At 60.5% G+C, this 113,449-nt stretch carries 103 protein-coding genes, 2 tRNA genes and 1 pseudogene (2 of these 106 cut by a window edge); 50 read left to right on the top strand and 56 right to left on the bottom strand.

From position 1 onward, the window contains the following. Both GRI38_RS07790 and GRI38_RS07785 read right to left on the bottom strand, forming a co-directional pair. Nucleotides 1–137 carry the 5' portion of an SWIB/MDM2 domain-containing protein gene (locus tag GRI38_RS07790; protein WP_160682277.1) on the bottom strand. It extends 115 nt beyond the left edge of the window, so the window shows 137 of its 252 coding nt (coding positions 1–137); its start codon is at nucleotides 135–137; its stop codon lies beyond the left edge, outside the window. Between the two features lie 53 nt (nucleotides 138–190). Then, a complete protein-coding gene (locus GRI38_RS07785; protein ID WP_160682276.1) occupies nucleotides 191–796 on the bottom strand; it encodes a YbhB/YbcL family Raf kinase inhibitor-like protein in 606 nt (201 codons plus the stop codon). Nucleotides 797–1,035: 239 nt separating this feature from the next. Between GRI38_RS07785 and GRI38_RS07780 the strand changes: the two genes are divergently transcribed. Beyond that, nucleotides 1,036–2,451 (top strand): S41 family peptidase, encoded by a 1,416-nt coding sequence (locus GRI38_RS07780; RefSeq protein ID WP_160682275.1) that lies wholly within the window; start codon nucleotides 1,036–1,038, stop codon nucleotides 2,449–2,451. Nucleotides 2,452–2,473: 22 nt separating this feature from the next. Here the strand turns inward: GRI38_RS07780 and GRI38_RS07775 are convergent, their stop codons facing one another. From GRI38_RS07775 to GRI38_RS07760, 4 genes are all read right to left on the bottom strand, one after another. Further along, on the bottom strand, nucleotides 2,474–2,845 hold the full coding sequence (locus GRI38_RS07775; protein ID WP_202389856.1) for a response regulator: 372 nt from the start codon (nucleotides 2,843–2,845) through the stop codon (nucleotides 2,474–2,476). After that, nucleotides 2,842–3,924 (bottom strand): PAS domain-containing protein, encoded by a 1,083-nt coding sequence (locus tag GRI38_RS07770; RefSeq protein ID WP_160682274.1) that lies wholly within the window; start codon nucleotides 3,922–3,924, stop codon nucleotides 2,842–2,844. Before GRI38_RS07770 ends, GRI38_RS07775 begins: the two co-directional genes overlap by 4 nt. 117 nt (nucleotides 3,925–4,041) lie before the next feature. Next, complete coding sequence (locus tag GRI38_RS07765; RefSeq protein ID WP_160682273.1) at nucleotides 4,042–4,485, bottom strand: COG3650 family protein; 444 nt, start codon at nucleotides 4,483–4,485, stop codon at nucleotides 4,042–4,044. Between the two features lie 88 nt (nucleotides 4,486–4,573). Further along, nucleotides 4,574–5,146, bottom strand: coding sequence for a fasciclin domain-containing protein (locus GRI38_RS07760; protein WP_160682272.1), 573 nt, complete (start codon nucleotides 5,144–5,146; stop codon nucleotides 4,574–4,576). 265 nt (nucleotides 5,147–5,411) lie between these two features. Between GRI38_RS07760 and GRI38_RS07755 the strand changes: the two genes are divergently transcribed. Continuing rightward, nucleotides 5,412–5,831 carry a pyridoxamine 5'-phosphate oxidase family protein gene (locus tag GRI38_RS07755; RefSeq protein WP_160682271.1) on the top strand — a complete coding sequence of 140 codons (420 nt, stop codon included), beginning with the start codon at nucleotides 5,412–5,414 and terminating at the stop codon, nucleotides 5,829–5,831. Nucleotides 5,832–5,846: 15 nt separating this feature from the next. Here the strand turns inward: GRI38_RS07755 and GRI38_RS07750 are convergent, their stop codons facing one another. Continuing rightward, entirely contained in the window at nucleotides 5,847–6,410 is a 564-nt protein-coding gene (locus tag GRI38_RS07750) for a YbhB/YbcL family Raf kinase inhibitor-like protein (protein WP_160682270.1), read from the bottom strand. Between the two features lie 339 nt (nucleotides 6,411–6,749). On the opposite strand from GRI38_RS07750, the gene GRI38_RS07745 reads away from it, so the two are divergent. Continuing rightward, nucleotides 6,750–7,079, top strand: coding sequence for an Mpo1-like protein (locus GRI38_RS07745; protein WP_160682269.1), 330 nt, complete (start codon nucleotides 6,750–6,752; stop codon nucleotides 7,077–7,079). A 293-nt stretch (nucleotides 7,080–7,372) separates the two neighbouring features. On the opposite strand, the gene GRI38_RS07740 is transcribed toward GRI38_RS07745, so the two are convergent. The 3 genes from GRI38_RS07740 to GRI38_RS07730 are packed head-to-tail and all read right to left on the bottom strand — an operon-like array spanning nucleotide 7,373 to nucleotide 8,690. Next, nucleotides 7,373–7,912, bottom strand: a complete 540-nt coding sequence (locus tag GRI38_RS07740; RefSeq protein WP_160682268.1) for a hypothetical protein — start codon at nucleotides 7,910–7,912, stop codon at nucleotides 7,373–7,375. Beyond that, nucleotides 7,909–8,250, bottom strand: coding sequence for a hypothetical protein (locus GRI38_RS07735; RefSeq protein WP_160682267.1), 342 nt, complete (start codon nucleotides 8,248–8,250; stop codon nucleotides 7,909–7,911). The genes GRI38_RS07740 and GRI38_RS07735 overlap by 4 nt, the downstream gene beginning before the upstream one ends. Nucleotides 8,251–8,285: 35 nt before the next feature. Then, nucleotides 8,286–8,690 (bottom strand): nuclear transport factor 2 family protein, encoded by a 405-nt coding sequence (locus GRI38_RS07730; RefSeq protein WP_160682266.1) that lies wholly within the window; start codon nucleotides 8,688–8,690, stop codon nucleotides 8,286–8,288. A gap of 156 nt (nucleotides 8,691–8,846) precedes the next feature. Here GRI38_RS07730 and GRI38_RS07725 point away from each other — a divergent pair, with 156 nt between their 5' ends. Beyond that, nucleotides 8,847–9,461 carry a DUF2726 domain-containing protein gene (locus tag GRI38_RS07725; protein WP_237487384.1) on the top strand — a complete coding sequence of 205 codons (615 nt, stop codon included), beginning with the start codon at nucleotides 8,847–8,849 and terminating at the stop codon, nucleotides 9,459–9,461. 357 nt (nucleotides 9,462–9,818) lie between these two features. On the opposite strand, the gene GRI38_RS07720 is transcribed toward GRI38_RS07725, so the two are convergent. After that, nucleotides 9,819–10,667, bottom strand: a complete 849-nt coding sequence (locus GRI38_RS07720; protein ID WP_160682265.1) for a DUF4062 domain-containing protein — start codon at nucleotides 10,665–10,667, stop codon at nucleotides 9,819–9,821. Nucleotides 10,668–10,676: 9 nt separating this feature from the next. Beyond that, on the bottom strand, nucleotides 10,677–12,557 hold the full coding sequence (gene thiC, locus GRI38_RS07715; RefSeq protein ID WP_160682264.1) for a phosphomethylpyrimidine synthase ThiC: 1,881 nt from the start codon (nucleotides 12,555–12,557) through the stop codon (nucleotides 10,677–10,679). A 223-nt stretch (nucleotides 12,558–12,780) separates the two neighbouring features. On the opposite strand from thiC, the gene GRI38_RS07710 reads away from it, so the two are divergent. Continuing rightward, nucleotides 12,781–13,464, top strand: a complete 684-nt coding sequence (locus GRI38_RS07710) for a DUF6445 family protein (RefSeq protein ID WP_160682263.1) — start codon at nucleotides 12,781–12,783, stop codon at nucleotides 13,462–13,464. A 14-nt stretch (nucleotides 13,465–13,478) separates the two neighbouring features. Here GRI38_RS07710 and GRI38_RS07705 read toward each other — a convergent pair whose 3' ends face one another. Then, a complete protein-coding gene (locus GRI38_RS07705) occupies nucleotides 13,479–16,208 on the bottom strand; it encodes a TonB-dependent receptor domain-containing protein (protein WP_160682262.1) in 2,730 nt (909 codons plus the stop codon). Nucleotides 16,209–16,330: 122 nt separating this feature from the next. After that, nucleotides 16,331–17,863 carry a hypothetical protein gene (locus GRI38_RS07700; protein WP_160682261.1) on the bottom strand — a complete coding sequence of 511 codons (1,533 nt, stop codon included), beginning with the start codon at nucleotides 17,861–17,863 and terminating at the stop codon, nucleotides 16,331–16,333. A gap of 313 nt (nucleotides 17,864–18,176) precedes the next feature. Here GRI38_RS07700 and GRI38_RS07695 point away from each other — a divergent pair, with 313 nt between their 5' ends. The 11 genes from GRI38_RS07695 to GRI38_RS07645 all read left to right on the top strand — a co-directional run bounded on the left by GRI38_RS07695 (nucleotide 18,177) and on the right by GRI38_RS07645 (nucleotide 30,692). After that, nucleotides 18,177–18,560: a hypothetical protein gene (locus GRI38_RS07695; protein WP_160682260.1), complete on the top strand. Its 384-nt coding sequence runs from the start codon at nucleotides 18,177–18,179 to the stop codon at nucleotides 18,558–18,560. A 179-nt stretch (nucleotides 18,561–18,739) separates the two neighbouring features. Then, a complete protein-coding gene (locus tag GRI38_RS07690; RefSeq protein ID WP_160682259.1) occupies nucleotides 18,740–19,354 on the top strand; it encodes a lytic transglycosylase domain-containing protein in 615 nt (204 codons plus the stop codon). A gap of 6 nt (nucleotides 19,355–19,360) precedes the next feature. After that, entirely contained in the window at nucleotides 19,361–19,663 is a 303-nt protein-coding gene (locus tag GRI38_RS07685) for a TrbC/VirB2 family type IV secretion system protein (protein WP_160682258.1), read from the top strand. Nucleotides 19,664–19,667: 4 nt separating this feature from the next. Next, complete coding sequence (locus GRI38_RS07680; RefSeq protein ID WP_160682257.1) at nucleotides 19,668–19,952, top strand: VirB3 family type IV secretion system protein; 285 nt, start codon at nucleotides 19,668–19,670, stop codon at nucleotides 19,950–19,952. A 24-nt stretch (nucleotides 19,953–19,976) separates the two neighbouring features. Continuing rightward, nucleotides 19,977–22,421 carry a VirB4 family type IV secretion/conjugal transfer ATPase gene (locus GRI38_RS07675; RefSeq protein ID WP_160682256.1) on the top strand — a complete coding sequence of 815 codons (2,445 nt, stop codon included), beginning with the start codon at nucleotides 19,977–19,979 and terminating at the stop codon, nucleotides 22,419–22,421. Then, the gene (locus GRI38_RS07670; protein WP_160682255.1) at nucleotides 22,418–23,620 is read left to right on the top strand and encodes a TrbL/VirB6 family protein; all 1,203 of its coding nucleotides are present in this window, start codon (nucleotides 22,418–22,420) and stop codon (nucleotides 23,618–23,620) included. Before GRI38_RS07675 ends, GRI38_RS07670 begins: the two co-directional genes overlap by 4 nt. After that, complete coding sequence (locus GRI38_RS07665) at nucleotides 23,617–24,459, top strand: TrbG/VirB9 family P-type conjugative transfer protein (RefSeq protein WP_160682254.1); 843 nt, start codon at nucleotides 23,617–23,619, stop codon at nucleotides 24,457–24,459. Before GRI38_RS07670 ends, GRI38_RS07665 begins: the two co-directional genes overlap by 4 nt. Beyond that, complete coding sequence (locus tag GRI38_RS07660) at nucleotides 24,459–25,616, top strand: TrbI/VirB10 family protein (protein WP_160682253.1); 1,158 nt, start codon at nucleotides 24,459–24,461, stop codon at nucleotides 25,614–25,616. The genes GRI38_RS07665 and GRI38_RS07660 overlap by 1 nt, the downstream gene beginning before the upstream one ends. Before the next feature lie 21 nt (nucleotides 25,617–25,637). Next, complete coding sequence (virB11, locus tag GRI38_RS07655) at nucleotides 25,638–26,711, top strand: P-type DNA transfer ATPase VirB11 (RefSeq protein ID WP_160682252.1); 1,074 nt, start codon at nucleotides 25,638–25,640, stop codon at nucleotides 26,709–26,711. Nucleotides 26,712–26,895: 184 nt separating this feature from the next. Continuing rightward, on the top strand, nucleotides 26,896–29,103 hold the full coding sequence (locus tag GRI38_RS07650; protein WP_160682251.1) for an RNA degradosome polyphosphate kinase: 2,208 nt from the start codon (nucleotides 26,896–26,898) through the stop codon (nucleotides 29,101–29,103). Beyond that, nucleotides 29,100–30,692 carry a Ppx/GppA family phosphatase gene (locus GRI38_RS07645; protein WP_237487383.1) on the top strand — a complete coding sequence of 531 codons (1,593 nt, stop codon included), beginning with the start codon at nucleotides 29,100–29,102 and terminating at the stop codon, nucleotides 30,690–30,692. The genes GRI38_RS07650 and GRI38_RS07645 overlap by 4 nt, the downstream gene beginning before the upstream one ends. Here GRI38_RS07645 and GRI38_RS07640 read toward each other — a convergent pair. Beyond that, the gene (locus GRI38_RS07640) at nucleotides 30,689–31,456 is read right to left on the bottom strand and encodes a queuosine precursor transporter (protein ID WP_160682250.1); all 768 of its coding nucleotides are present in this window, start codon (nucleotides 31,454–31,456) and stop codon (nucleotides 30,689–30,691) included. The genes GRI38_RS07645 and GRI38_RS07640 overlap by 4 nt on opposite strands. Before the next feature lie 76 nt (nucleotides 31,457–31,532). Between GRI38_RS07640 and GRI38_RS07635 the strand changes: the two genes are divergently transcribed. Beyond that, nucleotides 31,533–31,609, top strand: a tRNA-Arg gene (locus GRI38_RS07635). Between the two features lie 37 nt (nucleotides 31,610–31,646). On the opposite strand, the gene GRI38_RS07630 is transcribed toward GRI38_RS07635, so the two are convergent. The 8 genes from GRI38_RS07630 to leuC form a co-directional block, all read right to left on the bottom strand. Further along, nucleotides 31,647–32,435, bottom strand: a complete 789-nt coding sequence (locus GRI38_RS07630) for an NUDIX hydrolase (RefSeq protein WP_160682249.1) — start codon at nucleotides 32,433–32,435, stop codon at nucleotides 31,647–31,649. A gap of 352 nt (nucleotides 32,436–32,787) precedes the next feature. Beyond that, on the bottom strand, nucleotides 32,788–33,120 hold the full coding sequence (gene grxD, locus GRI38_RS07625; protein ID WP_160682248.1) for a Grx4 family monothiol glutaredoxin: 333 nt from the start codon (nucleotides 33,118–33,120) through the stop codon (nucleotides 32,788–32,790). Between the two features lie 35 nt (nucleotides 33,121–33,155). Further along, nucleotides 33,156–33,389, bottom strand: a complete 234-nt coding sequence (locus GRI38_RS07620; RefSeq protein WP_160682247.1) for a BolA/IbaG family iron-sulfur metabolism protein — start codon at nucleotides 33,387–33,389, stop codon at nucleotides 33,156–33,158. A gap of 28 nt (nucleotides 33,390–33,417) precedes the next feature. Then, on the bottom strand, nucleotides 33,418–33,741 hold the full coding sequence (locus tag GRI38_RS07615) for a DUF1476 domain-containing protein (protein ID WP_160682246.1): 324 nt from the start codon (nucleotides 33,739–33,741) through the stop codon (nucleotides 33,418–33,420). 77 nt (nucleotides 33,742–33,818) lie between these two features. Continuing rightward, nucleotides 33,819–34,835 carry an NADPH:quinone oxidoreductase family protein gene (locus GRI38_RS07610; RefSeq protein ID WP_160682245.1) on the bottom strand — a complete coding sequence of 339 codons (1,017 nt, stop codon included), beginning with the start codon at nucleotides 34,833–34,835 and terminating at the stop codon, nucleotides 33,819–33,821. Further along, the gene (gene leuD / locus GRI38_RS07605) at nucleotides 34,832–35,434 is read right to left on the bottom strand and encodes a 3-isopropylmalate dehydratase small subunit (RefSeq protein ID WP_160682244.1); all 603 of its coding nucleotides are present in this window, start codon (nucleotides 35,432–35,434) and stop codon (nucleotides 34,832–34,834) included. The genes GRI38_RS07610 and leuD overlap by 4 nt, the downstream gene beginning before the upstream one ends. Continuing rightward, nucleotides 35,434–35,595 carry an isopropylmalate isomerase gene (locus tag GRI38_RS07600; protein WP_160682243.1) on the bottom strand — a complete coding sequence of 54 codons (162 nt, stop codon included), beginning with the start codon at nucleotides 35,593–35,595 and terminating at the stop codon, nucleotides 35,434–35,436. Before GRI38_RS07600 ends, leuD begins: the two co-directional genes overlap by 1 nt. 60 nt (nucleotides 35,596–35,655) lie before the next feature. Next, complete coding sequence (gene leuC / locus GRI38_RS07595; protein WP_160682242.1) at nucleotides 35,656–37,083, bottom strand: 3-isopropylmalate dehydratase large subunit; 1,428 nt, start codon at nucleotides 37,081–37,083, stop codon at nucleotides 35,656–35,658. A 104-nt stretch (nucleotides 37,084–37,187) separates the two neighbouring features. On the opposite strand from leuC, the gene GRI38_RS07590 reads away from it, so the two are divergent. The 4 genes from GRI38_RS07590 (at nucleotide 37,188) to GRI38_RS14075 (ending at nucleotide 39,858) form a co-directional block, all read left to right on the top strand. Then, nucleotides 37,188–37,586: an acyl-CoA thioesterase gene (locus tag GRI38_RS07590; RefSeq protein WP_160682241.1), complete on the top strand. Its 399-nt coding sequence runs from the start codon at nucleotides 37,188–37,190 to the stop codon at nucleotides 37,584–37,586. Nucleotides 37,587–37,644: 58 nt separating this feature from the next. After that, the gene (locus GRI38_RS07585) at nucleotides 37,645–38,406 is read left to right on the top strand and encodes a fatty acid desaturase (RefSeq protein WP_160682240.1); all 762 of its coding nucleotides are present in this window, start codon (nucleotides 37,645–37,647) and stop codon (nucleotides 38,404–38,406) included. Further along, nucleotides 38,403–38,903, top strand: coding sequence for a sterol desaturase family protein (locus GRI38_RS07580; RefSeq protein WP_160682239.1), 501 nt, complete (start codon nucleotides 38,403–38,405; stop codon nucleotides 38,901–38,903). Before GRI38_RS07585 ends, GRI38_RS07580 begins: the two co-directional genes overlap by 4 nt. Before the next feature lie 160 nt (nucleotides 38,904–39,063). Further along, a complete protein-coding gene (locus GRI38_RS14075; protein ID WP_160682238.1) occupies nucleotides 39,064–39,858 on the top strand; it encodes an NF038132 family protein in 795 nt (264 codons plus the stop codon). Nucleotides 39,859–39,943: 85 nt separating this feature from the next. Here the strand turns inward: GRI38_RS14075 and GRI38_RS07570 are convergent, their stop codons facing one another. The 11 genes from GRI38_RS07570 to GRI38_RS13935 are packed head-to-tail and all read right to left on the bottom strand — an operon-like array spanning nucleotide 39,944 to nucleotide 44,250. After that, nucleotides 39,944–40,510 carry a hypothetical protein gene (locus GRI38_RS07570; protein WP_160682237.1) on the bottom strand — a complete coding sequence of 189 codons (567 nt, stop codon included), beginning with the start codon at nucleotides 40,508–40,510 and terminating at the stop codon, nucleotides 39,944–39,946. Nucleotides 40,511–40,540: 30 nt separating this feature from the next. Further along, on the bottom strand, nucleotides 40,541–40,954 hold the full coding sequence (locus GRI38_RS07565) for a SufE family protein (RefSeq protein ID WP_160682236.1): 414 nt from the start codon (nucleotides 40,952–40,954) through the stop codon (nucleotides 40,541–40,543). A 24-nt stretch (nucleotides 40,955–40,978) separates the two neighbouring features. Then, nucleotides 40,979–41,239 carry a hypothetical protein gene (locus GRI38_RS07560; RefSeq protein WP_160682235.1) on the bottom strand — a complete coding sequence of 87 codons (261 nt, stop codon included), beginning with the start codon at nucleotides 41,237–41,239 and terminating at the stop codon, nucleotides 40,979–40,981. Nucleotides 41,240–41,276: 37 nt separating this feature from the next. Continuing rightward, the gene (locus GRI38_RS13940; protein ID WP_202389855.1) at nucleotides 41,277–41,537 is read right to left on the bottom strand and encodes a hypothetical protein; all 261 of its coding nucleotides are present in this window, start codon (nucleotides 41,535–41,537) and stop codon (nucleotides 41,277–41,279) included. Further along, nucleotides 41,534–41,833 (bottom strand): hypothetical protein, encoded by a 300-nt coding sequence (locus GRI38_RS07555; RefSeq protein ID WP_160682234.1) that lies wholly within the window; start codon nucleotides 41,831–41,833, stop codon nucleotides 41,534–41,536. The genes GRI38_RS13940 and GRI38_RS07555 overlap by 4 nt, the downstream gene beginning before the upstream one ends. Beyond that, nucleotides 41,833–42,144 carry a hypothetical protein gene (locus GRI38_RS07550; RefSeq protein WP_160682233.1) on the bottom strand — a complete coding sequence of 104 codons (312 nt, stop codon included), beginning with the start codon at nucleotides 42,142–42,144 and terminating at the stop codon, nucleotides 41,833–41,835. Before GRI38_RS07550 ends, GRI38_RS07555 begins: the two co-directional genes overlap by 1 nt. Continuing rightward, nucleotides 42,144–42,455 (bottom strand): hypothetical protein, encoded by a 312-nt coding sequence (locus tag GRI38_RS07545; RefSeq protein WP_160682232.1) that lies wholly within the window; start codon nucleotides 42,453–42,455, stop codon nucleotides 42,144–42,146. The genes GRI38_RS07550 and GRI38_RS07545 overlap by 1 nt, the downstream gene beginning before the upstream one ends. Before the next feature lie 33 nt (nucleotides 42,456–42,488). After that, nucleotides 42,489–42,872, bottom strand: a complete 384-nt coding sequence (gene pspC / locus GRI38_RS07540; protein ID WP_160682231.1) for an envelope stress response membrane protein PspC — start codon at nucleotides 42,870–42,872, stop codon at nucleotides 42,489–42,491. Continuing rightward, nucleotides 42,869–43,162, bottom strand: coding sequence for an envelope stress response membrane protein PspB (gene pspB / locus GRI38_RS07535; protein ID WP_160682230.1), 294 nt, complete (start codon nucleotides 43,160–43,162; stop codon nucleotides 42,869–42,871). Before pspB ends, pspC begins: the two co-directional genes overlap by 4 nt. Nucleotides 43,163–43,165: 3 nt before the next feature. After that, complete coding sequence (pspA, locus tag GRI38_RS07530; RefSeq protein ID WP_337191255.1) at nucleotides 43,166–44,101, bottom strand: phage shock protein PspA; 936 nt, start codon at nucleotides 44,099–44,101, stop codon at nucleotides 43,166–43,168. Further along, nucleotides 44,098–44,250 (bottom strand): hypothetical protein, encoded by a 153-nt coding sequence (locus GRI38_RS13935; protein ID WP_202389854.1) that lies wholly within the window; start codon nucleotides 44,248–44,250, stop codon nucleotides 44,098–44,100. Before GRI38_RS13935 ends, pspA begins: the two co-directional genes overlap by 4 nt. Nucleotides 44,251–44,402: 152 nt before the next feature. On the opposite strand from GRI38_RS13935, the gene pspF reads away from it, so the two are divergent. The 9 genes from pspF to GRI38_RS07485 all read left to right on the top strand — a co-directional run bounded on the left by pspF (nucleotide 44,403) and on the right by GRI38_RS07485 (nucleotide 53,681). Continuing rightward, the gene (pspF, locus tag GRI38_RS07525) at nucleotides 44,403–45,440 is read left to right on the top strand and encodes a phage shock protein operon transcriptional activator (protein WP_160682229.1); all 1,038 of its coding nucleotides are present in this window, start codon (nucleotides 44,403–44,405) and stop codon (nucleotides 45,438–45,440) included. 179 nt (nucleotides 45,441–45,619) lie between these two features. Continuing rightward, entirely contained in the window at nucleotides 45,620–46,207 is a 588-nt protein-coding gene (rimP, locus tag GRI38_RS07520; protein WP_160682228.1) for a ribosome maturation protein RimP, read from the top strand. Next, complete coding sequence (gene nusA, locus GRI38_RS07515; RefSeq protein ID WP_160682227.1) at nucleotides 46,207–47,892, top strand: transcription termination factor NusA; 1,686 nt, start codon at nucleotides 46,207–46,209, stop codon at nucleotides 47,890–47,892. The genes rimP and nusA overlap by 1 nt, the downstream gene beginning before the upstream one ends. Beyond that, complete coding sequence (locus GRI38_RS07510) at nucleotides 47,873–48,676, top strand: DUF448 domain-containing protein (protein WP_160682226.1); 804 nt, start codon at nucleotides 47,873–47,875, stop codon at nucleotides 48,674–48,676. The genes nusA and GRI38_RS07510 overlap by 20 nt, the downstream gene beginning before the upstream one ends. A 9-nt stretch (nucleotides 48,677–48,685) precedes the next feature. After that, nucleotides 48,686–51,217 carry a translation initiation factor IF-2 gene (gene infB, locus GRI38_RS07505; protein WP_160682225.1) on the top strand — a complete coding sequence of 844 codons (2,532 nt, stop codon included), beginning with the start codon at nucleotides 48,686–48,688 and terminating at the stop codon, nucleotides 51,215–51,217. Nucleotides 51,218–51,314: 97 nt separating this feature from the next. Further along, entirely contained in the window at nucleotides 51,315–51,878 is a 564-nt protein-coding gene (locus GRI38_RS07500) for a DUF1697 domain-containing protein (protein ID WP_160682224.1), read from the top strand. Beyond that, nucleotides 51,871–52,263, top strand: a complete 393-nt coding sequence (gene rbfA, locus GRI38_RS07495) for a 30S ribosome-binding factor RbfA (protein ID WP_160682223.1) — start codon at nucleotides 51,871–51,873, stop codon at nucleotides 52,261–52,263. Before GRI38_RS07500 ends, rbfA begins: the two co-directional genes overlap by 8 nt. An 80-nt stretch (nucleotides 52,264–52,343) precedes the next feature. Further along, a complete protein-coding gene (locus GRI38_RS07490) occupies nucleotides 52,344–52,922 on the top strand; it encodes a thymidine kinase (protein ID WP_160682222.1) in 579 nt (192 codons plus the stop codon). Nucleotides 52,923–52,970: 48 nt separating this feature from the next. Then, nucleotides 52,971–53,681 carry a site-2 protease family protein gene (locus tag GRI38_RS07485; protein ID WP_160682221.1) on the top strand — a complete coding sequence of 237 codons (711 nt, stop codon included), beginning with the start codon at nucleotides 52,971–52,973 and terminating at the stop codon, nucleotides 53,679–53,681. Here GRI38_RS07485 and glpD read toward each other — a convergent pair. Continuing rightward, on the bottom strand, nucleotides 53,636–55,165 hold the full coding sequence (gene glpD, locus GRI38_RS07480; protein WP_160682220.1) for a glycerol-3-phosphate dehydrogenase: 1,530 nt from the start codon (nucleotides 55,163–55,165) through the stop codon (nucleotides 53,636–53,638). The genes GRI38_RS07485 and glpD overlap by 46 nt on opposite strands. A 46-nt stretch (nucleotides 55,166–55,211) precedes the next feature. On the opposite strand from glpD, the gene truB reads away from it, so the two are divergent. The 6 genes from truB to GRI38_RS07450 all read left to right on the top strand — a co-directional run bounded on the left by truB (nucleotide 55,212) and on the right by GRI38_RS07450 (nucleotide 61,140). Continuing rightward, nucleotides 55,212–56,225: a tRNA pseudouridine(55) synthase TruB gene (gene truB / locus GRI38_RS07475; protein WP_160682219.1), complete on the top strand. Its 1,014-nt coding sequence runs from the start codon at nucleotides 55,212–55,214 to the stop codon at nucleotides 56,223–56,225. A 5-nt stretch (nucleotides 56,226–56,230) separates the two neighbouring features. After that, entirely contained in the window at nucleotides 56,231–56,500 is a 270-nt protein-coding gene (gene rpsO / locus GRI38_RS07470) for a 30S ribosomal protein S15 (RefSeq protein WP_160682218.1), read from the top strand. A gap of 179 nt (nucleotides 56,501–56,679) precedes the next feature. Beyond that, nucleotides 56,680–58,971 carry a polyribonucleotide nucleotidyltransferase gene (gene pnp / locus GRI38_RS07465; RefSeq protein ID WP_160682217.1) on the top strand — a complete coding sequence of 764 codons (2,292 nt, stop codon included), beginning with the start codon at nucleotides 56,680–56,682 and terminating at the stop codon, nucleotides 58,969–58,971. Nucleotides 58,972–59,106: 135 nt separating this feature from the next. After that, the gene (locus tag GRI38_RS07460; RefSeq protein ID WP_337191254.1) at nucleotides 59,107–59,544 is read left to right on the top strand and encodes an ATP-dependent zinc protease family protein; all 438 of its coding nucleotides are present in this window, start codon (nucleotides 59,107–59,109) and stop codon (nucleotides 59,542–59,544) included. Continuing rightward, nucleotides 59,541–60,446: a 30S ribosomal protein S6--L-glutamate ligase gene (rimK, locus tag GRI38_RS07455; RefSeq protein ID WP_160682216.1), complete on the top strand. Its 906-nt coding sequence runs from the start codon at nucleotides 59,541–59,543 to the stop codon at nucleotides 60,444–60,446. The genes GRI38_RS07460 and rimK overlap by 4 nt, the downstream gene beginning before the upstream one ends. Before the next feature lie 10 nt (nucleotides 60,447–60,456). Continuing rightward, a complete protein-coding gene (locus GRI38_RS07450) occupies nucleotides 60,457–61,140 on the top strand; it encodes a spermidine synthase (RefSeq protein ID WP_160682215.1) in 684 nt (227 codons plus the stop codon). A 12-nt stretch (nucleotides 61,141–61,152) separates the two neighbouring features. Here the strand turns inward: GRI38_RS07450 and GRI38_RS07445 are convergent, their stop codons facing one another. From GRI38_RS07445 to GRI38_RS07435, 3 genes are all read right to left on the bottom strand, one after another. Continuing rightward, complete coding sequence (locus GRI38_RS07445) at nucleotides 61,153–62,376, bottom strand: DUF481 domain-containing protein (protein ID WP_160682214.1); 1,224 nt, start codon at nucleotides 62,374–62,376, stop codon at nucleotides 61,153–61,155. Between the two features lie 64 nt (nucleotides 62,377–62,440). Next, nucleotides 62,441–62,965, bottom strand: a complete 525-nt coding sequence (locus GRI38_RS07440; protein ID WP_160682213.1) for a DUF1993 family protein — start codon at nucleotides 62,963–62,965, stop codon at nucleotides 62,441–62,443. Nucleotides 62,966–63,085: 120 nt separating this feature from the next. Beyond that, nucleotides 63,086–63,787, bottom strand: a complete 702-nt coding sequence (locus GRI38_RS07435) for a GcrA family cell cycle regulator (RefSeq protein WP_160682212.1) — start codon at nucleotides 63,785–63,787, stop codon at nucleotides 63,086–63,088. Nucleotides 63,788–63,910: 123 nt separating this feature from the next. Here GRI38_RS07435 and GRI38_RS07430 point away from each other — a divergent pair, with 123 nt between their 5' ends. Next, on the top strand, nucleotides 63,911–64,783 hold the full coding sequence (locus tag GRI38_RS07430; protein WP_160682211.1) for an ABC transporter permease: 873 nt from the start codon (nucleotides 63,911–63,913) through the stop codon (nucleotides 64,781–64,783). Between the two features lie 22 nt (nucleotides 64,784–64,805). Here the strand turns inward: GRI38_RS07430 and hspQ are convergent, their stop codons facing one another. Then, nucleotides 64,806–65,186: a heat shock protein HspQ gene (hspQ, locus tag GRI38_RS07425; RefSeq protein WP_160682210.1), complete on the bottom strand. Its 381-nt coding sequence runs from the start codon at nucleotides 65,184–65,186 to the stop codon at nucleotides 64,806–64,808. 191 nt (nucleotides 65,187–65,377) lie between these two features. Here hspQ and GRI38_RS07420 point away from each other — a divergent pair. Further along, nucleotides 65,378–65,466: transfer RNA gene (locus tag GRI38_RS07420), tRNA-Ser, on the top strand. A gap of 328 nt (nucleotides 65,467–65,794) precedes the next feature. Here GRI38_RS07420 and GRI38_RS07415 read toward each other — a convergent pair. Continuing rightward, a complete protein-coding gene (locus GRI38_RS07415; RefSeq protein WP_160682209.1) occupies nucleotides 65,795–67,357 on the bottom strand; it encodes an aldehyde dehydrogenase (NADP(+)) in 1,563 nt (520 codons plus the stop codon). Between the two features lie 154 nt (nucleotides 67,358–67,511). On the opposite strand from GRI38_RS07415, the gene GRI38_RS07410 reads away from it, so the two are divergent. From GRI38_RS07410 to GRI38_RS07400, 3 genes are read left to right on the top strand one after another with little or no spacing between them, the layout of a single operon-like run. Further along, nucleotides 67,512–68,888, top strand: coding sequence for a sugar porter family MFS transporter (locus GRI38_RS07410; RefSeq protein ID WP_237487451.1), 1,377 nt, complete (start codon nucleotides 67,512–67,514; stop codon nucleotides 68,886–68,888). Nucleotides 68,889–68,898: 10 nt separating this feature from the next. Then, nucleotides 68,899–70,431: a tryptophan halogenase family protein gene (locus GRI38_RS07405; RefSeq protein WP_160682207.1), complete on the top strand. Its 1,533-nt coding sequence runs from the start codon at nucleotides 68,899–68,901 to the stop codon at nucleotides 70,429–70,431. Next, nucleotides 70,428–71,900 carry a tryptophan 7-halogenase gene (locus GRI38_RS07400; protein ID WP_160682206.1) on the top strand — a complete coding sequence of 491 codons (1,473 nt, stop codon included), beginning with the start codon at nucleotides 70,428–70,430 and terminating at the stop codon, nucleotides 71,898–71,900. The genes GRI38_RS07405 and GRI38_RS07400 overlap by 4 nt, the downstream gene beginning before the upstream one ends. Here GRI38_RS07400 and GRI38_RS14070 read toward each other — a convergent pair. The 3 genes and pseudogenes from GRI38_RS14070 to GRI38_RS07380 all read right to left on the bottom strand — a co-directional run bounded on the left by GRI38_RS14070 (nucleotide 71,872) and on the right by GRI38_RS07380 (nucleotide 75,979). Further along, a pseudogene (locus tag GRI38_RS14070) lies at nucleotides 71,872–72,897 on the bottom strand (cupin-like domain-containing protein). The gene GRI38_RS07400 and the pseudogene GRI38_RS14070 overlap by 29 nt on opposite strands. After that, nucleotides 72,894–74,369 carry a tryptophan halogenase family protein gene (locus GRI38_RS07385; RefSeq protein ID WP_337191268.1) on the bottom strand — a complete coding sequence of 492 codons (1,476 nt, stop codon included), beginning with the start codon at nucleotides 74,367–74,369 and terminating at the stop codon, nucleotides 72,894–72,896. Before GRI38_RS07385 ends, GRI38_RS14070 begins: the two are co-directional and overlap by 4 nt. Nucleotides 74,370–74,422: 53 nt before the next feature. After that, on the bottom strand, nucleotides 74,423–75,979 hold the full coding sequence (locus tag GRI38_RS07380) for a tryptophan halogenase family protein (RefSeq protein ID WP_160682203.1): 1,557 nt from the start codon (nucleotides 75,977–75,979) through the stop codon (nucleotides 74,423–74,425). A gap of 272 nt (nucleotides 75,980–76,251) precedes the next feature. Here GRI38_RS07380 and GRI38_RS07375 point away from each other — a divergent pair, with 272 nt between their 5' ends. After that, nucleotides 76,252–79,638, top strand: a complete 3,387-nt coding sequence (locus GRI38_RS07375; RefSeq protein WP_237487382.1) for a TonB-dependent receptor — start codon at nucleotides 76,252–76,254, stop codon at nucleotides 79,636–79,638. Between the two features lie 167 nt (nucleotides 79,639–79,805). On the opposite strand, the gene GRI38_RS07370 is transcribed toward GRI38_RS07375, so the two are convergent. Genes GRI38_RS07370 through GRI38_RS07360 form a run of 3 tightly spaced genes read right to left on the bottom strand, consistent with a single transcriptional unit; the run spans nucleotide 79,806 to nucleotide 85,808 of the window. Continuing rightward, the gene (locus GRI38_RS07370; RefSeq protein ID WP_160682202.1) at nucleotides 79,806–81,014 is read right to left on the bottom strand and encodes an endo-1,4-beta-xylanase; all 1,209 of its coding nucleotides are present in this window, start codon (nucleotides 81,012–81,014) and stop codon (nucleotides 79,806–79,808) included. Then, nucleotides 81,007–83,406, bottom strand: coding sequence for a glycoside hydrolase family 3 N-terminal domain-containing protein (locus tag GRI38_RS07365; RefSeq protein ID WP_160682201.1), 2,400 nt, complete (start codon nucleotides 83,404–83,406; stop codon nucleotides 81,007–81,009). Before GRI38_RS07365 ends, GRI38_RS07370 begins: the two co-directional genes overlap by 8 nt. Next, on the bottom strand, nucleotides 83,403–85,808 hold the full coding sequence (locus GRI38_RS07360; protein ID WP_160682200.1) for a glycoside hydrolase family 3 N-terminal domain-containing protein: 2,406 nt from the start codon (nucleotides 85,806–85,808) through the stop codon (nucleotides 83,403–83,405). The genes GRI38_RS07365 and GRI38_RS07360 overlap by 4 nt, the downstream gene beginning before the upstream one ends. A gap of 61 nt (nucleotides 85,809–85,869) precedes the next feature. Here GRI38_RS07360 and GRI38_RS07355 point away from each other — a divergent pair, with 61 nt between their 5' ends. Genes GRI38_RS07355 through GRI38_RS07345 form a run of 3 tightly spaced genes read left to right on the top strand, consistent with a single transcriptional unit; the run spans nucleotide 85,870 to nucleotide 90,923 of the window. Then, nucleotides 85,870–87,984, top strand: coding sequence for an alpha-glucuronidase family glycosyl hydrolase (locus GRI38_RS07355; protein ID WP_160682524.1), 2,115 nt, complete (start codon nucleotides 85,870–85,872; stop codon nucleotides 87,982–87,984). Nucleotides 87,985–88,026: 42 nt separating this feature from the next. Beyond that, nucleotides 88,027–89,142, top strand: a complete 1,116-nt coding sequence (locus tag GRI38_RS07350) for a LacI family DNA-binding transcriptional regulator (RefSeq protein ID WP_160682199.1) — start codon at nucleotides 88,027–88,029, stop codon at nucleotides 89,140–89,142. Further along, complete coding sequence (locus GRI38_RS07345) at nucleotides 89,139–90,923, top strand: dihydroxy-acid dehydratase (protein ID WP_160682198.1); 1,785 nt, start codon at nucleotides 89,139–89,141, stop codon at nucleotides 90,921–90,923. The genes GRI38_RS07350 and GRI38_RS07345 overlap by 4 nt, the downstream gene beginning before the upstream one ends. A 13-nt stretch (nucleotides 90,924–90,936) precedes the next feature. Here GRI38_RS07345 and GRI38_RS07340 read toward each other — a convergent pair whose 3' ends face one another. From GRI38_RS07340 to GRI38_RS07320, 5 genes are read right to left on the bottom strand one after another with little or no spacing between them, the layout of a single operon-like run. Continuing rightward, complete coding sequence (locus GRI38_RS07340; RefSeq protein WP_202389852.1) at nucleotides 90,937–92,289, bottom strand: glycoside hydrolase 5 family protein; 1,353 nt, start codon at nucleotides 92,287–92,289, stop codon at nucleotides 90,937–90,939. Further along, nucleotides 92,286–94,190 carry a sialate O-acetylesterase gene (locus GRI38_RS07335; RefSeq protein ID WP_160682197.1) on the bottom strand — a complete coding sequence of 635 codons (1,905 nt, stop codon included), beginning with the start codon at nucleotides 94,188–94,190 and terminating at the stop codon, nucleotides 92,286–92,288. The genes GRI38_RS07340 and GRI38_RS07335 overlap by 4 nt, the downstream gene beginning before the upstream one ends. Then, entirely contained in the window at nucleotides 94,190–95,065 is an 876-nt protein-coding gene (locus tag GRI38_RS07330; protein WP_160682196.1) for an SMP-30/gluconolactonase/LRE family protein, read from the bottom strand. The genes GRI38_RS07335 and GRI38_RS07330 overlap by 1 nt, the downstream gene beginning before the upstream one ends. Further along, nucleotides 95,065–95,865: a D-xylose 1-dehydrogenase gene (gene xylB, locus GRI38_RS07325; protein ID WP_237487379.1), complete on the bottom strand. Its 801-nt coding sequence runs from the start codon at nucleotides 95,863–95,865 to the stop codon at nucleotides 95,065–95,067. The genes GRI38_RS07330 and xylB overlap by 1 nt, the downstream gene beginning before the upstream one ends. Nucleotides 95,866–95,907: 42 nt before the next feature. After that, entirely contained in the window at nucleotides 95,908–97,032 is a 1,125-nt protein-coding gene (locus GRI38_RS07320) for a fumarylacetoacetate hydrolase family protein (protein WP_160682195.1), read from the bottom strand. An 86-nt stretch (nucleotides 97,033–97,118) separates the two neighbouring features. On the opposite strand from GRI38_RS07320, the gene GRI38_RS07315 reads away from it, so the two are divergent. Beyond that, nucleotides 97,119–98,768: a glycoside hydrolase family 43 protein gene (locus tag GRI38_RS07315; protein WP_237487378.1), complete on the top strand. Its 1,650-nt coding sequence runs from the start codon at nucleotides 97,119–97,121 to the stop codon at nucleotides 98,766–98,768. A gap of 12 nt (nucleotides 98,769–98,780) precedes the next feature. On the opposite strand, the gene GRI38_RS07310 is transcribed toward GRI38_RS07315, so the two are convergent. Together GRI38_RS07310 and GRI38_RS07305 are read right to left on the bottom strand one after the other, a co-directional pair. Then, nucleotides 98,781–99,815, bottom strand: a complete 1,035-nt coding sequence (locus GRI38_RS07310) for a glycoside hydrolase family 5 protein (protein WP_160682193.1) — start codon at nucleotides 99,813–99,815, stop codon at nucleotides 98,781–98,783. Between the two features lie 200 nt (nucleotides 99,816–100,015). Further along, a complete protein-coding gene (locus GRI38_RS07305) occupies nucleotides 100,016–102,541 on the bottom strand; it encodes a glycoside hydrolase family 3 protein (protein ID WP_237487377.1) in 2,526 nt (841 codons plus the stop codon). A 193-nt stretch (nucleotides 102,542–102,734) separates the two neighbouring features. Here GRI38_RS07305 and GRI38_RS07300 point away from each other — a divergent pair, with 193 nt between their 5' ends. Together GRI38_RS07300 and GRI38_RS07295 are read left to right on the top strand one after the other, a co-directional pair. Continuing rightward, on the top strand, nucleotides 102,735–105,062 hold the full coding sequence (locus tag GRI38_RS07300; RefSeq protein ID WP_337191253.1) for a glycoside hydrolase family 3 N-terminal domain-containing protein: 2,328 nt from the start codon (nucleotides 102,735–102,737) through the stop codon (nucleotides 105,060–105,062). A gap of 80 nt (nucleotides 105,063–105,142) precedes the next feature. Then, nucleotides 105,143–107,917 carry a glycoside hydrolase family 31 protein gene (locus GRI38_RS07295; RefSeq protein WP_160682191.1) on the top strand — a complete coding sequence of 925 codons (2,775 nt, stop codon included), beginning with the start codon at nucleotides 105,143–105,145 and terminating at the stop codon, nucleotides 107,915–107,917. A 27-nt stretch (nucleotides 107,918–107,944) separates the two neighbouring features. On the opposite strand, the gene manD is transcribed toward GRI38_RS07295, so the two are convergent. After that, nucleotides 107,945–109,153: a D-mannonate dehydratase ManD gene (gene manD / locus GRI38_RS07290; protein WP_160682190.1), complete on the bottom strand. Its 1,209-nt coding sequence runs from the start codon at nucleotides 109,151–109,153 to the stop codon at nucleotides 107,945–107,947. A 382-nt stretch (nucleotides 109,154–109,535) separates the two neighbouring features. Between manD and GRI38_RS07285 the strand changes: the two genes are divergently transcribed. After that, nucleotides 109,536–110,861: an MFS transporter gene (locus GRI38_RS07285; RefSeq protein ID WP_160682189.1), complete on the top strand. Its 1,326-nt coding sequence runs from the start codon at nucleotides 109,536–109,538 to the stop codon at nucleotides 110,859–110,861. A 17-nt stretch (nucleotides 110,862–110,878) separates the two neighbouring features. On the opposite strand, the gene GRI38_RS07280 is transcribed toward GRI38_RS07285, so the two are convergent. After that, complete coding sequence (locus tag GRI38_RS07280) at nucleotides 110,879–112,069, bottom strand: Gfo/Idh/MocA family protein (RefSeq protein ID WP_202389851.1); 1,191 nt, start codon at nucleotides 112,067–112,069, stop codon at nucleotides 110,879–110,881. Nucleotides 112,070–112,148: 79 nt separating this feature from the next. On the opposite strand from GRI38_RS07280, the gene GRI38_RS07275 reads away from it, so the two are divergent. After that, a complete protein-coding gene (locus GRI38_RS07275; RefSeq protein WP_237487376.1) occupies nucleotides 112,149–113,036 on the top strand; it encodes an ROK family protein in 888 nt (295 codons plus the stop codon). Here the strand turns inward: GRI38_RS07275 and GRI38_RS07270 are convergent. Beyond that, a protein-coding gene (locus GRI38_RS07270; RefSeq protein ID WP_160682188.1) for a Stf0 family sulfotransferase crosses the window boundary here: on the bottom strand, nucleotides 113,033–113,449 show its 3' portion. 354 nt of this gene lie beyond the right edge of the window; the window shows 417 of its 771 coding nt (coding positions 355–771); its start codon lies beyond the right edge, outside the window; it ends in the stop codon at nucleotides 113,033–113,035. The genes GRI38_RS07275 and GRI38_RS07270 overlap by 4 nt on opposite strands.

Raw genomic sequence — 113,449 nt, 5'->3', positions numbered from 1 at the left:
TGAAGGTCATGCTTCTTGATGTATTCCCAGACTTTCGAGGTGACCTGGGCGCGGGTCATCGGACCCTTCCCGACCACGTTCTCGAGTTCAGGTGACAGTGTGACTTCCTTTTGCAGGGCGTTGTTCTTGCCAGCCATTCGATTTGTCCTTCCTTGAAAAGCCGTCGGACCAACCGAGCGGCGAATTGAATTTATTCGTCGAGATCGTCCCAGTCGCCCTCGTCCTCGTTGTCGACTGCGGCGAATTTTCCTACGACCAGTGCGCTAGCCACTACGCTGTTCCTGATCGACTGCAAGACCTGCGCGCGGTTCGCACCTGGCAGTTCGACGAGCGGCAGGTCGACCGCAAATATCTGAAAGATGTAGCGATGCGCGGAATCGTCCTCGGGGGGGTCTGGCAGAAGCCATTCGGAATTGCCCTTGGCGTTCTTACCTACTCGCGGCGGGGTCTCTCCTTCGAGCATCATGCCCTTCTGTCCCGGAAGGCCCCAGACGAGCCAGTGGCATTGCGCATTGCCGTCCTTGTCAGCCGGGCCATCGCCATCCTCGACGATGATGACCAGTTCCTGCGCCGTCGGAGGGGGCGCGGTCCATTCCAGCGGCGGAGCCACTGCATCTTCCTCGCCGGCCGTAAAGGACGGATCGAGCAGGTCGCCATTGCCGAAGGCCGGACTGCTCAGCGAAAAGCCCGCGCGCCCATAGGTCTTTTCCTCACCCAGTTCCTCGATGGCGAGCTTGCCGTTGGTCGGCTTGCCACCGATCGCGGCAACGATCCAATCAGGCTGTGGTCGTGTCATTCGTATCTGTCCCGGTTATTCTCTTCCATATCTCCACCTAGACGGATTGCGCCACCTTTGCAGCCCCGGCCGCCCGCTTTCGCGGCATCTATGCACCACTTCGACGCCCGAAGGCGGATGCGTCGTTTCGCTCTTGCTCAGCAGGCGTTCATGCAGCAACATATTAACCGCAGCATGGGACTGTAGCGTCGTGTCGTATCCAGCCGATGCGTCTGCATCGAAGCATTGAGGGGTTCGCAATGAAACTGGGTCGTTTTCTGGTGTCGGCCGTATCGGCCTTCGCCGTCGTCGCTTGCGGCGGAGGATCGGGCACCGATAACCGGACGGGCGGTAAGCCGAGCCCGACGCCGACTTCGCAGCCTCCCGCGGCTAACGACTGTTCTCTCGCTGCGCGCAAGACCTGGGTGTCGCAGCAGCTGAACGAATATTACCTTTATCCGAACCTCATCGACAACACCGTCGATCCGGCGGCCTACAGCGATCTGCAAAGCTATATCGACGCCCTCGTCGCGCCGGCAAGAGCGGAAGGGCGCGACAATTTCTTCACCTACATAACTTCGATTGAGGAAGAGAACGAACTCATCAATTCCGGGTCCAATGCCGGTTTCGGGATCCGCCTCGCCTTCGACGAGAACGATCGTCTATTCGTAACCGAAGCGTTCGAGAACGCTCCGGGGTTCTCTGCCGGTCTCGACCGAGGCGTCCAGATTACCGCGATTCAGGGCCGTTCGGTAGCGGCCCGGCTTGCCGATGGGACGCTCGATTCCTCGCTCGGTCCACCGGAGCCGGGCGTCACCCGAACGTTCCAGATCATCGACAATAGCGGTGTGAGCCGTGAGATCAGCGTGACGAAGGCCGAATACAATCTCGATCCGGTTTCCGACCGTTATGGCGTGCGCATTTTCAACGATGGCGGCCGCCAGGTCGGCTATCTCAACCTGCGGACATTCATTGCGGAAACGGCCGAGGACGACCTGCGGGCCGCATTCGCGCAGTTCCGGTCCGCCGGGGTGACGGAAGTCATTCTCGACCTTCGTTACAACGGGGGCGGCCTCGTTCGACTTGCAGAGTTGCTCGGCGACCTGCTCGCGCGCAACCGAACCAACCAGGTTTTCAGCAGGACGGAATTCAGCGAAGCGCTTTCGAGCGAGAATTCGACCTACCGCTTCCAGTCGCAGCCCGAAGCTATCGATGTCACGAAGCTCGCCGTCATCGGCACGCGCAGCACGGCGTCCGCGTCGGAACTCGTGACGAATGCCTTCATACCCTATCTCGGAGATAATCTGGCGCTGATCGGCTCCAATACCTATGGCAAGCCGGTCGGACAGATCGCCGTTGACCGGGAAGCGTGCGATGATCGTTTCCGCATCGTGGCCTTCCGCACGGTGAATGCCGACGGCAATGGAGACTATTTCGGTGGTCTGGGTTCGGTGGTTCCGAACTTCTGCCGCGCGGATGACGAGATTGCCGTCCAACTGGGCAACGCCACTGAAGACTCCATTTCGACCGCGCTCGATTTCCTCGGAGGTCGAGGCTGTCCCGCGACCGCGTCGGTACCGGGTCAGCAGGGCGCAAGAAGCGTTGCGCCGACCCTAGAGGCGTTGCAACCGGCACGGCCGAACAGATTGCAGCGGGAAGCGCCGGCCCTCTACTAACGGACAGGCATCAAGCGCGCGGTCAACTCTTTCGGCGCGCTTTCGCCGCTTCGATGACCTTGGTCGCGGAAGCGGGCTTCGCGATGAGCGGCGCGTCAAGTGCGCGGATCTGCTCGTCGTGACGATCGAGATCGCCCGAGTGAATGATGTAGGGAATGTCGGCCTCTTCCAGCTTTCGGGCAAGCGGCAGGCAGGTATCGCCGTCCTGCAGCGTAACGTCGAGGACGGCAGCCTCGATAGTTTGCCCATTCTCGCGCAGCAATTCGAGTCCCTGATTGAGAGAACTCGCGGCGAAAACCTTGCAGCCGAGATCCTCGGCGGCGAATTCCAAATCCATGAGAATCAGCGGTTCGTCATCCAGCAGCAACAGCACACATTCGCGATTGATAATCATGTTCCTTTCAAGGCGATCGAGATAAGCGCTTTCAGGCCATCGGAAGCGAAATCGCGTTCGATCGTACCGCGTCCGTTGCCCAGCAATCGTTCGATGATCGCGCTGCCCGCACCCGGCTCGATATTCCTGGCATCGAGGGGCGGTCCGCCCGATTCGCGCCAGTCGATGATCAGTTCGTCGGTCGCCTCATCGCAATGCCAGTCCAGCACGACCTGTCCCGTGTCGTTCGACCACGCTCCGTATTTGAGGGCGTTGTTGGCCAATTCGTGCAGCAGTATACTGACTACCGAAATCGTGGCGAACGGAACCTTTGTCTTCGTGCCCTTGAACAAGAGGCGTTGCCGGTCGACGGCGTAGGGGTCGAGTGTGGCGTGGATCGCTTCGGCGATGTCGATGCGATCCATCGTCGCGTCGTCGAGCGTCGTTTCATAGGCCCGGCCTAGCGCGTGAATCCGCGAATTGATTTCTGCGGCCTCGTCGCGAACGCCGCGTGTCCTTCCCGTAATGTTCACGATTCCGGAAATGACCGAGAACATGTTTTTCATACGGTGCGACAATTCGCGGGCGATCAGGCGCGCCTGCCTTTCCTCATCGCGGGCGGCGCGCACGTCCGATACGTCCCACTGGCTGCCGAAGAAGTAAACCAGATCGCCCTTCGCGTTGTAGATCGGACCGATATGAAGCGCGTTCCAGAAACTCGAACCGTCTTTTCGATAGTTCAGCAGTTCAACGACGACGACGTCTTCTTTTTCGAGGGCTCGGCGGATGCGATCCAGCGTTTGCGAGGACGTTTCAGGCCCCTGAAGGAACCGGCAGTTCCGCCCGATAATCTCTTCCTCCGCGTAGCCTGTCAAAGCTCGAAAAGCCCGGTTCGCGAAGACAAGCGGCATGTCGGGCTGGTTCGGATCGGCGAGCGTTACGGCCATGCGAGTCTGAGCCATCGCCTGCTCGAACAGAACGCCTGACGCACCACTAAAGCTTTCTTCCGGGTGCGCGCCGCGAAAGCGGGCTGCGCTGTCGTCGAAGCGCAATTGCGACTGCGGCGGATACGCAGGATCAGGCTTCGACCTGTCGCTCAAACTTTTTTCCCCCGGCAATTAACGCGCGCTTTCATTGATGATGAAGCGCATAGGTTAATACGGCATACCAACGGCTCAGTTCCAAGCGTGGCGCGCTTCTCATGGCAGGACGCGGCCTCATTGTTGTGGCGCGCCTTCGAGTAATTCCTTGTCACCGGTCCAGGCGCAACCTCGCAGCGTTTCTTCTGCCAACTTGATCGTCGCGACATAGGGGTAACGGACATCGGACATCCCGTCGCTGCAATCTCCGGGCGTAACCATCAAGTCGAAAGAGGCATCGTTCATGCTCCCGCTGAACGACACGCCGTTATTACCGGCAAACCGGGTGACATCGAAGGTCGTACCCGATTGATTGTCGGGTGTGATGTAGGTGGCCGTGCCGTCCGCGACCGATCCTCGCCAGAATGGTTCGGTTCCGATGAACTGGATCGTCTCGCCTTCCGGCAAACCAGCGAATGGCTGCGTACTTCGATCGGTCGAACCTTCGCCCGTGGCCGAACAGGCTGCAAGCATGCCGCAACTTGCAGTAAGTGCCAGTCTAACGATGCGTTCGGTGATCATGAAAAGATGCCTAACGTTCTGTCACGACGAAGCCCCGCCACGGTCTTTCGACAGCGGCGGGGCCACGCTTGATCAAATTCGATCGTTATCAGGCTGGCATGAGTACCGTGTCGACCGAGTGAATGACACCGTTCGATGCTTCGATATCGGTCGCCGTGACGGTTGAAGTTCCTCCGGTCGCGTCTGTCAGCACGACGTTTCCGTCCACCAGCGTCGCAGTAAGAGTACCGCCATTGACAGTGTTAATCGTGTAGCCTGCTTCGCCGGCATCCGTGATGGCCTGCGTCAGCGTCGCTGCATCGACATTGCCCTCTACGACGTGGTAGGTGAGGATATTCGTAAGTTGCTCCTTGTCTTCGGCAGCGGTCAGCTCATCCAGCGTGCCGGCGGGAAGCTTGTCGAAGGCTGCGTTCGTCGGAGCGAATACCGTGTAAGGGCCGGCGCCGCCGAGCGTATCGCCAAGATTGGCAGCGGTTACGGCGGAGACGAGGGTCGAGAAGTCGGAGTTGCCTTGCGCTACTTCGACGATCGTGCCGTTAGCCATCGGCTCTTCCATAGTCGTTTCGGGTTCGTCGACGACGGTCGTGTCTTCTGCGGGTTCCGAGCAGGCGGCAAGTGCAAGAGCCGAACCGGCGACGAGTGCGAGACTGAAATGTTTCATAAGTGTCGTATCCTTGAATGTTAAGGAAGTCAGGACCGGGGGGCAGTCGCCGCAATCCTGTTACGAAGCGGTCCCGCCATGGTCGCCATCCTAACGGGTCGCCTCATGCGTAGTTCCCGAATTGAGACTAAAATATGGCAAGATTTCGCAGTGTCGTCAGAACCGTCTTTTGCATCAATGGCTTGCAGCCGACGACCCGTTCCCGGCACGAATGAGGAGCAGGCTCGTTGCAAGGAGACTTCTCAAAGCAACGAAGGATTTATTCATGGCTGACCGCTCCCTTTCCGATATCGCCCAGCGCCTCAAGAAGATCGACGTGGCGATGTTCGTCACCAAGACCGGATCGGAAGGCAAGATTGCCGCGCGCCCGATGTCGAACAACGGCGATGTCGACGAAAGCGACGGACGGACCTTTCACTTCACGACCGATGACGGCCGGATCGACGACGACCTCAAGAACTCGTCGCAATGCGGCGCCACCTATTCTTCCAGCGACTTCTGGGCGGCGATCCAAGGGCAGGGCAAGATCATCCGCGATCGCGAAACGCACGAGAAGCACTGGGTCCCCGACCTCGAGAAGTGGTTCGCCGAAGGTCTCGACACCGAAGGCCTTATCCTCATCGAACTGCAGCCTGACCGCATCGCCTGGTGGGAAGGCCGCAACGAGGGCGAACTGAAGCTCTGACGGGTCGTTCTTCGGTCATCCTCCCCGCGAATATGTGCCGAGGAGGATGGCCGTTCCGACCACGTGCCCGTCCATCGCGTCGAGCGCGGCGCTGCGTCCGGCGTCCGCCGCGAAGGGCGAGGCGATGTCGAGCGCATAGAGCTGAAACACGTAATCGTGGCTGCCATGCCCTGTCGGCGGATCGGGCGGCAGCCACTCCGCCTTTTGATAGGAATTCAGGCCCATCACTGGCGGCAGCTCGCCTTCCGCCAGTGCACCCTCGCGCGCGGGCATCCCCATGCCGAGGCAGTGAACGAAGGGTTCCATGCTGGGAACTTCCGGGTCCTCGACGAGGAGCACGAGGCTGCGCGTCCCCGCAGGGGGTTCGGTCCAGGCAAGCGGCGGGCTGACCGGCGCTTGCGCATCGGCAGTAAAACGCGGATCGAGCACGCCGCCATCGGTAAAGGCCGGGCTGGACAGGCGAAATCCGCCCGCGCCGATCGTCGCTGCATCGCCCAGTTTCACCACCGCCAGCTTCTCGTGCCCGGCGCGCACGTTCTTCATCGCGCGGCCCAACCATTCGGGTACGTGTTCGAGCATTTTCGTCCTTTCGCCTGTTCACCCGTCCACCCTCTCAGGCGATCAGCGTTCCGCGCCCCGGAGCGTTCCGCGAAAGGCGTTTTGCGAATCCTACGCGATGGAACACATGGAACACGGTCCTTGGGGCAAAAAGAAGACCTCGCGCACACGCCCGCAACACGGCGGAAAAGCTCGACAAACCGGGGAAAACGGGGCGCGCGGCATGGCCTTGCTCATGCACCGGAAACGGGTCGGTAGGAAAGTTTCGGGAACCAACATTTCCGACCCCGCAAAGGCGCAATAGGAACCCCCTTCGCAAAGCCGCCGCCGACAGGTAGCATCGCGCGCCAAGGAGGCAGCATGAGCAAATATCAGGACTTCGCCAGCTTCTGGCCGTTCTACCTGCGCGAACATTCGAAGCCGCGCACCCGCGCACTCCACTATGTCGGGACGAGCCTCGTCGTGGCGCTCGCCATCTATGCCGTGATAAGCGGGCGCTGGTGGTTCCTCGCCGCGATGCCGGTCGCGGGCTATTTCTTCGCCTGGGTCGCGCATTTCACGGTCGAGAAGAACCGTCCGGCAACCTTCACCTATCCGCTGTGGAGCCTCGCCGCCGACTTCAGGATGTGGTGGCTGTGGCTGACCGGCAGGCTGGGCCGGGAACTGGAGAAGGCCGGAGTCGAACGCTAGGCGACGCTACGGCATGGCGGGGCCGAAGCCGACACAACGCTCGTTTCGGCGCAGCAGGAACACGGTTCGCACCATCGCGCTCGCGCGCCGCGAAAACGAAGCGCACGAATGCCTACGAAGCAGCAATGCATCGGAACCGAGGCGTCTGCGAGCGCCGGTTCCTCGAGCCCGCCGGATAGCGGGTGACGCCAGGCATGGCGGCCGATCGCACCCTTCCTTTCGCGGAACGGGTGCGATCCTCGTTTCGGGCGCGGCTTCCCAAGACCCCATCATTGACAACAACCCGAACAGCCTCAGTCGGTGCATCCCATGACGAAGCGTTCCGCCAGTTCCTGCGGCACGGGCGGGACCGGCCCGATGTCCTGCGCGCCGTAATTCAGTCCGACGCCTTCCGCCCCCGTCAGCAGTTCTGCGAGATTGCCGGGCACCGGCCCCTGCGCGCTGACCCCGCCGCGCAGTTCATCGCCCGCAGGATCGGCGACCAGCACCACGACCTCTGCGCCTGAACCGAAGGTCATGCGCTCCTCGCTACCGATCGGACGCAGCGCGCTCGCATTGACGAGCAGGCCTCCGCCAGAGGGGCAGAAGAGGTGCAGCCGGCCCGGATCGCCCTCCGAAATGTCGAAGAACAGGCCGTCGCCTTCGCCGCTGGACACCATTTCCCACGCGCCGGAGGGGAAGGTGCGCCCGGCATCGGTCGGCGGCATGGTGCGCGCGGGCACCTCTTCCTGCATCGCGACGGGCGGCTCGTTATCCGGTTCCGGCGAACAGGCGGTGAGGTGGAAAGCGGCCATGGCAACAAGGGCCACGGCTCCGCGCATCGACCGCCTCACGCGCTCCGATCCTCCCCCGTGCCCCCGGCGAGGCGGCGATGCTCGTCCACGCTGCGCTTCATTTCCGCCGCCTGCAGATGCAGCGCCTTGCTCGACAGCCTGATCTCGCGGCTCTGCTGGAAGAAGCCCAATACCAGCCATAGAAAGGCAAGGGGGCTCGACACGCCGCCCAGGAAATCGCCCAGTTCGTTGAGGCGCAGATCGGCGGGGTTCTGCCCCTGCACCCAGAGATAGAGGGCGACGCCTGCGACATAGATCGCAGAGAGCACGAGGCCGATGCGCGGCAGGCGTCGCCGATCCCGCTCGTCGTCGCTGCTCGTGTCCACACCTGCCGTCATCCGCCCTGTCCCTTTTCCGGTTGCTCTCCCGATACTTACGAGCCGAGAACCGCGTCGGCCAGCTTCGTGTCCATATATTCGCGCACCTCGACGATCTTCCCGTCGGCGAGGCGGAAGACGAAGCAGTATTCGTTGGCGTAGCGCGTTCCCTCGACCGTCGGCACATCGCCCTTCGCCAGCACGACGACGTGCTCCCCATCGGCGAGGATCAGTTCGGGAATGTTGAGATAGGGTCCGGCGAAGCGCGCGAAGAGCGGGCCGATCAGCTCGCGTTCGACCGAGGCGAGGCCGCGCGCGTGTTTCGACCAGGCGGAGGAGCCCATGACCCGCCACTCTATGTCCTCGGCAAAGAGCGGCATGAAATGAGCAGGATCGCCGTGGCGCAACCCCTCGAAAGCCTTGGTGATGAGGGCGCGGTAGGTTTCGGTGGCGTCGGTCATGGCATCTCCTTGCGGCAGTGCGACCGAGACGAAGGCTAGCAAGGGGAAGGGGTCAAGGGAAGTGGGTGTCGGTTTGAAGCAGAACGCATCGAACGATTGACGGCCCAAAGAATTTCGTCAGATCATTTGGTCATCGAGGGGCAGGGGGAACTAAAGATGGACATCATGGACATGGTCACGGCCAATATGGGTCAATGGCTGTCGATCATCCTGTTCTTCGCTGTCGTCGCTTTGGTCGTCGGAGTTCTGAAAGCCTTTCTTTCGCCGAAGAAGAAGCCGCGCCGCCGATCGAATTACCGCCAACCATATCTAAAGGATGTCTCCGACTTTCGCGGCAAAGGTTCGACGGCTGACGCGGCGGAGCAACTGCGGATCGTGATGGAAGCGAATTTCCAGTCGCGCTCCCTGCTCAATCGTCCGGAAGCCAAGGTGTTCAAGGCACTGGACGAGGCAGTTATTGCGCGCAATCCGGGCTGGCAGGTGATGGCGCAGGTTTCGCTAGGCGAATTCCTGTCGAGCAAGAGCAAACCTGCCTATTTCGCTGTCAACTCCAAGCGCGTCGATTTCGCCTTGATGGACGAAAAGTGCTGCGTGGTCCATGCGCTCGAATATCAGGGTTCGGGTCACCATCAGGGCAGCGCCGCCGCGCGCGATGCGGTGAAGAAAGAAGCGCTGCGCAAGGCAGGCATCGGCTATCACGAGATCGTCGCGGGACATACGACGCCGAGCGAACTCAGAGCGCTGGTGGAGAAGCTGGTTCCGGCGGGTTAATTAAGGTGCTTGTAAACAAGGCAAGCCATGAGGTTCGATTAGCCCCAACTCAATGATTTAGAGACAATGCTTTCGGTCGCAAGCGACGATCGCATAAGGGAGTTCGGCAGGTCTAGAAATTAGATCGTGTCAAAAGCTGCCTCGCTTGGTGCTTACGTCCCTTCAGGGACGTTGTTGCAGTCACGCAAAATTTTGGATTCAGAAAGCGTTGAAGGGACAGGCAAATGCTAGGCGAACTGAAGAGAGCGCTCGATATCCCTGAGATCCACGCTCACCAGGCGCCCGAAATCTGCTATTCCTAGGCGGTTCAATATTGGTCGGGATAATGCGGCAGAGCCGTTTGAACCTTGATATTAACTATAAGCTTTCCGCGAGCTCATATCCCGCGTGATTTATTTCATATATCTCGCCCTTACCATTTATGTCTCTAATCAGATCGGCATAATGTAACTCTTCGACGGCTGCGATCCAGCGCTCGAATTGGCGTCGACCGCCTTCGTCACCGAAATTCGTGCCTCCTGCGCTGAGTGACTGCCCGCCCAAATGACGTCGAATTAAAATCATCGGGTTTCGCTCATGTTGTGAGGCCGCCTTGAGTAACGCGGACGCTTCATCGCTCAGACCGCGACTGGGAACTTCAGAGTTCTCACTGTTTATAATCAACCGGTTGTCAGTTCCGGGAATGAGGGATTGTAAATGCGAGTTCTTGTTTAAAGCGATCCCGAGTTGACGCGAAAACTTTTCCTTCAGGTCGGGGATTGAAGAGAAGGACTCCACGATGCCTCTTGTGAAGGCCCAGTTTCGAAACTCATCTAGCTTCGACTTTTGCTCCATGTCGATCGCATTGGGGGCAATCTCACGAGAAGAGAAATAAAGCATGACGGGCTTCCCTGTCGCCATATGCTCTTCAATCTCTTCAACCGTTCCGCTGGCGTTCGTGGATGTCGGCGTACCAATGCGCGTCCAGAATAGACCCACTAACAGGTCAGCATCCCTGAGAATTTGCTCATTGATGAGCTTCTGGGGTTCACCGGACAGATCTGGGGAGACGTGCGATTCCCAGCCAACTGCTTCGAAAAAGAGTTGCCTTTCGCGCGCATTCGCTGCGTTCCAATGAGAAAGGCTTTGTCTGATTGCTTCGCGCTCGTCTGCTACGTCGCTGGGTGACGCGATCATCACCTCAATTATCTGGGCTACATAGGTCATCTGTGGCTCTCACTCCTCCGGCAGATACAACTTCTCGCCCTTCTCTTTATAAAGCTTGCTCATCTCCTCCATGCCTTCGCGGTTGGCTTCGCGTTCCTGCGGTGAGTTCTCGCCTTTCAGGTCCTCGGTCGCCAGATAGCTGTCCGAGTTCTGCTTCGCGGCGAAGTCGCGCACTTCCTGGCTGATCTTCATCGAGCAGAATTTAGGCCCGCACATGGAGCAGAAATGCGCGGTCTTCGCGCCTTCCGCGGGCAGCGTCTGGTCGTGGAACTGCTCGGCCGTTTCCGGGTCGAGGCTGAGGTTGAACTGGTCGCGCCAGCGGAACTCGAAACGCGCCTTCGACAGCGCGTCGTCGCGCACCTTCGCCGCCGGGTGGCCCTTGGCGAGGTCGGCGGCATGGGCAGCCAGCTTGTAGGTGACGACGCCGACCTTCACGTCGTCGCGGTCGGGCAGGCCGAGATGCTCCTTGGGCGTGACGTAGCAGAGCATGGCCGTGCCATACCAGCCGATCTGTGCCGCCCCGATGCCGCTGGTGATGTGGTCGTAGCCGGGCGCGATGTCGGTGACGAGCGGGCCGAGCGTGTAGAACGGGGCTTCGCCGCACGCCTCCAGCTGCTTGTCCATGTTCTCCTTGATCTTGTGCATGGGCACGTGGCCGGGGCCCTCTATCATCACCTGCACGTCCTCGGCCCAGGCGCGCTTGGTCAGCTCGCCCAGCGTGTAGAGCTCGGCGAACTGCGCCTCGTCATTGGCGTCCGCGATGGAACCGGGGCGCAGGCCGTCGCCCAGCGAATAGGCGATGTCGTACGCCTTCATGATCTCGGTGATCTCGTCGAAATGCTCGTAAAGGAAGCTCTCCTTGTGATGCGCGAGGCACCATTTCGCCATGATCGAGCCGCCGCGCGACACGATGCCGGTGACGCGCTTGGCCGCCATCGGGACGTAGGGCAGGCGGACGCCCGCATGGATGGTGAAATAGTCGACGCCCTGCTCGGCTTGCTCGATCAGCGTGTCGCGAAAGACGTCCCAGGTGAGGTCCTCGGCCACGCCGCCGACCTTCTCCAGCGCCTGATAGATCGGGACGGTGCCGATCGGGACGGAGGAATTGCGGATGATCCACTCGCGCGTGTCGTGGATGTTGCGCCCGGTGGACAGGTCCATGACGGTGTCCGCGCCCCAGCGGGTCGCCCAGACCATCTTGTCCACTTCGCTTGCGACATCGCTGGCGACGGCGGAATTGCCGATATTGGCGTTGATCTTGACGAGGAAGTTGCGCCCGATCGCCATCGGCTCGCTTTCGGGGTGGTTGATGTTGGACGGAATGATCGCCCGGCCGCGTGCGACCTCGTCGCGGACGAATTCGGGCGTCACGTATTCGGGGATTTCCGCGCCCCAGCTCTTGCCGTCCAGTTCGCGGGCAATTCGTTCCCGCCCGAGGTTCTCGCGCTCTGCGACGTAGATCATTTCGGGCGTGATCTCGCCGCGGCGGGCATAGTGCATCTGGCTGACATTGGCGCCCGCCTTCGCGCGCAGGACGGTCTTCGCGACATTGGGAAAGGCGGGGACGCCGCCGGAGCGGTCGGGACCGAGCTGGCCGTTGTCTTCGGGCTTTACCTCGCGCGCCGCATATTCCTCGACATCTCCGCGGCCCACGATCCATTCGCGCCGCAGCGGCGAGAGGCCGCGCTGGATATCGATCGAAGCCTCGGCATCGGTATAAGGGCCGGAGGTGTCGTAGACGCGGACCGGTTCCTCGCCGCCTTCCAGAGAGATTTCGCGCATCGCGACGCGAACCGACGCATCGCCTTTGGCCTCGACATAGATCTTGCGGCTGCCGCGAATGGGACCGGTGGTCACGCCGATCTCGAGGGGGGAATTAATGTCGGCCATGATGCTCTCTCCGTTTGGCGGGACAGCAAGCGGGCCATGTATCGAAGCGACCGCCCACTCCCTCCGCCAATGCTAGTCGGTTCAGGTTCGACGGGTCGGGCGGTGCTAGACGCCCCTCTCAGCGCAAGCGCGCTCCCCGGGGATGGCCGGATGATAGAGCACTGCTATTCCCGCGTCCAGCGCGCCATTGACTTGCGCGTGCCCCGCCGTCAGTTTTCTTCTCATGGATGCCCGGCAGCGAACCACCGTCTCAGTTCGGCAGCTCGGCGAGGAGCGCGAGCCGGTCGTCGTGATCGACAATTTCAGCGGAATGCCGGGCCAGTTGCTCGAAACCGCGCGAGAAGCCCGGTTTGCACCGGCGGATGCTTTCTATCCCGGCGTTCGTGCGCCGCTCGACCCTTCCTATCTCGACCGGCAACGCGGATTGATGATCGAGGTCATGCGACGGGTCTTCGGCTTCCGAAACGAGATGCACGTACTCAACGCGAGTTATTCGATCGTGTCGTCGCCGCCAGACAATCTCGAACCGCCCCAATGCATCCCGCATTACGACGATGCGAGCGGCAACATCATCGCGGTCATGCACTACCTTCAGGGTCGAGAGACGGGCGGAACCGCCTTCTATCGCCACAACCGCACGGGTTTCGAATGCGTCACGCCCGAACGCGAAGCCGCGTTCCATTCCGCAAAGACGCGTGATCACACCGAATTCGGCGCGATGACCGGCTATCATTATGGAGATAGCGAGGCCTACACGATGATCGGCGAAGTCGAGGCCGAACCGGACCGGCTGGTCATGTATCGCGGGCGCTTGCTGCATTCGGGGGTCATTCCAGGCGACCGCCCCCTGTCGGACGATCCCGAGACCGGTCGCCTGACGATCAACATGTTCCTCTCGGCAAGCTAGCTTCGGTCTCTCGCTCAGAATTCGGTCGAGAGCGAAACCGAGAAGCGCCGACCGACTTCGTAACTGTTGACGTCGATCCGCGCGTCCCCGTTCTCCTGGAATTCGAGATTGTCGCGGCCCGTGATGTTGCGCGCTTCGAGTTCGACCTCGAATGGCTGGCTCGCCAGATTGACCTCCGCGCGAGCAACGAAATCGAGCGTGAGACCAGGATCCTCGATGATGTCGGGCCGCTGGAAGCCGCGGCTCGTGACGCGCTCGCTCGCATAGTTCACGAGGAAGGTGAACTGCTGCAGCTTGTCGAGATCTTCCAGCCCGAACTGGACGTTGGCGACATGATCGGATTGCCCGACGAGGCGATCGCCGTCGCTGAAATACAGCGTCGCGGGAACGTCGCCGGTCGGGGGAATGCGGGTGATGTCGTCCTCTGCGACGCTGATGCTCGACTGCGTGAAGGTATAGTTCACGCCGAGGCGCAATTGCTTCGTCTCGAACCAGCCACCCAGATCGAACAGGTCGTAACCGTAGGTCGCCTCGAATTCCGCGCCGTAGAGTTCGGCTTCGGGTGCGTTGGCGTAGCTCGTCAGGAGATTGCCTGCCGCCGTGGTGACGAAGGCTTCGATCGGGTTCTCGATCCGCTTGTAGAAGCCCGCGACGCTGAGCCGGTCGGTATTGCTGAGATAGTATTCCGCGCGCAATTCGGCATTGGTCAGTTCGCTGTCGGTCAGGAACGGGTTGCCGCGATAGGCGCGGTTGGATTCCGGATCGAAATAAAGCTGTTCGACCAGTTCGCGAAACTGTGGCCGCGCAATCGTGCGCGAGGCGGATGCCCGGAACTGCAACGCGTCGGTCGCCTCCAAGGTCAGCGTCACGCCGGGCAGCCAGTAATCGTTGAAGTTGTTGGTCGGGATGGCCCCGGTGATCGGGTTGTTGAAGATGGTCTGGTCGAGGGCGACCGTCTGCTCCGCATCCTCGTAGCGAACGCCGAGCTCCACCGTGAACGGGTCGAGCGGGGTGAAGCGGACGAGGCCGTAGCCCGCATTGATGGTCAGCGCCGCGTCGAAGGCCGGAAACGGGCTCGTCTCGTCGAGGCGGATATCGAAGGCTGCGAGCGAGGCGCCGTTGATGATGCTGCCCGGACGCCTCAGGCCGATATAGGGCACGAGGCTGTCGTCGAGGAAATCGCCTTGCGCGCGGGGCGAGAATTCACGCCTGACGGAGAAGCGGTCGGTATCGCTATAGGCGTAGCCGACGGTCGCCGTAATGCTGTCGAGAAAGCGGTAGCTGACGTCGATGCCCGCATACCAGAGCTCTTCCTGCAAATCGTCGAAGGAGACGCTGACGAGGCCGGTATCGGACTGCCGGTTGAGATAGACGACGTATTCGTTGCCCAACTGGTCGTCCAGATTGGTCCGCGTGTAGGAGAAGGTCGCGTTGAAGGGCGCTTCGCGGTCGGTGCGGGCATATCCGCCGCGCAGATCGATCGACAGGTCGCCGAATTCGAGTTCCGCAACGCCCTGACTGTCGATCAGCTGACGTTCGAACCATGCGGTGTTCTGATTGATGAAGTCGAATCCCGTCTCGCCCAGCTGGAAGCGCGTTCCGCGTCCGAGGCGCGCGGTCTTCAGCGTGTCCCGGATATAGAGGTTCGTCCAGCGGAACCGGTGTTCGTCCACTTCGAGACCGAAGCCCAGAAGCGCGTTGAACAACACGTTGTTGTCCGTGATGAAGGTCGTGAAGTCGCTCGACAATTCGGAGAGGTCGGTATTGGCTTCCTGCGAGCGGACGTTGCGGTTGCGCCACTCGTTCTTGAGGCTGGCGGTGGCGATGATGCCCAGATAGGCGCCGTCGCCCACCTCGACCGAGGTTCCGCCGGTCAGCGAGGCGGAGAAATTGACCGGAAGTTCGCCGATCCGCTGCACCGTGACGAGATTGGTCGGAAAGAGCTGGGACGCGATCCCTTCCTGCACCTCGACCGGCGTGTCCTCGATCCGCTCGCCGCTGGCGATGAAGGCCGCAAGGTTGCCGGGAATGTCGCGGTTGCCGTTGTCGAAGCCGAACCAGTCGTAATCCGAACCGTAATAGTCGAGGCCGTTGCCGAAGGTCGTCTCGGTATCGCCGCCGATGCTGCCGCTGATCGTGACGAAACTCTCATCGGGCACGGCGCGGGTGGTGAGGTTGATGACGCCCCCGCCGAACTCGCCGGGAAAGTTCGCGGAATAGCTCTTCTGGACGAGCGAGGAAGCGACGACGTTGGTCGGGAAGATGTCGAGCGGGACGACGCGGCTCAGCGGTTCGGGGCTGGGCAGGGGCAGGCCGTTCAACAGGGCGAGCGAATAGCGGTCGCCGAGGCCGCGCACGAAGACGCGCCCGTCGCCCACAAGCGAAAGGCCTGTGACGCGGCCCAGCGCGCCGGCGATGTCCCCTTCGCCAGTCCGGGCGATGTCTTCGGCGGACAGAACGCTCAGGACCTGCGAGGACGAGCGGACCGGGTCCTGCCGCCTGCGGCCCGTCACGATGATCGTGCTGCCGGGAATGGACACATCGGGTTCGACGAGCTCTTCCGCGGCGACATCCTCGCCCGGTTCGACGACGCCTTGCGCTTCCTCGGCCTGGATTTCCTCCGCTTCCTCGGTGCTCGGATCGTCGCCCGGCGGAATGCCGATGCTCTGCGCCGATGCGGCGGAGGGAAGGGCGAGCGAAGAGCTGAGAAGCAGCAGCCCAGCATAATGCCTGGCGTCGAACATGATGATGAAATCCCTCGGTCGATAAGTCTTGCGCGAAATCCGCATCCCGATGCGGTTTCCGATAAGGAGCGGGGAGGTCCCGCATTGACGCGACACCTCCCCTCGAACTCCGCTTGGGCCGATCAGTAGACCGGCAGGCTAGTGCAGGCGCTGACGCTGCTGTCGAAGGTCGCGGTGGACGAGTTGCAGGTCCAGCCATTCACCCAATCCGAATTGCCCGGATAGACCGCGCCGATATTCGCCGGGACGGTGAAGAAGCTCGACAGTGCGGTCGGATTGAACACCGCGACGCCGTTCTCGTTCGTGCCGTTGATGAACAGGTTCGTCAGCGTGAGCGTAAAGTCGGCGCTGTTGTTGCTGCCCGCTGCGAAGGCGGCCTGCACCTGCGCATCGGTCACGCCCGCATCGCCGCGGAAGGGCCGTGCATCGTCGCAATCGGCGGCAATCGAGTTAAAGGTCGGACCCGCATTTAGCGTCACCGTCTCGTCGATCCGGATGCAGGTCTCGCCGTCGGTGGCGATGATGCCGTTGGCGAGATTGAGCTTCGCGCCGCCGCGGGCGCGGATGACCTGCGAGTTAGCCGTGCTGCGCTCGATGAAGGTGAAGTTCGTCAGGTTGAAGACCGTCTGCGGCTGGGCATCGGTATCGAAATCGTCATCGGGCGAATCGAGTTCGATGAGGCTGTCGCCGCCGCCGGTCCGCTGGACCACGATGGCGTTCTGCAGATTGGCCTGCACGCCGGTATCCGCATCGATCGAGTCGTCGTCTGCGCCCACCGCGATGATGTTGCGCATGTTCACCGTGCCGCCGAAGAACTCCATGCCGTCGTCACTGCTGTTGAAGGACATGAAGTTGTTGAGGTTCGTGCCCGAACCGATGCCGCCGGTGGTGAGCGACTGCAATTCGTTGCCCGGTGCGAGCGCGAACCCCGAATAACGGATCTGGACGTATTCGAGGCTGCCCGAGCTGTCGCCCGGCTGGTTGCCGCCGAACAGCGTCGTCGTTGCCGTGCCTTCGAGTTCCTGTTCGCAATTCGCAGCGCCGACATTGATGACGCCGGTGCGGCAGTCCGAAACCGGCGCACGGCCGAGCAGGACGACGCCGCCCCACTGACCGATCGAGGAATCGTTGTTGAGGCCGAGCACGTTGTCGCGGCTCGTAAAGATGATCGGACGCGAGGCGGTGCCTTCGGCGATCAACTGGTTCCCGCGATTGGCGACGAGGAAGGAGCGGCCCGTCGCGCCATAGATGATGACGCCCGGCTCGATGGTCAGTTCGACGGTCGAACCGGTGCTCGTCGCTCCGCGGTCCGTGCCGATGTCGACCCTGCCGCCGAGCGCATAGAGCAGACCTTCGATATAAGGCAGGGTGGTGTCCGCATCAATGACGGCGGGCAGCTGGCAAACGCGGTAAGTGCCGGTCGGACCCTGAATGGTTCCGCCATCGGTCAGGCCGCCGCTCGCATTGATCGTCGGGCAACCGGCTGCCGGCGTGACCCCTGCGGGCGTGGGCGTCGGCGAGGGGGCGGGAGCGGGGTTGGGGTTGTTGATGATGATGTCGCCACCGCTTCCGGGGGAGGCGATGTCGTCGGCTCCGCAACCTGCCAGGGCGAGGGCACTACAGCCGATTGCGAGCGCGCGAGTTAGATGTGTCACGAAAACCGTTACCTCCTGAAATTGTCGAAACTTGATCCCGCGACGCCAGTCGGCCGCTGGGCAGTAACTAGGAGGGTTTGGTGACATTTTGCGGTCCGGACGGGATGATATTTATCCCCCGTTCAGCTTTCTATGGGCGCTGAGAAACAGCGCCAGAACGAGAATAAGTCACTGAAAGAGGACGACTTTTCATCAGTTAGGACGGTTCGTTCGTCGGGGCGCGTTTCGAGACTCATTCGAGACAATATTACACTTTTGTTGCAATACGCAGCGATTCGTGTAACAATACTGTCATAAACAGTTCCGGAGAGAGATGATGATTACCCTGACCCTTGCTGCAAGCTTGTTCGCCCAGGCTGCCGCCCCGATCGTGGTGACGGAGGAAAAGGGCGTTCAGGAAGTCGCTTACGAGGAACTGGCTGTGGGCGAAGACCGGCGGGCGATCGAAATCATCGAAGCGAACGAGTCGCTCGACGCCGACGATCCGGCGCGCCTCATCAATCTCGGTATTGCCCATGCGCGGATCGGTGACGAGGCCGCTGCCCGTGAATTGTTTCGCAGCGCCGCCAACAGCGATCAGCGAATGGAGCTCGAGACGGCTACCGGCGAATGGGAAGATTCGCGGATGCTGGCCAAGATCGCCTTGAGAAAGCTCGATAATGGGGAGTTCTCCCGCCAGTTTGCGGCGTCTCGCTGACCCTCCAGGTTTCAGCAATCACGCCTGCGGGCGTAGGAATTTGGTTCCTCAAGTTACGGTCTGTCGTGCTCCATTGCCGACAGGCCGATTTTTTTGTGCCTCGACCGTGTAAAAAATTAACCATAGGGTCACTTCAATGACATATTAGAGCAGTAGCGAGTTGCGGACGTGGAGGACATATGGGGCTTGCTTGGCAGGCGAAAGCCGGTGCGATTGCCGCTTTTGCTGCATTGGCCGTTCCCGGACGGGCCGATGTCATTCAGATCGAGAGCGATGGTGCGCGCTGGGTAACCGGCGCCCGCGCCACCGCGAGCGTGCCTGCCTCGTTGCACGCTGACGTCGCGCGCCCCTTCGACCCTGCCGCACCCGCCGAAACCCTCTCCTCGCATCCCTTCATTCCCGCCCAGTATCTCGACAAGGTGACAGAGCTGTCCTCCCGCTATTCGCTCAGTCCTGCATTGATCGAGGCGCTCGTCTGGCAGGAAAGCCGCTGGCAGCAGCGCGCCGTATCGCGCAAGGGCGCCATCGGCCTGACACAGCTCATGCCCGGCACTGCGAGCGACATGGGGGTCAACCCGCACGATCCGCTCGCCAATCTCGAGGGCGGGGCGCGCTATTTGCGTATCCAGCTCAACCGGTTCGGCGGTGACGTGGCGAAGGCTCTGGCCGCCTATAATTGCGGCCCGGAACGGGTCGCGCGCGAAAACGGTATTCCGCGCATTCGCGAGACACAGAATTACGTGGCGTCGATCCTTCGCCGCCTCGACCAGACAGCACACGCGTTTCAGGAGTAGTTTTCAATGCGTTTCAACAGGCATCCGACGGCAATACTCGGCGCACTCGCGCTGCTGGTCAGTCCGACTGCCGCCCTTGCCCAGGACCCGCAAGGTTCCGGCCCGATCGTCTCCGCGCTCGCCTGGCTTCAGGGCACGCTCCTCGGCAGCGTCGCAACGGCAGTGGCGGTCATGGCGGTGGCCGCGGTCGGCTTCATGATGCTGACGGGACGGATGAACTGGCGCTTCGGCGCGACCGTGATTATCGGCTGCTTCATCCTGTTCGGCTCGGTCTCCATCGTCGCCGGCATCCAGGGCGCGGCGGGGTAACGTCTTGACCGAGCTTTCCCGCCACCCGGTCCACCGCGCGCTGACGCGCCCGCAGATGTTCGCGGGCGTGACCTTCAGCTTCTTCATCATCAACATGACGGTGACGACCATCGCCTTCCTGATGACGAAGAGCCTGTGGTTCATTCTGGCGCCACTCATCACGCATGCGATCGGCTATTTCGCCTGCATCCGGGAACCGCGCATCTTCGATCTGTGGATTACCAAGGTCTCGCGCTGTCCGCGGATCAAGAACTGGAAGCGGTGGGGGTGCAATTCCTATGCGCCGTGATGCAGCAACGACAGGAGAGCGCACATGACCAAGTGGATGGGTGCCGCCGCCTGGAGCAAGAAGGAAGCCCGCGCGGGCGACCGGCTCCCCTACAAGTCGCTGCTCGACGAAAGCACGCTCCTGCTCCGCAACGGCGCGGTGATGACCGCGATCCAGGTTCCCGGCCTGCTGTTCGAAACCGAGGATAGCGAAGCACTGAACGCCCATGCGGCGACGCGCGAAGTCATGCTTCGCTCGACGCTCGATGCGCGCTTCATCATGTATCACCATGTTATCCGGCGCCGGGTCTCGGTCGATTTGCAGAGCGAGTTCGACGACCCGCTGTCGCGGCATATCGATGCGCGCTGGCGCGAGAAGCTGACCTCCGGCTCGCTCTTCATCAACGACCAGTTCATCACGCTGATCCGTCGTCCCGCGAAGGGCAAGGCGGGGCTGGCGGAGAAGGCCGGGCGCGCTTTCTCGCGCGGGCAGCGGCAGGAAACGGGTGCCGATCCGCGCGACGTCCGGGCGTTGAAGTCGGCGGCGACGGGACTGGTCGCCTCGCTCACCGCCTATGGCGCGCAGATGCTCGGTGACTATCGCGGTACGGGCGGCACGAACAACGAGATACTGGAGCTTCTCTCGGCTCTTTACAATGGCGAGATGCGGCCCGTCAGGAAGCCTGCCGACGACGTCGATATCGGGCACATGATCCCCTATCGGCGCGTCAGCTTCGGGCTCGATGCGATGGAAACGCGCGGTGCAGGTCATCCCGACTTTTCCGCCATCCTCGGACTGAAGGACTATCCCGAGGCGACTTCGCCCGGCCTGCTCGACGCGCTGCTGCGGCAGCCATTCGAGATGATCGTCACGGAAAGCTATGCGCCTGCAGAACGTCAGACGGCGCGCGAGCGGATCGACCTGTCGCTTCGCCGCCTGCGGTCCGCCGACGAGGAAGCGCAGGCGGAGCGCGGCGACATGCTCGCCGCACGCGACGCGCTGGGCAACGGGGCCGTCGGATTCGGCGACCATCACTTGTCCGTGCTGGTGCGCGAAACTACGCTGCCGCGGCTGGACGAGGCAGCGGCGGCCTGTGCCGCGGCGCTGGCGGATACCGGCGCGATCGCGGTGCGCGAGGATACCAATCTCGAACCGTCCTTCTGGGGACAGTTCCCCGGCAACGAGCAGTATCTTGTTCGGCAGGCGATGATTTCGACCGCGAATATGGCGGGTTTCGGCAGCCTGCACGGCTTTGCATTGGGGCAGGCGAGCGGCAATCACTGGGGCGAGGCGGTGACGCTGCTCGAAACGACGAGCGCGACTCCGTTCTTCTTCAACTTCCACCACGGCGATCTTGGCAATTTCTCGGTCATCGGACCGTCGGGATCGGGCAAGACCGTGGTGATGAACTTCCTCGCCGCACAGGCGCAGAAGTTCAAGCCGCGCACCATCCTGTTCGACAAGGATCGCGGCGCGGAACTGTTCGTTCGCGGCATCGGTGGTCGCTACGACCGGATCGCCGCCGGCGAACCTTCGGGCTTCAACCCGATGGCCCTGCCGGACAGTCCGACGAACCGCGCATTCCTGCGCGAATGGCTCGGCGTCCTGCTGAAGGTCGAAGGTCCGGAAGAGGAGGCGATCGTTTCGCAGGCCGTCGATGCGACCTATGCCAACGATCCCTCGCTGCGCCGCCTGCGCCATTTCCGCGAATTGCTGGCAGGCGCACGGCGTCCGCAGCCGGGCGATCTGGCGGACCGCCTGTCCGCCTGGATCGGCAATGACAGCGGCGGTGGCGGCGAGCATGGCTGGCTGTTCGACAACAAGCACGACAAGCTCGACCTGTCGAACAAGACGCTGGGCTTCGACATGACCGCGCTGCTCGAAAACCCGCGGCTGCGCACGCCCGTCATGATGTATCTCTTTCACCGGATCGAAGAGCGGCTCGACGGCGATCCGACGATGATCCTCATCGACGAGGGGTGGAAGGCGCTCGACGACGAAGTCTTCGCCGCGCGGATCCGCGACTGGCTCAAGACCTTGCGGAAGCGCAATGCGCTGGTCGGTTTCGCGACCCAGAGCGCCCGCGATGCGCTGGAAAGCAAGATTTCGACCGCGCTGGTCGAGCAGACGGCGACGATGGTGTTCATGCCCAACAGCCGCGCCCGGCCAGAGGATTACTGCGACGGGTTCGGCCTGACGAGCCACGAACTCGCGCTCATTCGCACCTTGCCCGCGCATAGCCGCTGCTTCCTCGTACGGCAGCCCGATGCGAGCGTCGTCGTGCGGCTCGACCTGTCCAATGCGCCCGAAGTTCTGACCATCCTGTCGGGCCGCGAGAGTGCGGTCCGGCGGCTCGACCTCATCCGCGATGCGGTCGGCGACGATCCGGCCGAATGGTATCCGGCGCTTACGGGTAAGGAATGGCCCGGCGGACGCGAGCCTTCGGGGCCGATCGACATCTATCCCTCCATCCGCGAGGCAGCGGAATGAGCATTTCCTGCGATCAGGCGATGGAGCAGGTCGGAGCCGGTGTCTCGGCCTCGCTGCGCGCCGTCGATTGCATGGCGAACGAGATGTCGGCGCAGGCCTTCAACCGCCTGTTCGGCAGCGATGGAGGCCTGCTGCCCGCGCTGACGATCCTGCTGACGATCTACGTCGCCGTCTTCGGCATCCAGCTCCTGTTCGGCCGTGCGAATGTCGGCGTCCGCTCGCTGACGCCGCGGATGCTGACGCTTGGTCTGGCACTGACCTTCGCGACCAGCTGGGCTGCCTATCAAAGCGTCGTCTGGAACCTTGCCATAGCTTCGCCCGACTACCTCGCCAGCCTCTTGTCGGGTACGCAAGGATCGGCGACCGATGTCTTCGGCCAGAAGATCGACATCGTCTTCCTCGCCGTTCAGGAAGCGAGCGGCGGCGCCGGCGCCGGGGCCGAGAACGACATCAGCGCGTTTTCTCCCGCTGGCCTTTTGTGGCTCGGTGCGATGCTCCTCCTGCTCGGCACGGTCGGCGTGCTGGTGACGGCGCGGATCGCGCTCGCCGTGCTGGTCGCCATCGGACCGATCTTTGTCGTGCTCGCCATCTTCGACGGGACGCGCGGCATGTTCGTCGGCTGGCTGAAGGGCGTCGTGATGCTTGCGCTCGTGCCGCTGTTCGCGGTTGTGGGGGGAAGCGTGATGCTCGAACTCGCCGTTCCGGTTCTCGCGTCGCTGACGCAGGTTCCGGGACAGATCCAGCCACAGCCTGCCGCCGCCTTCTTCCTGATCGGCGCGGTCCACGTAGCGCTGATGATCATGGTCATTCGCGTAGCCGGGACGATGGTATCGGGCTGGACGGTATTCGGGCTGGCGAGGTCGCGCAACGAACTCGACGGCGCACCCTCCACCATGCGGCATGCCTATCTGCATCAGGCAGGCGGTCCAGCGCAGGCGGCAACGCCCGCCACGACGACGGGCAATCCGACCGGCAATCTCGCGACGAGCCGCCGCATCGGCGTTGCTTCCGTGCCGGTTCCCGCAGCCGCAAACGACAGCGGAGCGACGCAGCAGACGACGGTGCGCGAAACGCGCGTCCTCGCAACTTCTTCCGGCGGACAGCAATCCGCCGCCGCCCATAGCGGCCCATCGCGGGCCAGCGGGATAGGCAGCCGCTTTCGCAGCAGCCCGGCCCGTTCCACGGAGACGATACGATGAACATTGCGGTCCCCCTGCCGCGCAAGACTTTCGCCGGGCTGGCGCTGGCGCTCGCGCTGGTGACGACGCCCTTCGGCGCCGTTCAGGCCGAAGATGCGCGGCTGCGCGAAGTGATCTACGATCCGGCGCAGGTCGTCCTCATCGAAGGGCGAGCCAAGATTCAGGCGACCATCACCTTCGGCGAGGACGAGACGATCGAGAACGTCGCCATCGGTGACAGCGCGGCATGGCAGGTCACGCCGAACAAGCGCGCGAACCTCCTCTTCCTGAAGCCGCTCGCCCCGCGTGCCGCCACGAACATGACCGTCATCACCGACCGGCGCACCTATTTCTTCGATCTCGTCGCCAATCCGGCTGCCCGCCCGCTTTACGTGATGCGCTTCGTCTATCCCGAGGACGAGCGGCGCGCCGCGGAAGAGGCACAGGCGCAACTGGCACAGCAGGCGAACGATGCGGAAATGATGGCGGCCCGCGATCCATATGCGGTCGTCGATCCGGCAACGCTCAACTTCGCATGGAAGACGAAGGGCGATCGCAAGCTCCTGCCGGTACAGACCTATGACGACGGCGATGCGACCTTTCTCGCATGGCCCGAAGGTCGCGACGTCCCGGCGATCCTCATCACCGATGCCGAGGGCATCGAGGGTCCGGTCAACTATACGGTTCGCGGCGATACCATCGTCATCGACGGAGTTCCGGCGACCATCACCCTGCGAAGCGGAAAGGACAGCGCGACGCTCACCCATCAGGGCCCGATCAGGCAAGCGCCTCCCGCCGCCCGCCAGGCGAGAAACGACGCACAGCCCCGGATCGCTGCCCAACCGCTGGAGGGATTGTAATGCGCCTCACGACTGCACGCCTGCCGAAGAACGAACTTGAAAGCAGCGCCGCCAACGACGTCGATCCGCGCGATACCGAAAGCGCGGAAGTCATCGACCTCGCATCGCGCAACGCCTATCCGCTGGTCGTCCAGAAGAAGTCGAAATCCGACAGCCTCGGCCTTCTCGCCGGGGTCGGGATCGTCGGCCTGCTCGGCGCGGTCGCGTTCTGGAGCATGAATTCGGCACGGCTCGAAACCGAGGGGGCTGCCCGCGAGCCCGCCGGTCAGGTCGTGCTGCCGCCCGCGACGCCTGTCGCAGGCGTTCCGGTCGGTGGACCGGTCATGGCGCAACCGGTGGCAGCCGTGCCGCCGCCCGCGCCGCTATCGGCTGCGCCCGGCCAGGTTTCGGTCGCGCCCGCACCCGTTCCCGCTACCGGTCCGAACGCGCTGAGCAGTCCGGCCATGGTGTTCGACGCCAGCGGTTCGCCCGGTCCGATCGCCTCTGGAGCCCCGGCGAGCGCTGCGAGTGCCCCTGCGGCGGTTGCCGCGAGCGGAGACAGCGACACGAGCGCGGTCGGCCAGTTCGCCAGCCGCATCGGCGGCGTTGGCGGCGCCCCGGCACGCGCCAGTGCGATGGACAACCCCTCCACGACGGTGACGCAGGGAACGCTCATTCCCGCCGTGCTCGAAACGGCGATCGACACCAATGTTCCGGGCTTTGTCCGGGCGGTCGTCAGTCAGGACGTGCGCAGCTTCGACGGAACGCGCGTCCTCGTCCCACGCTCCTCTCGCCTGATCGGGCAGTATCAGTCCGGCCTCCAGAACGGGCAGAAGCGCGCCTACGTCATCTGGACACGCCTCATCCGGCCCGACGGCGCATCGGTCAGTCTCGCCTCGCCCGCGGTCGGGTTCGACGGAACGACGGGCCTCAAGGGCAAGGTCGACAGCAATTTCTTCCAGCGGTTCGGTTCGTCCATCCTGCTGTCGGTCGTCGGCGGTCTTTCCACTCTTGCGACGGGCGGTACGTCGGTCGTGCTGGGGGGCGGGCAGAGCGCGGCGGCGACGGCATTCCAGCAGGACGGGCAGATCGGTCCGACCGTGCGGGTGAAGCAGGGTGCGCCGATCCGCATCTTTACCGCGCGCGACCTCGACTTTTCCGAAGTCTCGGCCCGATAGGACACGGGTAACGGTCCGGAGATGAGCGCAGACATCCATCCGCTGACGAGCGATATGCTCGACGAAGAGGCGCAGGAGGCGCTTTCCGCGCAGGAGAATGCCGCGCCGCCGATCGAGCGGAGCGTCTATCTCGACGCCTACCTCGCCCCGTTCAAGCCGTTCCTCGAACGCGACACCGTGACCGAGATCCTCGTCAATCGTCCGGGAGAGGTGTGGATCGAGGACGCGACGCTTCCGGGCATGAAGAAGGTCGTGATCCCGCGGATCGACGATCAGCTCGTGCAACGGCTGGCCGAACAGGTTGCCCGCGTCAGCCATCAGGGGATCAATCGCGAGCATCCGTTGCTCGGCGCGACACTGCCTGACGGAGCGCGCGTGCAGTTCTGCGGACCGCCCGCTTCGCGCAAGCACTGGGTCATGGCGATCCGTCGTCACCGGCAACTCGACCTGCCGCTCGACGCCTATGACAACGGTCCGTTGAAGAAGCCCGTGCGCGAGGCGATGCCCGACCCGCAGGCGGAGCCGATCCCGTTCCTGCGCGAAGCGATACGCCAACGCCGCACGATCCTCGTTTCCGGCGGCACGTCGACTGGCAAGACGACCTTCCTCAATGCGATGATGGGCGAGATTCCGCCGCATGAGCGGGTCGTGCTGGTAGAGGACACGCCCGAATTGAAACTGCCGGGCGAGAACGGCGTCGGCCTCGTTGCCGTAAAGGGCGAACTGGGCGAAGCCAAGGTCACGGCGAACGAATTGCTACAGGCGGCGCTGCGCCTGCGCCCGGACCGGATCGTGCTGGGCGAATTGCGCGGGGCTGAATCCGTCAGCTTTTTGCGGGCCATCAATACCGGACATCCGGGCAGCTTCTCGACGATCCATGCGAACAGTCTGCGCGGCGCGCTCGAGCAGCTTTCGCTGATGGTGATGCAGACCGGCATCGGGCTCACCCGCTCCGACACCATCGCCTATTCCGCGAGCGTCATCGACGTCATCGTCCAGCTGGGTCGGGACGAGAACGGCAAGCGCGGCATTTCGCAGATCGCGGAAAGCCAGTCCTTGCTGAAGGCGGCACGGACCGCACCGCCCGCGAAATAGTTTACGGTTCGCGGCAGCACCCCGGATGGATGCCGCCCGCGGATTGACTTCGGCTCCGATTGACATCGCCCCCGATTGACTTCGGAATGTCACAAGCGGAAACTACGCCATCGGGGCGGACTGTTTCCGATGGGCGGAAACGCGCTTTCTTTTCGCGACGAGGCAGGGTCCGACAGACCGCCAGATGACCGACACTCCGCTTGATACATCGCACGACAGGGGCGGCTTGGTAGACAAGGCCGAGACGATCGAAGAGCTCGATGCCGGGAAGGCCGCGAGCAGCGATCGTTTCTTCAACCGCGAACTGAGCTGGCTGTCCTTCAACGAGCGAGTGCTCGCCGAGGCCGTCCGGCCCCGTTATCCCTTGCTCGAACGCCTGCGCTTCCTGTCCATTTCAGGAAGCAATCTCGACGAGTTCATGATGATCCGCGTCGCGGGCCTCGTCGGCCAGAAGCAGCGCGGCATCGAACGCGCTTCCATCGACGGGCGGACCCCGACGCAGCAACTTCAGGAGATCGGCAGCAGGCTCGAAACGCTTTATGCCGAACAGCAGCGCGCTTGGCGCGAGCTACGGCGCGAACTCGAAGGGACGGGCATCGCCATCGTGTCGACGAAGCGCCTGCCGTCCGAGGCCTATAGCTGGCTCAAGGACTACTTCGAGAACGAGATCATGCCCGTCATCACCTTGCAGGCGATCGACCCGGCGCACCCGTTCCCCTTCATCGCCAACCGGGGGATGGGCATCCTGTTCACCCTGACCCGCCAATCGGACGGGGAGCAGGTGATCGAGATGATCCTGATCCCGTCCGCCTTGCCCCGCTTCGTACGGATCGCCGGGGAAGAGGCATCCTATATCAGCATCGAGAACCTCATCTGCCGGTTCGCGAGCAAGCTGTTCCCCGGCTACTCGGTCGAGGGCGACGGGGCGTTCCGGGTGCTGCGCGACAGCGACCTCGAAATCGAGGAAGAGGCAGAGGACCTCGTCATGACCTTCCGCAGCGCGATCCAGCGGCGGCGGCGCGGGCAGGTCATCCAGCTGGAACTAGAGGACGATTTCGATCCCGTCGCCGAGGCGGTGCTGCGCCGGCAGCTTGCGGTGGAGGGAGCGACGGTCATCAAGACCGACGGGCTGATCGGGATCGACGGGCTGGAGGAGATCGTCGCGGAAGACCGGCCCGACCTCAAATTCGACAGTTACGCCCCGCGCTATCCCGAACGCGTTCTCGAACATGAGGGTGACGTGTTCGCGGCCATCCGCGAGAAGGACATCATCATCCATCACCCTTACGAAAGTTTCGAGGTGGTGGTCGATTTCATTCGGCAGGCTGCCGCCGATCCCGATGTCGTGGCGATCAAGCAGGCGTTGTATCGCGCGGGCAACCAGTCGGCGGTCATCAACGCGCTGATCGCGGCGGCGGAGGCGGGCAAGACCGTCACCGCCGTCGTCGAACTAAAGGCGCGCTTCGACGAGGAACAGAACCTCATGTGGGCGAGCAAGCTGGAGCGCGCCGGGGTGCAGGTGGTCTATGGCTTCGTCGAACTGAAGACGCACGCAAAGGTCGCGATCGTCGTGCGCCGGGAGAATGGCGGCTTCCGCACCTACTGCCACTTCGGCACGGGCAATTATCACCCGGTCACGACCAAGATCTACACCGATCTCAGCTTCTTCACCGCCGACCCGAAATTCGGCCGGGATGCCGCCAAGATGTTCAATTACGTCACGGGCTATGTCGAGCCGCGCCGGACCGAGGCGATCCATATCTCGCCGATTAGCCTGCGCGAGGAGATGTGCAGCCTCATCGATCGCGAAATACGCAATGCGCGCGCCGGACGTCCGGCGGCAATCTGGATGAAGTGCAACCAGATTACCGACCCGCAGATCATCGATTGCCTCTATGCAGCCAGCCAGGCCGGGGTCGAGGTGCAATTGGTAGTGCGCGGCATTTGCTCGCTGCGTCCGGGGGTAGCGGGTCTGTCGGAAAACATCCGGGTCAAATCCATCATCGGACGCTTTCTCGAACATAGCCGGATCTATGCCTTCGCCAACGGCTACCGGATGCCCGGCGATCGCTCGACAGTGCTCATTTCCTCGGCCGATCTGATGTCGCGCAACCTCGACCGCCGCGTGGAGGCGCTCGTCCCCATCCGCAACCGGACGGTACACGACCAGGTTCTCCAGCAAGTCCTCCTTGCCAATCTGCTCGATACGCAGCAGAGTTGGGAGCTCATGGGCGATGGACATTACCAGCGCGCGGAGGAAGGCGACAATCCCTTCAACTGCCACCGTTATTTCATGACGAACCCTTCGCTCTCGGGCCGGGGCGAGGCGCTGGAACCCGACGATGTCCCGACGCTCGTCTTTCACAAGGAAACGCGCGGGGAGACGGATTGAAACAGCGCACGACACGCAGGCGGCTGCGCGACGACGGCCTGTTCGGCAAGCATGCGGAGCGCGCCATCGTCGATATCGGCTCGAACACGGTGCGCGCGGTGATCTTCGGCGGCAGTCCACGCGCTCCCACCGTCATCCACAACGAGAAGGTGACCGCCCGCCTTGGCCGCGACATCGCTTCCGATGGTGAACTGGCCGAGGAATCCATCGAACTCGCGATGCGCGGATTGCGGCGCTACGCCCTGATCTTCGACGATCTGGGGATCGACGACGTGACCACCGTCGCCACGGCGGCTGTCCGGGAAGCCTCCAACGGCAAGGCCTTCCTTGCCGATGTCGAGGCGCTGGGCTTCGCGCCGCGCGTCCTGTCGGGCGAAGAAGAAGCCCGCTTCAGCGCGCATGGCGTGCTCGGTGCATTTCCCGGTGCGAGCGGCATCGTGGCCGATCTTGGCGGGGGCAGCCTCGAACTGGTGCGGATCGACGGCGATCTGTCGGATGACGGCACGACCCTGCCGCTGGGGACGCTTCGGCTGGAGGCGCTGCGCGAGGGCCACGACGGCAAGATCGCGAAACCGATCGCGCAGATGCTGAAGCAGGCAGGCTGGGGCAGTGCAGCATCGACAAGCGATCCGGCGGACGCATCGGGGCGGGGCGGACAGTCGCTCTATCTCGTGGGCGGCACCTTCCGGGCCATGGCGGTCTATGCGATGCATCAGGCGAAGACGCCGCTGACCGATCCGCACGGCTACGAGTTGACCGGCAAGCAGGCCGCGAAACTCGCCTCTCGCATAGAGAAGGCGGACCCGAGCACCGTTGGCGACATTCCCCGCATATCCTCGATGCGCGCCGAGAAACTGCCGGACGCAGCCACCCTGCTGTCCGTTCTGCTGAAGCAGTTGCAGCCGGACCGGATCGTCTTCTCGTCCTGGGGCCTGCGCGAAGGCATCATTCAGGAAGGGCTGCCCGATCACATGAAGCGGCAGGACCCGCTGCTTGCAGGGATCGGCGTGTTCGGCACGATGTATGGCGCTTCGCCCGTGCTTGCGACCCGCGTCGCCGGCTGGACCGTGCGCGCGGTTCCGACACGGGGGCGCGGCGAGGAGCGCCTGCGTCTGGCCGCGACGACACTCTCGCTAGCGGCCATGCAGATCGAGCCCAATCTGAGGGTGCAGCACGCGACCGAATGGGCGCTTTACAAGCGCTGGCTCGGCCTTGGACCGGAGGGGCGGGCGATGCTCGCGGCGACGGTCTGCGCGAATGGCAACGTCACCGATCTGCCTGATGCCCTGCATCTCCTCGCCGAACCCGAGCAACTGGAAGAAGCGATCTGCTGGGGCCTTGCCATCAGGTTGTGCCGCCGCCTCGCCACGCGCTCGCGCAAGGGGTTGCAGGCCAGTTCCCTCGTGCGTGACGAGGATCGCCTCGTCCTGCGGCTGGAAGAAGGGCATCGCGACCTGTTCGGCGTGCCGAACGAGAAGGATTTGCGCCAGCTGTCCGAGCGGCTGGGACTGGACTATGCGCTCGACATCGTGCCCGACGACAGCAGCGAACCAATCATCGAGCCTGCCGTTCCCATCCCGACGATCTAGCCTTTCTTTCCCACGGCGAAGGGCGAGAAGTCGGTTTCCCGGTCGTAGAGGTCGACCCCCTCGCGCCGCTTGAGAAATCCGATCACGGCATAGGTGGCCGGTGTCAGCAAGGCTTCCCACGCCACCTTGATGAACCATTGCGAGACGACCGCCATCGCGATCTGCTCGTTCGACCAGCCCGTGATGCCCCAGAAGGCGAGGGGATAGAAGATGAGGCTGTCGAACCCCTGTCCGACGATTGTCGAGCCGATCGTGCGCATCCACAGGGCGCGCCCCTCCATCCAGACCTTCATGCGCGCCATCACGAAACTGTTGGCGAACTCCCCGACCCAGAAGGCGGTGATGGAAGCGAGCACGATGCGCCAGCTATTGCCGAATACGGCCTCGTAAGCGGGCTGGTTCGGCCAGCCTTGCGCCGGGGGCAGGGCGACGACGACCCAGGCCATGAACGCCATGAAAAGAAGCGCGGCAAAGCCCGTCCAGATGACGCGGCGCGCGCGGGCGTAGCCATACACTTCGGTCAGGACGTCGCCGATAATGTAGCTGACCGGAAAGAACAGGACGCCCGCACCGAACACCCATTGCGTCCCGCCGGGAAGGGTCACGTAGCTGAGTTTCGCCGCACCGATGACGTTCGACAGCAGGAGGATGGCGACGAAGGCCGCCATGACGAAGTCGTAATAGCGGAAACTGCGCGGCGCGCTCGCTTCGCCCGCTACGATATGCGCCGGCCCCGTCGCCGCATCCCGATCTGTCTTTTCCATACCTTGCCGGACTAACGCGGTTTTGCTTCGGCGAAAAGCGCGCTAATGGCGGTGCGTTCCGCAGCTGTTGCGGTGCGCGCCCGTAGCTCATCTGGATAGAGCGCGAGACTTCTAATCTTGAGGCAGCAGGTTCGAGTCCTGCCGGGCGCGCCATTTCCTTCTCTTAGTTCAGCTGCCAGCGGGCGTCCGTTCAACCGCGCTGGACGTCGTCGAAATCTTCCGAGGTTATCGGATAGCCCAGTCCTTCGGGGATGGTGAGGCGCTGACGGTCGCCGATCTGGACGGTCTGCGGCGTGATCGTGCGAACCGGAATGCGCTCGGCCTGCGCCTTCGCGGCGGCATAGCTGTCGAACTGGGCGAGCCGTTCGAGGTTGCGGCGGGTCGGAAAGATGATCGAGATCTCGCCGCTTTCCGCCATGTCGAGCGCAGCCTGCGCGCTGACCCAGAACAGCCTCGTGTTCTCAGTCGCGTCGACGGTAATCTCGACATTCCCCGTTCCGGTATCCGCCAGATAGAACCACGTGTCGAACACGCGGTGCGCGGTGATGCCGCGCGGTAGCCAGCGGGCGAACGGGGTGAGGGCATCGAGATCGAGCGTCCAGCCGAACCGGTCGAGGACCGGTTGCAAGGCTTCCTCGGTCAGCAGCATCCGCCGCGCCTTTTCGGCATCTTGCGCGCTGATCGCTTCGCGAAACCCGATGGCGAGCCCCGTTTCCTCCAGCGTTTCGCGAATGGCGCAGATGCGGTGCGCGGCTTGATCGTCGTCCTCCCACTGATGCGCGATCGAGCGGGCTAGCACGCGGTCGGCCTCATCGACCCGCCCGCCGGGAAATACGGCTGCACCGCCAGCAAAGCTCATCCGGCGGCTGCGGACGACCATGAGGATTTCGGGGCGCTCGTCGATCCGGCCGTTGCGGAATATGACGAGCGTCGCGGCCGGAATTTCCTCGCTGGCGTCGGGTGTTCGGGAAGAAGTCATCGGTTCGATGTCTGACGCAGTTTGGCGGGTCTGTGAAGAAGGGATGGCCCGCGACCGCGAGTTTTGACCGGCGGAACAGGGTGTCGGGATATTTGACGCCCCATTTTGCGAACTGTCGGATAATCTTACGTTCGCCCGATGCCGCAACGAGGCGTTAACCAACGTCGGCGGCAGTTTCCGTGCGCCCCGCGAAACTGGCACGCCTTTGGCATAGGATAGAGCATGATCTTCGAACGAAGGCGGAGTGTCTCAAGGTCTCCCTGCTCCGCCTCCCCGAATAAAAAAAGGCCTCTGCCGTTTCGAACGGCAGGGGCCTTTCCCGTTTCAGGTGCTCAAAAAAGGAAGGCGAGGTTTATTCGCTGGCGGGCGCGACCTGCTTTTCCGCCATCAGTTCCTGCAACTCGCCGGCCTCGAACATCTCCATCATGATGTCGCTGCCACCGACGAACTCGCCCTTCACGTAAAGCTGCGGGATGGTCGGCCAGTCGGAATAGGCCTTGATGCCCTGGCGAATTTCCATGTCCTGCAAGACATCGACGCTTTCGTAAGCGACCTTGCAGTGATCGAGAATGGCGACCGCCCGGCTCGAGAAGCCGCATTGCGGGAAGAGCGGCGTGCCCTTCATGAAAAGGACGACGTCGTTCTTGGATACGACATCGGAGATGCGCTCGTTCGCAGCAGACATGAGAGATAACCTTTGTTAGCGTAATTCGTTACGCTTCAGGTGGGTATCTGCGTTGTGAGTTGCAAGGCGTGAAGTGTCCCGCCCATCTTTCCCCCGAGCGCGTCATAGACCATCTTGTGCTGCTGCACCCGGCTCTTCCCCGCGAAGGATGGGCTCGTCACCTTCGCCGCCCAATGATCGTTGTCCCCTGCGAGATCGGTCATCTCGACCGTCGCATCGGGCAGCGCCTGCCGAATGGCCTGTTCGATTTCGGTGCCGGACATCGGCATCAGCTGAAGTCTCCTGCGGGCATCGGTCTCAATGGCCGGCCATCATCTGGCGACGCGCCTCGATCGTCTTTTCCTCGAGCTTGGCGCGAATATCGGCTTCGCTGACGTCGCAATCCGCGGCAGTAAGATCGCCCAGCAGTTTGCGAATGACGTCCTCGTCGCCGGCTTCCTCGAAATCGGCCTGAACGACCGCTTTCTTGTAGGCGTCGGTTTCCTCTTCCGTCAGGCCCATCAGGCCAGCGGCCCATTCGCCGATCAAGCGGTTGCGACGAGCGGCGAGCTTGAAGGCCGTTTCCTCGTCCATTGCGAATTTCGCTTCTTCACCGCGCTTGCGGTCGTTGAAATCGGTCATGGCGTGTCCCTTCGAAAATACGGGGGCGGAGGCTACAACGCGGACCTTTCCCGCACAAGCCTCCCCATCCGTGTGGGCTATCGGTTCATCGTCACAACAAGTTTGCCGATTGCTTCGCGTCGTTCGAGTTTCGCGATCGCTTCGGCTGCATTGTCGAGCGTGTAGGTCTCGCTGATCATCGGATTGATCTTGCCCGCCTTCCACAAATCGAACAGTTCCTGGATGTTGTCGGCGTTGCGTTTCGGCTCGCGCGCGGCGAACGCGCCCCAGAAGACCCCGCGAATGTCACAGCTTTTGAGAAGCGTGAGGTTGAGCGGCATCTTCGCGATGCCCGCCGGGAAACCGACGACCAGAAACCGTCCCTCCCAGGCAATGCTGCGCAGGGCTGGTTCGGAATAGGCACCGCCCACGATGTCGTAGACGATGTCGGCACCCTCGGGACCGACCGCATCCTTGAAGGATTGGGCGAGCGCCTTCGACGTATCCTTGTCGAAGCCCTGCTGACCTTCGGGAACGCGGGGGTAGATGACGACTTCGTCGGCCCCGGCCTTGCGCGCGACTTCGCCCTTTTCCTCGCTGGAGACGGCGGCCACGACCCGCGCGCCATAGGCTTTGGCAAGCTCGACGCCGGACAGGCCGACACCGCCCGCTGCGCCGAGGACCAGAACGGTGTCGCCTTCGGCAATGTCGCCGCGATCCTTCAGCCCGTGAATGGTCGTGCCGTAGGTCATCAGCAGGGCGGAGGCCGCTTCGAGAGAGACACCTTCGGGGACGGAGAACAGCTTTTCGGCGGGAACGGCAATCTTCTCACGCAGGCCGCCACTGCCTACGCCAGCAAGGACGCGGTCCCCGACCTTCCAGTCGGTAACGCCTTCGCCGACCGCGGAAATAGTGCCCGAAATCTCGCCGCCGGGCGAGAAGGGGCGGGGCGGCTTCATCTGGTAGAGATCGCGGATGATGAGCGTGTCGGGAAAGTTGATGGCACAGGCCGCGACATCGACGACGACCTCGCCCTTGCCGGGCGTCGGTGCCTCGATATCCTCGATCACCAATGTTTCGGGGCCGCCCGTTTCCTTCGACAGTAAAGCTCTCATGCGTTCTCTCTCACTCCCATTGCGAGCCAGGGCGCATGGCGCCGCCGGCGTTCTTCATATTCTTGAATGGCTTCGTCCCGTGCCAGCGTCAGGCCCACTTCGTCCAGCCCTTCCGTCAGGCATTTCTTCCGGAACGGGTCGATGTCGAAGGAAAAGCGGTCCTGCATTGGGGTCGTGACGCGCTGCTCCTCGAGGTCGATCGTAATCGGCGAGGTCCGGGCGACTTCGAGCAGGCGGTCCACCTGTTCCTGAGGCAGGGCGACGGTCAGGATGCCGTTCTTGAAGGCGTTGCTTGCGAAGATGTCGGAGAAGCTCGGCGCGATGACCGCCCTTATGCCGAGGTCGAGCATCGCCCAGGCGGCGTGTTCGCGGCTCGACCCGCAGCCGAAATTGTCGCCCGCGATGAGGATCGGGCTGTCCGCGAATTCGGGCGCGTCGAAGACGTTGCCGGGTGCCTTGCGCAGGTTCTCGAACGCGCCTTCGCCGAGACCTTCGCGGGTCACCGTCTTCAGCCAGCGGGCAGGAATGATGACGTCGGTATCGACGTTCTTCGCGCCGAACGGAATGGCGCGTCCCTCGATCGTCGCGACAGCTTCCATCAATCGGTTTCGGGTTTCTCGCCGCTGGGCGTCTTGGGCTCGGCAGTGCGCTTTTCCTTGCGCTTGCTGGCATAAAGAAGCGCGGCTGCGATCGCGGCCGAGCCGATGGCTGCCGCGCCGAGGGCGGGGCCGCTGCGGGGTTTGAAGGTTTTCTTGCTCATGTCGGACCCAATGCCTCGTCAAAAGAACGGTTGCAAAAAAGATGCCCTGCCGAACGCCGCCTAGAGATCGCGGACATCCGTCAGCTTTCCGGTGATCGCCGCCGCTGCCGCCATGGCCGGCGAGAGCAGGTGCGTGCGTGCTCCCGGTCCCTGCCGTCCGACGAAATTGCGGTTCGAGGTAGAGGCGCAGCGTTCCCCGCTCGGCACCTTGTCGGGGTTCATGCCGAGGCACGCGGAACAGCCGGGCTCGCGCCATTCGAAGCCGGCGCTCATGAAGATGTGGTCGAGCCCTTCGGCTTCGGCCTGCCGCTTGACGAGCCCCGAGCCCGGCACGACGATCGCCCATTTGACGCCGTCCGCCTTCGCCTTGCCATCGAGCACTGCTGCGGCCTCGCGCAGATCCTCGATGCGGCTGTTGGTGCACGAGCCGATGAAGACGTTCTCTACCGGGATGTCGGTCATCGCCTGCCCCACTTCCAGCCCCATATATTCGAGCGAACGGCGGGCGGCCTCGCGCTTGGCGGCGTCGGCGAAGCTGTCGGGGTCCGGCACGCGTCCGCCGATGGGCACGACGTCCTCGGGACTGGTGCCCCAGCTGACCGTCGGCTCGATGGCCGAAGCCTCGATCGTAACGCTCTTGTCGAACCGCGCATCGGGGTCGGTAGCTAGCGTGCGCCAATAGGCGACCGCCCGGTCCCACTCTTCGCCCGCCGGGGCCATCGGGCGGCCTTTCAGATAGGCGAAGGTCGTCTCGTCGGGCGCGATTATGCCCGCCCGCGCACCGCCCTCGATGCTCATATTGCAGACCGTGAGCCGCCCCTCGACGCTCATTTCCTCGAACACGCGACCGCGATATTCGATGACATGGCCGGTGCCGCCCGCCGTGCCGATATGGCCGATGATGTGGAGGATGAGATCCTTGGGCGTAACGCCCGGCCCGAGCGTGCCCTCGACGCGCACTTCCATCGTTTTCGACGGGGATAGCAGCAGGGTCTGGGTCGCGAGCACGTGCTCGACCTCGCTCGTGCCAATTCCGAAGGCGAGCGCGCCGATCCCGCCATGCGCGGCAGTATGCGAATCGCCGCAGACGATCGTCGAACCCGGCAGGGAAAAGCCCTGCTCCGGGCCGACGACATGGACGATGCCCTGTTCCGCTGCCACCGCATCGATGTAGCGGATGCCGAAGTCGGGCGCGTTTCTTTCGAGCGCGGCGAGCTGCGCGGCGCTCTGCGGGTCCTCGACCGGCAGGCGAGCCCCATCCGGACCGCGCCGGGCGGTCGTGGGCACGTTGTGATCGGGAACGGCGAGCGTCAGGTCGGGGCGGCGCACCTTGCGCCCCGCTAGACGCAATGCCTCGAACGCCTGCGGGCTGGTGACCTCGTGGACGAGATGCCGGTCGATATAGACAAGGCAGGTGCCGTCCTCGCGCCGTTCGACGACGTGATCGTCCCAGATTTTCTCGTAAAGCGTGCGGGGTTTGCTGGCCATTGCGAAGGGAAAATAGCGGCGTCCTCGTCACACTGGCAAGAAACTCGGCCAACACGAATGCATGAGTCATGGAAAGGTAACCTATATGCTGCTAACTTACAGTCATGTCAGCATCCCCTTTCGCCCATCCGATCAAGATTACGCCCGACGACATCGACTTCATGGGCCACGTCAACAATGCCCGCTATCTGGGCTGGGTGCAGGATGCGGTCCTTTCGCACTGGAAGAAGTTCGCTCCGGCAGAAGCGGTCGCTAGCCGCGCCTGGGTCGCGCTGAAGCACGAGATTACCTATCGCAAACCCGCCTTCCTCGAGGATGACGTGATCGCCCGCACCGTGCTGGAAAGCACGAAGGGTGCGCGCGCCTTCTATCGCACGATTATCGAGCGGGGCGGCGAAGTGCTTGCGGAAATAAATTCGAGCTGGTGCTGCATCGATGCCGAAACCCTGCGTCCGGCGCGCATCGGGCAGGAAATCGCACGGCATTTCTTCCCTGAGAAATAGAGCGCGCGGGAAGCATCGGCTTCCAACATCGGCCAATCGGCCCTATATTGTTACCCAAATGTCCCGCTCGCCATCATCGAACGCCGCGCTGCCCCATCAGGGCGCGATCGGGCTCGGCCTCGCCGCGCTGATAGTCGCGAGCTGGCTTGCGATCCATTTCTACGCGATGTTCGCTTTTGATCTGACCTGGCGCAGCCTGCCGCTCGCGCTCGGGATGGCGGTGGTTCAGTGCTGGCTGTCAGTGGGCCTCTTCATCATCAGCCACGACGCGATGCACGGCTCGCTTCTGCCTGGGGCGAAGCGTGCGAACGGTATGATCGGCGGGGCGCTCCTGTTCCTTTATGCAGGGTTTGCCTGGAAGAAAATGCGCGATGCCCATTTCGCCCATCACAAGCTGGCAGGGCGCGAAGGCGATCCCGATTTCGACGAGGCCAATCCGCGCGATCCGCTGCGCTGGTACGGCACGTTCATCAAACGCTATTTCGGCTGGCGTTCTATCCTGTTCGTAAGCACCGTCGTCACCTTCTATTGGCTTGCGCTCGGCGTCCCGATGGAGAAGATCGTGCTGCTTTACGGCCTGCCCGCCATCGCGAGTTCGATGCAGCTCTTCTATTTCGGGACCTATCGCCCGCATACGCAGGCGGGCGAGCCGTTCGCCGACCGCCACAATGCCCGTAGCGACGCCTTCGGCACCGCGACTAGCCTCGCGACGTGTTTCCATTTCGGCTATCATCACGAGCACCATTGCAGCCCGCAGACCCCCTGGTGGGCGCTGCCGGCGAAGCGCCGCGGCGCAATCTCGCAAGGAGCGACAGCATGAGCTGGTGGCAGATTTTGCTGACCGTCGTCGGAGCGGTCGTTTTCATGGAGTTCTTCGCGTGGTGGGCGCATAAATACATCATGCATGGCTGGGGCTGGGGCTGGCACCGCGACCATCACGAGCCGCACGACAACAAGCTCGAGAAAAACGACCTCTACGCCGTGACCTTCGGCACGATCGTCTTCTTCATGTTCGCCATCGGCTATGTCTATTCGCCGTTCCTGTGGTGGCTAGCCTTCGGCATCACGCTCTACGGCGTCATCTATACCTTCGTTCACGATGGCCTCGTCCATCAGCGCTACTTCAAATGGGTTCCGAAGCGCGGCTATGCGAAGCGGCTGGTGCAAGCGCACAAGCTGCATCACGCGACGGTCGGCAAGGAAGGCGGGGTGAGTTTCGGCTTCGTGCTCGCTCGCGATCCGGCGAAGCTGAAGGCCGAACTCAAACGCCAGCGTGAGGACGGAAAAGCCGTTCTGCGCGACAGTGCCAGGGTTTAGAAACGTCCCGGAAATCGTTGGTGAGTCGAATTTTTCTCGAATGTTGCAGTGCAATGGCCGTTTGACCGACTGATAAAAGTCAGTTAATGTCCGATTAACGAGTCGCCGTTCTCGGTGGCCGTTACGGGTTGCTCCACTTTCATACAGTTGGAGACTGAACATGCGAAAAATTACACTGGGTGCGCTTGTCGCATCTGCCGCTTTCGCAGTCGCTTCCCCCGCCGCCGCTCAGACTTGCGTTGGTGAGTGCGGATCTGCGGCTCCGAATGGCGATGTTACTGCCCCTCCGGAATATGGCCCGAATTACAGCTACGTCTCGACCAGAAACGGCCAGACGGGTGCCGGTCAGATCGACGGCGTCGGTGGTACGGACGGTTCCGAATATACGACCGCCGCGTTCAGCGCGAGCGCTGGCGACGAGCTGAACTTCTATTTCAACTACATCACCTCGGACGGTGCGGGTTTCGCCGACTACGCCTTCGCGCAATTGTTGAGCGCGGCGGGCGATCCGGTCGCTTATTTGTTTACCGCCCGGACTCGCCCGACCGGTGACACCAGCCCGGGCTTCGGCCTTCCGGCGAATTCGGCGACACTTACTCCGATCACATCCGAAATCGTATCGGGTGCGCCCGACTGGGCCCAACTCGGAGGCAATAGCGGTGATTGCTTCGCCGCAGGTTGTGGTTACACCGGCTGGATCAATTCGAGCTACACGATCGGCGCGGACGGAAGCTATACCTTGAAGTTCGGCGTGAGCAATTTCACCGATACGGCCTACGATTCCGGTCTCGCTTTTGCCGGTCTGACCATCGCCGGGCAGGAAATTCCGACACCGGGAAGCGGTGCAGTGCCCGAACCGGCGACGTGGATGATGCTGTTGCTCGGATTCGGCGCGATTGGCGGTCTGATGCGGCGTCGTCCCAAGCAGGGCAAGACTACGGTCAGCTTCGCCTGAGGCGAAACAATTTTGAAACGGATGGGCCGGGGCGTCATGCGCTTCCGGCCCATTTTCTTGGCGGGCGTAGAAGCTGAGCCTTTCCTTATCGTCTGCGCCGCCGCCTTCTACCCGTCCTTCGGTATGCGATAGCCGCCAGTCCCACGATCACGATGCCGGCCATTTCCTGCAAGGAGCCGTAATTGAAGCTCTTCCAGCCTCCGCCCAGAAGGCTGTCGACATGGTGGAAGGATCCGGCGCGCAGCAGGACGAACAGCGCGATGAAGACGAACCCCGCCAGCGCCACGCGCACGGGGAGGGCGCTGCGCCGCGTCCGCCGGAAGATCGCGGCGAGCAGCACAGCCGCCCCTGCTGCAAGGAGCAGGACGAAGACGAACTGCACCATGCGCCGCTCCTCGTACCAGCCCTGCGCCAGCGCCATCGCCTTGCCCAGCGCGGTCAGCAACGTCTGCAAATCCAGCAACTCGTTGACGCCGAGAAGGATGAGCGCGGCTGTCGATGCCCGCCAGAACAGGCCTTCGATGACGTGCCGGCGGGCTCGCCTGCTGGCCGCGGCGCGCGCGGTCAGGATCGCCGCCACGCAATAGGCCGCGACGGTGACCCAGTCGGCGAGGTCCGCCTTAAGGGCCGCATCTTCGAGATAGGAAAGCAAGGTGCCTTCGCAGCCAGTCGGATCGCCGCGTTACTGCGCGGCGGCGGCGATGCGCTGGGCGTGTTCCTTGATCAGTGCGATCATGTTGGGAATGCCCTGCGTCCGGTTGGACGACAGCTGGTTCTTGAGGTCGAACGGTTCGAGCGCGCCGGTCACATCCGTCTGCGCGACTTCGCTCGCGGGCTTGTCCTGCACAGCAGCGATGACGAGCGCGACGATGCCCTTGGTGATCGCGGCATTGCTGTCGGCAAGGAAATGGAGGCGGTCATCGGCTTCGGTCGGATAGACCCACACGCTCGCCGAGCAGCCGCGCACGAGCGTCGCATCGGTCTTGAGGGCGGCGGGCATCTCTTCGAGATCGCGGCCCAGTTCGATGAGCAGCCGATAGCGCTCGTCGCCTTCCAGAAATTCGTATTCTTCGTGAATGTCGCCAAGTGATCGCATGGCGATCCATCTAGGGGATGTGGGCTACAAATCCACCCCGCTCGCAATCGCTTCGAGCTTTTTGATCCGCTCCCGCAGATCGGCAAGTTCGATGCGTGCGGAGACGTGTCCGTTGCCGCCCTTGATCGACCGGTCGGCATCGCTCGACCCCGTCTCGGCATCATTGTGGCTCATTTGCGCGCGCTTCAATTCGAGCCATTCGTGCCAGGCTCTAAGGAGGGCGAGAACCACGACAATCAGCCCGACAAGGGCGGTGGAAGCGATAACGAGACTTGGATCGAACATGCTTTTTCCTTCCCTTGTTCAGGTCGCCCGCCGATGGTCAGCGGCTTTCCTCTTCGTCCTTCAGGGCTTCGATTTCGGCGGAAATGCGCCGTCTTTCCTGTGCGCCCAGGGAGTTGTTGTCGAATGCGATGCGCTCCAGCACCCTGATCCTCTCGCGCAGTTCCTCGACCTCTTTCTGCATCGCCGATCGCTCCTGACTGTCGTCCCAGGACTTCTCCTGAAGCTGCGTCCGGCGGTTCCAGAAGGCGTAGGCGAACCCGGCCATGACCACGAGGAAGATGAGGGTTACGAAATTCACTGAACGGCTTCTCTTGTTTCGCGAATGTCGCGCAAAGCCTCGATTTCCGTGGCGAGATCGGCGGAAGGATCGGTCACGATCCGCTCCAGCACCCGCAGCCGGTTTTCGATCTGCGCGCGTTTTTCAAGATCGGGCGAAGCTGCCTGCGCCGCCTTCGCTTCCTCGATCCGGGCCTGCAGTAAGAGCTTGCGTTCCTCATGCTTGACCGACCTTCGATGGGTCAGGCTCGCGAAGATGAACACGAGCGCTGCCGCGATAAGGACGAAGGTGAAGATGCCCGCGAGATCGCCGTCCATCAGTTCACTTCCTTGCTGCGCAGCTTGTCGATCTCGTTCGTGAGATGATAGCCGCTATCCGTGACGATGCGTTCCACATTGCCGAGGCGGTCCTTCATCGACCCGATTTCCGCCCGCAGTTCGGCGTTTTCCTTCGTCAGCAAGGCTACGCGCTGCTTGGCTTCCTCGTCGCTGCGGGGATAGACTGACTTGCCCCAGCTGTTCTCCAGCGGATAGTCGTTCTTGGCGCGGATCCAGTTGTTCACGATCCAGCCGATGGTCATGATGATCACCCCCGTGATGACGACGGTTTCGGTCAGAGGGAAGGGCATCAGGCTTTCTCCTTGCGGGCGATGTCGAGGGGCACTCCGGCGCCTTCGTCCTCGACGCGGCGGGTATCGCGCAGCGCCTCGATCTGGGAGGCTATGTCATAGCCCTTGTCGGTCACGATGCGCTCGAGTACCTGGACCCGGTCTTCAAGTTGCTGGACGCGGCTGGCATATTGCGCCGCCTTTTCGGCGCTACCCGCAGCCGTCGCTTCCAACCGCTTTTCCTCGAGCTTGCTCTTCTTGGTCATGTAGACGATCCCGAGAACCATGATGAATGGTGCGAGCGGTATCATCAGTGCGAGAATGCCTTCCATGTTCGTCCCTTTCCCTGAGAATTGCGGACAGTCTTACCGGAGCCGTTCGATTTCGGCAGTGAGGCGCGGATTGCTCGACACGTAATAGCTTTCGACTTCAGCGAGGCGGCGGTCGATGTCGCGGAAACGCGAGCGGACTTCGCGGGCGGTGCGCTGCGGCGACTGCCGGACACGCTGCCAGTATTTCTGTTCTTCCGGCTCGGAGTAGAGATAATCGGGCTTCTTGTTCAAAAGCAGTCCAGCGAGGAAGTAGATCGGGATGATGATCGGGCTAAGGATGCCTGAGAAGAGTGCCGCCAGAAAACCGAGCCGAACCCAGAAGGCATTGACCCCGGTGTAATCCGCGATGCCCGAGCACACGCCCATCAATTTTGCGTTCTGCTTGTCGCGATAAAGGGTGGTGCGTGGGGTATTCACTTCATGGCTCCTTTCTTTTCGGCGAGCATCCGGTCGATCTCGCGCAATTTCTGATTGTCGACTTCCTGGTCATGGATCAGGCGGGCCGGCTTGAAGTCCGAATGATCGTCGGCAACCAGTCGTTCGACCGTGTCCATCCGTTCGTCGAGGCGCTTCGCCAGGTGGTACAGTTCGTCCAGCAGGGCTTCGTCATCGGTGGTGATGCTGGAAGCAGTCTTCCACTTCGTGATGTAGTGAAGAATGATCCAGGGGATCGCGATAAAGACGGCGGCAACGAAAAACTCTTCCATGGCTCAATTGTCCTTCTTGTCGTCGTCGCTACCGCGACCAAGCACGCGTTTCATTTCTTCGAGTTCGGCGTCGATCTTGTCCGAGCCTTCGAGCGCGGCGATCTCGTCCGAAAGCGACCGCTTGCCGCTTTCCCCGATTTTCAGGGCGTCAGCGCGACCCTCTGCATAATCTACATGGCGTTCGAGCTGGTCGAAGCGGGCCATCGCATCGTCGGTGCGTTCGGTGCTCATCAGCGTCCTCAGCTTAACCCGGTTCTCCGCGCTTTCGAGGCGGGCGGCGATTGCCGTCTGGCGGCTGCGGGCTTCGCGCAGGCGGTTCTGCAATTTCTGGATGTCCTCGTCATAGGCACGCAGCGCGTCGTCGAGGACGGCGATTTCCTGCTTCAGTTCTTCGGATGTGTCGGCGGCCTTCTTGCGTTCGACGAGCGCCGCGCGGGCAAGGTCCTCGCGATCCTTCGACAGGGCAAGCTGTGCCTTTTCGGCCCAATCGGCCTGCAGCGCATCCAGCTTTACGGTATGGCGGTGCATCTCCTTCTGATCCGCGATCGTGCGCGCGGCACTGGCGCGGACTTCGACGAGCGTCTCTTCCATCTCCATGATGATCATGCGGATCATCTTCGACGGGTCGTCCGCCTTGTCGAGCATATCGTTAAAATTGGCGGCGATGATATCGCGGGTCCGGCTGAAAATTCCCATGAATGGGGCTCCTGCAGATAGAAAATCGTTGAACTTCGTCTGGACAAAATCGGGCGATGTCCAGTCCGCCGTATCCCTCTTTTTGGTCGAGCGCTGCGTAGGGGTAGGGGTATGACGCAGGCGCTCGACCTCGAGTTCGATGCGCGAAAGAGTGTTGTTCGAAAGCGGCGAAGATGTTTCGCCCTTTTCGTCCTTCACCCTATCCGCATCGACGGGGGACATCGGCTCGTCCTGCTTCTTCACGCGACGACCATCGTTGCGTTCTCGACCGCGAGGACCAGAGAGGGCGAAGCAGTCATCTGGCTCGACAGAGCGACGAACGCCACCATGACGAGAGTGCAGGCCATCGAGGCTTGGCCCAGTTTGCTGCGAAGAAATTGACGGTCAAACATGATACGTTCCCTTTAATTCGTTCTTGTCTCCTACTCTGCAATCCGCGTGCCAATCTCGATAATCTCAGTAAAAACAAGGGGTTGATGATGGCTTCTCGATTTATCGAACGAGCATATTGCCAAGAGTTGGTGAAATTTCCTATAGGTTGGCAATGGAGCGGGAAAACCAGTTCGTCGGGCAATCGGGCGCGTTCCTCGACTCGGTCGAGCGGGCAAGCCGGGCGGCCGCCATGCGCCGCCCCGTGCTGGTCATTGGCGAACGTGGAACCGGCAAGGAACTGATCGCCGAGCGACTTCACCGCCTGTCCACTCGCTGGGACGAACCGCTGGTGACGATGAACTGCGCGGCGCTTCCTGAAACGCTCATAGAAGCGGAGCTGTTCGGTCACGAGGCCGGGGCCTTCACCGGCGCGACAAAGGCGCGGGCGGGCAGGTTCGAGGAAGCGGACAAGGGCACCTTGTTCCTCGACGAACTCGGCACCTTGTCGAGCGCTGCGCAGGAAAGGCTCTTGCGCGCCGTCGAATATGGCGAAGTCACGCGGATCGGATCGTCGCGGCCCGTTCGCGTCGATGTCCGCATCGTTGCCGCGACCAACGAGGATTTGCCTGCGCGCGTCGCAGAGGGAATGTTTCGCGCAGACCTGCTCGACCGGCTTAGCTTCGAGGTCATCACGCTGCCGCCGCTTCGCGTGCGCGAAGGAGACATCGCCGTTCTCGCCGATTATTTCGGGCGGCGCATGGCGGCGGAACTCGACTGGGAAGCGTGGCCCGGTTTCGCGCCTCACATTCGCGAGCAGATGGACGAGCATCCCTGGCCGGGCAATGTCCGGGAACTGAGAAACGTAGTCGAACGCGCGGTCTATCGTTGGGACGACTGGAAAGAGCCGATTGGCCACGTGGTCTTTGATCCGTTCGACAGCCCGTGGAAACCGGTGAACCCCCCCATGCCCGCCACCCCGCAATCGGCGCGCGGGCAAGGGTCTGAGCCATCGCAAGGCGAGGCAGCGAGCCTTTCCTTCGACAATATCGACGATCTGCGGAGCGCGGTCGACGCGCATGAGCGCGCGATCGTCGAACACGCTCTCGGCAAGCATCGCTGGAACCAGCGGCAAACGGCCAAGGCGCTGGGCCTGACTTACGACCAGTTGCGTCATTGCGTGAAGAAGCACGGATTGAGCGACGACGGCTAGTTGCGTTACCTCGTCTGCACTCGGCTCGTTCACTGTTGATCTAATGCAGCTTGCTTTTCATTTCCGAAGGACCTATCTGAGCGCCATCCCGACATTGTCGCGACACTGAAGGGCTGGCGCCGAGAGGGGCCGGCACGAACCCTCTTTGCAGCGGCGCAAGTCGATAAAGCGGAGCATGAATGGCCGATCTGGCACGTCTTGTCGAAGTCATCGAACCCGAAGCGAAAGCGCTGGGTTTCGAACTCGTGCGCGTGAAGATGATGCCGTCCGAAGCGGGCGATGGCGGCCAGGCACTCCAGATCATGGCGGAAGATCCCGCGACGGGGCAATTGGTAATCGACCAGTGCGCCGCTTTGTCCCGCCGCGTTTCTGAAAAGCTCGACACGCTGGAGGCTGAAGGCGAAGTCCTGGTACCCGGCGCTTATCACCTGGAGGTTTCGAGCCCCGGCATTGACCGTCCCCTGACGCGAGCAAAGGATTACGCCGACTGGGCCGGCCATGAAGCGAAGGTTTCGCTTTCCGAAAAGGTTCAGGGTCATCGCAATCTTCGCGGCGAACTGCTAGGCTTGGAAAACCGCGACGGGACGGATTTCGTTGCGTTAGAGGATCGCAAGGCAGGGCGCGTCGAAGTTCCGCTACAGGCAATTCATTCGGCAAAGCTCGTCCTGACCGACGAACTGATTGCCGCGACCCAGCCGCTCGATACGAGTGGCGCTGAAGATATCATCGAAGACAATACAGACGAAGAAGAAAAGGCTGACGACTGATGGCCAGTGCAATTTCCGCCAACAAGGCTGAACTCCTCGCGATTGCGAACTCGGTTGCTTCGGAAAAGATGATCGACAAGGCGATCGTCATCGAGGCGATGGAGGAGGCGATCCAGAAAAGCGCGCGCAACCGCTACGGTGCGGAGAACGACATTCGCGCGAAGCTCGACCCGCAAACCGGCGATCTGCGCCTGTGGCGCGTCGTCGAGGTGGTCGGAGAGGTCGAAGACTACTTCAAGCAGGTCGATCTCGATCAGGCGCAGAAGCTGGACGCCAATGCGAAGCTCGGCGATTTCATCGTCGATCCGCTGCCGCCCGTCGATCTCGGGCGCATCGATGCACAGTCGGCGAAGCAGGTCATCTTTCAGAAGGTGCGCGATGCTGAGCGCGAGCGGCAGTACGAAGAGTTCAAGGATCGCGCCGACGAAGTCATTACAGGTGTCATCAAGTCGGTCGAATTCGGACACGTAATCGTCAATCTCGGCCGCGCCGAAGGTGTAATCCGCCGCGACCAGCAGATCCCTCGCGAAGCTGCCCGCGTCGGCGAGCGCGTCCGCGCCCTCATCACCAAGGTCGAGCGGAACAACCGCGGACCGCAAATCTTCCTCAGCCGGGCCGCGCCCGACTTCATGCGCAAGCTGTTCGCGCAAGAAGTGCCCGAAATCTACGACGGCATCATCGAGATCAAGGCCGCTGCCCGCGATCCCGGCAGCCGTGCGAAGATCGGCGTCATCAGCCATGACAGCAGCATCGACCCGGTCGGCGCATGTGTCGGCATGAAGGGTAGCCGCGTTCAGGCCGTCGTGCAGGAACTCCAGGGCGAGAAGATCGACATCATTCCCTGGTCCGAGGATACGGCGACCTTCGTCGTGAACGCATTGCAGCCGGCAACTGTCAGCCGCGTCGTCCTCGACGAGGAAGAGGGACGCATCGAAGTCGTCGTTCCCGATGATCAGCTTTCGCTCGCCATTGGGCGTCGGGGTCAGAATGTGCGTCTCGCCAGCCAGCTGACTGGTCACCAGATCGACATCATGACCGATGAGGAAGCGGCCGAACGGCGCAGCAAGGAATTCTCCGAACGCTCCAAGATGTTCGAAGAGGAACTCGATGTCGACGAGACGCTCTCGCAGCTGCTCGTGGCCGAAGGTTTCGCCGAACTCGAGGAAGTCGCCTATGTCGATCTCGACGAACTGGCAGCGATCGAGGGCTTCGACGAAGAACTCGCCGAGGAATTGCAGAGCCGCGCGAAAGAGGCGCTCGAACGGCAGGAAGATGCCTATCGCGAAGAGCGTCGCGAACTCGGCGTCGAAGACGATCTGGCGGAGCTGCCACATCTGTCGGAAGCCATGCTCGTCACGCTCGGCAAGAACGGCATCAAGACGCTCGACGATCTGGCCGATCTTGCGACCGACGAACTCATTGCGAAGAAGCGCGAAGCTCCGCGCCGGCGGAACAATGCCGACGGTCCTCCAACGCGTCGACCCCAGCGCGAGCAGGACAAGGGCGGCGTCCTTGGCGATTACGGCCTGAGCGAAGAGCAAGGCAACGAAATCATCATGGCGGCCCGTGCCCACTGGTTCGACGACGAGGACGAAGGGGCTGGAAACGACCTCACTTCGACCGCCGCCGAAAGCGACCCCCAGGGTCAAACGCAGGAGGCCGCCGATGCGGACTCCACCCAATGAGCGCCTGAACCCCGACATCGCCGGACCGGACAAGACGCCAGCGGCGTCTGCGGATGCTCGCCCGAACGCGGCGCGCGTTTCTCGACGCCATGCAGGCAGCGAGCCCGAACGCCGTTGCATCCTGACCGGAGCAACTGCCGGGCGAAGCGTGCTCGTACGGCTGGCCGTTTCGCCGGCAGGTCTCGTCCTGCCGGACGCTCAGGGGAAGGCGCCCGGCCGCGGCGCGTGGATATCGGTCTCGCGTGCTGCCCTTGAAGAATCCCTTCGCAATGGCAAACTTCGTGGGGGGCTGCTGCGGGCATTCAAAGGCGGGCCGAAGGACATAAAGCTCGAGATACCGGACAATCTTGCTGACCGGGTCGAACAGGCTTTGACGCGTTCCCTTTTGGATCGTCTGGGTCTGGAGCTGCGCTGCGGCAATGCGGTTCTCGGTACGCAGCGGATCGATAAGGCTGCGCGGCAGGGCAAGGTTGCACTGCTGCTGCACGCCGCAGATGCCAGCGAGGACGGGCGGCGCGCGCTCGATCAGGCCTGGCGAGTGGGCAGCGACGAGGAAGGTTCGGGCAAGCGCGGCCGCGACTTGCCACTGGACCGCACCGCTCTGTCTGTGGCATTGGGCCGCGATAACGTGGTCCATCTTGCGCTTGTCGACAGGCAGGCTGCGTGGAGGGTCGAAGAATCCCTGGCGCGTTTACAAAATTTCCAGGGGGCGACCGCGCCCCGCGGGCGACAGGATGGCGTGGCCGCACCGGCAGGCCGCGACGAAGACGATTTGAAGGATTGAAGAAGTTTTATGAGCGACGAAGACAAGAAACCACGCGCACGCAAACCGCTCGGATTGAAGCGGGCGGTGGATGCCGGGGAAGTTAAACAGACTTTCAGCCACGGCCGGACGAACAAGGTCGCGGTCGAGGTCAAGCGTCGCCGTAAACTGAACAAGCCCGGCGAAACCGCCGCGCCGACGCCCGCTCCTACGCCGGAACCGACGCCCGCTCCGGCCCCGGCGCCCGCACCGGCTCCGACGCCTGCTCCGGCTGCGAAGAAGAAGGTCGATCCTTCGGGCGAAACCCCTCAGGAACGGGTCGCGCGCCTGCAGCGCGAGGCCGAGGAAGAGCGCCTGCGTCTGGCTGAAGATGCCCGCCGCCGCGACGACGAAGCACGGGCCAAGGCTGCCGAAGAGGAAAAGCGCCGCGCCGAAGAAAACCGTAAAGCCGAGGAAAAGGCTGAAAAAGCCGCCGAGGAGAAGCCGGCCGAGCCTGCGGAAACCGAGCAGGCTACCGATGCTGCTGAGGAAGCCACCGCCAACACGTCAACTGGCGGCGATACCGTGCCTTCCCCGCGCCGGTTCACCCCCGTAGCCCGCCCCGAGATCAAGCGTCCCGAGAAGAAGAAGGAAGCGCCCAAGACGCGGACCGAAGAGCGCAAGGATCGGCGCAAGGGTGGCAAGCTGACGGTCAACAAGGCGCTCAACGACGACGAAGGCAAGCGCGCTCGCAGCCTCGCCGCCTTGAAGCGTGCCCGCGAAAAAGAGCGCCGCCTGCAGGGCGGCGGAGGCAATCAGCCCCGCGAAAAGCAGGTGCGCGACGTGGTCGTTCCCGAAGCGATCACCGTGCAGGAACTCGCTCAGCGCATGGCCGAGAAGGGCGCCGACCTGGTGAAAGCGCTATTCAACATGGGCATGATGGTTACCGTCAACCAGACGATTGACCAGGATACGGCGGAATTGCTGGTCGAGGAGTTCGGCCACAATATCCAGCGCGTCTCGGAAGCCGACATCGATATTCAGGCAAGCGACGACGCCGATCCGGAGGAGACGCTGAAGCCGCGTCCGCCGGTCGTCACGATCATGGGTCATGTCGATCACGGCAAGACTTCGCTGCTCGACGCACTGCGCGGAACGGATGTTGTGAAGGGCGAAGCCGGTGGCATCACCCAGCATATCGGTGCCTATCAGATAACCACCAAGAGCAAGGACAAGATCACTTTCCTCGACACGCCGGGCCACGCTGCCTTCACCGAGATGCGGCAACGGGGCGCGAACGTGACGGATATCGTCATTCTCGTCGTCGCAGCCGACGACGGCATCATGCCGCAAACGATCGAGGCCATCAATCACACGAAGGCCGCTGGCGTTCCGATGATCGTGGCGATCAACAAGATCGACAAGCCCGAGGCTAACCCGGACAATATCCGCAACCGCCTGCTCGAGCACGAAGTTATCGTGGAAAAAATGTCGGGCGACGTGCAGGATGTCGAGGTGTCGGCGAAGGAAGGCACCGGCCTTGATGAATTGCTCGACGCCATCAACCTTCAGGCCGAATTGCTGGAACTCAAGGCGCGGCCCGACAGATCGGCGGAAGCTGTCGTAGTCGAAGCGCAACTAGACAAGGGTCGCGGTGCAGTGGCGACCGTCCTCGTGACGCGCGGGACGCTCAAACGCGGCGATACCTTCGTCGTCGGCACGGAAAGCGGCCGTGTCCGCGCCGTCGTCGATGACAAGGGCAAGCAGATCAAGGAAGCCGGACCCTCCATGCCGGTCGAGGTTCTCGGCTTGGGCGGCGTGCCCGGCGCAGGCGAGCGCCTGACCGTTGTCGAGAACGAGCAGCGCGCCCGCGAAGTGGCCGAATATCGCCGGGAAAAGGCTACGGAAAAGCGCACGGCGCTCGCTCCCACCAGTTTCGACACGATGTTCAACAATCTGCAAAGCGACGTCGTCGAATATCCCGTGCTCGTCAAAGCCGATGTTCAGGGCAGCGTCGAGGCGATCAACACTGCGCTTCACAACCTGTCGAACGACCTTATCAAGGTTCGCGTGCTCCATGCCGGGGTCGGTGCCATTACCGAGACCGATGTGAGCCTGGCCGCAGCTTCGGATGCGCCGATCATCGGCTTCAACGTGCGTCCCAACGCCAAGGCCCGCGACCTCGTGAAGCGCGAGAACGTGCGGATGATGTATCACGACGTGATCTATCACCTGACCGACGAGATCGCGAAGGAAATGGCGGGCGAACTCGGTCCGGAGAAGATCGAGACCGTCGTTGGCCGTGCCGAAGTCAAGCAAGTCTTCCCTGCCGGGAAGCGCGACAAGGCTGCAGGTCTGCTCGTTATCGACGGTGTCATTCGCAAGGGACTGCATGCGCGTCTTACCCGCGAAGACGTCATCGTGTCGGCGACGACCATCGCTTCGCTGCGACGCTTCAAGGAGGATGTTGACGAAGTTCGCACCGGCCTCGAATGCGGCGTGGTCCTCCAGGATACGAACGACATCAAGCCGGGCGACAACCTCGAGGTGTTCGAAGTCGAAGAGCGCGAACGCACTCTGTAGTTTTTAGCCTTTGACCCGATCGGCGGGGTGCTCGATCCTTTTCGGGCATTTGGCGGGTTCGAGACCCGTCGATAGGGTCGCAACGCGGAACTTATCGATGCGCTATCTGGCACTGCTCGGTTCCATCAATGTCGGTAAGAACCGGCTGCTGATGGTCGACTTGCGCGAAGCTCTCGAGCGCGAAGGCTTTACGGACGTCGAAACGGTCACGGCAAGCGGGAATATACTGTTTCGACATGACGAGATGCCGCCTGAGGGCCTTGCTGAAAAGATGGCATGGATCGTTCGCGAGGAATTCGACATCAAAAGCGAGATCGTCGTGCTGACCCGCGACCAGCTTGCGCGGGCGATCGCCGATAATCCCTTCACCGACCGGACGCAGGAAGGAGCGGACAAGCAGGTTCATACGATTTTCTTCGCTGGGCAGTTTCCACAAAGCGACTTCCAGCAGCTCGTTAATGACTATGCAGGACGCGGGCCGGAACGCATCGCTGCGGGGGATCGCACCTTGTTCGTCGATTACAACAATGGTGTCGGACGTAGTCCGCTAACGACCGGTTTTATTTCCAAGCGCCTTGGATTCGTCGGCACCGCTCGCAATATCAGGTCCATGAAACGTATTCTGACGAAGATGGACGCGCTGGAGGCCGCGGATGGCTAGGCAGCAATATACGGCGGAACAACATTCGGTTCGTGTGCTCAAGGTTGGGGAGCGCGTGCGGCACATTCTGTCCGAACTGCTCGCACGGCAGGAAGTGCATGACGAGACGCTGACCGCGACCAATATCAGCGTGACCGAGGTCCGCATGAGCCCCGACCTGCGCAATGCGACGGCTTATGTGAAGCCGCTGCTGGGTATCGAAGAGGATGCAGTCATCAAGGCGCTGCGTCAGAATACGGCTTACCTGCAGCGCGAAGTGGCGAAGCGCCTCGGTCTGAAGTTCGCGCCCAAACTCAGGTTCCGCGTCGATGAGAGTTTCGAGGAAGCCGACCGGATCGAACAATTGCTCAACGATCCGAAGGTCGCGCGCGACCTCGGTGACTGAGCCACCGCGAAGCGCGTAATCCGCCGGTTTGTTCGGCAAGCGCTCGACTGAACGCCTCGCAACGGTTAGCGACGAGGATCATGGCGAAGCTCTATTTCTATTATGCGAGCATGAACGCCGGCAAGAGTTCGACGCTGCTCCAGACGGCCTTCAACTACAATGAACGTGACATGCGGGTCTCGTTATGGACCGCAGCGATCGATGACCGGCCGGGCTTCGGAGCGATCAGTTCGCGGATCGGACTGGCGAGCGATGCGCACCGCTTCGAACAGGATACCGATATTGCTGCGAGGGTAGTGGCGGACAATGCAGAAGCGCAGATCCATTGCGTCCTCGTCGACGAGGCGCAATTCCTGACACCTGCACAGGTATGGCAGCTGGCCGGATTGGCGGACGAAGCCAACATACCGGTCCTGTGCTACGGCCTTCGGACCGATTTTCAAGGTGCCTTGTTTCCCGGATCGGCCGCGCTTCTCGGCATTGCCGACGCACTCATCGAACTGAAGGCGGTTTGTCATTGCGGGCGAAAGGCGACGATGAACCTTCGGGTCGACGAAGCAGGCAATGCGGTAAGCGAAGGAGCGCAGACCGAGATCGGCGGAAACGACCGTTACGTCGCGCTCTGTCGCCGCCATTTCACGCAGTCGCTCGTCAAATAATGGATAATCGCTACTGGCGGCAACGCCCCGCGTGCTTATCTATCCAGCATGACCGATACCCTGACCATTGCGCTGGTCCTTATTCCCTGCCTGATCATTGCCATCGTCTTTCACGAGGTCGCGCATGGCTGGACTGCACTCGCCCTCGGAGATCCGACGGCGAAGGAACGGGGGCGGCTCACTCTGAATCCGATCCGTCATGTCGATCCGGTCGGAACGTTGCTCGTTCCGATCGCTCTTGCGCTGTTCAAAGGCCCGATCTTCGGCTGGGCGAAACCCGTTCCGGTATTGAAGGATCGGCTCGATAATCCGCGCTGGGGCATGGTTCTCGTCGCTGCGGCAGGGCCGGGCATCAACTTTGCGATGGCAATCGTCGCATCCTTCTTCCTGCACACGACGCTGCCGGCCGGGGCAGAGTTCGCCATTACCGGTGCCGGGCTTCCCGCCATCGCTGACGATTTGGGGCAACTGAGTTATCTATCGACCGGGCTGTTCTTCTTCATTCTGATCAATCTGTTCCTCGGGATATTCAATTTGCTCCCGATCCCGCCCTTCGACGGATCGCACATCGTCGAGGGTTTTCTGCCGAGAAGGCTTGCGCGGTCCTACGAACGATTGAGACCGCTCGGGATGGTCCTATTTTTCGGACTGATCGCTCTGACGTGGTTCGCGCCGCAGCTGCGCATCATCGAGAGGCTCTACATTCCCGTGCTTTACGTGCTCGACTGGTTTATGCCTGACGCTCTCATGGCGTTCTGAGACGACAACCATTCGCGCAGTTTTTCCTGACCCTCTCCCTCCAGATGGAGGCCGAGCTTGCTGCGCCTCCAAAGAATGTCTTCGGCAGTTCGCGCGAATTCATGCTGAATGAGATAGCGGGCTTCGGCTTCGTAGAAATCGCCGCCGAAATGTCGCCCGCAATCGTCGAGGCTGTGTTTGTCCTGGAGGATGCGATCGATCCGCGTGCCGTATGCGCGAACGAGGCGGACGATGCCGTCTCGCGGGAACCACGGATATCGCTGCTCGCAATCTGTCATGAACGATGCGACTTTCAGCGGATCGAGATCACCGCCCGGCAAGTTAGCATCCTTCGTCCATTTTCGACCCATCGGCAAACCGACCTTTTCGAGCCGTTCTAGGGCATGTTCGGCGAGGCGGCGATAGGTCGTAATCTTGCCGCCGAAGATCGACAGGATTGGGGCCTCTGCTCCGCCGCCCTCGAGTTCGAATACGTAGTCGCGCGTCACGGTGGAGTTGCTGCGAGCCTTGTCGTCGTAAAGCGGCCTCACGCCTGAATAGCTTGAAACGGCATCCTTGGGGCTCACGTCGATTGCGAGATATTCGTTTACCGCATCGCAGATGTAGGATGCTTCATCTTGCGATATCGCGATTGCGTCGCGATCCCCTTCGAAAGCGACATCCGTAGTTCCCAGCAGCGTGAAATCGCGCTCGTAGGGGATGGCAAAGACGATCCGGTCGTCCCCGTTCTGAAAGATATAACAATGATCGTGATCGTAGAGGCGAGGCACGATCAGATGGCTGCCCTTTACCAATCGCAGATTGTCGTGTGCCTCCTGCGGCAGGGCCTTTCCGAGAACATCGTCGACCCAGGGACCGGCGGCGTTGACGATTGCCGAGCATGTGACTGTCTCGCTCGGGCCTTCGGTGCCCTCTAGCCTCACTTCCCATAGGTTTCCATTGCGTTGCAGGTCTGTCGCTTTCGTCCGCGTCCGAATGTTCGCTCCGCGCTCCGCCGCATCCATCGCGTTGAGAACAACAAGCCGGGAATCCTCGACCCAGCAGTCGGAATATTCAAAACCCGTGCGCAGGCGCTCTTCCAGAACTTTTGCGTGAGGCGCTTGCCGCAAGTCGACCTTGCGGGTCGGAGGGAGAAGTTCGCGTCCTCCGATATGATCGTAAAGGAATAATCCCAGCCGCAGGAGCCACGCCGGGCGCAGGCCCTCGTCATGCGGCAGTACAAAGCGCAACGGCCAGATGATATGCGGGGCCATGCGGAGCAGAACTTCCCGCTCCTGCAATGCCTCGCGCACAAGTCGGAATTCGTAATGTTCGAGATAGCGCAGGCCCCCGTGGACGAGCTTCGTGCTGGCGGACGAGGTATGACTGGCGAGGTCGTCCTTCTCGACCAACAGCACCTTCAGGTCGCGACCGGCGGCATCCCTCGCTATGCCCGCTCCGTTGATGCCACCGCCGATAACGAGAAGGTCGTAATCCGGAACCATACCGATATGCTTGGCGAGCGCCTGCCTGTTTGGCTAGGGAGAATTGGTGAGCAAATCCGATACATTTTCTTCACCGCACGGCTGGATCGTCCTCGACAAACCGATCGGTCTCGGCAGCACGCAGGCGGTCGGCGCCGTCAAACGCAATCTGCGGGAGGCAGGCTACGGCAAGGTCAAGGTCGGACACGGCGGAACTCTCGACCCGATGGCGCAGGGCGTTCTGCCCATCGCGCTCGGCGAAGCGACGAAGCTCGCGGGGCGGTTGCTCGATGCGACGAAGACCTATGAATTCACGATCCTTTTCGGATCGGAGACGGACACGCTCGATGCCGAAGGTGCGATCGTTCAGCGCACGGATCGGCGTCCGCCCTTGGCCGCTGTCGAAGCGGTTTGCGAGAATTTTACCGGCACTATCGATCAGGTGCCCCCCGCCTATTCGGCAATTAAAGTCGATGGTGAAAGGGCCTATGATCGGGCGCGCGCTGGCGAAAAACCCGACATGGAGGAAAAGCGCCGGACCGTCACGATCTATTCGCTCGAACTTGCGACGGAATATGAGAACCACGACATTCCGGACAGCGCTTTCGCCACGACCCGCGGTCGACCCGACCCGTTCGATCCGCAAATTTCGTTGCAACTTGCAGAAACAGTGACGCTCGTCGCACATGTTTCCAAGGGAACGTATATCCGCTCGCTCGCACGGGACATCGCACGCGCCCTTGGAACCCTGGGGCACGTTACTTATCTCAGGCGTATCAAGGCCGGTCCGTTCAGCCAGTCGCAGGCGATTTCGCTGGACAAACTCAACGCATTGGGTAAGGGCGCGCCGTTGAAAGACATCATCCTGCCGCTGGAGGCGGGGCTGGACGACATCCCGGCCCTATCCCTCGCGTCCGCAGAGGCAGAGGCGATTCGCCAAGGTCGCAAGCTATACGGACAGCCCCAACCCGACGGGCTCTACTACGCCACGCACGATACCGTGCCCGTGGCTCTGGTCGAACTCGAAGCCGGGACGACGAGGATCGTCAGGGGGTTCAATCTTCCCGATGTCGCGGAGTAGATAGAATGTCGATTACGGCAGAGAAGAAACAGGAAATCATCAAGGATCACGCGCAGAGCGACGGCGATACGGGTTCTCCCGAAGTTCAGGTCGCCATCCTGACCGAGCGTATCCGGAACCTCACCGAGCATTTCAAGGGCAACCATAAGGACAATCATTCCCGTCGTGGCCTGCTCATGATGGTGAACAAGCGGCGCAGCCTGCTTGCCTATCTCAAGAAGAAGGACGTGGAGCGCTACAACGCCCTCATCCAGAAGCTGGGTCTTCGCAAATAAGAGTTTCGCGAAAAGGGCGGCTCCCCAAAGGGCCGCCCTTTTTGCATCGAGGGGCAGGCGGACATCCGGTTCGCCAGCCTTGGGGCGTCAGATGCCCCGTACCGGACCGGACCGGCATTTCCGGCAATCGTAAGCCCCGCAGCGGCAATTTGGCCATGCGGGTACATTAAGGAAAATATATGTTCGACAAGAAAACCGTATCGCTGGAGTGGGGCGGAAAGACCCTCACCCTCGAAACCGGTCAGATCGCCCGTCAAGCGGATGGTGCGGTCATGGCCACTTACGGAGAGACCGTGGTGCTTTGCGCCGTAACGGCAGCCCGTAGCGTCAAGGAAGGACAGGACTTCTTCCCGCTGACCGTCCACTATCAGGAAAAGTTTTCAGCAGCCGGCCGTATTCCCGGCGGCTTCTTCAAGCGCGAAGGTCGCGCGACCGAAAAGGAAACGCTTACTTCGCGCCTCATCGACCGGCCCGTGCGTCCGCTGTTTCCCGAAGGTTTCTACAACGAGATCAATGTTATCGCCCAGGTCCTCTCCTATGATGGCGAGACCGAACCCGACATTCTCGCGATGATCGCGGCATCTGCCGCTCTCACCATCAGCGGCGTTCCTTTCATGGGCCCGATCGGTGCTGCGCGCGTCGGTTTCCGGAACGGCGAATACGTTCTCAATCCCTCCCTGAGCGAAGCACTGGACGATGAAGGTCGTCTCGACCTCGTCGTCGCCGCGACGCAGGACGCGGTGATGATGGTCGAATCCGAAGCGAAGGAGCTGACCGAAGAGGAAATGCTGGGCGCCGTCATGTTCGCCCACGAAGAGAGCCGCAAAGTGATCGGTGCGATCATCGATCTCGCCGAGCAGGCAGCCAAGGAGCCGTGGGAACTCAATCCGGTGGACGACAAGTCCGCGACGATCGAGGAACTGCGCGGACTGATCGGCGACGATCTTGCTGCCGCATACAAGATCACGGACAAGGGCCAGCGGCAGGATGCCGTCAATGCTGCCCGTGAAAAGGCACGGGCGCATTACGAAAGCCTCGATCACGACGATCCTGCCGAATATCTCGGCAAGCTCAAACTCGTGAAAAAGCTGGAAAGCGACATCGTTCGCAAGGCCATCCTGAAGGACGGCCAGCGGATCGACGGACGCAAGACGGACCAGGTTCGCCCGATCGAGGCGATGGTCGGCCTGCTTCCGCGGACTCATGGTTCGGCCTTGTTCACACGTGGCGAAACGCAGGCAATCTGCACCACGACGCTTGGCACGAAGGATGCCGAGCAGATGATCGACGGTTTGGAGGGTCTCTCCTACTCGAACTTCATGCTGCACTATAACTTCCCGCCCTATTCGGTCGGCGAAGTCGGTCGCTTCGGCTTCACGAGCCGCCGCGAGACCGGACATGGTAAGCTCGCATGGCGCGCGCTCCACCCGGTTTTGCCCGGCGCGGAGGACTTTCCCTACACGATCCGCGTGCTGTCCGACATTACCGAGTCCAACGGTTCGTCATCGATGGCTACCGTTTGCGGCGGCTGTCTTTCCATGATGGACGCTGGCGTTCCGATCGAACGTCCCGTCTCGGGTATCGCGATGGGTCTGATCCTCGAAGGTGACGACTTCACGGTTCTCAGCGACATTCTCGGCGACGAAGATCATCTGGGCGACATGGACTTCAAGGTCGCCGGCAGCGAAAAAGGTATCACGTCGCTTCAGATGGATATCAAGGTCGCAGGCATCACGCGCGACATCATGGAGAAAGCTCTCGACCAGGCGAAGGCCGGACGGGCGCACATCCTTGGCGAAATGAACAAGGCTCTTGGTTCGTCACGCGGAGAAATCAGCGAGCACGCACCGCGTATCGAAACGATGCAGATCGACAAGTCGAAGATCCGCGACGTTATCGGCACGGGCGGCAAGGTCATTCGCGAGATCGTCGCGGAAACTGGCGCTAAGGTCGATATCGACGATGAAGGGGTCATCAAGATCTCCTCCTCCGATGGCAGCCAGATCGAGGCTGCGCGCAAGTGGATCGAAGGCATCGTCGAAGAAGCCGAAGTCGGAAAGATCTACACCGGCAAGGTCGTCAATATCGTCGATTTCGGTGCTTTCGTAAACTTCATGGGCGGCAAGGACGGTCTCGTACACGTATCCGAGATGAAGAACGAGCGCGTGGAAAAGCCGACCGACGTCGTGTCCGAAGGACAGGAAGTTAAGGTAAAGGTCCTCGAGATCGACAACCGCGGCAAGGTTCGCTTGTCGATGCGAGTCGTCGATCAGGAAACTGGCGAGGAACTTGAAGACAACCGTCCTCCGCGCGAACCGCGTGGCGACAAGGGCGGCCGGGGCGGTGATCGTCGCGGCCCGCGTGGCAACCGTTCGCGCGGCGGCGACCGCGGCGGCCGTCGGGACGACAATCGCGACAATGAAGGTTCGAACGGAGGCGGGAACCACGTTCCCGACTTTCTGAAGGACTGATCGCCGGTTAAATCAGGAAAAAGGGTCGCGGGACATCGTTTCTCGCGGCCCTTTTCTTTTGCCGAAAAACAGTTCAATCGGGCGACAGTCGAACGGGAACAAGGAAAACGCACGATTCCGAAAAAGCCTTTAGCAGTGGTCGGTTGGCGGGAAATGGTGCAATTGCCCGAACTTGGTCTGCATTCGGTTCCGGCGAAGATCGACAGCGGTGCGCGAACCTCGTCTCTGCATGCTACGGTACTGGAACGGTTCGAGCGCGATGGTGAACAATTTGTTCGTTTTGCCGTCGATTTCGAGACGCAACAGGTCAGACAGATCTGCGAGGCGGTCCATGTGGATTGGCGGGGGATCACGAGTTCGAACGGAGAAACGCAGCGGCGATTGGTCGTCAAGACACCGATCCGTATCGGTGACGTCGAGTTTCGTGCGGAATTCAGTCTCGCGGACAGGTCTTCCATGAAATTCCCGATGCTTATCGGACGATCCGCGCTAAGACGGCGTTTTCTCGTGGATTCGGGGCATTCCTGGCTGCAAACCCCCGGCCGCAAACCCGTTGAAGGATACAAGCCATGAGAATTGCGATGTTGGCTCGCAATGCGAAGCTCTATTCTCACAAACGCTTGGTGGAGGCGGCGGAAGAGCGTGGCCACACCCTCGATATTCTCAACACGCTGCGCTGTACGGTTCATATTGCGAGCCACCGACCCGAAGTATTCTACGACGGGGAAGTCGTTGCTCCCTATGATGCCGTCATTCCGAGGATCGGTGCTTCGGTAACGAATTACGGACTTTCGATCCTGCGCCAGTTCGAGATGCGGGGCACCTGGCCGCTGAACGAAAGCGTCGCAATCGGAAGAAGTCGCGACAAGCTACGCTCCATGCAAATTCTTGCTAAATACGGGCTCGGACTACCGCTAACCGCTTTCGCTCACGACCCCAAGCAAACAAGCGAAATTATCAGGGCAGTCAAAGGTCCGCCGGTGGTCATCAAGCTTTTGGAAGGCACGCAGGGTATCGGCGTTGTTCTGGCCGAGACCGAAGCGAGTGCCAAATCCGTCATCGAGGCGTTTCGCGGGGCCAACGTCAACATTCTGGTTCAGGAATTCATCAAGGAAGCGGGCGGTACGGACATTCGTGCATTCGTCATCGGCGGGAAGGTCGTCGCCGCGATGAAGCGCACCGGCGCCGCCGACGATTTTCGCTCCAACCTGCACCGGGGCGGAAGCGCCGAACTAATTAAGATTACGCCCGAAGAGCGATCAACCGCGGTTCGTGCCGCAAAGCACATGGGGCTGAACGTCTGCGGTGTGGACATGCTGCGCTCCAACCACGGTCCGGTCATCATGGAAGTGAACTCTTCTCCCGGTCTGGAAGGCGTCGAAAAGGCTACAGGCAAGGACGTCGCGGGCGCCATTATCGATTTCATCGCGACCAACGCGAAAACCGGCAAGACCAAGACGCGCGGGAAGGGCTGAACAAGTTCGGATGCTGCCACGCGAAACCCTTGCCAGCGCCGCCATTCCGGGAAGCGACGAACGACTGCATCTCGTGTCGCACGGCCGCGATTTCATCATCATGCTCGGCCGGGACGAGCTGATGAGTTCACGGATGCAGTTCAGCGAGGAACAACTCGCGGAACTCACCCTCGATCGTGTGTCGAACGAACATCCCCGGGTCCTTATTGGCGGATACGGGATGGGGTTCACCCTGCGTGCCGCTCTTTCGAAGACGACAAGCAAGGCACAAATTGTCGTTGCGGAAATCGTGCCGGAGATCATCGAATGGGCCAGGAAGGAAATGAGCGCGTTCACCGGCGCGTCCCTTGACGATCCGAGGGTGCGGATCGAACTGCACGACGTCGCAGCGCTGATCGACGATGCAAGCGACGGCACTGCGGAAGCCTATGATGCGATCCTGCTGGACGTGGATAACGGACCCGATGGCATGGTTCGCGAAGCCAACGCGCGGCTCTATTCACCGACGGGTCTTGGGCGCGCGCGGGATGCCTTAGTGACTGGCGGCGTCCTTGCGGTCTGGTCGGCCGCCGAAGATCACAAATTCACGCGAAAACTTAAGGATGCAGGCTTCAGTGTGGAGCAGCTGACAGTTCGCGCCCGACCGAACAACAAGGGGCCGCGACATCATTTGTGGTTTGCGCATAAAGGCTGATCGCGGTGACGATCAGAAACCGTAGATGAGCGTGATGCGGCTCAACGTATCGGTTCCGACCGTGTCCGGAGGCGGATCGGTGTCGTACTCGATCCGGTAGGAAAGACGCGCCGAAAGCGACGGGATTATCTCCGTTTCCACTCCGGTTATCGCGACGAACGTGCTGTTGTCCGACTGCACGTAGGCGCTCGAATCCTGCGTGAACTTTGTGCGCTCGTTAATTTGCCAATCCACGTCGATTGCTGCGAGAGCGGCGAGGCGGTTCTCGACCGGTTCGGAGACGGGTACGATACGCCGGTAAGCCGGCCCGCCCTGTACCGCTAACTGAAACTCGGGATCGTCGTAGATCCGGTAACCGGCCCCACCGGACAGCGAATATCGCGCGTTGAACCCCTGAAACGGACCGCGTTCAATCTGCGCCAGCCCATAAACATATGTTCGGTCATCGAGATCGTAATTCGGTTCGTAGGCAAGCGAGAGATATTCGCGTGTCGTATTGCCGTTGTTGCGACGAAAATCGGCGACACCCCGAATTTCGTGCCGCCAGTCGATACCGACCCTCTTCAGATCGAGTCCTGCCGTAAAGGCAAGGTTGTCGCTGTTTCCCGTGGCACGCGAGGCGCCGATTTCACCCTTTCCTTCCCATAGATCGAACAGGCCCGCTTCCCGAATTCGCTCTTCCTCGGCGAGCGCGGCGACGCGCGCCCGCTCTGCCTGTTCTGCAGCGAATGTCGCGGCAATCGCATCGAGGCGGGGGCCGTCCTCCGGCTGCGTCTTCTTGGCGAGTGCGATGACCGCTTCCAGCTGTCGCTCGTTGCGGCTTTCAAGCGCAGCATCGATCAGGGCCTGCGTATCCTCGGGCAGGCTGCCATCCTGAGGCTGGTTCTCTGCGAACTGGGTAGCAATGGCGTCCAGCATCGCGGCATCGTCGGGATAAAGCGATTTGGCGAGTGCTACGACCGTCTCCACGGTTGCCGTGTCGCCGGTCGCCTTGGCCTCTTCGATCATCGCCAGAACTTCTTCTGGCAGAGGTTCTTCCGAGGGATACCGTGCATTGAAGTTCGACAGGATCCAATCGAGAAGCTCGGCATCTTCCGGATGCATCTCGCGCGCGAGGGCAATGACGGCTTCCACCTTTTCGGGCTCGCCCGAATCCAGCGCACGGTCGATCATGTCACGGATTGCGAGCGGCAACTCCGCCTGCGCGGGTCCACAGACGAACCCTGCGCTCAGCATGAGTGAAAAGACCCATCGCATCGACCTAAAAGCTATCATTTTGCCGTTGCCTGATCGGTAAGGGTCAGCCCTTGAGACGCAGTCGTCCCAGAAAGTCCTGCTTGCCGACGGGGAGGCCTTTCATGCGCAGGATGTCATAGGTCGTGGTGCTATGGAAAAAGAAGTTGGGGGTAGTGAAGCTAAGAAGGAAATCCTGGACGGTGAAGTCAAGCCGCAGCTTATCACCGATCGTGAACACCAGATCATTGTCGGCGAGCTTTTCCAGTTCGGCCTCGTCGACCGCATCGCATGCGGCGATCGCTTCGTCGAGCAACGCCTTGCAGGCGGAAAAGGTCGTGGGCGGTGGAGACATATCCGGCGAAAACGTGCCGCTGCGCACGCCGTCGAGCGCCAGTTTGCTGTGTGTCCAGCAGCTTTTCACCTGATAGCCCAGCGGCAGCATGTCTTCGATCAGGCGCGTTTTGAACAGATCGCCCTCGTCGATACCCTCTGTGGAGGCCCAGCTTTCTGCCTTCTCCAACATGCGGCGCATTGCGTGAAGGATTTGCAGCCAGTTCGGTACGACGGCAGCATGAAGCGAGATTGACACGATGTTTCCCCTCAAAAGCGGACGAAGGACTTCGCGAGACGCAATAACGAAAAGCCTCGGCAGCGGAAACTGCCGAGGCTTATTTTGTTCGTTTTTTCGGCAGGCGCCGAGAGACGATCGTTAGCGAACGCGCGGACCGCCAAAAGGAAGCGGGGGAGGGGGACGGCGGGCACCGCGCGGCAGCTGCGCCTGAAAAGCCCGACCGCAATGCTCGACGCAATAGGGGAAGCCAGGATTGACCGCTTCGCCGCAGAAATGGAAATCGGGTTCACCCGGATGACCCATGGGCCAGCGGCAAACCTTGTCGCTCAATTCGAGAAGGCTCGTCTTGTCGGCAATTTCCGGGCTTGGCTTCGCAGGCACCAAACGGCGGGGCGGAGCCGGCGGGATCGGTGGTTGCTGATCGCCCGGTCCCTGTCTCAGAAAGCCGCCCGGCCCCACCGAAACGATCTTGGGCGATGACTGACCTGCATTGGGCGTAGGCTGTGGCTTGTTCGAGGTTGCGGTGTCCGCCTTCGGTGCAGCCGGCTTTTCCGTCTCAGCTTCTGCAGCCGCTTCTACGGGTTTGGGCGGCGCTTCCTTCTTCGGTTTGGGCGGGGCGGCCTTGACCGGTTTGCTTGCAACCTTCGCTTTCGCCTTTGCTTTTCCCTTCGCCTCTCCTGCCTTGACGGGTGAGGGGCGCGATTTCAAGCCGAGCCGATGAGCCTTGCCGATGACGGCATTGCGGCTCACATCGCCCAGTTCGTCAGCGATCTGGCTGGCGGTCGCGCCGCCCTCCCAAAGCTTTTTGAGGGTCGCGATCCGTTCTTCGGTCCAGGCCATGTGAGGGGCTTTCCGTCGTATTGCGAACGTCGCGCGGGGATAACCGTGTCGCGTAGTTCGCGGTTTCATGAAATGCGGCAGCAACGCTTGCCAGCCGGTCCGGGCGGTATTAGGCGCGCGGTCATGGCCGATCAAGCAGAACCAACCGAAATCCCGCAGTCCTTGCCCGTAACCTCGGCCTTTTCTCCCTATGGAGAGCCTGTCATCACCGGGGTCAATACGTTGGGATTGTGGAGTCTCTATTTAAAGGAGGTTCGGCGGTTTCTCAAGGTCCAGACCCAGACTATCTGGGGTCCTGCCGTCAGTACCTTGCTGTTTCTCGTGATTTTCGACGTCGCTTTGGGACGAGCAGGACGGGAAGTCCTTGGCGTTCCGTTCGCCAGCTTCATCGCACCGGGGCTTATCGTGATGGCGATGATGCAGAACGCCTTTGCGAATACGAGCTTTTCCCTTTTGGCCGGAAAGATCCAGGGAACGATCATCGATCTGCTCATGCCGCCTCTGTCGGTCGGCGAACTGATGGCGGGTATCGTAGCGGCAGGCATCACGCGCGCGTTCATGGTCGGCGCGGCGATGGTCGTGGCTGTCATCCTATATCCGAACGTGTCGCTGGGCGTCGAGCATATCTGGGCAATCGCGTGGTTCGGCCTGATGGGGGCGACGATGCTTTCGCTCTTCGGGCTGCTGACCTCGATCTGGGCGGAGAAGTTCGATCACAACGCGGCAATCACGACCCTCGTAGTCGCACCGCTCGCGTTGCTGTCAGGCACGTTCTACACGATCGACAACCTTCACGGCATCTTCCAGACGATCAGCCGAGCCAACCCGTTCTTTTACGTAATTTCGGGCTTCCGCTATGGATTTATCGGAGAGAGCGACATCGGTTCAGGGACAAGCGCAGTCGTTCAGGCCGCGATCGGTCTGGGCGTCTTCAACCTCGCACTGGCGGTTATCGTCTATCTGGTCTTGAAGAGCGGCTGGAAGATCAAGAGCTGATCTTACGGGGTCGCGCCGCTGCTCAGTGAGTAAGAGCTCGTCGCATCCGGTACCGTCCTGCTTCGAAGTTTTCGAAGAGTTGCGATACATCGGGGTGCTCGACCGGGCCGCCTTCGCTATCGGGGATCAGGTTCTGCTGACTGACATAAGCGGTGTAGCTGGAATCGTCGCTTTCGGCGAGTAGGTGATAGAACGGTTGTTCGCGTTCGGGGCGTATGTCCTTCGGGATCGACTCGTACCATTCCTCGCTATTGGCGAATACGGGGTCGACATCGAAGATAACGCCGCGAAAGTCGAACATGCGATGGCGCACGACATCGCCGATACCGAACCGGGTGTGAGAGCGGAACGGCACCGTAATCTTTCGGCCAGCCTGTTCGGAAAAGAATTCGGATAGGTCCATGACGCATATATGGCGCCCCTGACCGCGGGTCACAAGGGCGGGGAAGTTGCTTTTCGAGTGCTTCCGAATGACATCTTGCGAATTACAGCGACCGAAGACCGTATTAAAGCTTGGCAAGTATCCCCCGCTGCGCTAACCGCCGCGCTTCGTCGATCGCACGGCCGTTTTAGGCGGCCGCACCCACGAAATGCGGAGGGGTGCCGGAGTGGTCGAACGGGGCAGTCTCGAAAACTGTTGTGCCTTCTGGGTACCGTGGGTTCGAATCCCACCCCCTCCGCCATCTTATCGATGAGACGCTATCTCACCGGCAATGCAATCGCATAGGGCCGCGTTGAGGAGGACTCGCGGCCGAAGCTCGTGACGGTCGTAGCAATCAGGCTCTTCCGCTTGTCGGCGACGCCGGTCTGACCAAATCGTGCGCGGAGCGTAAAAAGCTACGTCGTATTCCAACTCCGCCAGAACGGTAGCCTGGCTCGAATTCGGAGCACCCCAACAAAGCGAGCGACATTATTATGCGGCCTGGGAATTACCGCATGCAAACCACCCGCCCCAGAATTTGAACGGCGGCAGATCTGGTTCGATCCGCCGCCGTTCGCCTAGCCTTTGAATCAAACGCGATGCTTGCCGTTAACGCGGATAAGGCAGCCCGGATTATCGTTTTTGAGGGGGGTCGGGAGGAGGCTTTCAGGCATGTCCTGATAGGATACCGGCCGCAGGAAGCGTTCGATCGCCAACGTTCCGACAGACGTGCTGCGTCCATCCGACGTCGCCGGAAAAGGCCCTCCGTGAACCATCGCGTGCGTCACATCGACTCCGGTCGGCCACGAGTTGGCAATAATTCGTCCGGCAATCTGTTCTAGGACCGGAACGAGTTTCGCAGCCTCCGTATGATCTGCTTCGGACATGTGCAGCGTTGCAGTCAACTGACCTTCAAGGCTGGCAAGGATGTTTGCGACTTCATCGAGGTCGGCGCAGCGAACGATGATCGAACTCGGTCCGAAGAATTCCTCCTGAAAACCCTTATCCTTGCGGAAATCTTCCCCCGTTACAGTATAGACATGCGCTTGACCGCAAGCGGAGGAACCTTCCGCGCCGACACCGACTAACTCTACCCCGGTGAGACGGCCTAGCGCTGCGATGCCCTTGCTGTAGGCCGACTGGATACCCTTGGTAAGCATGGTCTGGCCGGCAACATCGGGAAGAGCGTCACGGGTTGCTTCCACGAACTGAGATGCAGCGTCCCCATCTACACAAAAGACCAGTCCGGGATTGGTGCAGAATTGTCCGGCTCCGAGCGAAAGCGAAGCAACATAGGCAGCGGCCAGGTCCTTCGCGCCTTCCTGCAAACGTGCGGGCATGAGGACGACCGGGTTGATGCTGCTCATTTCAGCATAGACCGGGATGGGGACCTCGCGATTTGCGGCATGCTCTATCAAGGCAAGCCCACCGGAGCGCGAGCCAGTGAAACCGACCGCTGCAATATGCGGGTCCTTCACCAGCGCCTCGCCCAAGTCGTATCCAGTTCCCGATAGCATCGAGAATACTCCGGCTGGCAAGCCGCATTCGGAGACTGCTTCGGAGATAGCTCCCGCAACCATTTCCGAAGTGCCCGGGTGGGCCGGGTGGCCCTTCACGACCACGCAGCAGCCAGCGGCCAGAGCCGACGCGGTATCTCCCCCGGCAACCGAGAAAGCGAGCGGGAAATTGCTCGCACCGAAAACAGCGACCGGACCCAAGGGTATCTTGCGAAGTCGGAGGTCGGGCTTGGGCGGCGTGCGCTCAGGATCAGCATGATCAATTCGCAAACTCTGCCAAGCGCCCTCCTCGACCTCGTCGGCAAACAGGCGAAGTTGTCCGACCGTGCGACCGCGCTCTCCTGTCAGTCTGGCTTGCGGGAGGCCGCTCTCTGACATGGCGCGCTCAGTCAGAGCCTCGCCGAGAGCGTCGATCTTGTCGGCGGCGAGGCGCAGAAATTTCGCCCGCTCAGCTTGGGAAAGGGCACCGAATTTATTTTGAGCTTCAGCTGCTGCAGAGCATGCGTCTGCGACATCTTGTTTGGTCGCCTCGGCGAATTCGGGAGCCAATGGTTCTCCGCTAGCGGCATCGACAGCCTCGAAGCTCGCATTCCCGTCCCGCCATTCACCCGCGATCAAATTCTTGCCTGTCAGCATCCTAACTTCTCCAATCTTCAGTAACTAGATGTTCGTAAAACGCCGCTTGCCAAATCCGCGTTTTTCGCTGAAAGGTAGCGCTACCATAAACGGAAGATTGTGCAACAGCACGACCAGGGAGAGGGTTTTGAACAACGCGCATTCGGGCGCCAACATGGCGCTAATTTCTGCGATCGTGGCTGTTGCCACGCTGGGCGGGTTTCTTTTCGGTTTCGATAGCGGAGTCATCAACGGCACGGTCGACGGCTTGCGGATCGCGTTTTCGTCGGACGATGTCGGCACGGGCTTCAACGTTGCCTCCATGCTGCTCGGTTGTGCAGTCGGTGCATTCGTTGCCGGGCGTCTTTCGGATATCCTTGGTCGTCGGCGTACGTTGCTGATCGCTGCGGTGTTCTTCATCGTAAGCGCCTATGGTTCGGGCATCGCCGGTTCGTCCATCGAGTTCGTCATCTATCGCATCATCGGTGGCCTTGCGGTCGGAGCGGCGAGCGTCCTCGCTCCTGCTTATATCAGTGAGGTTACGCCAGCGAATCTTCGCGGTCGGCTTTCCAGCCTTCAGCAGGTTATGATCATCGTTGGTCTCACGGCAGCGTTCCTGTCAAACTATCTGCTGGCTGAGTACGCCGGGTCATCCACCGAGACTTTCTGGCTTGGCTTTGAAGCATGGCGCTGGATGTTCTGGATGGAACTGATCCCGGCGACGATCTTCCTAATCGCTCTTATCTTCATCCCGGAAAGTCCGCGCTATCTTGTGACACGCGGTGATGTGGAGAAGGCGCGCGGCGTTCTCGATCGTCTCTTCGGCGCTTCGGTCGGGGCCCGGAAAGTCACCGAAATTGAGACTTCGATATCTAACGATCACGCCCCGCGGCTATCTGATCTCATAGATCGGCAAAGCGGCCGGCTCCGCACCATAGTATGGGTCGGGATCGGACTGGCGACATTCCAGCAGTTAGTCGGAATTAACGTCGTGTTCTATTATGGTGCCGTGCTTTGGCAGGCCGTTGGTTTCAGCGAATCCGATGCGCTGAAAATCAACATTCTCAGCGGGTCCATCTCGATCGGCTCGGTAATCCTCGCCATCGCGCTGATAGATCGGGTCGGACGCAAGCCTCTGCTGCTGATCGGCTCGATCGGTATGGCGGTCACGCTGGCGATCATGTCCTTTGCCTTCATGAGCGGCTCGCTCGTAGATGGCACGCTGGAATTGTCAGACAGCGCCGGACTTACCGCTTTGGTGGCGGCGAATATCTACGTCGCCTTCTTCAACTTCAGCTGGGGCCCGGTAATGTGGGTCATGCTGGGCGAGATGTTTCCAAACCAGATCCGTGGCTCCGGTCTGGCGGTAAGCGGCTTCGCGCAGTGGATTTCCAATTTCGGGATCACGATGACTTTCCCGGTCATGCTCGCCAGCATCGGCTTGTCTGGTGCCTATGGGTTCTACGCGATTAGCGCTGCTATCTCCGTAGTCTTCGTGTGGGCCATGGTGCGAGAAACCAAGGGTCTGGAACTCGAGGAAATGCAAGGGTAGCCCTAGGGGCATGAGCCGAGGCATATCCGAAAGAACCGAGAAGGTCCGCGTTGTCGTTCTGGGGGGCGGCACCGCGGGCTGGATGACTGCAGTAGGTATTGCCAAACTGCTGCCTGACGCTGCCGACGTCCAGCTTGTCGAAAGCGAAGACATCGGCATCGTCGGGGTAGGGGAAGCGACGTTGCCACATATCCGCGGCTTCGTGGAAAAGCTCGGCATCGATGAGGCGGCTTTCATGAAAGCCACTCATGCGACCTTCAAGCTGGGAATCGATTTTCGCGATTTCGGCCGTATTGGCGAAAGCTATATCCATCCCTTCGGCTCCTTCGGCGAAGAGTTGAACGGAGTAGGGTTTCACCACTATTGGCTCGAACTGCAGCGCCATGGGCTCGCACGACCGTTGGGCGATTATTCCCTTGCAGTCGTTGCCGCGCAGGCCAACCGGTTCCGCCCTCCAGCAAACGATGTGAGCCTCGCTTCGACCTATGGCTATGCCTACCAGTTCGATGCGACACTGTTTGGCCCGTTCATGCGCGACTTTGGCTTATCCAACGGCGTCACGCGACACGAAGGCAAGGTGAACGAAGTCGAGCGTGACGGCGTCGATGGCAACGTCACCGCATTGATGCTGGAGGACGGGCGACGCATTGAAGGCGATCTCTTCGTCGACTGTTCGGGTTTCCGTTCGCTCCTGCTGGGTGAGAAGCTGGAGGAAGAATGGGAGGACTGGACCCACTGGCTCCCCTGCGATCGAGCAGCGGCCTTGCCCTGTACACATGCAACCCCGGATATACGACCTTATACCACTGCGACTGCAATGCCAGCGGGCTGGCGTTGGCAGATTCCCCTGCAACATCGCATGGGCAACGGCTACGTCTTTTCGAGCGCGCATATCTCCGAGGAAGAAGCCTGCGATGCCATTGTTGCAGCGGCCGATGGCGAGCCGTTGACCGAGCCCCGCATCCTGCGCTTTCGCCCCGGTCGCCGTCGCAGGTCATGGAGCCGAAATGTCATTGGGGTAGGCTTGGCGAGCGGTTTTCTCGAGCCGCTTGAATCAACCTCGATCTACCTTGCCCAAATGGCGATAACCTATTTGATCGAACTTTTTCCGACAGATGGCAAAATCGATCCGCGCGACCGCGATGAGTTCAACCGACTCGTCGATATGGAATACGACCGCGTGCGCGATTTCCTCATTCTGCATTATCACGCGACCACGCGCGACGATTCCGAATTCTGGAACCACGTGCGCACCATGACGGTGCCTGACAGCCTCGAGACCAAGCTTGAGCTGTGGCGCAAGGCTGGTCGTATCGAGAAATATTCGGACGGTCTGTTCTACGATGCCAGTTGGATTGCGGTCTATGTTGGCCAGGGCATGTTGCCGGAGCGGCATGACACGCGTCCAGCGCTCGGTAATGCTCAGCAACTTGCAAAGGCCACCGAACGTCTTCGAGAAGCTATATCAGCGGAAGTCGCCGCGATGCCCCAACACGATGAATATTTGCGCAGTGAAGCGGCGAGAGTCGCCGAGGTGGCATGAGTTCACCGCGTGAACCCTGCCGCAGGATCGTCGTCGTCGGCGATGGACAAGTCGGCCTCGTCGCCGCAATTGCCTTGCGACAAGCAATGCCTGCCAGCCAGGTCGTGCTTATTGGCCAGCAGCCGAACCCGGCATCTTTTGCCGACTACGCTCAGACATCACTGCCCAGTTCAAACATGCTGCACGATCGCATCGGACTCGAAGAAAGCGAAATAGTGCTAAAGGCGGGCGGTAGTTATCGCCTGGTCACACGCTATCAGGGATGGGGCGGCCTAAATCACGAAGGGCTTCTTTCATATGAGGAGACACTCGACCCCGCGCTTAGGACTGCCTTTGCTCGCGAATGGGGTGGGACGCGGCAATTAGGACAAAGCGACCTTCGACAGGGCTCGCTCGCGCAGGTTCTCGCGGATGCCGGACGGTTTGCGCCTTCGCCGCCGGGTTCGCCGACACTCTTGTCCGACGTAGTATATGCCCTCCGTTGGAATACGCAGGCCTACCGCAATCTTCTTATCGAGCGCGCGAAGACACTGAATGTTCAATACGTTCAAGGCACAATCAGCGCGGTAGAACCGGGACACGACGCATCCATCGCCGCTATTGTTGTAAATGGGCAGGGCAGGATCGAAGCTGATCTCTTCATCGATTGCAGTGGACCGGTGGCGACCTTGCTCGCGTCACATGGCGATTTTGCCATGGTCGACTGGTCGGACACCCTGCCCACGCGCACCGTCTACATCGGCAAACCGACGAGCCCCGTTATCGCGCTCGAGGATCGCATTTCTCTTGGGGAAGAGGGCTGGCTGACTCAGGTGGCAGGCAGGGACGGGCTTCATACCATCCTCGGAACGGGCGAGGGGGTAGCTCGCGACGAGGCTCTGGCTGCGCTCGGCGCGCCGGCGGCCGCGGCGGTGCAACTGACGCAGGGACGCGTGGCCGAGCCATGGCTTGGAAACGTCATTGCGATTGGGGATGCCAGCGCACGGTTCGAGCCAATTGGCCCCTATAACCTCGACTTGGCGCACCGACAGATCGAATTGCTGCTCGAAATGTTACCCGGCCGTCAAATCGAACCGCTGGAGCGGGCTGAATACAACCGTCGATCCGTCATGATGATGGAAGCTGCGCACGAAAGCCTCGCAAGGCATTTCGTAACTCCGCAGGCAAGCTCAGTGTTCGGTTCGCGTCCTGTGCCGGGTCGGGTCGCTGAAGAACTCGATCAATTCGAGCGCCGAGGTCGCATACCGTTCCGCGAGGAAAGTCCGTTGAGCCCGCAGGGGCGCTTTGCACTATTGCTGGCGCTCGGCTTCAAGCCCGGTTTGCCGCCCACAGCACAAAGCGCCGATGGCGGATCAGAGGAACGTGCTCGTCAAGAATTCGCGCAGCGCGCGCAGGCGGCTGTCGAATTCGCTCCGCCTTATGCTCAATGGCTTGCGTCGGTTACCCGTCAGACTCCAGTGAGCGTATGATAACGTTACGCATGTGATTAAAGAGTTCGGGCGAGGGCGCACTCAGAATGCCTTTGGCATGTTCGGGTAGATGCTCTGCTGGATCGCCGGATCGCTCGAAAACATAATAATCGAGAATTTCTCGCCAAACGGCTCGCTGGTCATCCGGCAAATGCTTGAAAGCAAGTATGGCGTGCAGCAAACCATCGTAGGGACGGCCGATCCCGACCGGCTTCCCCGGCGCCCACCAATAATTGACAAGGATGCTTATCGGTTCGAGCGATTCGACACCGTGCCACCACCCGTAAGGTATATAGATGGCATCGCCCGGCTAGAGCGTTGCTTGCTGCGCATCTTGCCAGGCTTCGGCGAAGCGGGGAAACCGGTCCAGATCGGGAGCCGCCAAATCCACCAAGCTGATTGGGGTCCCTGCTGGCGTCAGTTCGAAAGGTCCAGGATAGAGGTCTGCGGTCCGGTTGGGCGGAAAAAGGGTGAATCGACGCCGACCCGCCACGCAGCAAGCTACGTTCTCCTTCGCATCATAATGCGGCGCAACGCTGATGCGGTTGCCAATCCAGATCCGCGGCATGACAGCAGGTAAGATTTCCAGAGCGTTTTCTGTGAGGAACTGCGGTGCAACATGCGAGAGTTCTTCTGATTGCACAGCCATGGCGGGCGGCGCATCGACAACCTTCGCCTTGAGCAGATCGGCCAAGAATGCTCGAAGGTGTCCGCTGCCATTGACGAAATTCAGCGAACGAAGATCCTCGTGATAAAAGAAGCGACCGCGCGCGTTCGGCGGGGCTGCGATGGCATTGACTGGGCGATTGACGGCGCGCTGTGTCAGATAATCGCAAATGGCTTCATCGCCCTGCTGAGTTGCGTGTACCGCAGGCCAATCGGCAACCAACCTCCGCATTACGACGGGCAGCGTGGTCTCGCGAATTTCATCGAACCTTTCGCTCGTAATCGGTGCCTCGATCTCGGGAATTGGGGCAGGCGGGGGCAGGCCGCTCATGCGCTCAAGCGTTCGCGAGGTGACATCGCTCCGCCTCGCTGTTGCAGGAACTGATCCTGCGTCGGCAATTGTTGCGCAGTTTGCTCAATCACTTTTCGGATGTGGGCCAAGCGGTTGAGCGTTTCCGTCTCGTCCAGCAACCGCGCGACTGGATGATGGGTAAGCGGTACAACTCCCTGTCCCAGCATGACAGAGAGCCAACTTGCTTCAGTGAAAAGCTCGTTATTTTCACGGAAGATGCGACCGGAACGGCGGAACATCTCTATCTTTTCCAGTACGCCGTCCGGCATTTCGAGATTTCGGCAATAGCGCCAGAAATCCGAATCATCACGCTCGGTACAGTGGTAGTGAAGGACGAGAAAATCTCGAATATCGCTATATTCGCGCTCGGTTTCCTTATTGAAACGCGCGATTTCCACTTCTGAAAACGACTTGTCGGGGAATAGCGACATCAGCCGCGCGATGCCTGACTGGACAAGGTGGATAGACGTCGATTCAAGGGGTTCGAGAAAGCCGGCAGCCAGACCGAGCGCAACTACGTTCTTTTCCCATGCGCGTGCGCGGTGCCCGGCTTTGAAGGAAAGCTGGTTCGGCTCGGCCAGCGGCTCTCCGTCTAGGTTTGCCAACAACAAGTCGGTTGCCTCGGAGCGGTCCAAATGATCGGAGGCGAAGACATGTCCGTTGCCGATCCGATGCTGTAGCGGAATGCGCCACTGCCACCCGGCAGAGCGAGCGGTCGAGCGGGTTAATGGTTCATTCCGTCCCCCGAGCGTGCAGGGCACGGCCACGGCGCTGTCGCATGGAAGCCAGTGGGACCAATCGGAGAAAGGAACGTCGAGCGCCTGACCAAGCAATAGCGAGCGGAAGCCGGAGCAATCGACGAAAAGCTCTCCTTCCACCTTGGTACCGTTGTCGAGCATGAGAGCGGCCACGTGTCCGGTTTCGCTTTCTTGCTCCACTTCGACGACACGCCCCTCGATACGGCGAACGCCGGCGGCTTCGGCTTTCTTGCGAAGGAATGCTGCATAGCGGGCGGCGTCGAACTGAAAGGCATAGGCCAGTTTGGCCATGGGGGATTTGGTATCGGGCCGCGGCCAGTCGAACTTCCCGGCCTTTCCCGCCATCGCTGCTATCGAATATTCGTCGATCGACGCCGTATCGCCCAAGGCCTTTCCGCGAATCCAGAAATGCTGGAATTCGATGCCGAGCATATCGATGCCGTGCGTGCCGAAAGGGTGCACGTAAGAATGACCGAGACGTAGCCAGTCGACGAATTCTATGCCCAACTTGTAGGTGGCGCGGGTCTCTCGCATGAACTCCATTTCGTCGAGCCCGATCATGCGGTTGAAACCGATGATCTGCGGAATAGTCGCTTCACCTACACCGACCGTGCCGATCGCTTCGCTTTCCACCAGCGTGATCGAGAAGGACGGCAGCTTACCCATGATGTGGGCAAGCGCGGTCGCCGCCATCCAACCGGCCGTGCCGCCACCTACGATGACGACTTTCGTTATCGGCTCGGCATTCATGCAGCGTGTTCCCGAGCGGACATATCGTGCCAGCCACCTGATTGCCGGATGAAGTCCTCGTGCAGAGGCAGCTTCTCGGCCGTTTCCCGGTAGGCCGCACGCATCTGTTTCATCGCTGAGGCGACCCTATCAGGGTCGAGCGAATCGGCGATCGCATCATAACTTTCGGGCCAGGTGTTTTGCCCGAGCATTACGGAAATCCAGCTATCGGCTGCGAAGAGCTCAGCATTCTCGCGAAAGACGCGACCGTGAAGACGCCATAACTCCATCTTACGAGAAAGGCTTTCTGGAACGTCCATGTCGCGCACATAGCGCCAGAACTCCGTATCGTTCCGCTGAGTAGCCTTGTAGTGAAGTATGACGAAGTCGCGAACATCTTCAAAAAGCTCGCGCATGCCGCGATTATATTCGTCGCGCTCGATCGGGCTTATCGGATTGTCGGGAAATAGGGCGAACAGGCGGGCGATGCCGTTTTGAATGAGGTGGATGCTGGTGGATTCGAGAGGTTCGATGAAACCCGCGGACAATCCGAGCGAAACAACATTGTGGCTCCAAGCCTTCTTGCGCATACCGGTCAGGAAACGCAAAGTCCGTGGCTCGCTGATGGGACTGCCTTCAAGATTGGCAAGCAGAATGTCCTGAGCCTCGCCTTCATCCATATAGCCGCTTGAAAAAACATGGCCGTTCCCAGTTCGGTGCTGCAGCGGGATGCGCCACTGCCAGCCAGCGCCATGAGCTGTCGAGCGAGTGAAAGGGGACGGCGGACCCGAACTTTCGCTTGGCACGGCGATTGCACGATCCATCGGAAGCCAGTGGCTCCAATCTTCGTAACCGGTCTCGAGTGCCTCCTCGATTAAAAGGCCGCGAAAACCCGAGCAGTCGATGAAAAGGTCGCCTTCGATCTGATCGCCATTCTCCAGCACCACGGCGCGGATGTCACCCGTTTCTCCGTCGCGCTCTACACTGGCTATCCGCCCCTCGGTACGTCGCACACCGCGCCCCTCGGCCATTTTGCGAAGCAGTGCCGCGTAAAGGGAAGCATCGAAGTGGTAAGCGTAGATTATCTGATTCACGAGCGACTTGGCTCCGACAGCCGGCCGGGCAAACTTGCCGGTCATCGCTGCAGCGGTGCTCATCGAATATTCGCCGATAGTACCAAGCTGTCCGCCCCGCGCGACTTCGCGCAGGAACAGCTGGTGAAAGGCAATCCCGTGAAAGGATTGGCCGTAGCTTCCGAATGGATGAAAATATCGGTCGCCCTGCCGACCCCAGTTCACGAACTCGATACCCAGCTTGAAGGTGCCGCGAGTCGCCTGAAGAAATTCATCCTCGCGAATGTCGAGCATCGCGTTGAAATTGACGATTGGCGGGATCGTCGCCTCGCCGACGCCAACCGTGCCGATGGCGTCCGACTCGACCAAGTCGATCGTCCTTCTGCCATCGTTGAAGAAACGCGCGAGAGCTGCAGCTGCCATCCAACCGGCAGTGCCGCCGCCTACGATTACGACCCGTTCGATCCGGTTTACGGTACCGATACCATTTGCCTGTCCCATCGAGACTGGCTCCTACCGCGTTGAACGCATGTTGGCAATTTACCACAGTATTCGGCTAAAAGAACGCAACCCCCTCTTGCCAATCGCTCGTCGCGCCGATAAGTCGATTGACCGAGGAACAGACAGCTGCCGAATTTTATTGGTAGCGCTAACATGGGAGGGATGGTCTTATGACCAAGGCGATGTCCAGCCGCAATCCGCGTGCACTAGGGCGTGACGTTTTCAAAAAATCTATGCTGCGGACGGGTGCATCTGCTCTCGTTGTAAGCAGTTTGATCTACAGCTCGGTCGCTTTCGCGCAAGAAGCGGACGAACAGCCACTTTCCCCTGAAGAGAATGTCATCATCGTTTCGGGGATCCGTCAATCGCTGGCCAATGCCCAGGACATCAAGCGGGATGCCGATACGGTCGTCGATGCGATTACGGCAGAAGACATCGGCGCGTTGCCGGACCGCTCGGTTACGGAAGCGCTTCAGCGCGTTCCCGGCATCGCGATCAACCGCTTTGCCGGTTCCAATGACCCTGACCACTTCTCCGTAGAGGGATCGGGCGTTACCGTCCGCGGTCTGAACTTCGTTCGGTCCGAGTTCAACGGTCGCACCGCTTTTGCAGCAGGCGTTAACGGCCAGGCGCTGAACTTCGCCGACGTTCCTTCTGAACTGCTCGGCTCGGTCATAATTTCCAAGAACGCGACTGCAGACATGATCGAGGGCGGTCTCGCCGGGACGGTCAATCTCAATACGCGTAAACCGTTCGATAGCGGGTCCGACGATCTCAAGGTGGCGTTCAGTGCGGAGGCCAATTACGGCGACTTTCGCGAAGAATGGACGCCCACCATCTCGGGATTGATCAGCAAGGCATGGACCACCGATGCCGGCCGTTTCGGCATTCTCGTAAGCGGCGCGTTCTCACAGATCAAAAGCCGCGCTGACGGTCTTCAGGTTGCCAACTACCAGACCCGCGACGGGGAACTGGTTCGCACTGCCAATACGACGGATCGGTTCGTATGTCGTAACCCGCTTCCAGCGCCGGTCGATGAGATGACCCTGCCTCCTGCGAACGCCGCTTGCGGTAATTTCGGGACCGAAGGAGCAGACGGTTTCGCTGACTACGCGGATTACCGCGTTGCGCCGGTCGGCGGACAGTTCCGGACGCAGGATTTCAATCGCAAGCGTGATGGTATCGCGGCTTCCGCTCAGTGGGAAAGCCTCGATGAGCGGACGCGTCTGACCGCGGAGTTCATTCGCTCACACACGACCAATGACTGGGGCGAATACACGTATGAAACTGCGCCCGACCTGACCGAATATTCGACCTATCCGCTGGGCTGTCAGCAGAACGCTAACGGGCCGAACGTGATCGATAGCAACAACACGATCAACCCGGATGACGAAACGCCGCCTCGCGCTCAGTGCCCAGTCGGTGGGTATCAAGACTTCGTTTATGACGAGGATGGCCTGTTCCAGTCCGGCTACATAGTTGATGCTTCGAACGGCTGGCGCGGCGCAGTCAACAATTACGATCCTACGCTCGGCTCGGGCGGTTCGCCTTACGTGCCGATCGGTGGGTCGCAGTTCTCCTTGGCAAAGCGAGGGGTGCAGGACGAAACGACGAACACCGATTACAGCCTCAGGCTCGAGCATCAGCTTACCGACCGGCTTGCGGTAGAACTGGATGCTCAATACGCAACTTCCCGCCGCGAGAACCTGGACGTAAGCATTCTCGGTTCGCTGTTTGCCGATCAGGAACTGGATATCTCAGGAGAGTATCCGGTCATTGTTCCGCATGCGCCGCAATTCCTTGGTTACACCTGGTCGGCGCCTAGCCCGGCTCTGGATGCGATCATCGTTCGTGATGCGGAGGGCAATCCCACGCAGCAGCGCGACGATGCAGCGTACTTCTCCGATCCGCGGTTCCAGTTCTGGCGCGCCGCCATGGATCACGCCGAAGACAGCCAGGGCGATCAATTCGCATTCGCCGCCGACTTCACCTACGAGTTCGATGACGACGCCTTCATCCGGCGCGTAAAATTCGGCGGTCGCTACCAAGGGCGCGAACAGGACGTTCGTTACACGACGTATAACTGGGGTCGTTTGAGCGAAGTTTGGACGGGAAGCCGTCCGATCAACGTGGCCGATGTGCCCGCCGACGCTTCCGAGCGTTATGAATTTCCGAACTTCTTCCGCGGCGAAGTCCCGGGTCCTCCGGGAGCATTCTACTATGCAGGCAACCCGGCCGAGGATTACAACAGCGCCGTAGACTTTGCGCGTTCGGTACAGGATCTGGCAGTTCAGTCAGGGGCAACGATCGACTGGCAGCCTTTGGCTGCCCGTGCTCAGGCTATTGACGGAACGCCCTATCTTCCAAGCGACATCCAGACGATCGATCAGGATGACTACGCGCTGTATGCGATGATCAACTTCGGCAGCGATGACCTGTTCGGTGACGTTCGATTCTCCGGCAACCTCGGTGTCCGGTACGTCAATACGAAGGTTCGCTCGGCAAGTTCGCGTGGTCCCGGCAGTCAGGAAGACCTCGGAATCGAAGAAGCGTTTATCTTTGAAGTGACCAACCCAGATACGGGCGAGATTACCTTCGACGGCCGTTGCGCCCCGCGGGCCCGTCCGATTGAATTGGGCGGCGGTAACATCATTCCTGGCGGTATCTGTACCATCGGCGAGGCGGCCTATGAAGCGCTGCGTAATTTTGCAGATGGTAGTCTTACGTATGAGCAGCGCGGCAACAACTACGACTATTTCCTACCGAGTGCGAACCTCAAGTTTGGCCTGACCGACGACCTCATCGTCCGTCTGGCTGCTTCGAAGGTTCTGACCCGTCCGGAAAACAGTTATATTCGCAACTACTTCACGCCGCGAGTAGACACGGAAGGCAACTACCTTGCATCGGCCGGTGATCCGACTTTGCTTCCGGCAACGGCTTGGCAGTTCGACGCCAGCGTAGAATGGTACTTTGCGACGGTCGGTTCGTTGACGTTCAACGCGTTTTACAAGGATGTGAAGAACTTCTTCTATCAGCAGGTGCGTGACGAAACGATCACGAACGCCGCTGGCGAAACTCGCACTGTCAATGTCCGCGGTCCTGCCAACTTCGATGGAAGCGGCAAGATCAAGGGCTTTGAAGTCGCTTACCAGCAAACGTTCGACTTCCTGCCCCAACCGCTCGACGGGTTCGGCGTTCAAGCGAACTACACCTATATCGACAGTCAGGGATTGCCCAACACGTTCCTGAATGGTGGCCAGGCAGTCAATGATTCGACGGTCGAACCGGGGAATTTGCCACTCGAGCAGCTGTCGGAGCATAACTACAACGTTGCGGGCTTCTACGAGAAGGGAGCAGTTTCGGTTCGAGCTGCCTATAACTGGCGTTCGCGCTTCCTCCTCACGGCTTCTGACGTGATCTTCCCGTACTACTCGATCTTCAACGAGCCGACGGGTCAGCTCGATGCTTCGGCGTTCCTGAACATCGGATCGGTTCTCGGCCTACCCGGAGACGTGCGGATCGGGGTCCAAGGCGTTAACCTGTTGAACGAAGTCACGAAGACGACGCAGGCATACACCGGTAATCCCGATGACCTCGCCCCGCGGTCGTACTTCATGAACGACAGAAGGTTTTCCTTTATCATCCGCGGAAACTTCTAAACTTCTCTCTCTATCTGAGGCCGTGCCATCCCACCGGGTGGCACGGCCTCTTTTTATGCCCGGCGGAAGTCACGATGTTATTCGGGTAGCGAAACTGCCGACGAAAAAGGCCGCGTCACCGGACAAGCGACGCGGCCTTTGCGGCATTCGAGATCGGAGAAGAGAAGCTAGGCGGCAGCTGCCAATGCTTCGGCAATCGCTGTCCGCATCGGTTTCGGCTCGTAGTTGGAGGTGTATGGGGTGCCGCGCACTTCGAGGCCATCGGCGCGTTTCGCGGGATCGAAATACTGCAGCCAGTTGAACTTGTCGATCATGCCCCACATCAGGATATCGTCGAGATGCGCATCGTAATCCAGCATCACATCGAAATATCGCCGCGTATAATCGGCAACCTTGCTGTCCCGTTCGGCGATATTGCTCGGTAGCTCCCGATCCTTCACGTCGAATTCGGTGATGAGGAGTCGTAAGCCCATTCCGGTTACCTCGTCGAGGAAGCGCCGCCACTCGCGCTCCATATAAGGGCCGACGCCGGTAGCAGGATCGATCTCGAACAGTTCGATATGAGACTGGATGCCGAGCGCATCGACCGGCACCCCGCGAGAGACCATGCCTTCGAGCAATCGCAGCACGTCCTCATTGTGCTTTTGGTGCTGGGGTTCCCAACTCATGTAGTCGTTATAGACGAGTTGGCCGTCGGGCAGCTGCTCGCGCGCGCTGCGGAACGCCAGGTCTATGACTTCTTCGGGGCTGCCCATCGCGCGGCTGAGGCTCGTTTCGATCGTATCGTTGCGATCGTGATCGATGGCTTCGTTCACCACGTCGTAGCTAGTGATGAGGCCTTTGTAGCGGGTCGTGACTGCTTCGATATGCTTGGTGAGCAGCCGCGCTGCCTCGGTCGCCGGATTTGCACCGAAGTCGTAGTTATTGAGCCAGTCGGGGAACCACTGTGGGCGGTGCCAAAGGAGCGTATGCCCGCGCAGAGCCAACCCGTTAGCCTGCGACCAGCGAGCGATGTCGTCCATTCGCGAAAAGTCGAAGGTGTCGGGCGAGGGGCGTACGGTTTGCCACTTCATCTCGTTTTCCGGCACGACCATGCCGCATTCGGCTTTGATGAGATCCGTGTAACGCGGGTTCTGCACCGAACCGGCGTCGGTCCGACCGGGGGTGGAAGCTATCGCACTGCCGAAATGCCGTCCGCCACGCTGAGCCAATGTCTCGAGCGAGGGCTTAGGATAGGCTTCGCCCGTCAGTGCAACTGTCGGGGCGCTTTCGGGCGGCGCGGAATTTCCAGCGGACATGCCGCCACAACTCACTAGCGGCATTGCGGCCATTCCCGCGAGCGCATGGCGGCGAGACAATTCGAAACGGTCAGGCATTTGAGACGATCTCCACGTCGGTCGATTTGAGGTCGGCGGAACTTCCGCCGGCGGATAGCTTGACTGGGCCAGGCTCGTTCACTTCTTCCATTGCCCGGTTCCAGATCGTAAGCTGGTCGGGCGTTACGGCGAAGGTCAGCGTCCGCGTTTCGCCAGGACGAAGAGTGACACGCTCGAAACCCTTGAGTTCGAGCACGGGGCGCGTGACCGATACGTCGGTGCGCGTGATGTAAAGCTGTACGACCTCGTCACCCACCCTGTCCCCCGTATTGCGGACGTCTACCTCCACCTCGATCGGCTCGGCGAGCCCGTATACCGCTTTGCTTGCCCGCGGCGCAGAGATCGCGAAGGACGTGTATGACATGCCGTGCCCAAAGGGGAACAGCGGGCCCTTGTCATCGAAGAGATAACCCCGCCTCGCGCTCGGCTTGTGGTTGTAGAAGTAGGGGACCTGCCCTTCGTTGCGCACCACTGTGACCGGCATCTTCCCGCCCGGGTTGATGTCGCCGAACAAGGCTTCTGCGACGGCGATGCCGCCTTCTTGCCCGGGATACCAGCATTCGAGAATTGCATCGGCCTTCTCGATGACGTTGGGCCAACTGGGCGGACGCCCGTTATAGGCTGTCACGATGAGCGGCTTACCGAGCGCTGCGAGTGCATCGACCAACTCGTTCTGCTCGCCGACGATGTCGATATCGGTCCGATCGCCCAAGTGGTTTGTAGCGAACCCTTCGCGGCTGGTCTGTTCGGTGTCGCCGATGGCCACGATGATCGTATCGGCGGTCTTCGCAACCTCGACCGCTTCCGCGATGAGGCGAAGGTTCTCTTCTCGGTCGGCGAGATAGATGAGGTCTTGCGAGCGATCCTCGCTGGTCGTGATGAAGACCCCCTGCGCAGTGACGAAGTCGACTGAGGGAGCCACCTGCCGCAGACCCTCTATCAAGCTGATGGTTTGCTTGGGCACGCTCGAATAACCTCCAAGGCGGGCTATGGCGTGATTGGGTCCGATGACCGCAACGCGGCCCGATGTACGCCGGTCGAGGGGAAGCGTGCCATCCTTGTTCGTCAGCAGGCACAGACCCTTGCGGGCCGCTTCCAATGCCAGTGCCCGCGCTTCGTCGTTGCCGGTGATCCGCTGCGAAAGCTCGGCATCCCCGTAAGGATCTTCGAACAGTCCCGCGCGGAATTTGAGCGTCAGCATGCGTGCGCAAGCGGTATCGATCAAATCCTGCTCGATCCGTCCGGCGCGTACGGCATCGACGAGCGTCGCATATGCCATGCCCTCGGGCAATTCGCTGTCGACGCCGGCGCGAAGCGATTGACGCGCGGCATCTTCCAAATCGTCCGCAACCTTGTGCAGCGTCGCCAGTTCGTGAACGCCGCCATAATCGCTGACGATGGCTCCGTCGAAACCCCATTCGCCGCGAAGAATGTCGCCGAGCAGCCACGTGTTGGCGTGGCTTGGTATGCCATCGATCTCATTATAGCTCGGCATGACGCTGCGGATCGATGTGCGTCGCACGATCTCGCGGAAGGGCAGGAAGAAGTTTTCCCGCAAGTCCCGCTCCGAAATTTGTGCCGGGGCGACGTTATTCCCGGCCTCTGGCTGGCCATGACCGGTCATGTGTTTCAGTGTCGCAAAGACCTTGCCGTCTTGCAGTTTCTCGAATTTTCCGGCGCCTTGCAGTCCCTCGACAGCAGCGACGCCCATTTCCCCGACGAGATAGGGATCTTCACCCCAAGTCTCCTCGATCCGTCCCCAGCGAGGATCGCGCACGACGTCGACCACGGGACTTAAAACCAGCGGAACTCCACGAGAGCGGACTTCGCGCGCGGTCACGGACTGGACACGGCGCATGAGGTCGAGGTCGAAACTGCTAGCGAGCGCGATCGCCTGCGGGAACATGGTCGCTTCGGTGGCCATGTATCCGTGAAGCGATTCCTCGTGCAGCAGCACGGGAATGCCGAGGCGCGTGTCTTCCATCGCCCAACGTTGCAGCGCATTGATGAACTCGACGGTCTGCTGCGGCGTGCGCCAGCGGGCCGCAGTGCCGCCTGCAGCGCCGGTGATACCCGGAACCCCGCGCTTGTCGCTAGGCCTAGTGACGTGACCGATGCTGTGGGGAAACGCTTCGCTTGCCCGAGCAGGATCGAAGGCGAGGCCGTCGATCATGTCTCCCTTCGCCGCCCAAGCGGTACGGATCTGGGCGACTTTCTCCTCGAGCGTCATGCGCGCCATCAGGTCGGCGACACGCGCAGCGATCGGTGCGTCTGCGTTTTTGTAAAGCGGCCCGCCACCTTGTGCGAAGGCGGCGGGCGCTTGTGCAACGGCGAGCGTTGTCAGGCTTCCCCCGGCGAAGAGCTTCAGCGCCGAACGCCGGTTGAAGCTCATGGCTGCACCGTAACGGTCACTTCCTGCAACTCCTGCGAATTGGGGCCAACCATCAAGGTGAAGTCACCCGGTTCGACGACCCGCTCCATATCGCGGTTCCACATCATGAAGCTACGCGGTTCGATCGTAACGTCGACCTGCCGGGTTTCTCCGGGGTGGAGAGTGACGCGCTGAAACCCGGCAAGTTCCTTCACCGGCCGCGTGACCGAACTGATTTCGTCCCGCAGGTAGACCTGTACCACTTCATCGCCCGCCATATCGCCCGTATTTGTCACCGGGACGCGCACGGTCACCGGCGAGCCTGCAGAGATTGTCGATGCGGAAACGACCGGCGTGCCGAACTCAAAGGTCGTGTAAGACAATCCATACCCGAACGGATAGAGCGGCGTAACCTCGTCGAAGAGATAACCACGTCGCGCGCTCGGTTTGTAATTGTAGAAGTTTGGCACCTGGCCGACGTTGCGCGCCGTGGTAACCGGCATCTTCCCGCCCGGATTGACCTGTCCGAACAAAGCCTTCGCGATAGCGGTACCCTGCTGCTCTCCGGCATACCATGTTTCGAGAATTGCGTCGGCTTCTTCGGCTACGGTAGGATAGCTCGGAGGACGGCCATTCACGAGGACCGCGACGATCGGCTTGCCGAGTTCCCTGAGCGCTTCGAACAGCTCGTCCTGTTCGCCGACCAGATCGAGGCTGGTGCGGTCACCCAGATGTTCGTCGGCCCAGCCTTCGCGGCTGGTTTTCTCGGTATCACCGATGAATAGCAGGATGGTGTCAGCTCCGCGCGCTACTTCGACGGCTTCGGCAATAATGCGACGGTTTTCAGCCGGATCGGCCAGTTCGACTTCATCTTCCCACCAATCGTCGTCGCCCTTGGTGATTTCCACACCGAGCGAGTGAACGATGTTGGCACGATTGCCTGCGATTTCCCGGATACCTTCGAGCGGGGTAACGCTTGCGCGTGGTTCCCCGTAATATCCGCCGAGCCGCGCGACATCGGCGTTGGGGCCGATCACCGCGATGGTGGGTTTCGTTGCTCCGCTTTCAGGCAGCTTGAGCGGCAATACGCCATCGTTCTTGAGCAGGACGAGCGACTTTTCCGCCGCCTGCAGTGCGAGGGCGACGCCCTCGGGTCCGTTGGACGTCTTAGCTACGGCGAGGTCAGGCCAGGGATCGTCAAACAGTCCGGCATTGAACTTCATGGTCAGGAACCGGCGCGTTGCCGTATCGATCGCTTCCATCGATACGCGACCTTCCCTCACGCTTTCGGCGAGGTTTTCAAAGCCATCGCCTTCGGGCAGATCGACATCGACACCGGATAACAGCGCCAATTCGCCAGCCGCCTGATAGTCTGGCACGATCTTGTGGAGACGGGCCATGTCTTCGATGGCATAGTAGTCGGAAACTACCGCACCTCGATAACCCCATTCGCCCCGCAGCACGTCATTCAATAGCCATGAGTTCGAGTGCGAGGGAATTCCGTCGATCTCGTTATAGCTCGCCATCACCGCGTCGATGGCAGTGCGGGTGACGACCTGCTCGAACGGCGGGAAAAACATCTCGCGCAGGGTACGCTCGCTAATCTGCGCCGGACCGACATTCGTGCCGCTTTCTGGCTGACCATGTCCGGTCATATGCTTGAGCGTCGCCATAACCTGACCGTCACGCAATTTTCGGTCGGAGCCGACGCCGGTAAGACCTTCTACCGAAGCAACGCCCATTTCTCCGACGAGGAACGGGTCTTCGCCAAAGGTTTCCTCGATCCGGCCCCAGCGCGGATCGCGCGCGACGTCGACAACCGGGGAGAGAACCAGATGGACGCCGCGCGCGCGGACCTCCCCGGCGATAAGGTCGTTGATCTCGCGAACGAGATCGGGATCCCAAGTGCTGGCAAGGCCGATCGATTGCGGGAAAGCCGTTGCGTCTTTCGCCGCGAATCCGTGAAGCGATTCTTCATGGAAGAGAATGGGTATTCCGAGGCGCGTGTTCTCCATCGCCCAACGCTGCGCATCGATGACGTATTGAATGCTGTCTTCGATGCTGCGACGCGGGACTTCGCGCGGGCTGGACGGACCGAGACGATCCGACGGGCGAGCGATCTGGCCGATACCGTTAGGATAACGGACCGATGCCTTCGCCGGATCGAAGACGTCGTCTTCGCCCTGTATCTCGTTCTTGCTGTTCCAGACGGTGATGATCTGTGCGACTTTCTCGTCCAGAGTCATCCGCGAAATGAGGTCATCGACCCGCTGTTCGACCGGCAGCGACGCATCCCAATAAGGGGCGTCGGCCATTGCCCGCTCGACCGCTACTTCTTGTGCAGACGCTGCCGGCACAGCCAAAGGCGCCATCGCTGCAAGACACAAACCCAGAGTAAGCGTCGTACGCTTGAATTTTCGCATTTTAGTCCATCTCCCGTGCGCGGGACTTGACCGACCGCGCCTTTGTGGTAGCGCTACCATGATGAGGGGAAAGAGGCTTGTCAACTGGCTTGCAGCACTGTTCGCATCAGTGCTCGGATGCATCGCGCTCGCGGCACCGGCGAAGGCCGAGGACGGCTATGGTTTGTGGCTTCGCTATGCGCCGCCGGAGGGGGAGGCAAAAGCCGAACTGTCTCGCCATCCCATTGTTCTGGCTACCAATTCCCAGCAGGATAATCCGACGATTGCGGTCGCGATGGCGGAACTGGAACGGGGGCTGGAATCACTCTCCGGTCTCGACGTCGACCGCCGGGCAAGCGTGCCGACCAGTAGTCTTTCCGATGTCACATTGATTTCGCTTCAGTGCGACCATCCGCAAATCGCAGGGGGCGGCGCTTTTTCGCTCAACTCCTCGTCTTCGAAGGTTTCGATACTGGCCTCCGAACCGATCGGCTGTCTCTATGGTGCGTTCGCCTTGCTACGCTCGCTATCCGAAGGCGAGCCGCTCGATTCGATCGCCTATTCGAGCGCACCCGCCATGCCGTTGCGCATGCTCAACCACTGGGACAACCCCGACGGTCATGTGGAGCGCGGCTATGCCGGGCGATCGATCTTCGATTGGTGGCATTTGCCCGAGCGACTCGATCAGCGGATGATCGACTATGCGCGCGCCAATGCCTCGATCGGTATCAATGGTGTCGTCGTGAACAATGTGAATGCGCGCGCCTTCATGCTGGAGCAGCGTTACATCGCCAAGTATAAGCGTCTCGCCGACGCTTGGCGCCCTTTCGGCATCCGTCTGTACGTTTCTGCGCGTTTCAGTGCGCCGCAGGATATTGGTGGGCTGAACACCTCGGACCCGCTCGATCCCGCGGTGCGCGCCTGGTGGAAGGCGAAGGCGGACGAGTTCTATCGTGCGGTTCCCGACTTCGGCGGTTTCCTCGTGAAGGCGAACAGCGAAGGCCAGCCCGGACCGCAGGATTTCGGCCGTACGCACGCTGACGGCGCGAACATGCTTGCCGAGGCCGTCGGGAATCGTGGCACGGTAATCTGGCGGGCTTTTGTCTATTCGGAAGAGGACGAAACCGACCGCGCAAAGCAGGCTTATGCCGAATTTGTCCCGCTCGATGGCCAGTTTGCGGACAATGTCATCATTCAGGTCAAAAACGGTCCCATTGATTTTCAGCCGCGCGAGCCTTACCATCCAATGTTCGGCGCCATGCCAAATACCAATTTGATGCTCGAAGCGCAGATCACGAAAGAATATCTCGGTTTCGCCAGTCATTTGGCCTTCCTTGCACCTATGTGGGAAGAGGTGCTCGACGAGCAGACGGGAAGGGCAGGGACGGTCGCAGAGGTCGTAAGTCCCGTTGGAATGGCAGGCGTTGCCAATACGGGATCGGATCGCAACTGGACCGGTTCTCATTTCGATCAGGCCAACTGGTACGCCTTCGGGCGCCTAGCTTGGGATCCAGACCTTAGCAGCGAGCATATTGCACGCGAATGGGCTTCACAAACTTTCACGCGCGATCCGCAAGCAAACGACGCGATCGTCGCGATGATGATGCGCAGCCGGGAGGCTGTGGTGAGCTACATGACTCCGCTCGGTCTCGCACATCTTATGGATACGGGGCATCATTACGGACCAGCGCCTTGGGTCTGCGACCTTGCGCGGCCCGAATGGAACCCGTGTTATTATCACCGCGCAGATGCCGAGGGTATCGGCTTCGATCGGACCGTACATGGCTCGGATGCGCTGTCTCAATACCCCGACGAGATCGCGGAACGCTGGGACGATCCTGCGACTATCGATCCTCGTTTTTTGCTCTGGTTTCATCATGTTGCCTGGGACGCGAAGCTTTCGTCAGGGGAAACCTTATGGGAGGCTCTCGTCGCCGAATACGATCGCGGCGTCGAAGAGGTCGACGCGATGGCGAGGCAATGGGCTGAACTGTCGGACGCAATCGATCCGCAGCGCTTTCGTGCGGTTTCCGAAAGCTTGGAAATTCAGTGCAAGGAAGCGCGCTGGTGGCGCGATGCCTCGATTGCCTATTGGCAATCGATCAACGGGCTACCTGTGCCAAACGGAGCTCGACAACCTGCGGAGACGATCGAGGCCTACCAAAGCCGCAGTTTTCCGGAAGCTCCGGGACAATGATCGTACTTGCCCACGTCTCGAACATAGTTCTATGGCCTTGCAATGATTGAACTAGGTGGGACGGCCAAACTGAGCCGAAAGCGTAGCACGCGCCGCAACGGAAACAATGCACCGACAATCGCTGATGTAGCCCGTGCCGCACAGTGTTCGCCGATGACGGTGAGCCGCGTCATAAATGGCGAGCAGAATGTCCGCGAAAATACGCGGGAACAGGTGCTCGCAGCGATCGAGAAACTTCACTACGTGCCTAACCGCGCCGCGCGATCGCTTGCGGGTGGATCGCAACTGCGCATCGCGCTTCTGTTCGACAATCCTTCTGCTTCTTATCTCAGCGAGTTCCTGATGGGAGCGCTCGAAGAGGCCAGTCGGCGCGATATCTATCTCGTCGTCCAGAGTACGGAAACGCAGCCGAATTACGGTGAGTTGATCCGACGCTTGATCGAAGGGGGAATTGCTGGGTTCATCCTTCCTCCGCCGTTATGCGACGACCAGACAGTCCTAGATGAAATTTCGACGGCGGGTGCGATCGCGGTGGCAGTCGGTCCGGGTAAGGCATCCGGATCGCATGGGGCTGTCTTGATCGACGAGTTTCAAGCTGCTTTCGACATGACGAGCCACATAATCGGGCTCGGGCACGAACGGATTGGCTTCATCATCGGCAACCCCGAGCAAGCCGCCAGTGAGTATCGCTTGCGGGGATATCGGGAGGCCATGGAGAAAGCCGGACTCACGCTCGATGATAGCCTGGTCGTCCAAGGTCAGTTTACGTACCGATCCGGCATGGTCGCTGCTGAAAAGCTCCTTCGCAAGGCGAAACCTCCCACAGCGATTTTCGCTTCGAATGACGATATGGCTGCGGCAACAGTGGCGATGGCTCATCGTCGTCACCTAGACGTTCCGAACGATATAACCGTCTGCGGCTTCGACGATACGGAACTGGCAAGCTCGATCTGGCCGGAGCTGACTACAATTCGCCAGCCGATCCGTGAAATGACGACGCAGGCTGTTTCGATGATCGCGAAGGCACACAAGAAATACCGAGGCGGCAGGGACGTGAAAGGCGAGCAATTGACCTTACCGTACAAACTTATTCGGCGAAACTCGGACGCCGGGCCCAGCCTCGCTTCCTCCTTCAACAAGGCCGAAAGTGAAAAGTGAATAGAGCCGAAGAAAAACGAAGGTTGCGGTCGCGCGACTGGTTCGACAATCGCGAACGGATGGACATGACGGCGCTCTATCTCGAGCGTTTCATGAATTACGGCGTCACACCTGAAGAACTGCGTAGCGGCAAACCGATTATCGGTATCGCGCAGTCGGGTAGCGACTTGTCGCCTTGCAACAGGATTCATATCGATCTCGCCAAACGGACACGTGACGGAATTCGCGATGGGGGCGGCATTCCCATTGAATTTCCGGTTCATCCGATCTTCGAGAATTGTCGCCGACCTACTGCAGCGCTTGATCGAAACCTGCTCTATCTCGGCCTTGTCGAACTGTTGAATGGCTACCCGATCGATGGCGTGGTCCTGACGACCGGGTGCGACAAGACCACGCCCAGTCAGATCATGGCGGCGAGCACGGTCGACATTCCTGCAATCGTCTTGTCAGGTGGTCCGATGCTGGACGGTTGGCACGAAGGCGAACTGGTAGGTTCGGGAACGGTCATCTGGCGTAGCCGCCGCAAGCTGGCAGCAGGCGAGATCAATGAAGACCAATTTCTCGATCGCGCAACATCCAGCGCGCCGAGTGCCGGCCATTGTAATTCGATGGGCACGGCCAGCACGATGAATGCCGTTGCTGAAGCTTTAGGCCTGTCGCTAACTGGTTGCGCGGCCATCCCTGCACCGTATCGAGAACGCGGGCAGATGGCCTATCGCACGGGTCAGCGCATCGTGGAAATGGTGCGGGAAGACCTCAAACCGTCCGATATACTTACGATCGACGCTTTCAAGAATGCCATTGCCGTGACGAGCGTGATCGGCGGGTCATCCAATGCGCAACCCCATATCGTTGCCATGGCGCGCCACGCTGGCGTCGAGCTTGAGCCGGAAATCTGGCAGGAACATGGCTACGACCTACCGCTGCTAGTGAATATGCAGCCAGCTGGAGCCTATCTCGGCGAACGATTCCACCGTGCGGGCGGCGTGCCTGCGGCCATGTGGGAATTGCTCGAAGCTGGAGTCCTTTACGGCGACGTTGCAACCTGCACCGGCAAGACGATGGCCGAAAACCTCTCGGGTCACGAAAGTAAGGATCGCGAGATGATCCGGCCCTTTGCCGATCCGCTAATGGATCGAGCCGGGTTCATGGTCCTTTCTGGTAATCTGTTCGATTTTGGCATCCTCAAGACTTCCGTGATTTCAGAGGATTTTCGGGAACGCTACCTTTCTCGTCCCGGTCATGAGGGCAAGTTTGAAGTACGTGCCGTGGTCTTCGACGGCTCCGACGATTATCACCACAGGATCGACGAACCATCGCTCGAAATTGACGAAGAATGCATTCTCGTAATTCGGGGATCCGGGGTGATAGGCTGGCCGGGCAGTGCGGAAGTGGTCAATATGCAGCCGCCCGAACGTATGATCCGCGAAGGCAAGTCCTGGCTGCCCACGCTCGGAGACGGGCGACAGTCGGGCACGAGCGACAGTCCTTCGATCCTCAACGTTTCTCCTGAAAGCGCGGTCGGCGGCGGCCTCGCTTGGCTTCGCACCGGGGATATGATCCGCGTCGATCTCAACAATCGAACCTGCAACGCTTTGGTTGATGAAGACGAGATTGCCCGTCGTCTTGCCGAAGAGCCTACGCCTGCCGTTCCTGAGAGCAATACGCCATGGGAAGAACTCTTCAGGGAGAAAACTGGCCAACTCGCCGAGGGGGGAGTGATGGACTTCGCTATCAAGTATCGCGGCACTGCGCGCAAGCTACCGCGGCACAACCACTAGGCGCTAGTCGCGATTAAGCGTGGCAGCGGGTCTTCAGGCCAAGGCATTCGCGATCTGCATGGGCCTTGATGAGCTCGATCATTTCGCCGTCACTGTCGAAATTACCATACCAGCCTTGGGGCTCATGGGGCGGGTCGCCCATGTAAGCGAGGTCGCCGTCTCGAAAGCGAAAGTTCTCGTGCTCGGCTCGCGCTTCGCCGTTCCACGCCCAGAAATTGCTGCCTTGTAGAGCGCCGCCCCTGCGCCAGCTTTCTTCTACCGCTTTATAGATGGTTCGATAATACAGCGCCCGATATCGAGCAGTCGTGTCGGGCGAATAGGCCTCGTCATCGCGCGGAAAGCCAAATTCTTCGATCAGCAGAGGTTTGCCCATTTCTTCGGCGAGGCGCATGTGCACTGCGAGGTAATCTTCGACTTTTGCTTTGCCCGCGGGCCAGGTGCCGGGCAGGTCGTCGCCGGAAACCCAGCTCCAGTTGAGTGGCCAGATGTGAGCTGTCATGTAATCGACCGACTTGTGGGCTTCGACAACCAGTTCCGCATTTCCGTTAGTTGCCTGCGTGCCTTCCTGGCCGAGCGATACGAGATGATTGCTGTCGATTGAGCGAATGAGGTCCGCGGTCGATGCGATCCAGTCGAGATAGGCGCCCCGGTATCGTGCAATTGCCGATACGCTTCCGCCGGGCCGCGGTTCGTTGGCGTGCTGCCAACTCATGATGGCAGGATCGTCCTTGTAGGGCAGGCCCGTTATGGAATTCGTTCGATCGACAACCGCTGTTACGTGCGCCCGGTAGCTTTCGATCGCGGCTTCGTTAGCGTAGAACGCGGCGGTCGCGTCGGCGAATGCCGGCCAAGGGTGCTCGGGGTCGCCCATGTCCATATAGTCGCCGGTCGCGCGGTAGAGCAGGGTCTGCAATCCGCCCGACCATTCCCAGAAGTTGGATAGCGCAAGCACCGCCGTCATTCCGCGCTCGCCTATTTGCGCCATCGCAAAATCGAGGCCTTCCATAAGCGCTTTGTTGGTGCTTCCGTCGCCCCGGGTGAACCCTGGTTTGATGGAACTTTTGAGTGGCCCTTCCTCGGCGGCAGCCATGATCCTCAGATTATTGAGGCCCATTGCTTGTAAGCGATCGAGTTCGCGCTTCAGCCTCTCGCGATTGCCATATTCCGCATCGGCCCCGAGCCACGCAGCGTACCACATATTGGCGCCGACGATACGATATGGCTCTCCGCTGCGCTGAAACTGAGTTCCGCTGCGCCGAATGAAACCTCGGGTGCGGCGGTACGGATTTGTTCTGCAACCTCCCAGAGCCAACAGCGCCGTAGTTGCTGAAGTCCCGGCCAGCATGGCGCGCCGGTCGAGCATCATTCCTCTATCTGTAGTTCGAAGCCAGGGATCGGCCTGTTGTTGCCATCATAGAAATTGACGATCGGTGCATCGGACCATGCATAGCGGACGCGGCTGGCTGCTGCCCCCGCCGGAAGATCTATGAGCAAACGTTGACCGTCCAAGCGCGGAGATACGAAACGGCAATTGTCCTGGACTTCCCCGCATAGCTCGACGCCCAATGCTGTCGGACCGCTATAGGCAACCAGGTCGCCCTCGAGGTCTTGGAACCGAACGATCACGAGGTTACCTTCGCGGCGAGCGGAGGATGGTTTCGGCATGGCCTGACCGGCCAGAGCCTGCGCCAGTCGAACCCCAAGCACATTCTTGTTTGCGGGATGGATGTCGCTCGGTTCGCCGATATCGATGGCAGTGACCAAATCGGCGTTCTCATCAGCCTGGACTGCTGCAAGCTGCTCTTGCCGCAATTGCGCCCATCCCGACTCCACAGGTTTTGCAGATCGTTCGCCGAAGTCCGCCAATTGGACGACGAGCATTTTTGCTTGCGGACCGAACTGCTCTCGCCAGCCAGCAAAGAGGGTCGCAAGCTTGCTGTCGTAGTCGGGCTGGCCGACATCAGATTCGCCTTGGTACCACGCTACCGCTACCAGACGCATGGGGCCGAGCGGTGCGATCATCGCATTGTGCATGACCCCCGCACCGGCATTGGCGTCCCAAGGGGCGCGCGGCGGAGCGCCTTCGACGTCGGCAATGGAATACTCCCAATCCGCGCCCAGCGGCACTGGGACATCGCCATTGCCCGGCGTGAAGAAGAGCCGATCCGGTCCGCCGAAGAAGCCTCCGGTATCCCACATGTTGTTTGCTGCGATCAGTATTTCGTTTTTACCTGCGCGTAGCAAATCAGCCGGCACACGATAGGTACGTTCAACGCCCCAGCCGAAAGAGTAACCCACAGGCTCGCCATTCACGAAGGTCATGTCGAGATCGTCGATCGCGCCGATCGACAGTGCTCCATCTTGCTCGGCCTGCTCTTTCGTCAGTGTGACCGTTTGCCGTAGCCAGACATTCGCACGTGGTTCTTCGTCAAGACCAGTGCCTTCCCATTCATTCCAGAACGAAAATTTCGGTATTGGCGACCATTCAAGTGAATCATAGTCGAGCCATGGTTCCCGACCGTCGTCCTGCGACTTCCACCATTCCTTCCATCGCGGTGCGAAGGACCGGGTCGCGGCGAGGGGATCTGCATCGTAGGACTGGAGCAGTTGGAGCGTCTCTGCGCCCTCCATCGCTACGACTCCTTCAGGAGTGAACCAAGCTCGTGCCGCGCTGCCGCCCCAATTGGAGTGAATGAGGCCAACCGGAACGTCGGGCCGAAGTGAACGCAGGTGTTTCCCCATGTAGAAGCATGCGGCCGAAAACTCTGCGACTGTTTCCCCGTTTGCCGTTGTCCAGGATAGCGTTTCCGCAAACCGATCTGCGGGTACCGGCGCGGTCGTCTTCGGTACTTTGAAAAGCCTTATACCGTCATCGGCTGCCACGCGTAGCTGGTTGTAACTATCGAGCGCCCGATTGACGGACAGTTCCATGTTGGACTGCCCCGAGCAAAGCACGACATCGCCGATAAGCATATTGTCGTACCGGGTCTCGCCCGTGCCATCTTTGAGAACCAGGCGCATTCCAGCGGCGCTCGCCGGTTGCGCGGGCAGAGTTACTCGAAAAATTCCATCGTCATTAGCGCGGACGGTTGCGCTTTCGTCCGCTATTTCCGCGGTCACGGATTCACCGGGTAGTGTCCTGCCTTCGAGGACTATTGGCTCACCACGTTGCAGGACCATGCCGTCGCCGTAGCCAGGCCCGAGAACCGGCGCTGCCATCGCACTTGCAGGCAGCGATAGAGCGAGCGTGATAAGCCCCAGCCGCATCACCCGAGTTTCGCCTTGGTCTGCGCGAAGCCCGCTACCGGTGCGTCGAACGCAAACAGGCCCCCTGCATTCGGGTAGGCTTTCATGTCCTCCGCCTCCATGTTCTTCGTCGCGCTGGTAGCATAACCGGTCCGCAAGTCGCGCCCGCCGAAAGCCATCTTCGTAACATCGCGCGCAGGTATCTCGATCATGGTGTCGAGCTTTCCGTCCGGCGTGAACCGGGCGACCTTGCTGCCGAGATAAAGGCCGGTCCAGACATGACCCTCTGCGTCCACGACCGGACCGTCGGGATAGGCTTCAGGAAAGAGTGCGCCTGTATCAGCGAAGGGCCGGGCTTCGCCGACGCCTTCCAGCGAGAGATTGGCGACGTAAATCTTCTGTGCCGTCGTATCGGTGAAATAGATCCGATCACCCCCGGCACTGACCGCTGGACCATTGGTGATTGTGATACCGTCCGGTCCGGCGGCACGAATGTTCCCGCGATCAAACACGTAGAACCGCCCCGATGCCGTGTTTTCGCCATCGTCCATCGAACCGAACCAAACGCGGCCCCAGGGATCCGTGCAAGCGTCGTTCAGCCGGTTGGTCGCTGGTTCGCCCGGCACATCCATAAGCTTTTCGAAGCGCTTGGCTTGTGGATCGAACGTATAAAGTCCGTCCTTCAAACCGCAAAGTAACAAGCCGCCATCGGCCGGAATCGCCCAGCCAATCTGATCGGGTGCTTCGCTGTAGGAATTGCTGCCGGTGTCGGGGTCGTAATGCCAGAGCCGGTGTCGCTTGATATCAACGAACCAAACCACTTCACGTTCGGCGTCCCACAATACGCCTTCGCCAAGCTTGCTGTCCGCGGCCAGAACGGTCCTGACTTCAACCATCAGCGCCAACCTCCATCCACCCAGTAATTATGCGCAGTGCAGAATCGCGCATCATCCGATGCGAGGAACATCACCATTGCGGCGATGTCGACCGGCTGAATACGCCCGTCGACGCATTGCGCCGCGACGATCTCCGCCTCTCCTTCGGGCGTATACCATTTCATCTGTCGCGGTGTCTGGACGTTGCCAGGAATCACCGTGTTTACACGAATGTTGTCGCGACCCAACTCGCGCGCGAGACTGCGGGTAAGGCCTTCGATCGCCGCTTTGGCGGTCTGATAAATTGCCAGGTCCCGCAGTCCTAAATGCCAGCTGATCGAACCCATGTTAACAATCAAACCGCCACCAGCTCCACGCATTGCGGGAACCACCGCCTTGGCAGCGAAGAACTGGTGCTTGAGGTTCACGGCCATGCGCTCGTCCCAATAAGCGCTCGTGACATCATCGATCGTATGTCGATCGTCGTTCGCAGCATTGTTTACGAGTACGTCGCATCCGCCGAGTTCGGCGATCATGGCTTCGATTTTTGCGGCATAATCATCGCAGTCAGTTATGTCGCAGTGACGAAACAAAGGCTCGATCTCGGCATCCGACAGGCGTTCGATCAGGGCATGACTAGGTTCTTCCATCAAGTCGACGAACGCGACTGCGGCACCTTGGCGCACGAACCCCTCGACAATACCCTCGCCGATTCCGGATGCTCCTCCGCTAACGATGACCTTCCGCCCTTTCAGGCTGGGGTATACCGCCGAATGCGCAGCATTATTGCCACTTTGGCTCATCAAACTCTTATTCCTCATCCCTCACGCGCCACCGGTGTCATTTTTCGATGACAGCGCCAATCAAATTTTATCAATAATGCCACGCTCGGCCAAATTCCTGACGAATGCTGCGATGCCCATTTGCCAAGCTGGGGCATCGCAGGAAAGCGTTACGTTGTTGCGCAACGTCCCGATCCTACGAGAACTAATCGTGACCTCGTCGCCAACCTTGTGTGTGAAGCCCGCGCCGGGCTTATCGCGGTCCTGTGTCGGAGCAAACAGTGTGCCGCAGAACAACACGAAGCCATCTGGATAGTGGTGTTCCGATAGGCATTGCTCGACTAGGTCAAGCGGATCGCGGCTGATCTGCGCCATGTCATTCTTGCCTTCGAGGCGATATCCCTCCGGCCCTTCGATCGACAATTCGACGCTCGCAGAGCGTACGTCGTCGATGGTAAATCCATCATCGAACAACCGAATGAACGGGCCGATCGAGCAACTCGCCGTGTTGTCCTTGGCCTTCGATAGAAGCAAGGCAGACCGTCCCTCAAAATCGCGCAGATTGACATCGTTGCCAAGTGTCGCGCCGATGACCTCGCCCTTGCTGTCGCAGACCAGTACGACTTCCGGTTCCGGGTTATTCCAGCTGGAATCCGACCGAACCCCAATCTGCGCTCCATGTCCGACAGAAGAAAGAACGGGTGATTTAGAAAAGATTTCTGCATCAGGGCCGATGGCGACTTCGAGATATTGCGACCACATGCCCTCTTCGATAAGCGCTGCCTTCAGCTGCACTGCTTCATTGCTGCCGGGCACGACCGATCGAATGCCCGAACCGACTTTCTCTTCGAGCTGTGCACGTATTTCAGCCGCCTTGGCCGCATCGCCGCGCGCCCGCTCTTCGATAACGCGCTCGATGGCCGAGAGGGCGAACGTCACTCCAGACGCCTTGATGCACTGGAGGTCGATAGGGGACAGAAGCGTCCAGCCGTCAGGCAGTCCGTTTTCCGCCGGTCCCAGTTCCAAGCCGCCATCAAATTGTCGCCGCTGGATGGCTCCTGACATCGACGCCGCATTTTCTGTTATGTCGAAAAGGACGCCGCGGCGAATTGACAGCACCGAGGGACCGGCGGGCGATTCCGCACGTCCCAGAAATTGTCCGTCGGCATAGTCCGGCGGCAGACTATCGAGAATGTTTATGGCCATTTCTGGCTCTTGCCCTCCCTCGTGATAGCGCTACCATAGGAAAGCGAAAGCGATGGGACAAGCCCAAAGAGGCGGGAGAGCGATTGATGTTGCATGGACGGCGAAATCTGCTGGCGGGTCTGGCTTTGTGGGCGATGACCCCGGATCTGGCATCGGCGCAATCCGTCGCAAGTTTCGACTTTCTCGAATATCAGGCAGTCGATTCAGATCGTACTCAAAACGCTGAAACCTACCGAAATCCCGTCATTCCCGGCTTCCATCCCGATCCCTCCATCGTGAGAGTCGGAGAAGATTTTTACGCCGTGACTTCGACTTTCAGCTGGTTTCCCGGCCTTCCGATTCTTCACAGCACGGACCTCGTCAACTGGCGCCAGATCGGCAATGCCATCGATCGGCCGGGGCAAGTGGACTTTAGCGGCCTCGGTACCAACCGGGGATTGTTCGCTCCGGCGATCACCTATCACGATGGCCTGTTCTGGATCGTCAACACCTGCATTGAATGTGGAGACAATTTCGTAATCACTGCGGAGGATCCTGCGGGTCCGTGGACCGACCCGGTCTGGCTCGACTTTGGAGGGATCGACCCCTCGCTCTACTTCGCGGGGGACGGTACGGCATGGATCGTTTACAACGATGCGCCCCCCGGGGAGCCGCTTTACGAAGGACACCGGGCAATTTGGATGCAACAATTCGACCAAAAAACCATGCAAGTTATGCCGGAGCGGACGCTGCTTGTGAATGGCGGCGTCGATCTCGCAAGCGAACCGGTCTGGGCCGAGGGACCACACATCTATCACGTTGATGGGTGGTATTACCTGCTGACAGCTGAAGGCGGTACGGCCGACCAGCATTCGCAGACCATCTACCGTTCGCGCGAGCTCCAAGGGCTGTATGAACCCGGGCCATTCAACCCGATCCTGACCCAGCGGGACCTCTCGCCAGACCGGCCTGAACGGGTCGAGGCGACGGGTCATGCTGATGTTGTGAAGCTAGACGATGGCAGCTGGTGGGGACTTTTTCTCGCAACGCGACCGTTTGCCGGGCAATCGACCCTGATGGGTCGAGAGACATTCCTTCTGCCGCTTGAATGGATCGACGGTTGGCCGCGTTTCCTCGATCGCGGCGAGCCAGTGCCGATGGAAACCGTCCGGCCTGCGCTTCCACCAGCCAAACCGGTCGATTACGAAAATTGGCGGGAAGATTTCTCCACTCCGCTCGGACCCGAATGGATCGGCCTCCGCACGCCAAGCAAAATTCAGTCATTCATTGTCGGGGATGGCGCGCTGAACGTGATTGGTGCAGAAGGAGCGGCAGGAAGCCTCGGCAAACCAGCTTTCGTCGGCCGTCGCCTGCGCCATCATTCGGCCGATTACACGACGAAGCTTGCGTTCGATCCTGCAACCGAAAGCGATTTTGCCGGACTACTCGCCTTTATGGATGAATCTCATTTTCTGACTGCGGGGATCGAAGGGGAGCGGCTTGTTATCCGCATGAGAACCGACGGCGCGCAAGATCAGCGCGGTGAATTGCTCGCCGAGCAGCCTTTAGTGACTGACGAGCCGATAGAACTCAAATTGGCCATTCGCGCCGGAGAGGCTCGAGCTTTCTGGCGGATCGCCGGTACTAGCGACTGGCGGAACCTCGGCGGTCAGATCAATGTCGAGCCGCTGGCATCAGTCCATGCTGGGCTTTTCACCGGGCTGGTCGTCGGACCGTACGTCTATTCACAACCCTGACCGCAGCTCAAGTCATTCAGATTCTTCGAGCCCGAGCGCGCCGAGCATTCCGGGCAGCCACCGTTTCTCTTCCTTGTCGTAGAACGGAAAGGTGTTGGCGTACGCCCAAACGCAGATGCCAATTCCGGTCGGGGCGAAAGCATCTGTGATTGTCCGATGATAGGCTACCCGGTCTTCCAAAGAAATATTTGCGTCGTAGGCGCCGACCTCGCCCATGAACGGAGTTTTCCCGGTGCGAGCCTTATATGCTTCGACTGCGAGGACATCCTTGGCTAACTGCGCGGCATCCTCATGCGTCGGAAAATCGCGCCCTACCGGTGGGATGTCGGGCGCGGTCCAGCTTGCCCCCTGATGCGTGTAAAGGAAGGGGTCGTAATAATGAAATGTCGGATGCACGTTCGGATCGTCGAAGAGGGGCAGGTTAGCTAGCGAATTGATACCGCTCCAGTTTTCTCCACCGATGATGACCGCCCGCGTCGGATGGATTGCCCGCACTGCTTCGTAGGAAGGCCTGAGAGTTTGGAGCAAGTTCGAATGGTCAAAATTCTTGTGCGGTTCGTTCTCGAGTTCGAACCACAAGCTGTCCTCGGGATAACCTGAGAAGCGTTCGGCAATTTGTGCCCATACTCCGCCGTGCCACTCTGCCACCGCAAGCGGCGTCTCATGAATGGGATCGAAGTGGTGGCTGTTCAGAATGACGTCGAGGTCGGCAGCCAGCGCCCAGTCGACGATCTGCTGAACGCGGTCCATCCAGGCCTCGTCCACGGTATAAGGTGCTTTGCTGCTCGACTTGTTGTGCCAACGCACCGGTATGCGCACCGTCTCGAAACCCGCTGCTGCGATACGTTCGAAGTCGGATTTTGTTGCTCGCGCGCCGCCCCAAGCTCCTTCGGTCTCGGGCTCGAGCGTATTGCCTAGATTGATGCAGGAGCCGACCGGCAACGAATGATTTTCTACGGCATCAGAGTGACTTTCTTGTGCCGACAACGGCGCAGTCACGGTCGCGAGACACAAGGCTAGCGCCGACGTGAAACCCAAGGTTTTCATTATTCTCTCTCCCATAGAAACGGTCATGCAAAGTTTCATCTTAGCGCCTGATGACACTCGAATGTCCAACCTGGCTTCCTAATACTCGATGTCTGGCCAATCTGGCGCAGACATACGTCGCAGGCATCGACCATCCGGAGCTTCAAATACCCTCAGCCTGGAACATAGAGTTTCCTTGACTTGCCACGCGTCGCCCTCGTTCAATCACAGGGCAGGGTTACCTCCGCGTCGGTCCCCAACCGAACCTCACCAATCGCGAAATCGGTAGCACCCTCCGTTTCCAGTACGAAGGGTTGGGTCAGCGAGGTAACATCCGCTCCCTTCGATCGGAGGCACTTGAGCGGAATGCCGTAGCGAACGAAATCGTCGGTTTCCGCCAATTCAAAATTGGTGAAACCTTCATTGTCGGGTCCGATCGCTCCGAGGCGGGCGCTGTCGGGAGCATCCCAGACCTTCATAGTGACGAGCAAAAGTATGTCCGCATTGGTTTCACGATCAATGTTTACAGGTTCAAAATTACGCAACTGTACGCTCGATAAACCGCCGTCGATCGCGAAGCGTCGCGCACCTTCCTGCACGAGGTAATTCTCGGCGGTAACGCTCGCCCGTCCGCCAAGCGCTTCGGCGGGGACAGTCGTGATCCGAGTTTGATCACCCGGCGTCTGACCACTTACCAGCAGCGACCATCGAGCAGCAGGCGAGCCCGCGTTGAACCAGAGGCGACTGTCCCCTGCGAGCGCGCTTGCATCGACTTCTGGCAGCTCCGACCATTGCGTCGTGGGAGATGTGTAGGACAAGCCGTAGCCATAATCGTACAGCGTGCCCTCGCTCATTTGCATTGCCATCGGCCACGCCGCCGGGAGTTTCCCGGTGAAGTCGAAGCGGGGTTTGCCTGCCGCGTCGCCTACGAGCACGTCGGCGATCCCGCCGCCCTCGCTGCCCGGCAGCCAGGCAACCACGAAAGCATCGGCAGAGTTGAGAGCCGGATTGGCGTAGAGTGGTCGCCCCGTAATCATGACTGCGACGACCGGAATGTCCTGCGCTTTCAAACGCTCGATGGTTTGGAAAGGCGACGTCAATTCGGGGTCGAGAACGAGGGCGGCGCGGTCGCCTTGAAACTCGGCGTAAGGCGTCTCTCCGAAGACGACGACAGCGGCGTCAGGTCGTGTTGAGAAACTTCCATCGGGCGAAAGCTCGGCGCTACCGCCTGAAGATCTCACCGCTTGCGCCAGACCATCGAAGATCGAAGTCGCACCAGGAAAGTGACTGTTGTCCACGCCGGTGCCCTGCCAAGTGAGCGTCCAGCCGCCCGACTGGCGAGCGATATCGTCAGCACCTTGTCCTGCAACAAGAAGGCGCCCACCCGGTGCGAGCGGAAGAATGCCGTCGTTCTTCAGCAGCACGAGCGACTTGCGAACCGCCTCGCGCGCCACTGCACGATGCTCTGGCGCGCCGAGAAGTTCGTATTCGCCGGAATAGGGGCGATCGGAAGGTTTGCCTGCCTCGAATAGACCGAGACGACCCTTAACGCGCAAAATTTGGGTTACCGCATCATCGATCCGCTCCATGGGAATGGTGCCGGCTTTGGCCCGCGAAAGCAGATCCTCGTAGATCGGTTTCCACGTATCGGGAGCCATGTACATGTCGATCCCGGCCATCAAAGCCTGCGGGCAGCTTTCGTTGGTGCAGCCTGCAACCTGACCATGCGCATTCCAGTCAGAGACAACAAAACCACCGAAATCCATCCGGTCCTTGAGCACACCGGTTACGAGCGATTTGTTGCCCGTCATTTTCTTGCCCTGCCAGCTTGAGAAGCTGACCATCACGGTGGACACGCCCTCGGCGATTGCCGGACCATAGGGCAAGCCGTGGATGTCGCGCAGTTCTTCTTCGCTAATCGAGCTGTCGCCCTGATCGATGCCGTTGTCAGTCCCGCCATCGGCCAGAAAGTGTTTGGTCGAAGCGATGACATAAGGTCCTGAGAGAAGGTCGTCATTGCTGGGCGGGCCCTGCAGACCGCGCACCATCGCGCCGACATAGGACGCGACGAGTTCGGGGTTCGACGAATAGCCTTCATAGGCGCGACCCCAGCGGAAATCCTGCGGGACGGCAACAGTCGGGGCGAAGGTCCATTCCTGACCAGTTACCCGGATTTCCTTGGCAGTCACCGCCCCGATTTTTTCGATAAGATCGACATCGCGCGCGGCGCCGAGGCCAATGTTATGAGGAAAGATCGTCGCGCCGATTATATTCGAATGGCCATGAACCGCATCGGTCCCCCACACGATGGGAATGCCTACTCCACCGTCGGCCTTGTCGACCGACGCTTCGTAGAATTCGTCGGCTGCCTCCAGCCAGTCCGGGGCAGGGGAGAGATCGTTTCCGTTGGGACCGCTATTGCCGCCGACCAAGATTGAGCCGAGATTGTAGTTCTTTACGTCTTCGGGAGTAACGCAGCATAGGTCGGCCTGGACCAGCTGTCCGATCTTTTCTTCCAGCGTCATGCGGGCCAGCAGGTCGGCAATTCGGGCTTCATCGTCAGGCTGCTGAGGTACGGGATATTCGTAAGCAGGCCAGATCTCAGGACGGGCAACACCAAGAGCACCTTCGCGTTCCGTTTCCCCAGCCGATTGCGCTGTTTGCGGGGGAGCGTTGGCCATTGCGCAGCCGGCGAGAGTGGCACTCGCACCAAGACATAGCCAAGGGCGATTGGACCAGCGTTTCATATTCCCTCCCGTATCGGGATTTTTTTACAACCCCGTTGTTTAAGTCGCATCAACTGTGAGCGCTATCATTACGGTATTGAATGCCCCTTGGTGAGTCAATTGCCAAGCCTTGCGCTCTACGCTCTGACTGGGCTAGCACCTTCGGTAAAGCCGCGTTCGAAGCGGATTTTTGGGTGGAGGAGGAGCCAGGATCGTGGTCTCGACAAAAATGATAGCGATAACACTAGGATTGGGGATGGGTGCGATTGCGCTTCCGGTCGGGGCATCGGCTCAGGAAGCCGCGGACAGGGAAATTCAATCGGTTTCCAACCATGAAATCGATATTGACGCATTGGTCCAGCGCATGACTCGCGCTGAAAAGATCGGGCAATTGGTGCAGCGCATGGGCGGTCGATCCAAGGCACTCAATTCTCGGCTTGGACCCGACGAACTGGATAGGGTTCGAAGGGGCGAAGTCGGCTCCTACCTTCACGTCGCCGGTGCCGCGCCGTTGCGCGAACTCCAGCGCGTCGCAGTGGAAGAAAGCCGGCTGGGCATTCCGCTATTGTTCTCGATGGATGTGGTGCACGGCTATCGAACGATCTTTCCCGTGCCACTCGCCATGGCAGCCAGTTGGGATCCCGAGGCTGCCCGTCTCCATGCAGAAATTGCCGCACGAGAGGCAAGTGCTGCCGGCCTCCACTGGACCTTTGCGCCTATGGTGGACGTTGCTCGTGATCCGCGCTGGGGACGAATTGTCGAGGGGGCGGGCGAAGATGCGTATCTGGGAAGCAGAATGGCCGAAGCCCAGGTTCTCGGCTTTCAAGGGAGTGATCTGTCGGCGTCCGATACGGTGATGGCCGGGACGAAGCATTTCGGTGCCTACGGGGCAGCCGAAGGCGGTCGCGATTACGCCGGGGCGGAGGTTGGCGAGCGTTCAATGCGCGAAACCTATTTGGCGCCGTTTCGCGCGGCTGCGAACGCCGGGACTGCGAGCTACATGACGGCTTTCAATGCGGTCGACGGCGTGCCGACTACGGGGAACGCGGAATTGCTGCGATCGATGTTGCGAGACGAATGGGGCTGGGACGGACTGCTCCTTTCCGATTGGCGGGCGGTGGAAGAGTTGCTGGCGCATGGCGTCGCAGCTGATCGCTCCGAGGCGGCGGCTCTCGCACTACGCGCGAGCGTAGATATGGACATGGTAGCCGACGTCTATGCTGACGATCTGACTGCTGCGATTGAAGCAGATCCATCGCTTGTCGCGCTGCTCGATGATGCGGTCCGGCGTATCCTCAAGGTAAAGCGCGATCTCGGCTTGTTCGACGATCCTTACAAGTACCACGATTCATCACGCGAAGCAGCGGTCATGCTTGCGCCGGAACACCGCGAGGCAGCCCGGCAGATCGCACAGCGATCCCTTGTCCTTTTGAAGAACGATGCTGGCACCCTGCCGCTTGCAAAAGAGGCGGGCCGGATCGCGTTGGTGGGCGCTTTGGCCAATGACGCGCTATCTCAGTTGGGTTCGTGGCGTGCACGAGGCGAAGCGAGCGATGTCGTGACGTTGCGCGCAGCGTTGGAGGCAGAGCATCCCGATGTAGTCTATGCGGCGGGTTCGGATAGCCGGTCCGATGATACCAGCGGCATAGCCGAGGCAGTTCGCGCGGCAGAGAATTCAGACATGATCGTACTTGCGGTTGGCGAAGACTACGATTGGTCGGGCGAAGCGCGCAGTCGCTCTTCGCTGGAGTTGCCCGGTGCACAACTCGAACTTTTTAGGTCCCTCAAAGCAACGGGGAAGCCGCTGGTGGTGGTGCTGATGGGTGGTCGGCCACTTGCCATTCCCGAAATCGCCGAAGAAGCCGACGCTGTGCTGGCCGCCTGGCTGCTGGGCATCGAGGCAGGTCCGGCAATCGTAGACACTTTGTTCGGCGGCAATAATCCAGGCGGTAAGCTTCCAGTGAGCTTTCCGCGCTCGACAGGACAGGTCCCGGTCAATTACGACCACTTGCCCAGCGGTCGTCCTGCCGATCCCGATCTCACGAAGGACACGACACGTTACATGGATCTGCCGATTACGCCGCTCTACGCATTCGGACATGGGCTCACTTACACGAACTTTGACTACGGCGAACTAAGACTATCAGCGCCAGCCATAGACGCTTCAAACGGTTCGATTTCGGTCACGGTCCCGGTGACCAATTCAGGGCCGGTTGCTGGCGATGAGGTCGTTCAAATATACATGCGCGATCCGGTCGCCAGTGTGTCCCGCCCGGTTCAGCAATTGCGGGGGTTTGCCCGCATTGACCTAGCGCCCGGGGAACGCCGGGAGGTGACCTTTACTTTGAAGTCTGATCAGTTCGCCTTCTGGAGCCGCGCTGGCAATTGGCAGATCGAGCCCGGAAAGATCGAACTGATGGTCGGTAGCGCCTCAGATGATATCCGTCAGCGCGTCGAGTTCGAGATAAGAGGGAACGCACAGGGAAGCATCGCTCCGGCAGCAATCGCGACCGCTGTCTCGGTTTCGGGAGAAGGCCGTTGAGATGTTTGGCCGTCGTCACGTCTTCGCTAATTTTGTGCAGCCCGGCGGTAGCAGGCGAAGCCGAGCAAATCCCGCACGGCATGATCGTTACCACCGATGCGGACGAGCAGGTGCGGGTGCTGGCCTATGCCGATGGGACCTTTCGGGTCACCATTGCCGAGGAACTGCCGGCAGGGCGACCTACGACGATGGTCGTCGCCGAGCCGGACGGAGCGCCATATTTCTCCCAAGCTGACGGGACTGCCTATCTTCGCGGTTCCGAAGGGTCGGTCGCGGTCGCACTGAAAGATGGGCGTCTCACCGTTTTCGACGAAAGCGGCGAGGTCCTTCTCGACGAATATGCGGCGGCGCGCCGGATCACGCCGGTCGAGCTCGAAGGGCAGCAATGGTTCGAAACGCGGGTCCAGTTCAACCGCGGCACTGACGAGGGGCTTTACGGGTTCGGCCAGCACCAGAACCGCCAGATGAACTACAATGGCGAGGACCTTGAACTCGCCCAGCACAATATGGCGATCACGGTACCCTATATGGTCTCGACACGCGGTTATGGCCTTCTGTGGGACAATGCGTCGATCACGCGGGTCGGCAACCCCGAGCCTTACGAGAAGCTCAAACCGGACGTGATTTTCTGGTCCGAGCGTGGACGCGACAATCACGGTTTTGAAGCTGGATGGCTCGCGCAATACTATCTGGGCGACAAGCTGGTGGTCGAGCGCAAGGAAGAGGCAATCGACTATCAGTATCTCCGCGATCAGGAGCGCTGGCCGGTGGAAGCGAAGGCCGCGGTCGAGGCCGCGACGTCCGGGCAGAATACCCAGGGGAATGCAGTAGAGGAACAGCGTGTCGTCTGGACGGGCGGTGTCACCATGCGCAAGGGAGGAACGCACAACTTTCGCCTCTATTCTTCTTCTTACGTCAAGGTTTTCGCCGATGATGAGTTGGTTTTCGAAAGATGGCGGCAGAACTGGAACCCCTGGTACCACAATTTCGAACTCGAATTTGAACCGGGTCAGACCGTGCAATTGCGGGTCGAGTGGGAGCCGAACCAGGGTTACATTGCCCTCGAACACAGCCCCCCGCTACCGAGCGAGGATCGCAATTCGGTGAGCTTCGCCAGCGAGGCTGGCAAGGCGATCGATTTTTACGTCGTGCCCGCAACGACCATGGACGAGGGCATAGCCGGTTACCGCCGCCTTACCGGCAAGGCACCGATGATGCCGCGCTGGGCTTACGGTTTCTGGCAGTCGCGCCAACGCTACAACACGCAGGGCGAATTGCTCGACGTCATGCAGGCGTATCGTGATCAGCAGATTCCGATCGACAACATCGTGCAGGACTGGTTCTATTGGCCCGAGGACAGCTGGGGCTGTCACTGTTTCGATCCTGCGCGCTTTCCTGATCCCGCGGCGATGGTCGACAAGGTTCATGAGTTGGACGGACGGATCATGATTTCGGTGTGGCCGAAATTCTATCCGACCACAGAGAACGGCAATGAGCTGCGAGAGAAAGGTTATCTCTACGAACGGCCGCTGGATGCCGGTCAGCTAGACTGGGTTGGCAAGGGCTATCCCAACACTTTCTACGATCCTTACAGCGCCGAAGCGCGAGACATCTATTGGCGTCAGATGGCTGATACACTCGCACCGCTGGGTTTCGATGCGTGGTGGATGGATGCGACCGAACCGGACTGGCATTCCAATCTTTCGGTCGAGGAGCGCAAGTATCAAATGACTTCGCCAACTACCGGGGCGCCGGGAGCGGCCATCTTCAATTCCTATCCGCTCGTTCATGCGGAAGGCGTTTTTGATGGTTTGCGAGAAGCGCAGCCCGACAAACGACCCTTCATCCTTACCCGTAGCGGGTTCGGAGGCATCCAGCGCACCTCTTCGGCACTGTGGTCCGGAGACGTTGCGGCCCGTTGGGACGATCTGCGCGATCAGATCAGTGCGGGCCTAAATCTCAGTGTCGCAGGTGTGCCCAACTGGACGCACGACATCGGCGGCTTTTCGCTCGAGAATCGCTTCAGCCAGCAGGTCCCGGAGCATGTCCCCGAATGGCGCGAGCTATACCTGCGCTGGTTCCAGTTCGGCGCCTTCACACCGCTTTTCCGCAGCCATGGCGAGTTCCCTCAGCGAGAGACCTACATCATAAGCGACGGCGACCCCGAAATGCGCGAGGGGCTGCTGCATTACCATCGCCTCCGCTACCGTCTGATGCCCTACATCTACACCGTCGCAGCGGATACGCATTTGCAGGACGGCACGATCATGCGGCCGCTCGTCATGGACTTCGAGGCGGACCGCAAGGTGTGGGGAATCGACGACCAGTATCTGTTCGGTCCATCGCTTCTCGTAGCACCGGTCAGCGTGTTCGAAGCGCGAAGCCGGGAGGTTTATCTTCCCGCCGGCGCCGATTGGTACGATGCACTAACCGGATCGAAAGTTGCGGGCGGTCAGAGCTTCGTTGCGAATGCTCCGCGTGAACGAATGCCCTTGTTCGTGCGCGAGGGTTCGATCGTGCCGACCGGGCCCGATGTGCAGTGGACAGGAGAAAACCCGCAGGGGCCACTTACGATTCATGTCTTTGCCGGCGCCGACGGCAGCTTCACGCTTTACGAGGACGAGGGAACCGACATGGGCTATACACGAGGCGAATTGGCTCGCGTGCCTATGACTTGGGACGATGCCGCTCGCAGGCTCACTCTTGGTGCGAGAGAAGGGAAATTTCCTGGAATGGCATCAGAGCGCCGCATGACCGTGATCGTCCATGAGGGCGCTGACGAAGGCGATGTTTTCGCCGCAAAAGGGCAGCGCGAAATCACCTATCGGGGAGAGGCTCTCGAACTCGCTCTTTGAAGGGCGCCGAGTCCTTTCTCAGAATACTTACCAGTTCCAAATCGTCCCGTCCTCAAGGCGCGCGACAGGAAGCTGGGCAGGTTTATAAGGATATTGCGCAACGAGTTTCTCGTCAACATCCACCCCGTGGCCGGGCGTTTCGCCACAAAGAAGAAAGCCTTTCTCGAACCGATAGTCGTGCGGAAAGACGGCGTCGGTCTCATCGGAATGACGCATATATTCCTGGATCCCGAAGTTGGGCACCCAGGTGTCGAAATGCAGTGCCGCACCCATCGTCACCGGTGAGAGATCGGTCGCGCCATGGCTGCCAGTGCGCACCTGGTAGAGGCTGGCAAGGTCGGCAATCCGGCGTAGATGTGTGATGCCCCCAGCGCGCAGCACCGTGGTGCGAACGTAATCGACCAACTGGTTCTCGATCAGCTCCTTCGCGTCCCATATCGTGTGAAAGATCTCGCCGACAGCAATCGGTGTCGTCGTGCGTTCCCGGATCAGGCGAAAAGCCTGCTGGTTTTCCGCCGGCGTCGGATCCTCCATCCAGAACAGGCGACAGGGCTCGAGCGCTTTGCCCAGTTGGGCCGCCTCATTCGGGGTCAGACGGTGATGCACGTCGTGCAGCAGTTCCGGTTCGTCGCCAAACTCCTTCCGCAGTGCTTCGAACAGCTTCGGCGCGAAGCGGAGATACTTGGACGTGTCCCAGACGGTTTCGGTAGGAAGCGCCGCGTCTGCCGGTTCGTAGTGCATCGTTCCGCGTGCGATGCCGTAAGCCTTTTCGATCCCCGGAATTCCGCTCTGCGCGCGGATCGCCTTGTAGCCCATGTCGATATAGTGGCCGACCGCCTCGACCGTATCTTCCAGTGTTTCCCCGTTGGCGTGGCCATAGACCAGAACGCGTTCCCGGCTTCTGCCGCCGAGCAATTGGTAAAGGGGCATACCGGCCATTTTGGCCTTAATATCCCAAAGCGCGGTATCGACTGCGCTTACGGCGCTCATCTGAACCGGACCGCGCCGCCAGTAACTGCCGCGGTAGAGGAATTGCCAGATGTCCTCGATCCGTTGTGGATCGCGTCCGATGAGGCACGGGATCACATGTTCTTCGAGATAGGTCACGACCGACAGTTCACGCCCGTTAAGCGTAGCGTCGCCGATACCGTACACGCCCTGATCGGTCTCGATTTTGAGCGTGACGAAATTGCGTCCCGGCGAACAAACGATAACCCGTGCAGTTGTGATCTTCATAATGGGCACACCCCTCCCGATAGCGCTACCAATGCGTCAGGCGTACAGTGAGAGCAAGAGAGAGTGGACGAAACCGTGCGAACACCCTTCCCGGAACGCTTTCTCGGAAGGGGCTAAGCTCGGCAAAGCAAGCTATAGATGCGGAGGGTAGAGGTATTGAGGGTGGGGGTCTGGATGGCCTTGCAAGCACGTGCCAGGCAGGATCGCGAAACGCGCCGAGTGAACGAACCCCCGGCCCCCGATGAAAGTCCCGTTCGAGTTCATGATTACCGCTAAAGGAGTGAGATGCTTGCGGGAATGAACGACGCGGCATATGGTAGCGCTAACAATAAATAAGGGGGATGACGATGGCAAAGGGCGGAAGCGGTCCCGGAGGCCGTGGATGAACGCGTCGACGGCTGCGAGCGAAACAACGGCGGAAACAATTTCCAAGCCGCTGGGACGATATCGTTGGGGAATCTGCGCGCTGCTGTTCTTCGTCATCACGATAAATTATATCGATCGCCAGATTATTGGCGTGCTGAAACCGGTAATCGAAGACGATCTTGGCTGGAGCGAGGTCGATTACGGGAACATCGTCACGGCCTTTCAAGCCAGTTACGGCATTGGCCTTCTGATCGTCGGACGCTGGCTCGACAGGGTCGGGACTCGAAAGGGCATAGCGATTGCAATCGCCTTCTGGAGCCTCGCTGCAGCCTTTCACGCAGCAGCCCGAAGCGTCCTTGCATTCATCCTCGCCAGGATCGCTTTGGGCGTTGCCGAGAGTGCGGCTTATCCAGGCGCGGTCAAATCGATAGCCGAATGGTTTCCCAAGCGCGAGCGAGCCTTGGGCGTCGGTATTCTCAATGCCGGGGCGAATGTCGGTGTGTTGCTGACCCCGATCATCGCCATCGGCATTGCCGGGGTCTACGGCTGGCGCGCCGCCTTCCTCGTCACTGGCCTGCTCGGTTTTCTCGTTCTCTGGGCTTGGCTCCGGTTTTTCCGACAGCCTGCCGAGCATATGCAGGTGACCGAGGAGGAGCGGGCCTGGATCGATCAAGATGGCGAGGACCCCGCCGGTGAACCGCTCGCATGGCGGGATGCCATCCGCCAACGTCAGGCCTGGTTTTTCATCTGCGGAAAATTCTTTACCGATCCCGTTTGGTACCTCTTCCTCTTTTGGCTGCCCGATTTCCTTTCAAAGACACAAGGCATGGAGCTGTTTCCGAAGGGCGATAGCGGAATTCTCGCGACGATAGGTCCGGCCTTGATCGGCGTTTATCTGTTGGCTGATATTGGTTCGATCGCTGGAGGTTGGCTTTCGTCTCACCTTGTGGGGCGCGGGTGGAGCGTCAATCGGGCCCGCAAGACGACCTTGTTCATTGCAGCGCTATTCGCTCTTCCGTTGGTGACGGTCGCCAATGTTCCCGAGCCGTGGATGGCAGTGTTGTTGATCGGGCTGGGCACGGCGGCGCACCAGGCTTTTAGCTCGAACATATTTACGATGATTGCGGACATGTATCCAAGACGCGCGGTGGCGACGATTGCGGGCATGGGCGGGGCAGCGGGCGCTGTCGGTGGCATCTTGATCGCGCAGGCGACCGGCTGGACCTTAGAATTGACTGGCTCCTATACGCCCATCGTGATCTATGCAGGGCTTGGCTATTTGATAGCTTTCATCGTCATCCAAGTGCTCGTTCCGCGCATGGACTTAGCCCCAGTGCGTTGAACTTTATCACTTGAACATCAAACCGCGATATCAGTTTCAACCACTGACCCGCCGAGGTCGGCACTGGCATAGCATGCTTCCATGATCAGCAGATCCCGAAGACCCATTTCGCCGGGCGTGCGAAGCTCGACCTCGCCACGTGCCGCGCGCGAGAACCCATCCACCTGTGCCGCGAATTGCTGCGAAGCGTTCCCAACGCTGTATGTTCGTGGCGGTTGGCCCCCGCCCTCTAGTGTGATCTCGTTGTCGTAATAGGTCGTAGCCGGTTGCATTTCGATGCTCGCATCGCTTCCAAAATAGCGCTGCCGCGAGACATAGGGGCTGTAGCAATAGGACGAGGACCCTTGGATGTTGATACCGCTCGCCATCCTCAGCCGGTAATCGATTGCGCCCTCGACTTCGGTAAAGCGCGGGTCGCCCTTTGGTGTGGCATAGGCGGCCGAAATCGAAATTACCCGGTCGCTAGGCAACATCATGAGCGAGGTATTAATGCCGTATATGCCTATATCCCACAAGGATCCGCCCCCGGCCAGCGCCTTCTCCAACCGCCAAGCATGCGGAGGAAAATCTCGATTGGCGGAAAAACCGTGATCCGCAGAGATGTAGCGCATCTTGCCCAAGACACCGCTACGAACCCTATCAAGGATATGCTCGTTGTTCGGTTCGAAATTCACCCGATAGGCAACGCCTAGCTTGCGCTGCGCTGCTTTGGCGGCAGCGATCATTGCCTCCGCTTCCTGCGAAGTGGAGGCCATCGGCTTTTCGCACAGAACGTGTTTGCCAGCCTTCAGCGCACGGATCGTATATTCCGCATGAAGTCCGACGGGGAGGACGATGTAGACGCAGTCGATTGCAGGATCGTTGGCGATCGTATCGAAATTGTCGTAGCTGTAGAGGCGATCCACATTGTAGCGCGAACCGAGGGTGCGAGCCTTTTCGGGATTGCCGGAAACAAAAGCCGTTATTCGTGAATGGCGGGCTGTCGCAAAGCCCGGTATCACCTGTCCGATGGCAAAAGTTCCAAGGCCGACGATAGCCCAACCCAGTCTGTTCGTCGGAATTTCAGGCAAAGACGGATCGCCGATCAGCGGTTGACCTTCTGCAGTTTGCGCTGCGAGTTTGCCTGACGCGGCGAAGGCTGCAGCACCTGCCCAGGTCATGAGCGTTTCGCGCCGGGTGGGATGACGAAATTTATTGTCTTCGCTCATTTCGCGCTCCTTCGCCACGTCCAGCAACTATGGCAAACCCGAAGAGCGTTGACTAGGCTCCCCGAGTGTGGAGGTGTCGTTGATCGGTAAAGGCAAAACATTGATTGGCGGCGTCGAGGCCGGGGGGACCAAATTTGTTCTCGCAATCGGCACCAGCACGGGGGAAATCGTGCAGCGCCATACGCTGGAAACGACGCACCCGGATGATACCTTGCGCGAGGCGACGTACTGGTTCGAGACGCGCGGTCCGATCGCTGCGCTAGGTATCGCCAGTTTCGGACCGCTCGACCTGGACCGGACTTCGCCCAAATGGGGGCACATCACGTCCACACCGAAACGGGGCTGGGCGAACTGCGATATCGTCGGGTGGTTCCGAGAGAGACTGGGCTGCCCGGTTGGATTCGATACGGACGTCAATGCGGCGGCATTGGCCGAATGGAACGCGTGGAGGCAGACCGATAGTACGCTCGCCTATGTTACCGTCGGCACCGGAATCGGCGGGGGCGTCGTCGTCGGGGGTCAGGTGCTGGGCGGCAAGACCCATCCCGAGATAGGCCACATTCGGGTCGCCCGCCATCCGCTTGATCGAGACTTCGCAGGCGTTTGTCCCTATCACGGCGACTGCCTCGAAGGATTAGCCAGCGGACCGGCGATCGAAGCGCGTTGGGGACATCGGCTCGGCGATGTCGAAGTCAAAAACGCGCAAGACATGATCGCTCACTATCTCGGGCAGATGTGTTATTCGCTGTTTTCGATTACGGCTGTCGAGCGGATCGTTCTGGGCGGCGGCGTCATGCAAACGGAAGGGCTCATCGAGCTGGTCCGAGAGCATACCAAGCAAATTGACGACGGCTATTTGCCGACGGGAATCGAACGGCAGATCGAGACGCCGCTGCTGGGAACGAAGTCTGGCATCACCGGCGCCCTTCTGCTCGCAAGCTTGGCGCTAAGCGCAGCGAAAACCTAGCTGGCGGACTCCCCGCTCAAATAACGCTCCTTCCATTGCTGCGCGCCTGTCTGGTCCTGCTGTTGTACTTCAGGGACCTCGACCGCCAGTTCCGGATCGAGCGTAACGCCTAGATAGTCTGCAATGTTGCTCACCACGCGACCTGCATCCTCGACCACGTCCTCGTACCAAACGATCAGAGGAGTTATGTCCGTTTCCCGGTACATCTGCTTCCACGCCTGTTCCTGCATCGCCAGTTCGCGCTCAGCCTGTTTGATTAAGGCAGCAGAGTAGGGCGCGTCGTCGCCGCGCTCTCTTTCCTGCTCCGCGCGCCATATTCCCGAAAGACTTGCCCGCGCCAGCGAGATGGCATGAGCCGCCCGGTCCTTTCTACGCAGCTGCACAACTTTGCTGGCAGGTCCTTTCGACAGAAG

This window comes from Parapontixanthobacter aurantiacus, assembly GCF_009827635.1.
In the GTDB taxonomy this organism is placed as follows: Bacteria; Pseudomonadota; Alphaproteobacteria; order Sphingomonadales; family Sphingomonadaceae; genus Parapontixanthobacter; species Parapontixanthobacter aurantiacus.
Note: the sequence above shows the minus strand (reverse complement) of the source record. Positions and strands in the feature narration are given on the sequence as shown.

Bases quoted from the DNA above. Each gene is read 5' to 3' on its own strand.
- GRI38_RS07590 (WP_160682241.1), top strand. From the start codon at position 37,188: ATGTCAGCATCCCCTTTCGCCCATCCGATCAAGATTACGCCCGACGAC.
- rbfA (WP_160682223.1), top strand. From the start codon at position 51,871: ATGGCTAGGCAGCAATATACGGCGGAACAACATTCGGTTCGTGTGCTC.
- GRI38_RS07580 (WP_160682239.1), top strand. From the start codon at position 38,403: ATGAGCTGGTGGCAGATTTTGCTGACCGTCGTCGGAGCGGTCGTTTTC.
- GRI38_RS07710 (WP_160682263.1), top strand. From the start codon at position 12,781: ATGGATGCCCGGCAGCGAACCACCGTCTCAGTTCGGCAGCTCGGCGAG.
- glpD (WP_160682220.1), bottom strand. From the start codon at position 55,165: ATGGTTCCGGATTACGACCTTCTCGTTATCGGCGGTGGCATCAACGGA.
- rpsO (WP_160682218.1), top strand. From the start codon at position 56,231: ATGTCGATTACGGCAGAGAAGAAACAGGAAATCATCAAGGATCACGCG.
- GRI38_RS07705 (WP_160682262.1), bottom strand. From the start codon at position 16,208: ATGTTCGACGCCAGGCATTATGCTGGGCTGCTGCTTCTCAGCTCTTCG.
- infB (WP_160682225.1), top strand. From the start codon at position 48,686: ATGAGCGACGAAGACAAGAAACCACGCGCACGCAAACCGCTCGGATTG.
- GRI38_RS07280 (WP_202389851.1), bottom strand. From the start codon at position 112,069: ATGAGCGAAGACAATAAATTTCGTCATCCCACCCGGCGCGAAACGCTC.
- GRI38_RS07690 (WP_160682259.1), top strand. From the start codon at position 18,740: ATGGGGCTTGCTTGGCAGGCGAAAGCCGGTGCGATTGCCGCTTTTGCT.
- GRI38_RS07785 (WP_160682276.1), bottom strand. From the start codon at position 796: ATGACACGACCACAGCCTGATTGGATCGTTGCCGCGATCGGTGGCAAG.
- GRI38_RS07675 (WP_160682256.1), top strand. From the start codon at position 19,977: ATGACCAAGTGGATGGGTGCCGCCGCCTGGAGCAAGAAGGAAGCCCGC.
- GRI38_RS07550 (WP_160682233.1), bottom strand. From the start codon at position 42,144: ATGCCCTTCCCTCTGACCGAAACCGTCGTCATCACGGGGGTGATCATC.
- GRI38_RS07780 (WP_160682275.1), top strand. From the start codon at position 1,036: ATGAAACTGGGTCGTTTTCTGGTGTCGGCCGTATCGGCCTTCGCCGTC.
- GRI38_RS07775 (WP_202389856.1), bottom strand. From the start codon at position 2,845: ATGATTATCAATCGCGAATGTGTGCTGTTGCTGCTGGATGACGAACCG.
- GRI38_RS07410 (WP_237487451.1), top strand. From the start codon at position 67,512: ATGGCGCTAATTTCTGCGATCGTGGCTGTTGCCACGCTGGGCGGGTTT.
- GRI38_RS07735 (WP_160682267.1), bottom strand. From the start codon at position 8,250: ATGACGGCAGGTGTGGACACGAGCAGCGACGACGAGCGGGATCGGCGA.
- GRI38_RS07600 (WP_160682243.1), bottom strand. From the start codon at position 35,595: ATGAGCAAGAAAACCTTCAAACCCCGCAGCGGCCCCGCCCTCGGCGCG.
- GRI38_RS07305 (WP_237487377.1), bottom strand. From the start codon at position 102,541: ATGAAACGCTGGTCCAATCGCCCTTGGCTATGTCTTGGTGCGAGTGCC.
- GRI38_RS07485 (WP_160682221.1), top strand. From the start codon at position 52,971: ATGACCGATACCCTGACCATTGCGCTGGTCCTTATTCCCTGCCTGATC.
- GRI38_RS07365 (WP_160682201.1), bottom strand. From the start codon at position 83,406: ATGAGCTTCAACCGGCGTTCGGCGCTGAAGCTCTTCGCCGGGGGAAGC.
- GRI38_RS07295 (WP_160682191.1), top strand. From the start codon at position 105,143: ATGATCGTTACCACCGATGCGGACGAGCAGGTGCGGGTGCTGGCCTAT.
- GRI38_RS13935 (WP_202389854.1), bottom strand. From the start codon at position 44,250: ATGTTTGACCGTCAATTTCTTCGCAGCAAACTGGGCCAAGCCTCGATG.
- GRI38_RS07765 (WP_160682273.1), bottom strand. From the start codon at position 4,485: ATGATCACCGAACGCATCGTTAGACTGGCACTTACTGCAAGTTGCGGC.
- GRI38_RS07415 (WP_160682209.1), bottom strand. From the start codon at position 67,357: ATGCTGACAGGCAAGAATTTGATCGCGGGTGAATGGCGGGACGGGAAT.
- GRI38_RS07615 (WP_160682246.1), bottom strand. From the start codon at position 33,741: ATGACCGATTTCAACGACCGCAAGCGCGGTGAAGAAGCGAAATTCGCA.
- GRI38_RS07445 (WP_160682214.1), bottom strand. From the start codon at position 62,376: ATGCTGAGCGCAGGGTTCGTCTGTGGACCCGCGCAGGCGGAGTTGCCG.
- pnp (WP_160682217.1), top strand. From the start codon at position 56,680: ATGTTCGACAAGAAAACCGTATCGCTGGAGTGGGGCGGAAAGACCCTC.
- GRI38_RS07350 (WP_160682199.1), top strand. From the start codon at position 88,027: ATGATTGAACTAGGTGGGACGGCCAAACTGAGCCGAAAGCGTAGCACG.
- GRI38_RS07430 (WP_160682211.1), top strand. From the start codon at position 63,911: ATGGCCGATCAAGCAGAACCAACCGAAATCCCGCAGTCCTTGCCCGTA.
- virB11 (WP_160682252.1), top strand. From the start codon at position 25,638: ATGAGCGCAGACATCCATCCGCTGACGAGCGATATGCTCGACGAAGAG.
- leuD (WP_160682244.1), bottom strand. From the start codon at position 35,434: ATGGAAGCTGTCGCGACGATCGAGGGACGCGCCATTCCGTTCGGCGCG.
- GRI38_RS07435 (WP_160682212.1), bottom strand. From the start codon at position 63,787: ATGGCCTGGACCGAAGAACGGATCGCGACCCTCAAAAAGCTTTGGGAG.
- rimP (WP_160682228.1), top strand. From the start codon at position 45,620: ATGGCCGATCTGGCACGTCTTGTCGAAGTCATCGAACCCGAAGCGAAA.
- grxD (WP_160682248.1), bottom strand. From the start codon at position 33,120: ATGTCTGCTGCGAACGAGCGCATCTCCGATGTCGTATCCAAGAACGAC.
- GRI38_RS07695 (WP_160682260.1), top strand. From the start codon at position 18,177: ATGATGATTACCCTGACCCTTGCTGCAAGCTTGTTCGCCCAGGCTGCC.
- GRI38_RS07565 (WP_160682236.1), bottom strand. From the start codon at position 40,954: ATGCGATCACTTGGCGACATTCACGAAGAATACGAATTTCTGGAAGGC.
- GRI38_RS07670 (WP_160682255.1), top strand. From the start codon at position 22,418: ATGAGCATTTCCTGCGATCAGGCGATGGAGCAGGTCGGAGCCGGTGTC.
- GRI38_RS07650 (WP_160682251.1), top strand. From the start codon at position 26,896: ATGACCGACACTCCGCTTGATACATCGCACGACAGGGGCGGCTTGGTA.
- GRI38_RS07320 (WP_160682195.1), bottom strand. From the start codon at position 97,032: ATGGCCATAAACATTCTCGATAGTCTGCCGCCGGACTATGCCGACGGA.
- GRI38_RS07405 (WP_160682207.1), top strand. From the start codon at position 68,899: ATGAGCCGAGGCATATCCGAAAGAACCGAGAAGGTCCGCGTTGTCGTT.
- hspQ (WP_160682210.1), bottom strand. From the start codon at position 65,186: ATGGACCTATCCGAATTCTTTTCCGAACAGGCTGGCCGAAAGATTACG.
- GRI38_RS07335 (WP_160682197.1), bottom strand. From the start codon at position 94,190: ATGCGGCTGGGGCTTATCACGCTCGCTCTATCGCTGCCTGCAAGTGCG.
- leuC (WP_160682242.1), bottom strand. From the start codon at position 37,083: ATGGCCAGCAAACCCCGCACGCTTTACGAGAAAATCTGGGACGATCAC.
- GRI38_RS07370 (WP_160682202.1), bottom strand. From the start codon at position 81,014: ATGCCTGACCGTTTCGAATTGTCTCGCCGCCATGCGCTCGCGGGAATG.
- GRI38_RS07330 (WP_160682196.1), bottom strand. From the start codon at position 95,065: ATGGTTGAAGTCAGGACCGTTCTGGCCGCGGACAGCAAGCTTGGCGAA.
- GRI38_RS07560 (WP_160682235.1), bottom strand. From the start codon at position 41,239: ATGTTCGATCCAAGTCTCGTTATCGCTTCCACCGCCCTTGTCGGGCTG.
- GRI38_RS07545 (WP_160682232.1), bottom strand. From the start codon at position 42,455: ATGGAAGGCATTCTCGCACTGATGATACCGCTCGCACCATTCATCATG.
- GRI38_RS07745 (WP_160682269.1), top strand. From the start codon at position 6,750: ATGAGCAAATATCAGGACTTCGCCAGCTTCTGGCCGTTCTACCTGCGC.
- GRI38_RS14075 (WP_160682238.1), top strand. From the start codon at position 39,064: ATGCGAAAAATTACACTGGGTGCGCTTGTCGCATCTGCCGCTTTCGCA.
- GRI38_RS07750 (WP_160682270.1), bottom strand. From the start codon at position 6,410: ATGCTCGAACACGTACCCGAATGGTTGGGCCGCGCGATGAAGAACGTG.
- xylB (WP_237487379.1), bottom strand. From the start codon at position 95,865: ATGAGGAATAAGAGTTTGATGAGCCAAAGTGGCAATAATGCTGCGCAT.
- GRI38_RS07755 (WP_160682271.1), top strand. From the start codon at position 5,412: ATGGCTGACCGCTCCCTTTCCGATATCGCCCAGCGCCTCAAGAAGATC.
- GRI38_RS07665 (WP_160682254.1), top strand. From the start codon at position 23,617: ATGAACATTGCGGTCCCCCTGCCGCGCAAGACTTTCGCCGGGCTGGCG.
- GRI38_RS07685 (WP_160682258.1), top strand. From the start codon at position 19,361: ATGCGTTTCAACAGGCATCCGACGGCAATACTCGGCGCACTCGCGCTG.
- GRI38_RS07725 (WP_237487384.1), top strand. From the start codon at position 8,847: ATGGACATCATGGACATGGTCACGGCCAATATGGGTCAATGGCTGTCG.
- manD (WP_160682190.1), bottom strand. From the start codon at position 109,153: ATGAAGATCACAACTGCACGGGTTATCGTTTGTTCGCCGGGACGCAAT.
- GRI38_RS07310 (WP_160682193.1), bottom strand. From the start codon at position 99,815: ATGAAAACCTTGGGTTTCACGTCGGCGCTAGCCTTGTGTCTCGCGACC.
- GRI38_RS07490 (WP_160682222.1), top strand. From the start codon at position 52,344: ATGGCGAAGCTCTATTTCTATTATGCGAGCATGAACGCCGGCAAGAGT.
- rimK (WP_160682216.1), top strand. From the start codon at position 59,541: ATGAGAATTGCGATGTTGGCTCGCAATGCGAAGCTCTATTCTCACAAA.
- pspF (WP_160682229.1), top strand. From the start codon at position 44,403: ATGGAGCGGGAAAACCAGTTCGTCGGGCAATCGGGCGCGTTCCTCGAC.
- GRI38_RS07640 (WP_160682250.1), bottom strand. From the start codon at position 31,456: ATGGAAAAGACAGATCGGGATGCGGCGACGGGGCCGGCGCATATCGTA.
- GRI38_RS07720 (WP_160682265.1), bottom strand. From the start codon at position 10,667: ATGACCTATGTAGCCCAGATAATTGAGGTGATGATCGCGTCACCCAGC.
- GRI38_RS07285 (WP_160682189.1), top strand. From the start codon at position 109,536: ATGAACGCGTCGACGGCTGCGAGCGAAACAACGGCGGAAACAATTTCC.
- GRI38_RS07555 (WP_160682234.1), bottom strand. From the start codon at position 41,833: ATGGACGGCGATCTCGCGGGCATCTTCACCTTCGTCCTTATCGCGGCA.
- GRI38_RS07660 (WP_160682253.1), top strand. From the start codon at position 24,459: ATGCGCCTCACGACTGCACGCCTGCCGAAGAACGAACTTGAAAGCAGC.
- GRI38_RS07510 (WP_160682226.1), top strand. From the start codon at position 47,873: ATGCGGACTCCACCCAATGAGCGCCTGAACCCCGACATCGCCGGACCG.
- GRI38_RS07630 (WP_160682249.1), bottom strand. From the start codon at position 32,435: ATGACTTCTTCCCGAACACCCGACGCCAGCGAGGAAATTCCGGCCGCG.
- thiC (WP_160682264.1), bottom strand. From the start codon at position 12,557: ATGGCCGACATTAATTCCCCCCTCGAGATCGGCGTGACCACCGGTCCC.
- GRI38_RS07730 (WP_160682266.1), bottom strand. From the start codon at position 8,690: ATGACCGACGCCACCGAAACCTACCGCGCCCTCATCACCAAGGCTTTC.
- GRI38_RS07500 (WP_160682224.1), top strand. From the start codon at position 51,315: ATGCGCTATCTGGCACTGCTCGGTTCCATCAATGTCGGTAAGAACCGG.
- GRI38_RS07385 (WP_337191268.1), bottom strand. From the start codon at position 74,369: ATGGCGGCGACCGCGCTTGCCCACATCATGGGTAAGCTGCCGTCCTTC.
- GRI38_RS07315 (WP_237487378.1), top strand. From the start codon at position 97,119: ATGTTGCATGGACGGCGAAATCTGCTGGCGGGTCTGGCTTTGTGGGCG.
- GRI38_RS07380 (WP_160682203.1), bottom strand. From the start codon at position 75,979: ATGGGACAGGCAAATGGTATCGGTACCGTAAACCGGATCGAACGGGTC.
- GRI38_RS07400 (WP_160682206.1), top strand. From the start codon at position 70,428: ATGAGTTCACCGCGTGAACCCTGCCGCAGGATCGTCGTCGTCGGCGAT.
- GRI38_RS07450 (WP_160682215.1), top strand. From the start codon at position 60,457: ATGCTGCCACGCGAAACCCTTGCCAGCGCCGCCATTCCGGGAAGCGAC.
- GRI38_RS07360 (WP_160682200.1), bottom strand. From the start codon at position 85,808: ATGCGAAAATTCAAGCGTACGACGCTTACTCTGGGTTTGTGTCTTGCA.
- GRI38_RS07585 (WP_160682240.1), top strand. From the start codon at position 37,645: ATGTCCCGCTCGCCATCATCGAACGCCGCGCTGCCCCATCAGGGCGCG.
- nusA (WP_160682227.1), top strand. From the start codon at position 46,207: ATGGCCAGTGCAATTTCCGCCAACAAGGCTGAACTCCTCGCGATTGCG.
- GRI38_RS07620 (WP_160682247.1), bottom strand. From the start codon at position 33,389: ATGCCGATGTCCGGCACCGAAATCGAACAGGCCATTCGGCAGGCGCTG.
- GRI38_RS07610 (WP_160682245.1), bottom strand. From the start codon at position 34,835: ATGAGAGCTTTACTGTCGAAGGAAACGGGCGGCCCCGAAACATTGGTG.
- GRI38_RS07355 (WP_160682524.1), top strand. From the start codon at position 85,870: ATGAGGGGAAAGAGGCTTGTCAACTGGCTTGCAGCACTGTTCGCATCA.
- GRI38_RS07760 (WP_160682272.1), bottom strand. From the start codon at position 5,146: ATGAAACATTTCAGTCTCGCACTCGTCGCCGGTTCGGCTCTTGCACTT.
- pspB (WP_160682230.1), bottom strand. From the start codon at position 43,162: ATGGAAGAGTTTTTCGTTGCCGCCGTCTTTATCGCGATCCCCTGGATC.
- GRI38_RS07340 (WP_202389852.1), bottom strand. From the start codon at position 92,289: ATGATGCTCGACCGGCGCGCCATGCTGGCCGGGACTTCAGCAACTACG.